Below are 115,343 nucleotides of genomic sequence, written 5' to 3' on the forward strand. Positions count from 1 at the left end.
CGCTGTTCGGCGCGGGCGATCGGCTCCTGCGCCGGGCGCGCGCTCGCCGCGCGGCGGGCGCGACCTCGCCCGCCCGGCTCGCGGCCATCGCCCAGCGCGAAGCGGAGGAGGCGGCCGCGCAGGGGGATCTCGGGGCGACGGCCGCGGCGATCGAGCGCGCGGTGCACCGGGCGATCGAGTCCGCGACGGGCCTCCGCTCGCGGGGCGTCTTGCTCGCGGAGCTCCCGGGCGAGCTCGACCGGCGCGGCGTCCCCGGGCCGCTCTCGTCGCGCGCTTGCGAGGCGCTGGCCGCGTGCGAGGCGATCCGGTTCGAGCCGACCGCGCAGGAGGGCGGCGGCGGCGCCGCCGCGGCGCTCGTCGAGCAGAGCCGCGCCGTCGTGACCGAGCTCGCGCGATGGAAGCCCGCGTGAACGGCCGCCGCAGGCGCCTCCTCGCCGGCGCGCTCCTCCTCGCCGGAAGCCTCGCGTCGGCGCTGCCGTCGAGCGAGGCGCGCGCGCAGCCGGCGGAGCCCCCGGAGGTGCTGTTCCAGGAGGGCACGGCCGCGCTCGGCCGCGGCGAGTACGGCGCGGCGATCGACACGTTCGAGCTGCTCGCCGACCGCGGCTTCGTGCACCCGGACGCCAGCTACAACCGCGGGCTCGCCTACGTCACGCGCGTCCGCGAGGGCGCGGATCGCCCGGGAGACCTCGGCCGGGCGGCGGCCGCGTTCGAGGAGGCGCTGCGGCTCCGCCCGGGCGACGCCGACGCCGATCGCGCGCTGGATCTCGTGCGCGCCGAGCTCACCCGCCGGCGCTCGCGCCGCGCCACGGATGCGGTCGACGTGCGCCCGACGCTCGGCCGGGTCATCGTCGGCCTCGCCTCGGAGCGCACCTGGGCGGCGGCCGCGCTCCTCGCGTCGCTGCTCCTCGCCCTGGGCGTGGTCCTGCGGCGCCGCCCTGCCGGTCCTGCGCACGTCGCGGGCAGCGTCCTTGCGCCGACGGCGCTCGTCGCGCTGCTCGCGCTGGTGCCGCTCACCTATGCGGCGCGGCACCTCCGCCTCACGACCCGGGCTGGCGTCGTGGTAGTCCCCGAGGTCCGGCTCCTCGACGAGGACGGGCGCGCGCTGCCCCGCGCGGAGCAGAGCGCGATCCCCGAGGGTGCGTCGGTCGAGGTCGGCAGGAGATCGGGCGGGCTCGCGGAGGTCCGCTGGGGCGCCACCGAGGGCTGGGTTCCGGCGTCGAGCATCCGGTTGCTCGCTCCATGAGCCGCGCCATCGTGTGCTAGGTTGTCCGCGTGTGGGTACGCCGCGCAGCCATTCGCCCCGTCCCCTCGTACGCTCAGGTGCCGGCGCGCGTCCTGTCCGAGATCGAGGATCAGCTCGCCGAGGATGACGACGACTCGCGCAAGCAGCTCGACGACGCGTTCACGCGCTTCGAGCAGACGCAGCCTGCGCTCGCGGACCGGATCTCCTCGGTGCTGTCCGGCCCGCTCGACGAGACGGCGCTCGCCCTCGGCTATTTCCTGACGCTGGCGATCTGGCTCGCCTTCGACGAGCTGTTCGGTCAGGACCTCGACGAGGTCACCGAGACGGCGCTCACGGGCGTCGAGGAGTCGCTGAACCTGGACGAGCAGATCCGCCTCCACGATCCTGCCGAGGCGGTCGACTCGGACGACGTCATCGCGATGGAGCAGCCCGACGTCCTCGCCTTCGTGCAGGAGCACCTCGACGCGGCGCTCGAGGCGAACGCGCACGAGGTCGACGTCGACGACGTCCACGCGATCTACCGGGTGGTGCTGATCGAGATCCTGGCGCTGAGCTACGCCGTCCGCCCGCCCTCGAACTGGGTAGCGCTGACGACCGAGTTCACCGCGTAACGCGTCTCCCCCGTCTCGCAACCACCGCTCTTAACGTGCCGAGAAGGTGGCCAGGAAAGCTGGCATCTCGGCGCTGCGACCATCCTCGAGGAGGACGGTTCGGCGCGGGCCATTGATCGCGTCGAGCACGGCGACGAGCTCACGGAACGGCGTCTTGTTGTCGCTGTGGAGCACGGCCTGGTCGGCGCGGCGGTCGCTCGGGGCGCGGTGCTCGCCGCTCCGCTCCCACTCGCGCCGGATGGCCTCGCCGAGCTCTCTGTAACGGATCGCGGTGGCTCCCGCCCCGCCGATCTCGACAGGACGTTTGGGGACGCTCACCTCGCTCAGGACGGTCGCGCCCTGCTTCCACACGAGGTTGAACCGGTCCTCGCCGACATGGACGTGCATCGTCCTGAGAGGCTCCTTCTGGCACTCCTCCCCGCACCCCGCGGCGGCAGGCACCTCCGCGCTGGTCTTGAGCTGCGAGTTCGTGACCCACACCGCCGTGATCAGCAGGAAGGCGATGGTCACCATCAGCAGATCGATGAACGGAATCATGTTGATCTCGCTGTTTCGCGCCCGCCTCTCGCCACCTCCCACGTCGACGCCTGCCATGGCTGCCTCCTTGTGTGCTCGTGTTGTCGCCGCGCACTCGCCAGCTCCGCGGCCGCGCTGCGATAGGAGGACAGAGCGCGGCGCGCGCCGGATGTTCCTGGAAAGCACCAACGTCCGCTCCCCCGCCACGGGTGAACCACTCGCGCGCGTGGGCCGCGCCGGCGATCCCGATGAGGGAAGAGCGCGACGAGCGATCCCTCGGGCGGCCCACGCTCCGCATCGTCCACTATTTCGGAGGCGCTTCGATCCGCCCAGCTCAGAAAGACGCAACGCGTCGTTACCAAGCAGCCTCATCATCGGACGCCCTGAACATGGAAAGGGCAGACGAGAAGCTCGATTTCTTCGGCATAGGCGAAGATGCGGCGGCCTTGCGCCACGGACGACAGGGCGTCGTGCCGCCCTCGGGTCAACGCAGCGTGCCGCCCCTCGTGCGTCATGGCCGAGCTGTCTCTTGACAGGCAATCCGTTATAACGGATGATGTGCGTACGGGTTGGAGGTGAAACGGATGCGCCCCCAGAGTGCTCAAGTGATCGACCTCGAGGAATACCGGCAGCAGCGGCGGGCGGCTCGGAACAAGCATGTTCCCGAGAGCGACAGGCCGATGTCATCGGGGAGCTCTTTGACCATGCCGGTCGCCCTCTGGTGGTTCCCGATCTGGACGTGGATGCCCGTCTGGCAGGTGCGATGAAATCCGTCCGTCAGAACACGCCACGGAGCTCGCCCGGGCTGGTCTGCGGCGATGGGCTCGGCGCGTCGTTGCCCGTGGAGGGCTATCAGAACGGCGTGCAAGCGTCCGCCGCATCGACGGGGCGCCCCTCTTCGCCTGCTGGACCGCGCTCGCACCGCAGGCCGGAGAGCTTCGCTGGCCCCGCGAGCTCGTACTCCAGCCGCACCAACGGAACCAACGGAGAAGCGCCGCAGCGGGACGTGGACGAGGCGTCTGGAGACGCCTGGGCCTACGAGATGGCCCCGCAGGACGCCTCCTCGGCGCTCACCGGCATCGTCGGGGCCAACCTGCGTCGCCTCCGGACCAAGCGTGGGCTCTCCCTCGAGCGGCTGGCGAAGGCGTCTGGCGTGAGCCGGGCGATGCTCAGCCAGATCGAGCTCGGCCAGAGCACGCCGACGATCAACGTGCTCTGGAAGATCGCGCGGGCGCTCGGCGTGCCCTTCTCGGCGCTGATCAGCGACCAGTCGCTCGGCGGCACATCGCTCATCCTGGCCGCGCGCGCCAAGGTGTTGACGTCGCATGACGGCTCGTTCACGTCCCGCGCGCTGTTCCCGTTCGACGTGCCGAGGACCGTCGAATTCTACGAGATCACGCTCGCGCCCCTCGCCACCGAACACGCGGATCCTCACCCGCCGGGCACCGTGGAGAACCTCGTGGTGACCGCCGGGACGCTGGAGATGGTCGTCGGCGCCGAGCGCCATGTGCTCGCGACCGGCGACGCGATCATGTTCGACGCCGACGTACCCCATCAGTACAGGAACCCGACCGATCGGCAGGTCATCCTGTACCTGGTGATGACGTACATCGAAAAGACGGGCTGATCGGGGCGCTCGACAGCCCGGATCACCGAGGCGCCAAGGACGCCGAGAGGACAATAACGCCTTCCGGCGCTCCTCTTCTCCCTCCGGTTCTCCCTCCGGCGCCGCGGCGATTCAAAGAACAGGAGCGCCACGTCTCAGCCCCCGAGACACGCGGGTAGCTCCGCACACCGCTTCTGCCCCAGAACATGAATGTTCGGTGCGGCGCAGCGTCGCCCCTGGCCCCGGCGGGCGCGATGGCGGGCCAGAGGCGGGGCCGGCGGAATCGACCGCTGACCGACGCCGGCCAAGCATCACGCCGGGGCGTCACGCGCCCGTCCGCGCTATCATCGCGCCGCCTCGTCCCGGGCAGCCTGGCCCCCGCCGCATGTCCCAGCCCCCTCCCGCGCCCGCGTTCGCCGAGATGACCGTCGGCGCGCACCGCCTCGCGCTCCTCAAGGACGGCGCGCAGACCTACCCGGCCATGCTCGAGGCCATCACCCGCGCCCGGCGCACGATCTGCCTCGAGACGTACATCCTCCGCGTCGATCGGACCGGCCAGCGCTTCGCCGAGGCGCTCATGGAGCGCGCGGCGGCCGGCGTCGAGGTGAACGTCCTCTTCGACGCCTGGGGCTCCTCCGTCTCGTCGTCCTTCCTCGACGGGCTCCGCCGCGCGGGCGTCCGGCCCCACGCCTTCCGCCCCCTCGACCTCTCCGCCCCGCTCGGGAAGGTCGCCCGCCGCGACCACCGCAAGGCGCTCATCGTCGACGGAGCGATCGCCTTCACGGGCGGCCTCAACCTCTCCGACGACTACGCGGCTCCGGAGGATGGCGGCGCCGACTGGCGGGATACCCATCTCCGCATCGAGGGCCCCGCCGCCGCCGAGCTCCAGTATTTCTTCCTGCGCACGTGGCAGCGCACAGGCGGCGCCCCCATCGACGACGAGCGCTACGGCTACGCCGAGCGCAGGCCCGACCCCGCCGTCCAGATCATCAGCAACGACCTCCCCCGCCGCAGGCACCGCCACGGCATCCGCGACGCCTACCGGCACGCCATCGAGCGCGCCCGGCGCAGGATCTTCATCACCAACGCTTACTTCCTGCCGCCGCTCCGGATCATCCACGCGCTCTCCGCCGCGGCCCGCCGCGGCGTCGACGTCAGGATCATGGTCGCCGGCACCACCGACGTGCCCGCGGTCCTGCTCGCGTCGCGCGCGATCTACGGCCACCTCCTCGACGCCGGCGCCCGCATGTTCGAGTGGCGCGGCCGCGTCCTTCACGCCAAGACCGCGGTCATCGACGGCCTCTGGTCCACCGTCGGCTCCACCAACCTCGACAGCCAGTCGCTCCGCATGAACCTCGAGGCGAACGCCGTCGTCTCGCACCGCGGGTTCGCGGGCGCGATGGAGCGGATGTTCGCCGACGACCTCGCCCACTGCCGCGAGATCACCGCCGCGGGCTGGGCCCAGCGCCCCCTCTGGGAGCGGGCCGCCTCGTGGACGGCCTACCTCGCGCGCGACTGGCTCTGATCCCGCGCGGTCCGCCGCGCTCAGCGGGGGATGCTACCGTTCCGGCATGTCCGACTTCCGCCGCTTCCGCGGCACCGAACGCTACCTCACGAGCGAGGCGCTCGAGGCCGCCGTCAACTGCGCGCTGGTCCTGGAGCGGCCGCTGCTCGTCAAGGGAGAGCCCGGCACCGGCAAGACGCTGCTCGCCGAGGCCATCGCGCGGAGCCTGTCGGCCGAGCTCATCACCTGGCACGTCAAGAGCACCACGCGGGCCCAGGACGGGCTCTACGTCTACGACACCGTGCAGCGGCTCTACGACGCGCGCTTCGGCGACGGCGACGTCCGCGACATCCGCCGGTACATCAAGCTCGGCCCGCTCGGTAAGGCGTTCAACGCCTCGGCGCGCGTCGTGCTCCTCATCGACGAGGTCGACAAGGCGGACCTCGAGTTCCCGAACGATCTCCTCCACGAGCTCGATCGGATGCGCTTCCGCATCGCCGAGACCGGCGACGAGATCGCCGCGCGGGAGCGGCCCGTCGTCATCATCACCAGCAACAACGAGAAAGAGCTGCCGGACGCGTTCCTGCGCCGCTGCGTCTTCCACTTCATCGATTTCCCGGAGCCCGAGCTCATGCGGGAGATCATCCGCGTCCACCACCCCGATCTCGATCGGACGCTCGCCGACCAGGCGATGCAGGTCTTCTACGAGATCCGGAAGAACACCCGGATCCGGAAGCGCCCCTCGACGAGCGAGCTCATCGACTGGATCGCCGTCCTGCGGAGGGCGGGCGTGGGCGAGGTGAAGCTCGACAAGGCGCTGCCGTTCCTCGGCGCGCTGCTCAAGAAGGAGCAGGACCTGGTCGCGCTGGCCGATCAGCTGGCGGGCGGCAGGCGGTTCCGGTCGTAGCGATGTTCGTCGCGTTCCTCTACGAGCTCCGCGCCCGCAAGGTCCCGGTCGGCGCCCAGGAGGCCGTCGGCCTCGCGCGCGCGCTCGCTGCGGGCCTCCACGAGAGCTCGCTCGAAGGCTTCTACCATGTCGCGCGGGCGATGCTCGTCCACTCGGAGGCGCACCTCGACGACTTCGATCTCGCGTTCGCCCAGCACTTCCGCGGTGTGCACGTGGAGGCCAAGGCGGTGACGGAGGAGCTCCTCTCGTGGCTCCGGGATCCCATCAAGATGCGCGCCCTCTCCGACGAGGAGAGGGCGATGATCGAGGAGCTCGATCTGGAGGAGGTGCTCCGGCGGTTCGAGGAGCGCCTCCGCGAGCAGCGCGAGCGCCACGACGGGGGGAACCGGTGGATCGGGACCGGCGGCACCTCACCGTTCGGCCGCGGCGGCTTCCATCCGAGCGGCATCCAGGTCGGCGGCCCCGCGGGCGGGCGCAGCGGCGCCGTGCAGAACGCCGACGCCCGCCGCTACCGCCCCTACCGCAGCGATGTCACGCTCGACGTGCGCCAGATCGAGGTGGCGCTGCGCAAGCTGCGCGCCTTCGCGCGCGAGGGCGGCGATCGCGAGCTCGACATCGAGGCGACGATCGACGCGACGGCCAGGAACGCGGGCGAGATCGAGATCGTCACGAGGCCCCCGCGCCGGCCGAACACGCGCGTGATCCTGATGATGGACGTGGGCGGCTCGATGGATCCCAGCGCCGCGCTCGTGTCGCAGCTCTTCAGCGCGGCGAAGCGCGCGACGCACTGGAAGGAGCTGAGGAGCTACTACTTCCACAACTGCGTCTACGAGAGGGTCTTCAGGACCGAGGGGCTCCTCGACCCCGTCCCGGTGCGCGAGCTCCTCCGCGAGTGCGGCAAGCACCACAAGCTCGTGATGGTCGGAGACGCCTCGATGGCGCCCTACGAGCTGCTCGGCTCGTCCGGCTCCGGCGGCGGCGCGGGCTCCTCGTTCGATCCCGACGCGCGGCTGCCCGGCGTCGCCTGGCTGACGATGCTGCGCGACCATTTCGACCGCGCCGTGTGGCTGAACCCGGACGGGATTGGCCCCTACCCCCACCCGACCGTCGACGCGGTCAAGAGCATCTTCCCGATGTTCGCGCTCACGCTGGAGGGCCTGGGAGAGGCCATCGCCGAGCTCGTCCGCGGCCGCGGCCGCGGCCGCGCCTGATCCGTGCGGCGCGCCGGCCCGGGTCAACGGCCCGCGCGGCGGAACACCTCCGCCGTGGCCGACGCGACGAGGGCGCGGTCGAGCCAGCGGTCGAGCTCGCGCTCGCTCCTGCACGACGAGATCTTCGCCGCGGCCGCCTTCGTGAGCCGCAATCCTCGCCGAGCGAGGACACGCCTCAGCGCGTCGCGCTTGCCCTCGAGGATCCCCTCCTCACGTCCCGCTTCGCGCCCCTCTTCGCGGCCTTCCTCGCGCCCCTCTTCGCGGCCTTCCTCGCGCCCCTGCTCGCGGCCTTCCTCGCGCCCCTGCTCGCGGCCTTCCTCGCGCCCTGCATCGAGCACGGCGTCGAGATCCTCGTATCCGCGCCGCTGGAGGAGGTTGGTCAGCGTGCTCTTCTCCGCCTCGCTTCGGTCGTAGAGCGCCTCGACCCGGACCGCGTTCTTCAGGATGCCCGGCGCGCTCAGCAGCTCCCCGGGGAGCGCGACGCGCACCTTCCGGCGCGGCTCGTGCACCTCGACCCGCCGTGGACCGGTGAGGCGCACCACCCACAGGAGCTTCGTACCAGCCGCGAGCAGGTCGGCGATCTTCTCCTTGAGCGCCTCCTCGTCCTGTCCCACGTCGGCGTACTCGATCGCGAGCTCCGGCACGCCCTTCACCCAGCCCGGCCTGTCGGGCACGTTCCCCACCGCGACGTCCGGCGCCCGGAGGGTGCCCGGATCCGGGGAGTACCCCGTATCCACGCCCACCTCCTTGACCGCCGGGTCCCACCCCACGACCGAGCTGCCCAGGTGGTTCGGCCCCGAGGCACGCCCCCCCGTGGGGGCGCAGTAGACGGGGTGGCCATTCGACAGCTCGTACGGATCCCCCGCGCGGAGGTGCTCCGCGCGAAAAGGGCCGCGCTCCGCCGTCCGGCGCTTCACCTGCATGAGAGGACGATAGCACGCCGGGGACGCGCCCCGAGGAGCTCGCCACGCTCCGCGCCCGTCACGCGTTCGGCAACCACATGCGGAACGCCGCGCCCCCGCACCGGCCCGCCGTCGCGGTGATCTCGCCGCCGTGCGCCTCGACGATGACCCGGCTCAGCGCGAGGCCGAGGCCGGTCCCCTTCACCTTGGCGGTCACGAGCGGCTCGAAGAGGTGGTCGGCCACGCACGGAGGAACGCCAGGGCCGTTGTCCTCGATCTCGAGGTGCGTGCGCTCGTCGCCCCTCCACGCGCGCGTGACGATCACGCCGCCGGGCCCCTCGTCGAACGCCTCGATCGCGTTGAGGTAGAGGTTCGAGAAGACGCGCTCGAGCAGGATCGGGTCGCACAGGAGCGTGAGGTCGGCCGGCGCGACGGCGACCTCGAACCGGACGGCCGTGGGCAGCACCAGCGCGTGCCGCGCGCCCTCGATGAGCCGGCCGAGGTGCGCCGGCTCGCGCCGCAGCGGCTCGCCGCGCGCCAGCCCGAGGACGCTGCCGATGACCTCGTGCGCCTTGCGGATCTCGCACGTCACCCGGTCGAGGTGGCGCAGCAGGCGAGGCCGATCGTCGAGGTCGCGCTGCGCCAGGTAGAGCGACGACTCCGCGACCGCGAGGGCGTTGCGCAGCTCGTGGGCGACGCTCGCGCCGACCGCCCCCGCCGCGGCCAGGCGCGCCGCGCAGCACGCTATCTCGTGAGCCTCCTTTGCCATAAAGCAAAGCGCAGCGTAGCCGATCCCCGAGCGATAGCCCGCGCGCGCTCCGCGCCCCGCCGCCGCCATCGCCGGGAGGATCTTTACGACACGACCGTCCCGGGCTGGCTCACTCGGCGTCCGCGGCGAGCGGGAGGGCCGCTGTTCGCTCAGGAGCCGGCTTGACGCGGCGCGCCCGCTCGAGATCGAAGAGCGAGAAGCGCTCGCCCGCTGCGGAGCCCGCCGGCGACGTACGGCCGAACAGCTGAAGCCGCACGGCGCGGTGCGGCGGCGGCGTGATCGCGCCCGGCGCCTCCCCCGGCTCTCCCGTGATCACCGCCGCGACCTCGGACGACTTCACCGCACCCGATCCGCGGATATCGACCTCGACCTCGAGGGCGACGAGATCGCCGACGAGCCCGGCGCGCGCGAGCGCCGCGTGGACCTCGGGCCCGCCGACCTCGGCCCGCACGAGGTACTGGCGCACGTCGACCATCTTGGCGAGCCGGTCGATCTCCCGGCGGATCGGGAGCGACGCGGCCGAGAGGGCGGCGCTGCAGCGGGCGGCGAGGAGCGCCTCCGCGTCGCCGCCGATCGCGGAGCGCGCGAAGGCGAGCGCGTAGCGCGCGCCGGCGATGAGCTTGCTCAGGGAAGGGTCCTCCGGGCCGAGCTTGACGGCGCCGCTGAACACGAGCCCGCGCGGGCTCGCGGCCGACATCGCGGCGACGAGCGCGTCGAGCGCGGCGGGATCGAGATCGCGCTCGAGGCGGAGGTCGACGTACTCGTCGAGGCTGATCACGCCGAGCGAGAGCGCCGGCGAGAAGGTCATGTCGGGCTTCGGGTGGAAGCCCGCGGTGTAGGTCATCGGCGCGCCGACGCGCCGGAGCACGCGGGGCAGCTCGCGCACGACGTCGAGGTGGCCGAGCAGCGCCATCGGCCCGGCCTTCTCGAAGCGGAAGCGGTAGCGGAAGCCGCCGCGGCCCTTCGGCGCAGGGGCGATCCGCCGCGCGCGGTGGGGCGCCTCCCCTTCGGCGCGCGAGGGCTCCCTGTCGTCGCCGCTCTTCGGCTCCGTGGCCGCGACGCTCTCCCGCTCCGCGCCGCCGACGCTCTCCCGCTCCGCGCCGCCGTCGCTCGCCGGCGCGCCAGAGGGACCCGCGGCGGCCGCGGGCGGCGCGGCGCCTGCGTCGGTGAGCACCGGCAGCGAGCGCCGGTGGGCGCCGAGCCGATCGAGGAAGGTGAGCCGCTCCTCGCGCATCTGCGTCATGTCGCAGGCGACGCCGCAGTCGTAACAGACGAGCCGCCGCGCGTCGGCCTTGGCGTCGTCGAGGTTCGTGTGGTGGACGAACGTGCCGGCGACCTTGCCGCACGGCGGGCTGAGGCGGCTCTGGAGCGCCTTCCTGTACTCCTTCGCGAGGAAGCCCTCCTCGAGGCCGACGTCGATGTGATCCCAGGGCAGCCGCGCCGTCACCGGGAGGGTGCCGAGGTACTTCTCGCGGTCGACGCCGACGTGCGTGAACGCCTCCTCCCACACGGCGAGATCGAGCTTGTCCTCCCACGAATCGAAGCGGGCGCCGTGCCGCCAGGCCCGCTCGAGGACGTCGGCGAGGGGACGGTCGCCGCGGGCGAAGATGCCCTCGAGGACGCTGACGTGAGCCTCGTGGGTCTTCAGCGTGACGGCGCGATAGGGCCGCACCGTGTCCTTGAGCAGCCGTTGCTTGCGCCCGACCTCGCCGAGCGTGTCCATCGCCGCCCACTGGAAGGGCGTATGAGGCTTCGGCACGTGGGTCGAGACGCTGACCGTCACGTCAACCGGCTTGCCCTTCCCCGCTGCCCTCCTCCCGGCGCCGGCCGCGCGGGCGCCCGTCTCGACGATGCCGCGCACGTCCTCGTCGGTCTCGGTCGGCAGGCCGATCATGAAGTAGAGCTTCATCTTGCCCCAGCCCCGGCTGAACACGCGCTCGGCCGTCTCGAGGAGCTGCTCCTCCGTGACGTTCTTGTTCACGACGTCGCGCATCCGCTGGGAGCCCGCCTCCGGCGCGAAGGTGAGGCCGGTCGCGCGCACGCGCTTGAGCTCGTCGAGCAGGTCGGGCTCGAGCCCGTAGGCGCGCAGCGACGAGACGCCGAGCGAGATGCGCTCCGCGGTGAGGCGCTCGGTGACCTTCTTGATGAGCGGCGAGATGCACGAGACGTCGGCGGTCGACAGCGCCGTGAGCGAGACCTCGTCCTGGCCGGACCTCTGCACCGCGCGCATCACGGTGTCGACGATCTGCTCGGGATCGCGCTCGCGGACGGGCCGGTAGATCATGCCGGCCTGGCAGAAGCGGCACCCCTCGGTGCAGCCGCGGGCGATCTCGATCGACATGCGGTCGAAGATCGCCTCGGGCCCGCCCGTGGGGCTCTCGTCGGGGAACGGGTACTTGTTCAGGTCGACGAGGGCGCGCTCGATCGGGAACGGGATCCCGGAGGCGAGCGGGCGGTCCACGACCTCGAAGCCGGTGTCGGGATCGAGCCGGGTCGCGTAGAGCGAGGGCACGTAGACGGCGCCGAGGCGCGCGATCGCGACGAGCCGCTCGCGCCGCGGCACGCCCTCGCGCTTGAGCCGCGCCCACGCGAGGGCGACCTCGGTCGCCTTCTCCTCGCCGTCGCCGATGACGATGGCGTCGAGGAAGGGGGCGATCGGCTCGGGGTGGGTCGCCGTCGGGCCGCCCGCGATCACGATCGGGTCGTCCTCGCCGCGGTCCGCCGAGCGCAGCGGGACGCCGCCGAGGTGCAGCATCGTGAGGATGTTGGAGTACGTGAGCTCGAACTGCAGGGAGAAGCCCACGACGTCGAAGTCCCTGAGCGGGCGCGCGGACTCGAGGGACACGAGCGGCAGCCCGCGCTTCACGAGCTGGGCCTCCATGTCGACCCAGGGCGTATAACAGCGCTCGGCCAGCGTGCGCGGGTCGTCGTTCAGCAGCTTGTAGAGAATCTTGAAGCCGAGGTGGCTCATCCCGATGTCGTAGACATCCGGGAATGCCAGGCAGACGCGCGCCTCGACCGACGCCCAGTCCTTCACGACCGAGCCGACCTCGCCGCCCGCGTAGCGCGCAGGCTTCTCGACCTGATCGAGGAAGGAGGCGTACGGGTGATCGGCGAGCAGGGGGAGGCTGTCCATGGCGCTTCGGCGCGTAGCATGGCCGGCCGGCGCCGGCACCCGCGGCCCGCTCGAGCCAGCTCGATCTGCCGTCCGGGGCCGCAGGCCGGAGCGGCGCGGCGGCCTGCTTGGGCTATGCTCACGACGTGCGCGAGCGTGATGCCCACCATGTGGAGATCGACCGGGCGCGGCACGTCGAGTACCGGGACCCCAGCCAGTTCGACCGGATCGCCTTCGCCATGCGCACGCTGGACCGCCTCCGGCCGAAGCGGATGACGGTGGCCGTCTACCCCGCGATCGCCGCGATGCGCGTCGAGCGCGGGAGCAATCTGCAGCGCGGCGAGGGCGGCTCCTGGGCGATCGTCGGCATCCCGCCGCACGCGAGCCGCGAGCACATCGCCTACGCCCTCGCCGAGCTCGCCGGCGTCGAGTCGGTGCCCTACGCCGTACAGAGCCTCCTCGCCGCCGACAGGAACACCGACGCCTAGGCGCGCGCCGCAGCGCCGGAGCGCCGCTGCACGGACATCGCCGCTGTGCCGAGATCGGCCGCGCGCGGCGGCGGGGCGGATGGTATTGCGCCCCGCACGAGGGAGAGCGACGCTGCCCTCCGTGCCTGCTCCGATCCGGCAACAGATCGCGCGCCACCACGCAGCGAAGGCGGTGTGGAGCGTCATCGTCAGCCTGGATCGCCACAACGGGCCGCGGGCCGCGAGCGCGATGGCCTTCGACGCGTTCCTCAGCCTGATCCCGCTGGCCGCCTTCGCCGGCTATGTGCTCAGCCGGATCCACCAGTGGTCGGATGTGGTGGTGCGGCCCATCCTGCAGGCGGCGCCCCCGGACGTCGCGAAGCTCGTCTCGGAGGAGCTCATCCGGCTCTCGCAGTCGTCGGCGGTCGCGCCGATCAGCATCACCGGCTTCCTCTGGATCACGTCCTCCGGGATCTCGACCGCCATGGGCGTGTTCGACACGATCTACAACACGCGCGAGCGCCCCTGGTACGTGCGCAGGGCGATCGCGGCGGCGTGCGTGATGGCCAGCCTGGCCGTGGTGCCGGTGGTCGCCGGCGTGGGCGTGCTGATCGGCACGCTCTCCGGATCGACCGGCGCCCGCATCGTCGCCTTCGCCCTCCCCGGGGGCCTCGTCATCTGCATGGTCGCCGCCTTTTTCAGGATCTCGATCCAGCGCCCGAACATCGAGCGACGCCGGATCTTCCCGGGCGCGGTGCTCACGGTGGTGCTCTGGTCCGCCGTGTCGACCCTCTTCTCGCTCTACGTCGCCACGCTCGGCCGCTACGCCACGTTCTACGGGAGCCTCGCGACCGTCGCGATCTTCCTGTTCTGGCTGTGGCTCCTGGCGCTGGCGCTGCTCATCGGGGGCGAGCTGAACGCGCGCCTGGAGCGGGAGCGCGCCGGCGTGACGTCGATCCCGCCCCCCGGCAAGTGGAGCGCGCTCGAGCTCTCCGAGCTGCCCGAGCTCTCCGACCTGCCCCAGAGCGTCACGCCGCCGCCCCAGAGCGTCACGCCGCTGCCCCTGAGCACCACCCTCCCCCAGGGCGCAGCGCTCCCCCGCGGGGCCGCGGCGCGGCTCGGCGACGCCCAGGGCGCGGGCAGCGCGGACGAGGACGAAGCGCGCGGCGCACCGAGCTCGCCGCGCGAGCACCACGCCGCCGGGTAGGTCGAGGCGGCGGGAGGCCGACGCCCCCGGCGGCCGCGCGCTGAAGGACGGACGGTCGACGCCCGACGGTTCGGCTCGGCACGGGCGGTGAAAGCGCCGTCGCTCGTCCGCCACTCGGCGCTCACTCGGCGCGCATTCGCACGGTGGGTGCGCGCACTTCGCGCAGGGGCATGTCGAGGGCGGGCGTGAGGGGGAGCAGTCGAGCGTGCACGCGCACTACGGAGCGGGGGGTGACGGGGGCGGCGACCGACGCGCCGCGCCTTTGCCGGGCGACGCCGGGCTGTACTTTCTGGGGGCGCTGCACGAGCTCGTCGCCGTCGGCCTGCACCGCCCCGCGCTCGAGGCGCTGTGCGCGGGGCAGCGCGACCTCGCGGAGCCGCCCATCGACCGCGCCTACCTGCTCAAGATCCTCGACGAGGAGATCTGCCGGCAGTTCGGGCATCCGCTCCGGCCGCTCATCGAGCTCGTGCTCAACGCCGCCGACGCGGCCCGCGCGCCGCAGCCCGTCGTCGACGTCGCCGTCACCGACGGGCGCGTCGAGGTCAGCGACGCCGGCGCCGGCATGGGGCTCCGGGCAATCCTCTCACGGCTGCTCATCCCGTTCGCGACGGACAAGCGGCCAGGGATCGATCTCGGCCGGTTCGGGGTCGGGTTCTTTTCCGTGCTCGGGCTGGGGCTCTCGGATCCGGAGAGCTTCAGCCTGCACGTCACCACCGGCGACGGCGTCGAGGGATGGGCGATCCGCGTCGTGGCCTGGCCCAGCGCGGGCGACGCGGGCAGCGCGCCTGCGAGCGCCTCGGAGGAGCTCGGGCAAGCCCGCGGCCGCGCGTCGCCCGAGCTCACCGCCGCCCTGATGTGCTCGGTGCGCCGGATCGCGCCGCTGCTGGGGACGCGCGTGCGCGTCACCTCGGCGCTGCTCGAGACGGCCACGGTCCGCGCGTACCTGCGCGACGCGCTCCACTTCTTCCCCGCGAGCCGCGCCCTCGTGCTGCTCGACGGCGCGGCCGTGAACGACGGCCGGCTGATCTCCGGCGGGCAGCTCATCCAGGAGCGGGTCGCGGTCGCGCCCCAGCCCCCCGGCGCGGCCGCGCTGGAGGCGCGGACCCACCTCGGCGACGCGCTCCTCGCGCGCTTCCACGTCGGCGGGCGAGGGCTGCTCCCGAGCATCTCGGCGGCCACCTTCCATGCCGGGGTCAAGGTCGACGCCTGCCTCGCCCTCGCCGAGCTCGCGCTCATCGATTTCCCGGCCGCCGTGGAGCTGACCGAGGGGCGGGACGCGCTCAAGGTCGGGCCCGAGTTCACCGCGGTCGCGACGGCCTTCTACCGGCGCCTCATCGAGCTCGCCGCGGCGAGCGGCGAGGGCCGGCGCACGCGCGACAGGCTCGCCGAGATGGCCGCCCAGATCAGCGCGCTCATGCTGCAATCCGCGGGCTGGGACGAGGTCGCCCTCGATCTCGCGCGCGCCCTGCTCGGCCCCGGGCGCTGCATGGTGACCCCCGAGCGGCGCGAGGCGCTGCTCGGGTTCCTCGGGCCGAGCGTGGCGGAGCGGCTGTTCGTGCCGGAGAGCTTCTGGGCGGAGCGCGAGTGGCAGCCGCACCTGCCCGGCGAGCGCGAGCTGCTCGAGGACGAGCTCGAGATCGACCCGCCGGAGACGCTCTCGGCCCTGGCGCGGCGCCGCGGCGACCTCTCTGGGCTGCCGCTGCTCGTCGCGCGGGCGACGAGCCCGCACACGACGATGGTCGCCCTCTGCCGGAGCCGGCTCCAGCCGGACCGCGGCGCGGGCGCGGCGGCGCGCCGGGCGCCGGGCGCGCCGCCGCTCCCCGACGCGCCGGGGCGGCGGCCGGCGGGGCCGCTGCCGTGCCTCGGCACGCGCAGGCTCCTGCTCATCCGCGACGACAGCGCGGCGGTGCGGCGTCCCTCGGGCTGGAGCGACTGGTACGCGCTGCGGGCCGCCTTCGATCGGGCCTCCGGGGTGCGCGAGGCCGATCTCGAGCGCGATCTCATCGTCGGCGAACCCGTGGACGGGCCGGCCTTCGCGGCGCCCCGGCCCGGCGAAAGGACGTCTGGAGGCGAGCCATGACCCAGATCTCGTACGGGCTTTTCTCGGAGCTCTTGCTCGTGCGGATCCACGGGCGCGCCGAGGCCTACCTGCAGGCGAGCAGCGCGGAGCGCCTCGCGCTCGTCGCCGCCTGCCGCGGCGAGGCGACGGTGCCCGACCTCGCGCAGCGCATCCTCTCCCGCACCATCTACGCGCAGGCGTCGTCGCGGATCGGCCCGCTCCGCGAGCTGCTCCAGAACGCGCTCGACGCGTCGCCGCCGGGCGCCCGCATCGACGTCCGCTCGTCCGAGGACGGGCGCGAGATCTCGGTCACCGATCAAGGCCGCGGCATGAGCCGGACCGAGCTCCTCGCCGACCTGCTCGTGCCCTTCCGGAGCGGCAAGGCGGGCGAGCCCGACGCGATCGGCGAGCACGGGATAGGCTTCTTCTCCGTGCTCGAGATCGCGCCGTGGATCGAGGTGGTCACGGCGACGCCCTCGGGCGGGCACCGGCTGCTCGTCGCGCCGCTCGGCGGGGGGCCGCCCTACGAGGACTTCTCGTGGACGCTCCTGTCCCTGCCCCGCCCCCCGCCCGCGCCGTACGCGGACGGCGCCCGCGCGGGCGCCCCTGCGCGCCGTGTTGACGAGCGCGCCTCCGAGCCGCCCCGCCGCCCGACGACGGGCACCTCGGTGAGGCTGTCGCTCGCGCAGCCGATCTCGCGGCCCGCGCTCGCCGCGGAGGTCACCGCGGCGGTGGGGCTTGTCGACGCGACCGTCGCGCGGATCTACGTGGACGGCGCGCTCGTCAACACGGCGCGCGGGCGCCTCCGCCGCGCCGCGGAGGTGCCGCTCCGGCTCCCGCCGTCGGGCGAGCTCTGCGGCGCGGTCGAGCTGTTCGTCGGCCGGGGCGACGGCATCGAGCCTCAGCTCACGATCACCCAGAAGGGGCTCACGGTGACGACGCGGATCGATCCCTTCCCTGGCCCCGAGCTCGGGCTTCACCGCGAGCTGGCGCGGGCGATCACGGCGGCGGGCTTCGGCCTGGTCGCGGAGCTGCCGCTCGGCGTGCCGCTCAACAAGGGCCGCTCGGCGGTCGCGGCGACCGCGTCCACGGCGGTCGAGGCGGCGCTCGTCGCGGCCTTCGAGCGGTTCGTCCTGCGCGACGCCCTGTACGACCGCGAGCTCCTGCGCGCGGTCGATCACCGCCTCTCCTCGGTCCTCGACCGGCTCCTCCACGCGGCGCTGCTCGGCGAGAGCATCACGATCGCGTCCGCGCAGGCGGTGGACGAGCTCGATCCGGTCGCGCGCACCCCCACGGTGGCGGCGCCCGAGCAGGTCATCCGCTTCGCGAGCGGGCTGCTCGACGCGCCCCTCTTCCGGTCGATCGTCGTCGACTCCGGCCAGCGGCCCTCGGGGGCGGCGCTCTCCCCGCTCGGCCAGATCCACTACCGGAGCGCGCCGCTGACGCTGCGCGAGCTGCTCCAGGCGCACCGGACCGGCGCGCTCCGCCCCCTCGAGGCCGCACCGTCGCTGTCGTCGAGCCAGGTCCGCAGCACCGCCCGCTGGCCGCTCGGCGCCTCCGGTCCGGGGCCGGAGGCCGCCATGGGGCGGGAGGCCGCCGGCGTGCGGCCCGGGGATCTCGTGTACCTCGCGCTCGACGAGCCGCTCGCCCAGGCGTTCTGGCGGCGCCTCGCGAGCGAGGGCGCGGCGTCGCAGCCCCTCCAGGCCGCCGCCGGGGCGCCTCCGCGGGCGCCGGGCGCCGCGCCGTGCCCGATGCCCCGCACCTCGCGCGAGGCGCTCCTCAAGACCGCGATCGACGTGCCCGGCGTCCGCGCCGTGGCCGCGGCCATGACGATCATCGAGCGGCTCGACGCGGCGATCTCCGAGTCCGCGGACCTCCCGGCGTCGCCGATCTGGGTGCACCAGGACCTCTACGGCCCCGACGAGATGGCGCACACCGACGGGAGCGGGATCAGCGTGAACCTCGCGTCGGCGCGGGTGCGGGCGCTGCTCACCGCGGTGCTCCTGCGCGACGACGCGGTCGCCTTCACGGCGCTGGCGGATCTCCTGCTCCACGAGAAGACCCACGTCTCCCTGGCGAGCTACGTCCCGCGCCCGACGGCCGAGCACGGCACGAGCTTCTACCGCCGCAAGGACTGGATGCGCCGCCGCCTGCTCGCGGCGATCGCGAGCGGCGCGGTCGCCGACCCGATGCGCTGGCTCGCGGTGGCGCGGCGAGGGCTCGCGAGCTCGGCGCTGCCGGCGCCGTCGGAGCTCTCGCAGGCGTTCCTGGCGGCGGCCGCAGCGGCATAACGCATCGCATTATCCGGAGACCGGTGGCCCGACCGCGGGCGAGATCGCCGCGGCGGCGTCGCGCGAGCGCGCGTTATGCCGCGGCGGGTCTCCCCATCGCGTAGGCGATGCCGCTCTGGAGCGTCTGCTTCGTCACCATGCGGCCGAGGTCGACGCCCATCGCCACGAGCGTCTGCGCCACCCTGGGGCTGATCCCGGTGAGCACCGCGCGGGCGCCGAGCAGCCTCAGCGCGTCTGCGGTGCGGATCAGGAGGCTCGCGACCTCCGTGTCGACCAGCTTCACGCCGGTGATGTCGATGATCACGACGCCGGCGCCCCTCGCCTGGACGCCCTCCAGCGCCGTCGCCATCAGCTGGAGCGCCCGCGGCGGGTCCACCGTCCCGACGAGCGGCATGACCACGACCCGATCGGAGATCGGGATGAGCGGCGTCGACATCTCCGCGAGCCGCTCGTCCTTGACCCGCAGGATCTCCTCCTGGAGCGCCGTGCGCATCGTCTCCGTGCGCTCGCGCTCCACGAGCTCACGCGCGAGCCGCTCGTTGGCTTCCCGCAGCTCGGCGGTCCGGCGCCCGACCTCGCCCTCCAGCCCCTCGTTGGCGCGCCGCAGCTCGGCGCTCGCCGCCTCGACCTTCGCGTAGAGCAGCGCGTTCTCCACCGCGATCGCCGCCTGCGACGACAGCATCTCGCACACCTCCAGCCGCGACGCGGTGAACGCGCCGAACGCCGCGTTGTTCTCCAGATAGAGCACGCCCGTGAGGCGGCCCCGGTGAGAGAGCGCGACGCACAGGACCGAGCGCGGGCGGCGCGCGATGACGTACGGATCGGCGGCGAAGCGGCTGTCCTGCGCGGCAGCGTTCAGGATGACGGGCTCCTTGGTCCTGGCCACGTAGCGCACCACCGCCTGGGCGACGTCGCCGCTCTGATCGAGGGGGAGCGAGAGGCCCACGAGCACGCTGCTCGGCTCGACCGTGGCGGTCGCCTCGACGAGCAGCTGGCCTTCGCGCGCGAGCAGCAGCGCGCCCCGCTGCGCGCCGGCGCTCTCGAGGACGAGCCCCATCAGGCGCTCGAGCACGCGATCCAGCACGAGCTCGCTGGAGATGGTCTGCGCTGCCCGGAGGATCGTCGTCGCGTCGAGGAGCGCCGCGCTCTTCGACGTGGTGGTGGTGGGCAGCGACACCGACATCGACCGTTCGCCTGACGGCGGCGCCGCGGACTCCTGGAGGAGATGGGGATGATGCTCCACGAGGTGCGACGCCTTCGCGATCGCCCCCCAGCGCCGATAGGCGTCGTACGCCTCGGTCATGTGGACGCGCGCCGCCTTCACCTTCCCTGCGGGCGCGAGGAACTTCGCGCACAGCTCGTTCGCCAGCGCCTCCTCGTGGACGAACCCGCCCTGGCGCGCGCCGGAGATCGCCTCGTCGTAGCGCGCCATCGCCTCGACCTCCTTCCCGGCCACGCGCGCCACCTCGGCGAGCACGAGCTGATGGCGGTGCCGGTAGTTCTCGGGGCAGCTCGCCGCGAGGAGCGAGAGCCGGGCCTCGTGCGCGGCGATCGCGGCGCCGCGCCGCTCCCGCTCGGCCGCGTCCGGCAGCGCGAGCATCGAGAGCACGGCGTAGAAGGGAAGCATGTCCACGATCGGCGTGCCTCCGGCGATGGCCGTCATCGGCGCGGCGAGATCCGCCATCGCCAGGGCCCCCCGCGGATCCTCGTAGAGGAACGCGAGCCGGGCCTTGGTCACGTGGTACCAGAACTCGGCGAGCGGCAGCTCCGCCAGCGTCGCGGCGAAGGAGGCCTCGTCGAACGCGCCATCGCTCAGGCTGTCTCGGCTCTGGGTCTGCCCCGTGAGGTTCGCGATCATCTGCAGCATGATCTGCAGCGTCGCCGCGCTCGGGCTGTCCTTGAGCCGCTGCACGAGCGCGAGGAGCTTCGCGATCACCTCGCCTACGTTCCCGAGCTCCTCGCCGAGGGCGAGCCGCGTCTCGGCGATCTGGTAGCAGCCATAGGCCAGGAAGAAATCGCCGGACTGCACGCCAGCGTCGTAGGCCCGCTCGAAGTAAGGCAGCGCCTCGCGCAGGTGCCTGCAGCGATGGATGAACCCCGCGAACTGGACGTTCAACTTGCAGACCATCTCGCGGTGGTTGAGCTTGTCGTTGAGATCGATGGCGAGCTTGCCGAACTCGTAGCCCTCCCGGAAGCGCGCCTGGGCCACCGAGAGGAGGAACCCGTAGACGACATAGCCGCTCGCGGAGCCCTCCGAGTGACCGTACCTGAGGGAAATGTTGACCTGCCTGGCGATGAGGAAAGCAAAGAGCGGGTGTTTCGAGGCAAACGCGGCGTTGACCATGACGAGGAGGAACTTCATGAGCGCCCGCTTGTCCGGGTCCGTCATCAGGGGCGCATCGATGAGCTCCTCGATCCGGCGCCCGCCGAGCCCGGCCTGCACCTCCGCGAGCTCCGCCCCCACGACCGCCGCGACCTGCTCGCCCGCCTCCGGCAGCTCGATCCCGAAGAGCGCGAGCCCCGCCAGCCCGGCGGCCATGGCGTCCGCATAACGCCCCTGCGCCATGTATACCGTCATGCGCAGCTCGTGGATGCGCACCTTATCCATCCGCTCTCGCACCCGGCCGAGCAGGGCATCGCACCGCAAAAGCGCACGCTCGAAGCGGCGGGTCAGGAACTCGCACTCGGCAAGATCCATCTGCATCGCGAGGGTCAGCTCGCCGCCCTGCTCCCGGCCGTCGGCGGAGCCGTCGAGCAGCGAGATCCCGGCGTCCAGGTACCTGAACGCCGCCTCGAAGGCCGCCGCGGACCTGGCCTTCCGGCCGGCCGCGAGGTTCATCCGAGCCTGAGGTGCACCTCGGGCCTTCGCGCCGGCTCGATCAGGGCGTAGGCGGCCTCCTGCACGCGATCGTGGAGAAATTGATAGGAGACGTTGCAGGCCGGCTGCTCCGGGATGTCCGCGTCCCGCGCGACGCCGTCATGGTAAAACCGGTAGTCGCCGCTGAGGGGCAGGACGAGCCCCTCGTCCATCGCCCCCCACAGGTGCGCGGCCGTCTCCGCAAGGGGCCTCTCGCGAGCGAGCGCGAGCGTCTCCAGATCGAACTGGTGCCCGAAGCACGCGGCGAGCTTCAAAGCTTCCTGGGTCTCGGCCGGGAGCCTTCGCAGGCTGTCCACCATGAACTCGACCACGTTCTCCGCGATGGGCGTGTCCTGGATACGCCGCAGGTCCCAGGTCCATGCCTCCGCGCTCCGGTCCAGCGTGATGAGCTGCTGCTCGCGGAGCCGCCGGAGCAGCTGATTCAGGTAGAACGGGTTGCCGTGCACCTTCTCGAACAGAAGCGAGGCGAGCGGCGCCGCGCGCTCGGGCTCGCAGTGCAGCGTATCGGACAGGAGCTGGTTCACGTCGGCGAGGCCGAGAGGCCCGAGGGGCAGCTCGGAGACGGTCGCGCCGGCGCTCCGGAGTTCGCTGAGGGCGAACGAGAGCGGGTGTCCCTCGTCGACCTCCTGATCCCGGGCCGCGCCGATCACCAGCAGATGAGCGCCGCCCGTGTTGCTCAGGATGACCTTGAGCAGGTTCAGCGAGGCTGGATCGGCCCACTGCAGGTCGTCGAGGAACAAGGCGAACGGGCGCTCGGAGGACCCGAGCGCCCTCATGAAGCGTTGAAACACCATGTGGCAGCGGCCCTGCGCCTCGGTCGGCCCGAGCTCCGGTACGCTCGGCTGCGGCCCGATCAGCCATGAGAGCTCGGGGACGAGATCGACCATCACTTGCCCGTTCTCCCCGAGCGCCGCCGTGATCCGGTCTCTCCAGCGCGTCAGCGCCTCCGCCGGCTCCACCATGATCTGCCGGATCAGCTCCCGGAGCGCCTGCTGGAAAGGGGCATACGGGACGTTCCGGTCGAGCTGTTCGGATTTGCCGGCGATGAAGTACCCTCCGCGCAGGTGCGCGACGGCGTGCCGTATCTCCTTGATCAGCGCGGACTTGCCGACGCCGGCAGGGCCCCTGACCATCACGAGCTCGGTCGCCCCCTGCGCTGCGCGCTCGACGGCGGACAGGAGCGCGGCTGTCTCCGCCTCGCGGCCATAGAGCTTCTGCGGGATGCAGAGCTCGGCGGAGAGATCGTGCTCTCCGAGGCGGAACGGCTCGACCCGCCCCGCCCGCACGAGCTGAGACAGGCAGGCCTCGAGATCGACGCGGAGGCCGTGAGCGCTCTGGTACCGGTCCTCGGGGGCCTTGGAAAGGAGCTTCATGACGATGTCCGACACCGCCCTGGGGACGTCGGGCGACACCTTGCACGGCGAGGCCGGTGTCCTCGCGATGTGGCTGTGCACGAGCTCCACAGAGTCGACCGCTCGAAAAGGCAGAGACCTCGTGAGCATCTCGTACAGCGTGACGCCGAGGGAGTAGAGGTCGGAGCGATGATCGACGAGGCGGCTCGTGCGGCCGGTCTGCTCGGGCGAGATGTACGCGAGGGTACCTTCCAGTGATTCAGGGCTGCCGATCGCCTGGACCTCTTGGACGAGGCGCGCCGAGATGCCGAAATCGATGAGCCTGATCGCCTTCGACTCCAGATCGAGGAGGACATTGTGCGGCTTGACGTCCCTGTGGACGATGCGCCTTTGATGGAGGGACTCGAGGATGGCCGCGAGGGCGATGGCGACCTCCAGCGTGGTCCGGAGATCGAGGCATGTTTCACGCAGGATGTCGCAGAGCACCCGCCCGCCGGTATCCTCCATGACGAGCGCCACGCCGCGCTCGGACGTCGCGAGCCCGTGAACCCTCGGGACACCGGCGATCGCGAGATCCCTGAGGATCGCGTGCTCGTGCCGCAGCGTCGCGAGCTCTGTGGGATCGGGGAGCTCGGCCTTCAGCCGCTTGACGATGACCTTCGCGCCGTCCTGCTTCCGGTAGCCGCGGTGAACAACGACGCTTCTACCCTCGTGAACTACGTCCGTGAGCGCGTACTCGGACAGGCTGATCATGCGCGTTCCCGCGAGCGTTCGCTCGCCCGGTCTCTCCCCTGCACCGGGCGGCAGCGCCAGCGATCCCCCTTGTTCAGCTATCGCAGAGCCTGATGCAAAATTGCAATGGAGATGTGTACGCGACGGTCTGTTCGCGCCTCGAAGCGAGCGGGCAGACAAACCATGATCACCCTGACGCGCCGGCACAACACGACACAATTCCAGCGAAGTGGAATCGTTCCGGCGCGCTTCCCCCGAGCAGGCTCATCGGGAGACGAGGTCCTTCATCCAGGCGACGTCGTCAGGCGTCGCCTGGTGAAGCTCGTCGGCCCACGCCTCGTCCGTCATGCGCTGGAAGTCCCCGGTGATCTTCTCGAAGTACGAGGACGCGAGCCCCACGAAGGCGCGCGGCGTGCCGCAGGGATCGGCGGTGACGACCATGAGCCGCGGCAGGCCGGTGCCCACGTGCAGCACGCGCCCGACCGGCGTCCCGCCCGCGTCGGTCGGCTGCGTGTGCACGTCGGCGATCGTCGGGTCCTGGATCACGGTCTGGGACATGTCGAAGAAGAGCTCGGCGTACCAGCCATCCGCCCCCACGTCCGAGCCGCAGCCGCTCTGGATCCGGACGGCCTGGTTGATGAAATCGAGGTGCTCCGCCGTGAGGGGCACCCCGGCGCGCTCGTTCTCGGCCATCTCGCCGAGCGTCCGCGCGACGCGCTGCAGGAGCGCGAAGTACGCCGGCACCCGCTGCTCCAGCAGCGACGACGACGGCGCGCCCGGCAGCGACGGCCCGCCCGACAGATCGAGCGTCTCGACCACGCGGGCGCCCTGCTCGGCCAGATCGGCGATGCGCGCGAAGAACGCCGGGTACGGGTCGACGTAGGCGTCCGGGAACTCGCACGTGGCGCCGCTCGTGTACGACTGCTTGGCGTAGAGCAGCGTGTCGTGCCGGAGCTCGGCCCACGAGGCGAGCTGGGTGTTCAGGAGGCGCCGGCCCCACGCCTCGGTCTTTGCCACCGCCGGCAGCCCCGCGTTGTCGGCGAGCGCCTTCGACGGCGACAGCTCCCGCAGCGCGCCGAGCCAGTGATTGTAGATGTTCTTGCTCCAGAAGTCGCCGGGGTGCGCGTCGACGAGCACGCGCATCATGTGCAGGTCCGGCGCGTAGGGGAACTGCCCGAGCTCGGGCGCGAGCAACAGGCCCGCCTGATCGTTGCCGAGCGCAGCGAAGCCCACGTCGAGCGGGCTCGGCATCATGCGCTTGACGGTGCCGCCCTTCACCCGGTCGTAGACCACGTTCGAGAAGACGTGCGAGTCGACGACGTACCGCTGGCCGAGCAGCGCGAAGCTCGACGAGAGGGGCATCGTGCCCTTGCCGAGGCCGTTGATCATGATGTGGCTCGAGATCCGCTGCGTCCCGTGGCCCTTCTTCACCACGACGTCGATGATCTGCTCGTCCGAGAGCCCGGCGAGGCCGGCGGCGTCGGCGAGGTCGAGGTCCGCGAGCAGGACGTCGAGCTCCGGCAGGGTCATGTAGTCGCTCTCGCCGACGAAGGCCTGGACCGCGTCGTCGATGCGCGTGTACCGGGCGAGGGTCGTCTCGTCGGCGAGGGCGCGCAGCACATAGGCGCCCTCGAGCTGCCGCCGCTGCAGGACCTGCGCGCCGTCCTGCTGGGTCTCGAGGAAGCGGAAGTCGACGCGGCCGAGCCACATCATGCTGCGGAAGTAGCGCTGGAGCGCCGGCGAGTCGGTGTAGTGGCCGCGGGGCTCGAACTGCGAGAAGTCCATGATCCGCTCGGAGCCGAAGAGGCGCACGTTGCCCGCGCCCTGGTGGGCCTTGGCGCCCGCGACGAGCTCGTCGATCTTCGCGGCGTCGGCGCCCGCCACGGGCGCGACGGGCGCGTCGTTCAGCAGCGAGAGCGCCACGGCCGTGAAGAGGTCGGCGTCGGCGCGCGCCTCGGCGCCGAGCTCGCCGCCGGCCCCTGCGGCGAGCTGCGCGCGCATCTCCTCGAGCATCGCCCCTAGCTCGGGCGCGAGCGCGGCGAGCTCCACGCCCTTCAGGATCGCGTCGTACGAGCGGTGGACCGCGTACAGGATGGAGTCGGCGGAGACGTAGAGCGGCAGGTCGAGCGCGTAGATGCTCGCGTAGCCGTAAGCGAAGGTCGGAAAGGTCTTCTTCTCCGAGATGACGAAGCCGTTCGCGGAGAGCTTCGCGAGCTCGTCCTGGTCGAGGGCGAGCGAGGTGCTCTGGACGACCGAGAGGCCCTCGGCGTCCGCAGGCGCGTAGGGCAGGCCCGAGGCGAAGGGGACAGCGTACCTCGAGGCGAAGTCCTCCGCGGTCATGTTCGCCGAGGACTCCTGCTCGTCGAGCAGCGCGCTGAGCTCCGCCTGCTGCTCGGGCCCGAGCGGCCCCGGCGGCTGCTCCGACTGCGTACCGCCGGTCTGCGTGCCGCCCGTCTGCGTGCCGCCGGTGTCGGGCTGCAGGTTGCTCTCGCCGGAGCAGCCGCCGGCGAGGGCAAGGAGGATCGGAACGACGTGAAAGTGAAGAAGCATTTTGCGCATCGTGTTTTCCTTCCAGTGCGCGCCTCCAGTGCAGTGCGCGGGGCGCGGCGCCCCCGCTGCGGGCAAGGACGGTGCCGCGGGAGCGAGGCGCGCTCCCGTCTTCGCCCGCAACAGGAAAGATCTGCTCCAGTGCAGCAGGATACGACACCCTCGCGACGGATGCGCCGCTGAGGAGAACTGACGTGATGTCACCGCGCCGGGATCAGGTCCGGTCGTTCGAGATCTGTGCTTCGCGCGGAGAGGGCGTGGTGAAACCGTGAAGACGGCCGGAGAGAAGAAGCGCTCGTGTTGTCCTGACGACTGCCCTCTTCGCGTTCACGTCGATCGGCGCCTGAGCGACCCCCCTCGCTCACCCGCGCTCCCCGCGCTCCCCGCGCTCCCCGCGCTCCCCGCCCGATTCTGTCGATTTCTTGCTCCCCATGACAAAGTGGGAACATCGCTGTTTCGACGGGGCCCCGAGGAAACTTGGCGGTCCCATGCACGATGAGCGTGACGGCGGCGAATCGGATCCACTACAAGGGGCGCCGGAGACGAACCATGACCATCACGTTCTATTACTCCCCCCAATCGAGCGCTGGGCGCATCCGCCTGACGCTCGCCGAGCTCGGTGTCCCCCACGAGGCCGTCCGGGTCGATCTGCGCGCCGGCGACCAGAAGAAGCCGGAGTTCCTCGCCCTCAACCCCAATGGCCAGGTGCCGACCCTCGTGATCGACGGCACCCCGATGTTCGAGTCGGTGGCGATCCAGATCGCCCTCGGCGAGCGTTACGGCGTCGAGAAGGGCCTGTGGCCGGCCCCCGGCTCGCCCGAGCAGCTGATGGCCCTGACGTGGCTCCTCTGGGGCCAGGTCAACCTGACCAGCGCCCTGTTCCGCTACATCAAGAACACGAGCGACTGGTTCCCCAAGGAGCAGCAGGACGCGAAGCAGGCCGAGGCGGCGATGACCGAGGCGCGCGGCCTGCTCCGCATCCTCGACGGCCGCCTCGACGGCCGCCAGTACGTCACCGGCGAGCGCTGTACCCTGGTGGATCTCGACCTCGCGTCCGTGCTCGGCTGGGGCCTTCAGGCGGCCAAGATCGACATCTCCGAGCTGAAGAACCTGAAGGGATGGCTCGGCCGCATGATGGAGCGCCCGGCCGTGAAGGCGATCATGGCCGAGAGCTGAGCCCGAGCGCCTCGCTCGCCCGGGCGGGCGAGGCGCGCCCCCGCCTCTTCATCACCCGCGCGGCGAGCGCCCACGGTCATCCACGCTGTCCGCGCGGTGTGGGCCCCGCGCCCCGAGCGCCCTTGCGCGCGCCGGACACATGCTAGAACTCGGCCGCAATGACGGTCCTCCAGGTCGCCGACCTCAGCTTCGGTTACGGCGCGGACAGGCTCTTCCAGGGCATCACCTTCTCCCTGGAGCAAGGCCAGCGCGCCGCGCTCGTCGCCCCGAACGGCGCGGGCAAATCGACGCTGCTCCGCCTCGTCGCCCGCGAGCTCACCCCCGACACGGGCTCGGTCGTGATCCGCAAGGGGATCCGGTTCGCGTACTTCCGGCAGTCGCACGAGCTCGCGGCCCAGGGCACGGTGCTCGACGCCTTCCTCTCCGGGTTCTCGGAGGTGCTCGAGCTGCGCCACGCCCTCACGGCGGCGCAGCACGCGGCCGCCAGCGGCAGCGAGGCCGATCTCGCCCGCCTCAGCGATCTCACCGACCGCTACCACATCGCCGGCGGCGACGACCTCGAGCGCCGCGTGGAGATCATCGCGGCCCACCTCGGGTTCTCGCCCGCCGACATGGATCGCCCCGTCTCGAGCCTGTCCGGCGGCGAGCGCGGGCGCCTGCAGCTCGGCGTGGTGCTCGCCATCGAGCCCGATCTCTTGCTGCTCGACGAGCCCACGAACCACCTCGACATCGAGACCATCACCTGGCTCGAGAAGCACCTCGCGGGCCTCGGCGGCGCGCTCCTCTGCGTCTCGCACGACCGCGCGTTCCTCGACGCCGTCTGCCCGCACACGTTCGAGCTCGGGCAGCGCAGCTTCCGCGCCTACCCGCTCAAGTACAGCGACTACGCCGTCGCCCGCGAGGAGGACCTCGCCCGGGAGCGGGAGCTCGCCGAGCGGCAGGAGGCGTTCGTCGCCAAGACCGAGGACTTCATCCGGCGCAACATCGCCGGCCAGAAGACGAAGCAGGCGCAGAGCCGGCGCAAGATGCTCGAGAAGCTCGAGACGATCGACCGGCCCGAGGACGTGTGGGCGACCGCCGAGAGGGTCCGGTTCCGGTTCGCGCCCGCGCCGCGCAGCGGGGACATCGTGCTCGACGCGCGCGGGCTCGGCGCCTCGCGCGGCGGGCGCACGCTCTTCTCCGGCGTGGACCTCCTCCTGCGGCGCGGCGACCGCGTCGGCATCGTGGGGCCCAACGGGACGGGCAAATCGACGCTGCTCAAGCTGCTCGCCGGCGCGGGCGCGCCCGAGGACGCGGGCGACGTGCGGCGCGGGACGAACCTCTGCCAGGGCTACTTCGACCAGCACCTCGGCTCGCTCGATCCGTCGAGGACCGCGGTCGAGGAGATCCGCAGCGTGCGGGCCGACATGAACGTCGACGCGACACGCCAGTACCTGTCGCGCTTCCGGTTCTACGGGGACGACGCGCTCCGGAAGGTGCAGGGCTTCTCCGGCGGCGAGCGGAGCCGGCTCGCGCTCGGCAAGCTGCTCCTCGAGCCGCGCAACCTGCTCTTCCTCGACGAACCGACGAACCACCTCGACATCCCTGCCGCCGAGATCCTCGAGGAGGCGCTCGCGGGCTTCGAGGGCACGGTGCTGCTCGTCTCGCACGACCGCAGGTTCCTGGAGGCGGTGACGACGCGCGTCGTCGCGGTGCGCGAGGGGCGCGTGGACATCTACCCCGGCGGCTTCCGCGACTACCGCGACAACCTCGAGAAGCTCGCGGCCGAGGCGGAGGAGGCGGAGCGGGCGCGCGAGGAGGGCGAGAGGGCGAAGGGCGCGCGCGGAGCGCGGAAGACGGCGAGCGCGCCGCCGCCGCGCGAGGAGCCGCGGGCGGAGGCGGCGGACCGGGGCGCGAAGGCGTCTGGCCGCGCGGTGCGGCGGAGCGGCGCGACGATGCCGCCGCCGGCCGACGCGGGCGACGCGGCGGCGCGCCGGCGGGCGTTCGAGAGCGACAAGGCGACGGCGCGGGCGACGGAGCGCAAGCGCAAGCGGATCAAGGAGCTGGAGGCGGAGATCGCGGCGGGCGAGTCGCGGCTCGCGGAGATGCGCGAGGCGCTCAAGCAGGACCCGGGCGGCGACTGGGCGAAGCTCGCGGCGGCGGCGCGCGAGGAGCAGGCGCTCGCGAAGCGCGTCGACGCGGCGATGGCGGAGTGGATGGCGCTCAGCGAGGAGCTCGGGGCCTCGGCGACGGCGGGAGGCGAGGCGTGAAGCGGCGGGCGGGGGGCGCGCGGCGGGCTCGCGTCGCGGGGGTGCTGCTCGCGCTCGCCGCGGCGGCGCTCGGCCCGGCATGCAAGGAGAAGCGCGACGACGGCACCACGCCGGCGCAGGCCGTCGCCGAGCTGCCGCCGCTCGAGCTCCGCGACGACACGGCGAACCTGATGCTGACGTGGATCGACGAGAAGGGCGACACGCACGTCGAGCTCCACCCGACCGACGTGCCGGCCGAGGGACGCGCGCTCGTCCGCGCCATGCTCTCGGACCGGACGGAGGGGACGCGGGACGCGTTCTACGTCGCGGATCTGACGCAGAAGCGGCCGGACGGCACGTATGCGGTCCGGACGATGCCGCGGAGGGAATGGGAGTCGCTGCTGGAGAAGCGGCGCGCCGAGCACATCGCGAAGACGGCGCCGCCGCCCGCGGCGCCGGGCCCCGGCGGCTCGGCGGGCGCCGGCGCGCCGGGCGCGCCCAGCCACCTCGCGGGGGTCACGGTGATCATTTACGGCGCCTCGTGGTGCAAGCCGTGCCACCAGGCCGCGGACTACCTGCGCTCGAAGGGGATCGCCGCGGTGGTGAAGGACATCGAGGAGGACGCGGGCGCGGCCGCGGAGATGCAGGACAAGCTCGCGAAGAGCCACCAGCGCGGGGGCAGCATCCCGATCATCGACGTGCGGGGGCAGATCCTCGTGGGGTTCAGCCCGGGGGCGATCGACCAGGCGCTCGCGCGGGCGGCGGGCGGGACGACGCTCTGAGGGGGCGGCTGCGGGCCGAAGCATCGATGATGCGACTCGGCACATGCTCGCCGTGTCTGGACGTTATCCGACAAATATCTCTACGTCATCGTCAGCGCTGTTGATCTTGTTGAGCTCATCGATAAGCCGATCGAGGCGCTCGAGGATCGCTTCGCGATTCGGCACTGACGAGACCCACAAGGCGCGCAGAGCCTCGAGTTCTCGGATGACGTCCGGCAGGTCGCTTCGCTCCACTGGGATTCCGGTCTCGAACAAGGGGACCCATTGGAGCCCGAGCGCCTCGGCCGCCGGCACCCAGAACTCCTTGAAGGTGGCCTGCGCAGCGACCGGGACGAGGCGATTCGACCTGGTGTCACCCTGCCGTGAAGTTGTCATCAGAACAACCGACATGGTCCCTCCATCTAGTTGCCCAATTCCGCAGTGAACGTCCAGTCAGGAAACTTCGCACCAGGTTTGCGATCTCCGTATTGACGGCAGTCTGGCCAGTTCGGACGGGTCTGGATCAGTCTGGCGCAAACGATGGTCTTCGCAACAGGTGCCGGCGCTGGGAACCGCTTAATTATCCGCTTCAAGCCTTCACCATCCCCATCTTCGGCCCGCTCACCTGGCGCGTGGACATTGCTCGATGGCGAGGCTCAACACCAACAACACGGGTGGGGCGAAGGCGCATGGGCCCGGCGAGCGGCTTCCCAGCCCCACCGGCGTCGGCATCTTCACGTCGCGGACGGATGCAGTGTGAGAGGGTCAGCCGCCCTCCAGAATCCATCCTTGTGAGATCTGGCCGGGCCAGTGGCCTCGGAGCCGTATCAACGCGGTAAGGCCCTCCTGAATTTCGTCGATCTCGTTACTGTAGATGACAATTCCATCGATCAAGAGATCAAGCTCGACCGGTTCCCCGTGTTTCACACCCATCTCGTCGGCGTGGTGGGCAGAATGAACGGATTTGCCGCGTGTGAACGTGCCCACGATGAGGCGACCTGTCACATGTGCCCCGTCGGCGGTCGTCTTTATGCCGTAGACCTGGAATTTTCCCATATCATCTAGTACGCCGAACATGTTGAAAGTTGTCTAATTCCGACAGGTTATGCAGCCTTCTGGAGCAGCCGCTGAGCCGCCTCAAGACTCTGGATGGCTGCGGCGCGCCGGAGGTCGAACAGATTTCTCCTGGCGCCGATGTAGCGCGCGCGGTGTCCTTTCCGCGCTGCGATGTGGGCGAGCGCATGCTCCACAGCTGTCCGCTGCCGGAGCACGGCGCGCCCTGGCCCGGTCTGCTGCAACTTCCGGAACTTGCCCTGCAGAGCTTCATCCTCGGCGATGGACACGGTCCGCCCTCGCCCCGACGCAGCTTGCGTGCACTTGGCTCGGAGGGGGCACGCGGCACACTCCTCAGGATCGGACTCGACCGTATCGCCCGGTTCGAACACCTCGATCCGTCCCGCTGGACACGTGATTGTCTTGGCGCGCAGTTCGATCTTGAAGTCGCGCTTGCTGAATAAATCGGGGCTGCGAGCCCGCTGCCCCCAAGGCTTCGAGAACACCTGGCCGCCCGCTCGGATCACGTCGTCGACGACGGGACTGTTCACGTAGGCGCGATCGATGTGCAGCTCACCGAGGCGTAGCCTCTGATGCTGGACGTCCTTGGCGATCGGCGCAACCCCCTCCTCTTCGGGCCGATTCGCCGGCGTGACCGCGCAGGCGACGATGACCGGAAGGTCAAGGTCGCGCGCGATATGTTCCTTGTAGCCGTCGAACCGCTTCGAACGGCTCTTGCGACCGTGACTCATCTCGGCGTCTTCAATGGAGACACGGCGGTCAGGCGCAACGCCTTGCCGGATGCGAACCGTCCCATCCTCGGCTGTTTCCATGTCCTGGTCTCGAACCTGTGTGACCGCCTCCAGATAGGTGCGAAGCGGCTGCTCGACGACGTCGTCCAGGTGGCGGTCGACCCACTGCTGCAGCGACGAGACCTGCCGCTCCAGGCTCTGAATCGCCGCCGCCTTCTGTTTCGGGTCGCTCCAGTCCAGGTCGAGCCCGGCCTTGATGCTGGGAACCAGAAGCAGCGGGATGCCCGCCTTGCGGCAGATCTCCTCGGGCGGACGCTCGGTGATCTTCGACACGACGCGGACGATGCTGCGGGCAGCGTGGCCGAGCAGGTTGATCGTGTCTTCAACCCGCCCGGCCCCCGCTAAAGGGCGGCTATCGATCGCCACGCGCAGCGCTTTGGACACCGCGCGCCTCTCGCCCTCCGTCATCGCGCCGGACCGAACGAGCGCCACGGTCCGCTCCAGCAGCACCCGATCCATCTCGTGCGCGACCATCCGCTCCCGAAACGCTTGCAGCGCGCCCTGCGAGAACGCGGGCGTGGCCGCACCCAGGCAGCCGAGCACCATTTGCCAGCGCAGGTCGACGACGGACAGTTCCACCGCCTCGGCATCCGATGCGCCGACGTAGCCCTGCAGCAGTGTGACCATGCACATCAGCGCCGGCGAATGCGGCGGCTCGCCTGCGCCCACCGAGACCAAGCCGGCCCGGATGCGCGTGAAGGCGACCGGCGAGCGGCGACGGACCGGGCCGCCGAAGGGGCAGCCGCGCCCCAAGGCCTACGGTTCGGGTGTGCGCACCCGCACCGTGCCCGCGCTCGACGCGATCTACGAGCGCGAGGGGATGCCGCCGATCGCGCCGCTGTTCGACGGGGAGCTGCGGATGCTGCGCCAGCAGAAGGCGCTCAAGCACGTCGCGCAGACCAGCCGTCCTCAGCGGCTGCCTCGTCGCGCAGCCGCAGTGCGACCGCCCGAAGCTGCCGGCGCTGCCGCCTCGTCTCCGCGGCCCATCCGGGGGGCGCCCGCCCGGCAAGCGCCGGTGACAACGCGGCGATCCACGTCCACCCAGACCCCTTCTCCCGGCCGGAGATCGACGTGAATCGTTGTCCCGAGCTTGACACGTTCATAGGTAAAAGTACTGCTCGGTGTAGTTCCTGAGGGCCTGCGCATCGTTCGCGTGGGGCAGCGCCTGGATCGGCAGGTCGTTCTGGTCGCGCTGCACGTCGGCGAGCCCGCCCGCGTGCTCTCGTCCCGTCGCCTCGATCAGGCGGTAGACCGCGTCATAGACGTACTGCGCGTTCGGTGACACCATGGCGTTGTTGAAGAACACCGTCTGCTGCGCGCTGTCCTTGATCTCGACGATGTTCCCGACGGGGTCGTACGTGTACGTCAGGTTCTGGAGAACGGCGCCATCCGAGCTGCGCGTCGTCCGGAGGCGCGCGAGCCGGAAGGTCGGCGGATCGTACGTGTACTCCGTGGACGTGCCGTTGCCGTAGTCGATCCGCTCTCGCTGGCCCTTCGCGTCGTAGTCGATGTTGTCGACGAACGTCGTCCATGCCGCCGCGTCCCGGATGCGCACCTCGATGCGTTCGAGCTGGCCCGCCTCGTTGTAGGTGGGCTTGATCTCGCTCGCATCCGGGTCCGGCGCGATCAGGCGCGTCGGCCGGTTCAGCGCGTCGTACTCCGTCTGCGTCTCGAAGCTCTCGGCCTCGAGCAGCGGGTCGGCCGCGGCGGCGATGGCCGACACGTCCGTGAGCGCCGAGAGCACCGACCAGTCGGCGCCAGCATGCACCTCGCTGCGCAGCCGGCGCGACGCCTGCAGCGAGTTGCCCTTGAAGTCGTACGCCTGGCTGGTCACCACGCCCGCGCCATCATACACCTGGTACGGCCTGCCGCGCAGGTTCAGCGCCGTCGCCTACGGATGCGCTTCGCCGTAGACGTAACGGCGCGCCAGCCGCTCGCTGCCCGAGCCCAGCCGCACGTGCTCGTGCGTCGGCCGGCGCAGCGCATCGTACGACGAGCGGTAGACGAACCCTCGCCCGTTCCAGGCCCGCAGCCGCTGTCCTGTCGCGCCCGCCAGCATCCACCGCTCGCCGCCGTCGTTGCTCTTCTGATAGAGCAGCTGCCTGCCCAGCCCGAAGCGATGCTTCATCGCCTCGTTGTCACTCGCGTCCGTGATCAGGAGCGGCTGCCCCTCGATATCCAGCGTCGTCTGGGTGATGTACTCCCCCTCGGCCCCGTTGTCCGCCACCGCTCGGAACACCCGCCCCAGCGCGTCCAGGTGGCTCACCGCCGGCGTCCCGGCGTGCGCGGCGGCCAGCTCGGCCGCACGGCGCTCCGGATCGCCCGCCGGTAGCGCCTGGCGCGCCGCGTACCACGCGCTCTCCAGCACCGTGTCGTTCGGATCGTGCGACGTCTGCTTCCACGCATCGAACACCACCCGCGAGAACGTGCCGTTCGGCAGGTCGGTTCGGATGAGCCGGCCGAGCGGATCGTACCGCAGGATCGGCGTGACCCCCCACTCCACGAGCTCCGCTTCGTCCTCGTACTCGTTCGTCGCGATGAAGAACGGCTCGTACTGCTTGACCGGATTGCCCTTGTTGTCCAGCACCGTGCGCCCGGTCCCGACCCAGCGCGACGTCGCATGCGAAAAGACCAGGTCGCCCTGCGCGTCGTGCACAAGCGCGCCGTTCGCGTCGCGCTCGGGCGCGAGCCCCGGCTCCGCCTTCACCTTGCGCAGCACCTCGTTGCCCGAACCGTCCGAGTAGCTGTACGTGTCCAGCCAGCGCAGGTTGCCCGGTCCGTGCTGCTCGCGGGCGCGGGCGTGCACCACGCTCGGCTTGCCGGTGAGCTGGAATCGCTCCAGGTCATACGCGAACGTCGCCGTCGGGTCGGCGGGCGTGTCGCCTTGGCCAGCCCCCGGCTTGCCCATCACCGCCAGCAGCGTGACCCTCCCCAGCGCGTCGAAGCGCACCTCGCTCACGTTGCCGTTTGCGTCCGTGAGCTGCCGCGGGGCGAGGATGCGGTACTCGGGGACGGCTTCCACGAGATTACTCAGCGGATCGGTCACCGCCGTCACGAGCAGGCAATACGGGTCATAGGTGACCTGTGACGCATTGCCAAAAGGATCGACGAACGTCGTCGGCAAGTAGAAGTGAGCCGCCGAGGGCACCGCCCGCCCTGAGGACACCCAGTAGTCCGGATCGTCCGGGAGCTGGAGATAGCCGCCCTCCGCGAGCATGCCGCTCGTGACGCGGGTCCCGAACACGGACGTGATCAGCGAAGGCGTGAGGACCCTGGCGAAGCTCTCGTAAACGAGCGCCCTGCCCCCGACCTCGCCGAACGGCAGCGGCCCCGTGAGATCGTCGCTCCAGTACCTCGTGCGCGCGTGCTGCAACAGGCGCTTCTGGAACGACCCGCCCGGCGTTCCGTCGTAATCGAGGTGCGTCGCGGCGTCCACCGCGTCGAAGACCGCCTGGAACGTGAGCACCCCCTCCGCGCCGAGCGGCAGGCCGTGCAGCTCGTAGGTCCGAGTCACGGTCGGGACCCCGATCCGATAAGCACCCTCCTCGTCCGGGACCAGGTGCTTCACATCATTCGCCGTCAGCGTCGCCTTCCCCTGCTCCTGCTCGGGGAACGCCGACCACGCCGCCCGCCGTCGATACCCGATCTGCGCCGCCCGCATGACCGCACCGTAATTGTCGACCTCCAGCGTGAGCGTGTGCGCCACGCGCGGATCGCTCTCGCTGCGCTCGTAATGGTACTCCAGCGCCTCGCGCGCATGGGCGAAGAACACGGCGTGCGCATCCCCCACCGCGGGCTGGATGCGCCGCATCGCGTAGCTGTGCTCCTTGACGACGTACGGACGCGGCTCCTCCGCCGACCCGTCGAGCGCATAGATCTCCTGGCGGAGCGGCCGCCCCTTGAGCGCCCGGCACGCCTCGCGCATCTCGACGGCGCCCAGATCCTCGCGAAGCAGCGTATCCGCCAGACGGACCGCCTCCGCGTCACCGGAGTAGTACTCGCTCTCGTACTGCGCCGAGATCTTCGCCCCCTCGATCCAGGCGCCGGTATGGAACCACGTCTTCGTCAGCACCGGCGGCAGGTACAGCTCGGGATCGGCGTTGGCCGCGGGCGGCGCGAAGCCAGCCCCGCTGAACGCCGAGAACGACTCGGTGTCCCGCTGCTCCACCATGCCGAAGCCGCGCATCTCCCGCTCCACCCCGTCGTAGTCGCCGTGGTGATAAGCTGTTACCGAGCACGGCACTTGATGGACAGCAGGCCCTCGGCGATCCGGCTCTTTGATGGGAGGGGCGCGTAAGTACGCGACACCTGGTCGACGTGGATCGGCGGGCGCCACCTTCGATGATGGGCTCGCGTTCGGGCGGATCCCCCGCCCGAACGCGTAGTTGCCTCACGCTGGGGATCCCCGGCCGTGTCAAGGCTGCCCCGCAGGGGCACCGCCGGAGGCGGCCGCAGGGCCTTGACATGGTCGGGGATTCCCAGCACGCCATCACGTAGCCGGATCGCACGCCCATCAAAGAGCGTGCTCGGTAACAGGCGGAAGCCGCGCTCCGCAGAGCGAGCAGCGGCCGACATCTCGAATCCAATCGTCATCGTTGTCCTTTCGGCCGGGGGGGATCTCCGGCGCGAGCTGGGACATCGACGCGGCCGCGGCTTGTGTCACCCCGTGATGCGTCACTTTCTGCGCGGAGAACTTGTCCCGCTGCCGGTCGCGATACCGCGCCTGGTGAGCGGCATGGAGGCGGCGAGCGCGAAGCTGCGTCTGGTAGGCGGCACCGGCGCGGCGGAGCGACTCACGACGCTGGAGCGGGCAGCAGTCGGGACAGAGGCGCTGGCCGCGTGCCAGTTTGCAGCCTCATGGGGCCACCTGACGGCGTTTTTTGCAGGGTCATGGGGCCACCCCAATTGCAGGAGGATGGGGCCACCCGCGCGGGGGCGTGACCCAGTTTTTTGCAGGGTCATGGGGCCAGCTTCCGAGGTTTTTTGCAGCCTCATGGGGCCAGCTCGGGACGCCGCGGTCGGGATCTGAAATGGGCTCCTTGCGACGACGGCGCGGGTCGCCGTCGGAAGGAGGCCGATGCCCTACCGAGAGCTGATCATGGTTGACATCAAGGAGATGCTCCGCCGTCGTGCGGCGGGTCAGAGCGCGCGTCACGTGGCGCGCGAGACGGGGTTCGACCGCAAGACGGTCGGCAGGTACTTCGATGCCGCAGCGACGCTGCCCCTGCCGCGCGGCCGCGAGCCGACGGACGAGGAGATCCACGCCATCGCCCAGCGTGTACAGGCGCGCCCGGTGCCCGACGCCAGTGAGGAGTGGCAGCAGATCGGCGCGCATCGCGCGAGCATTGAGGCCTGGCTCACCCAAACTCGGCCGCTGAAGCTGCGGAAGATCCACACGCTGCTCAAGCGCGACCACGGCGTCAGCGCGAGCTACTACACGCTCCGACGCTTCGCCAAGGAGGAGCTGGCGTGGCGTAAAAAGACGCCGACGGTTCGCGTCGCGGACACCGAGCCCGGCGAGGTCGCGCAGGTCGACTTCGGCCTGATGGGCAGGCTGTTCGACCCGACGACGCAGCGGGTTCGCAACCTGTGGGTGCTGGTGGTGACGCTCGCGTACAGCCGCTACCAGTTCGTGTGGCCGTCGTTCGAGCAGACCACAGCGGCGGTGTGCGCGGGCCTGGATGCAGCGTGGAAGTTCTTTGACGCGATGGCACGAGTGATCCTCCCGGACAACATGAAGGCCATCGTGCTGCGCGCCGACGAGCTCGCCCCGGTGCTCGTGCCCGCCTTCCTCGACTACGCGCAGACGCGCGGGCTGTTCGTCGATGCCGCGCGCGTCAGGTCGCCCAAAGACAAGGCGCGGGTAGAGAACCAAGTCGCCTACGTGCGGGAGAGCTGGTTCGACGGCGAGTCGTTCACGAGCCTCGACGAGGCGCGCACGTCCGCCGAGCGATGGTGTCGCGACGTCGCCGGCGCGCGCGTCCACGGCACGACACGCGAGGTGCCGCGCGAGGTGTTCGAAGCGCGCGAGAAGAGCGCGATGAAGCCGGCGCCGGCAGAGCCGTTCGACGTGCCGCACTGGACTGACGCGAAGGTGCACCCCGATCATCACGTGCAGGTGCTCCGGTCGCTCTACAGCGTGCCTACGCGCTACGTCGGCAGCACGGTGCGCGTTCGCGCCGACAGCGTGTCGGTGAGGATCTACGCCGGCACGGAGCTCGTGAAGGTGCACGCGCGCGTCGCGCCGGGCAAACGCGCAACCGACCCGAGCGACTACCCCGCGGGCAAGGACGTCGCGGCGGTGCGTGACGTGGCCTCGCTCGTCGCGAGCGCGAAGAAGTGCGGTGCGCACGTCGGCATCTACGCCGAGCGGCTGCTCGACGTGCCGCTCCCCTGGACGCGCATGCGGCTCGTCTACGCGCTGCTGCGGCTGTGCAACAAGTTCGGAAGCGGGCGTGTCGAGGCGATTTGCCAGAGCGCGCTCGCGTTCGATGTCGTCGACGTCCAGCGCGTTGCGCGCATGCTCGAGACGGCGAAGACGCCCGCATCACCGTCGACCGATGAGCGCAAGGTCGTTGCGCTCCCCACGCCGCGGTTCGCGCGCAGCACCGAGCACTTCGCGACACGCACGCCGGCGGCTGCCGCGGCGAAGGAGGAGGCGTGATGAGCTCCAGTGACGTCGACCCTGCGCTCGTCACGGCGCTCAAGCGTTTGCGTCTCGGCCGCATCGCCGCGACGCTACGCGAGCGCCTCCTGCTCGCCGAGAAGCAGTCGATGGGACACGAGGAGATGTTGCTCATGCTGCTGACCGACGAGATCGCGCGCCGCGAGGCGAGCGCGACGGAGAGCCGCGTGCGCGACGCCGGGCTCAATCCCAGCATGCGTCTGGAGCTCTGGGACAAGACCGCGAAGGTCAGCTTCGACAAGCGTCTGCTCGGTGGGTTCACGAGCCTGCGCTTTCTCGAGGAGCACAAGCACATCGTCATTCTCGGCTCGGTCGGCGTGGGCAAGACCTTCCTTGCGAGCGCGCTCGGACACCTCGCGTGCCAGCACGGCTACAGCGTGCGCTTTCTGCGCGCCGACGCGATGCTGCGCAGGCTGCGCCAGAGCAGGCTCGACAACTCACGCGACGCCGAGATGGTCGCGCTCACGACCGTCGACCTGCTCATCCTGGACGACTTCGCGCTCGAGGCGATGAACAAGGAAGAGAGCCGCGACGTGTACCAGCTCTTCCTCGAACGTACGGGCAATGCATCGATGATCGTCACGAGCAACCGCGATACAGCCGAGTGGATCGCGATGTTCGACGACGTGCTACTCGCGCAGAGCGCCGTCGATCGGTTCAAGAACGCGGCGTTCGACTTCATCATCGAGGGCGAGTCGTACAGGCCACGGCTCAAGCCGAAGCTCGACGAGACCAACACGGCTCCGCCACTGCCCGCGCGCAGCAAGCCGCCAACCCACCCACGCAGCAAGCGGCGATGACCGCTGCGGCCCCGGCGACGAGGTCACGCCCGGGGCCGCGCCTCTGACCCCTCGCTCCACTCGGCGCGCCTGGCCCACCCTCGTCGACGTGACCGCGGGCGCCGCCGGGGGCGGGGTGGACCTTCCTGCTCGTGAGCGTCGCGGACCCTGCACGGGAGCCTACAGGGGGCCTCGGTGGCCCCATGACCCTGCAAAAAAGAGAGACGTCGCCGGTCGCTTCGCGCCCGGCTCGGGGACCTCGACACGCTTCGCGGTCTCGGGCATCGTCGAGACCGATCACGTCGTCTCCCCCTGGCCCCATGACCCTGCAACGTGGTGGCCCCATGACCCTGCAACGTGGCAGCCGCGATCGCAGCGACGGCAGAGGCGAAGCTGGACGCGGCAGCGGGCGCAGTGGGCGAGGCGTAGGCGGACGAAGGCAACGGGCTCCATGCCGCCGCCTTCTGGACCTGGAGCCCGGCTTGTGATGAAGGTGGTGGACTGCGGCAGCGCGGAGCTCCAGAAGGCCCGAGGGTGGCAGCCCTCGGGCCTTCGACTTTTCGGCGGGCGTAACGTCTACGCGCGGAGGCGAGCGTGGCCCAGATCGGCGTGGGTGCCGGCGGTGAACGGTGAACGCTGGCGATCATGGGGTCGCGCTCTTCACCGATCGGACGCGGGACGCGATGATCACCGACAGCCCTCGTCGCGGCCCTCGCGCTCGCCCGCGACGCGCTCACCGCGCGCTACCCGGGCGACCCGGATCCACTTTGCCCTCGCCTCTACGCCGTCGACGTCGTGCTCCACCACCTCGATCGGCTCGACGACGCTCTCGCTCGCTATCACGCCGTCCTCGATGGCCATGACCGCCTCCCCCTCCGCATCGACTGAGCGCGCCGGCGCTCTGCGACCGCCGCAGTCCACCGGCGCATCGCCTCGCTGCGATCGCGGCGAGCGGAGATCCAGCTCGATGATGGCCACCACAGAGCCGGATCGTCCGGCCATCAAACAGCCTGCTCGGTAACACATAGCAACCCGGATGGGTCACCACGCCGAGCCTTTCTTTTAAGGCGTTCCGTTCACAGCGCCGGATTTCTCACGCCTCGGATCGGCATCGTAGGCGGGAAATCCATGCCGAAGACTTGTTCCGGAGTTCAGCGTCCAGGGAAGACGCTACCAGCGTCAGGATGCCGCCAGGCCATGGATCGCGATGGGTCATGGAGCATTAAGCTGCGCCGTAGCGTATGCACCCTCATGGTGCACGATCCACAGTCGCCTGTCCACCGGAGCGCAAATGATGACATCGCACCCCGAAAAGACTCGCTCAGAGAATTGGTCAGAGTACCACGCCTGGAAATCTTCAAATTGAGACGCAGATATTGCAAACGCGCCGCTTCCCTCTTTGAATGAAACATCTGTAACCACGACCAGCTCGGTGTCCGGTGACAACGAAGAGAGCCCGAGGAGCTTCGCCATGGTGTCATCATCTTCGATACCCGTTGGGATGCGTGTCCACTGAAGAGTACCGAGCGCATCGTCAATTGCATCTGGAACGATCGACGGAAGTCTCGATCCGATCATCGACTCAATCTGTCGCGCGGCCACGCCCAAATCAACTATGTTCATTGCTCTCTCTTTCGCGACGCCTGCCGACATACATTACATAGCACCGAGCCACTACCTATGATCAGGCTTATAATTCTCCCACCCTTCAATAAACGCCTTCTGCACCGTTTCCCAACCACCTTTGCCCTTCGGATCGGGCACCGCAACCTGCACTTTAACGCACGGTCATTCGTTCGTGGTTTTATGACCTTCTAGATTAAACTCAATCTTCTTCTTACCATCCGGACTTATCCAATAGTTCGTCTTGAATTCCGTCCAAGCATCAAGCCTGCCACCAGCCGCCTCTTCAGCGATTGCGAGGAGTTCATCTTCGTTACTAACCAAGGTGCGAATCACAGATTCGCGAGCGGAGTTCTTTATCGTCTTTGTGCGGGCTTCCGCTTTGAAAGCAGGCTTCGCGGCGTCTGACGCAGGCTTCGCGGCGCCCGGCGCTGCAGAGCCACCCTTGCTTTGCGCCGCCGAGAGGTCATCCGCGGCGCCCAACGGAGCCCCCGGAGGCGCCAACTTGGGACCGGATATCGCAGCGACGTCGGCGCCCACCCCTGGGATTGCTTTCGGGCTCGTGCCGCCCAGGGGCACGACCGCTTCCCCGCCGCCGACGGCCGCTAGCGGCGGACGGGCTACGGGACCAGCCATACCCATGAACATCCCTCTAAGAGGAGCGCCGGCGATAATTGCATGGGTAACTTGTCGACCGTACTCCTTGGCATCTCCAGAACGAGCGGCCGCTTCTGAGGCTTGGAGCGCTTCGCCTATCTGAGCGAACGGATTCAGGACATTTATGGCCGCAACAGCGCCGTTTACGCCACCTCCCTTCCTCTCGTAGCGCTCCTTCGCGGCTTCAGCGAGATTCGTCAATACTGCCTTGGGATCATTATTGAGTAGCGCGAGCCCGCCCAACGTCTCTTGCGCTGCTACCCCCGCACCTTCTGCCATACTTGCGACTTCCGTCGCCTTGTTGGCAACGAATTGCTTGAATCGTTCCCAATCGGACGATTCTGCGCTCTGGCTTCCGTTCGGATCGAGCAGTCGAATTGGATTGCCTCGTACGTATTTGTAGAGTCCAGGCCCATCGGCATTGGCCCCTGCTGGGTCCGCGCTCGTCCACGTCCCGAGCCACGGCGCGTAGTATCTTGCCCCGTAGTAGTAGAGCCCCGTCTCCTCGTCCTTCTCCTTGCCTATGTACCCGATAGCGTTTGAGGCTCACCTCCGCGGCACTTCTGGCCGACCAGTACGCCGTCGTCCCATACGGGTGATACTCCTCGTACCCGATAACGAGCCCCGCCCCGTCGACCTCCAGCGACGCCGACCCGAGGTGGTTATCGAGCTGATACCGCACCCGCGGCGTCACCGTGAACGGCCCCGAGGTGTCGACCGTCTTGGTCTCCACCATCGCCACCCGCCGCTCGCCATCCATCACGTGCAGCGTCTGCCGCTCCAGCACCAGCCCCGACCCGCTGCGCCTCCGGTACACCTCGTAGCCGCCGAGGTAGATCCGCTCGTCCACAAGCCCGTTGTGCTCCCACACCTTGCGAACGCGCTGGCCCGCAGCGTCGTAGTCGTAATAGACATCGCCGCCGCCGTCGAGGTCCGTGCTCCGCACCTGGTCGTTCTCGTCCCAGGTCAGCGCCGTGATGTGCGGCATCGACGTCATGTTGCCGTGCGCGTCATACGCATAGGTGCGGAACGGCCCGTTCACCGGGTCCCCGGTCGTGCTCGTCAGCCGGTTGTTCGCCGTCTCCTCGTCGTACGCATACCACCGCGTCCAGCTCCCCGTGCCCGCCTGGTGCACCATCCTCCGCAGGTTGCCCACGGCGTCATAAACGTACTGCTCGGTATAGTTCCTCAGCGCCTGCGCGTCGTTCGCGTGCGGCAGCGACTGAATCGGCAGGTCGTTCTGGTCACGCGGCGCGTCCGACAGCCCGCCCGCGTGCTCTCGCCCCGTCGCCTCGATCAGCCGGTAGACCGCGTCGTACACGTACTGTGCGCTCGGTGACACCACCGCGTTGTTGAAGAACACCGTCTGCTGCGCGCTGTCCCCGATCTCCACGATGTTCCCGACCGGGTCGTACACATACGTGAGGTTCTGCAGCACCGCGCTGTCCGAGCTCCGCGTCGTCTTCAGGCGCGAGAGCCTGAACGTCAGCGGGTCATACGTGTACGCCGTCGAGGTGCCGTTGCCATACTCGGTCCGCTCGCGCTGCCCCTTCGCGTCGTAATCGATGTTGTCGACGAACGTCGTCCACGCCACCGCGCCTCGAATCCGCGCCTCGACCCGCTCCAGCAGCCCCGCCTCGTTGTACGTCGGCTTGACCTCGCTCGCATCCGAGGCGGTCAGGCCATCCGGGGCGGTCAGGCTGGTTGGGCGGTTCAGCGCATCGTACGCCGTCTGCGTGCCGAAGCTCTCGGCCTCCAGCAGCGGCTCGGCCGCCATCGCGATGGCGGACACATCCGTCAGCGCCGACAGCACCGACCAGTCGGCGTCCGCGTGCACGTCGCTGCGCAGCCGGCGCGAGGCCTGCAGCAGGTTGCCCTTGAAGTCGTGCGCCTGGCTCGTCACCACGCCCGCGCCATCATACACCTGGTACGCCCTGCCGCGCAGGTTCAGCGCAGTCGCCTGCGGATGCGCTTCGCCGTAGACGTAACGGCGCGCCAGCCGCTCGCTGCCCGAGCCCAGCTGCGCCTGCTCGTGCGTCGGCCGGCGCAGCGCATCGTACGACGAGCGGTAGACGAACCCCCGCCCGTTCCAGGCCCGCAGCCGCTGTCCTGTCGCGCCCGCCAGCATCCACCGCTCGCCGCCGTCGTTGCTCTTCTGATAGAGCAGCTGCCCGCCCAGCCCGAAGCGATGCCGCATCGCCTCGTTGTCGCGCGCGTCCGTGATTACGAGCGGCTGCCCCTCGATATCCAGCGTGCTCTGCGTGACGTACTGTCCCGCGGCGCCGTTGTCCGCCACGGCGCGGAACACCCGCCCCAGCGCGTCCAGGTGGCTCACCGCCGGCGTACCCGCGTGCGCGGCCGCCAGGTTGGCCGCGCGGCGCTCCGGATCGCCCGCCGGCAAAGCCTGCCGCACCGCGTACCACGAGCTCTCCAGCACCGTGTCGTTCGGATCGTGCGACGTCTGCTTCCACGCATCGAACACCACCCGCGAGAACGTGCCGTTCGGCAGATCGGTCCGGATGAGCCGGCCGAGCGGATCGTACCGCAGGATCGGCGTGACCCCCCACTCCACGAGCTCCGCTTCGTCCTCGTACTCGTTCGTCGCGCTGAAGAACGGCTCGTATTGCTTGACCGGATTGCCCTTGTTGTCCAGCACCGTGCGCCCGGTCCCGACCCAGCGCGACGTCGTGTGCGAAAAGACCAGGTCGCCCTGCGCGTCATGCACGAGCGCGCCGTTCGCGTCGCGCTCGGGCGCGAGCCCCGGCTCCGCCTTCACCTTGCGCAGCACCTCGTTGCCCGAGCCGTCCGAGTAGCTGTACGTGTCCAGCCAGCGCGTGTTGCCCGGTCCGTGCTGCTCGCGGGCGCGGGCGTGCACCATGTTCGGTTTGCCGGTGAGCTGGAATCGCTCCAGGTCATACGCGAACGTGGCCGTCGGGTCGGCGAGCGTGTCGCCCTCGCCGGCACCCGGCTTGCCCATCACTGCCAGCAGCGTGACCCTCCCCAGCGCGTCGAAGCGCACCTCGCTCACGTTGCCGTTTGCGTCCGTGAGCTGCCGCGGGGCGAGGACGCGGTACTCGGGGACGGCTTCCACGAGATTGCTCAGCGGATCGGTCACCGCCGTCACGAGCAGGCAATACGGGTCGTAGGCGACCTGCGACGCATTGCCGAACGGATCGACGAACGTCGTCGGCAAGTAGAAGTGAGCCGCCGAAGGCACCGCGCGCCCCGAGGCCACCCAGGTGTCCGGATCGTCCGGGAGCTGGAGATAGCCCCCCTCCGCGAGCATGCCGCTCGTGACGCGGGTCCCGAACACGGACGTGATCAGCGAAGGCGTGAGGACCTTGGCGAAGCTCTCGTAAACGAGCGCCCTGCCCCCGACCTCGCCGAACGGCAGCGGCGCCGTGAGATCGTCGCTCCAGTACCTCGTGCGTGCGTGCTGCAACAGGCGCTTCTGGAAGCCCCCGCTCGGCGTCCCGTCGTACGCGAGCGTCGGCACGTTCTCCGCCGCGGCCGCCGCGTCGAAGACCGCCTGGAAGCCGAGCACCCCCTCGGAGCCGAGCGGCAGGCCGTGCAGCTCGTAGGTCCGCGTCTCGGTCGGGACCCCGATCCGATAAGCACCCTCCTCGTCCGGGGTCAGGTGCTTCACCATGTTCTCCGTCAGCGTCGCCTTCCCCTGCCCCTGCTCGGGGAATACCGTCACCGCCGCCCGCCGGCGATACCCGATCTGCGCCGCCTGCATGACCACGCCGTAATCGTCGACCTTCAGCGTGAGCGCGTGCGTCACGCGCGGATCGCTCTCGCTGCGCTCGTAATGGTACTCCAGCGCCTCGCGCGCATGGGCGAAGAACACGGCGTGCGCATCGCCCACCGCGGGCTGGAGACGCCGGATCCCGTAGCTGTGCTCCGTGACGACGTACGGCCGCGGCTCCTCCGCCGAGCCGTCGAGCGCATAGATCTCCTGGCGGAGGGGCCGCCCCTTGAGCGCCCGGCACGCCTCGCGCATCTCGACGGCGCCGAGCCCCTCGGGAAGCAGCGTGTCCGCCAGACGGACCGCCTCCGCGTCGCCGGCGTAATACTCCCTCTCGTACTGCGCCGAGATCTTCGCCCCCTCGATCCAGGCGCCGGTATGGAACCACGTCTTCGTCAGCACCGGCGGCAGGTGCAGCTCGGGATCGGCGTTGACCGCGGGCGGCGCGAAGCCGGCCCCGCTGAACGCCGAGAACGACTCGGTGTCCCGCTGCTCGACCATACCGAAGCCGCGCATCTCCCGCTCCACCCCGTCGTAGTCGCCGTGGTGGTAGGCATACGTGGTGACGAAGCGGTGGCGCGAGATCGCATCGAACACCTCGACGCGCTCGATGACATGGACCACGAACGGCAGCCTCGTCACCCACCGTCGACCAGCGACCATGTCGGCCAGGTAGAACTTCGTCGACGGAGCATAGGTCACCGTCGTGGTCCTTCCGAGGCTGTTCGCGATCGAGGTCAAGAGGTGCGTCTTCTTGCTCCCGAGCAGATCGATGTAGCGCACCCGCGGGCGCGCCCCGGGCAGCGACGAGGCCCACACCAGGCACCCGGTCCCGGAGCCGAGCAGATCGATCACCTCGACCGACGCCAGATCGCTCACGTCGGGAAGCTGCGGCAGGATCACCGGCGAAGCCAACGTATTTCCAGCGTTGTTCGCATAGAAGCGCACGCCGTCCGGGTGCAGGTAGACGATATCGGTCGTCCCCGAGCCGTCCACGTCGGCGAGGCGGATGCGCTTCGGGTCGAAGCGGCCCTCGTGGTCGAACCGCACGCTCCCGCTCATCTGCACCTTGGCGCCGAAGCGGCAATGGCCGAGGTTGGGCCAGTAACACACGTTGCCGTTCCGGATCCGCACCAGGTCCACCAGCCCGTCGCCGCTCATGTCGGCCAGGAAGATGCTCTGCGCCGCGTCGGCGAAGACGAGCGACGGCCCGCGCTCCTCGTCGCTCGGGCGCGCGATGGTGATCGGCTGGTCGAAGCCGCCCTTGGCGAGCGATGGATACCACGTGAACGTGTCGGGCCCCGTGATCAGGATGTCCTCGTGCCCGTCGCCGTTCAGATCGATGAGGCGGACGTTCGGGTCGCTCCAGTCGACGTTCGGCTGCGACGCGAACGGGCGGAACGGCGCCCAGCCCGCGTCGGTGCGGTCGAAGTAGCCCGCCACCGGCCGCTCGAACACCACCCTCTCCTTGCGCCCGTCCCCGTCGACGTCGAGCAACTGCCCGCCGGAAACGGCCGGGCGAGTTTGCAGCGGCCGCGCCGCGGACAAGAGGCCCCCGCCAAGGTTCTGCTTGTAATAGAGGACCTCGCCCTCCTCGATCAGAACGCCGGGAAGCGCCTCGCCGTCGAGATCGACCCACCGCCGCCCCGTCCCCATCGTGCCGCCCGGCAGGTCGCGCAGACTCTCGGGGTCGAGCGACTTCACCTCGCGGTGAATCACCGGCGCGCTGTACGTGAGCGCGATCGGCGGGAGTGCCTCGCGGCTGTACGCCTGGGTCTGCGGATCACGGATATATCCGGCCTGGATCGCGGTAGCGAGCCGCGTCAGGTAAGCGTTCTCCACGTACGTGAGGTCGAGCGACCGCACGAGGCACGGCGTCTCGCCGAGCTCGGACATATGGTGAAACATCAGCACGCGACGGCAGAGCCGGTACGTGCGGATCTCGAAGCCGGCGCGGTACACCGAGAACGGGTCCTGGCGGACCAGCCACGGGGCGCTCCCCGCGGGCGTGGGCGCCACCTCGTCGTGCTCCCCATAATCGAAGACGACCTCGAACACGCAGCTCCCCGCGTCGCCCGGCACCGTGTTCCCGTAACGGACGCGCTTCAGATAGCGGTTCGCCACCGCCGCACGGCCGGCGTGGCGGTGGCTCTCCGCGGCCTCGTCGCGTGCCACACCCATCAGGTCTTCTGCTTTGTAGTCGTAGACGACGACATTGCCCTTGTCGTCCCGCGTCTCCTCCAGCAGCCACGAGAAGATGCGCGCAGGCCTCGCCGGGTCGGCGATCCGTGCCTCCGGGCTCCGCCCGTAGACGCTCGTTATGTTGTCCGGCGTCGTCGCCGTCCAGTACACGTTCCCACTCGCCTTGGCCTCGCGGCGCTCGATCCGCGCGAACGCGCCCTCCACGCGGGGACGGTAGCGGATGACGCGCTCGCTCTCCGTCTCGTACCGGTCGAGCTCCGCGCCGTCGAGCGACCTGGCCGGCACCAGATCCTCCGCGCCGGACAGGACGAACACATCGCTCTCGTGCGCGTCGTCGTAACGGGGAAGGCCCTTGTCGGTCTTTCGCGTGATGCGCGGGATCGACAGCTGCCAACCGGCGCCGAACGGGCCATTGCCAGCCCCGGAGTCGTACCTCACCGCCAGTGCTGGCCCGAACCCCGCGCGGCCGGGGCTCAACGGCAGCGGGATCGAGAACGAGCCTGTGCCCGTCACCGGGTTCGCGGAGAATTTCTCATCCACCCCGCGGATCGCGCCGCCGCCCTTCGGCAGCGCGGGCGCGGGCAGCTCCGGCGCCCTGGGCGCGCCGGGGAGGCCCTTCGGAGCCTCGGTGTTTTTACCAGACCCCTCTCGGGCGAGGGACGCTGGATCTCGGCTCTTGCCGCGGGCTCCGCCGTCCGGCGCGGCCGGTGACGCTGCCGGAGCAGCGGTGGTTTCCTTCTTGGGCTCACGAGCGTTCATCCGTCTCCCTCTTCCCATGGCAATGGGCGGCCCACGCGCCCGGAGCGACTCGCTCCGGCACGACGGCGTCGGCCGCCAAGTCCGAGAGCGGCGCCGGGCCAGACGCCGCTCAGGGACGTATCGGATCTTCCACCGCCCCGTTCCCGTTGCCCGGCCCCCCCGGGAACGACGGCTCAAGCCCTCGGAGGCCAGCGTTACTTGTAGAACACGTTCACGATAATGGTGTTCGCTCCGGGCGCGGAGGTGTTGTTGTCTGCCGCGGTGGCGCTCGCGCCGATACCGATGCCGTTCGTGAACGCGATGCCGTTCGTGTGCTCGGTCGAGACCACCTGCCCGGCCGGCACCATGAGCGTCAAGGCAGGCTGGGTCGTGCCGACCGTCGGGGCCCCGGCCGTGTTGTAGAGCTTCACGAACGCGTCGGTCGAGCTCCAGTTGGCCAGGTACCAGCCGAACACCTGCCCGGCGGAGCTCTTCACGCTCTGCCCCGTGGTGCTCAGTCCGACGTTGCGGTAGATGGAGAGCCCGCCGGAGGTGGCCGGCTTCACGTTGACCGCGCCCACGGTGTTGGTTCCGGCCGGGAGCGACCCGACCAGGCTCACCGGCAGCGGATTGCTCTGCGAGACGTCGACGGCCGCGCCGTCCGCGCCAGTCTGCACCTTGGCGCGGAGGACGTGGACGCCGAGGATCTCATCGGTGGAGAGGAGCACGCCCGCTCCCTGAGGAAGAGTGATGTTGTCCGACATGGATGCTGACTCCTTGGTGAATGATCGCAGCGCCGTCCTCTACGATTGGGAATGCGGCGAGAGGCTGTACTCGCAGAGCAGGTAGATGTCCTGGAGCGTGTCGTTCAGCCGGTTGCTCGTCGTCCTGAGATCGCCCGCGATATCGTCGACCTTGTCGCTGCTCGCGCTGAGCGTCCAGGTGCCGAGATCCCACGAGCCGCCGGGCGGGCTCATGCTGGCGCCCTTGCCCGTGTTGCGCGAGACGCCGTCCGGATAACCCGGCAGCGCTATCGTGCTCGCCGCGGCGCCTGGCGGCGCCACGCCGACCTGGAGCGCAGTGCCGCTCGTGTAGGCCACCTTGCCGTTCCACCGCGCGTAGAACGTGACGCTCGTCAGCGCGATCTTCCGGGCCGCCGGCGCATAGGGGAACATCTCCCGCGTGAGCGGGATCGAGAGCTCCTGCGCCACGACCGGGTCCGAGGGCGCCGCCATGAAGCGAGCCCACTCGGCCGGCAGCTCGGACCGCAGGCTGAAGATCCGGCGGCGCACCGGCGGGTTGGTGACATAGTAATCCTTCGCCGCGCCCGCAATGGTGGTGTTCGCGCGGGCCGTGTAACGGATGTGCAGGATCACGTCGCTCACCGCCCCGATGTCGAATCGGTTGTTCGCCGCAGGGAGCCCGATCCAGTAGGAGCCAATGACGCCCGCTCCCTCGAAGGGCAGATACCGCTCGTCGCGGAGGTTCGGCTCGAACAGGCCCGCGTCGTTCACCCCTCCGCTGGTCGCGATCACCTCCGTCAGCGGCGAGAGATCCGTCCGGAAGTTCACCGCGTCCGCGTACGACCCGCCGGTCACCGCCTTGTCCTTGCGCACCTTCGTGCCGCTGAGCCTCAGCGTGCAGCTCACGCCGGCGTACGGGCCGGTCACCGTCGGGATCGTGACGGCGACCGATTTGATGCGCCGGAAGTAGTGACCCGGGTAATCGAGATCGAACACCTCCTCCGGCAGCTCGATCTCGCACTCGCCGGTCTCTCGGAGGTGCATCAGCTGCTCGGGCGCGACCTCGGCGAGCGAGACGTGCTTCACGAGCTCCGCCTCGCGCGGCGTCTTCTCCAGGAACGCGACCTCCAGGCGGCGGAGGTCGTGCTGGAGCCGCTCCCCGGCGAGCAGGCCCTGCTTCAGGCTGTCCCAGGCCCCGAAGCGCACCATGGCGGGCGTGCCATCGAGCGTGCCGAGCTCGAACCGGAGCGCCCGCTCCGCCCGCTTCGCCATGTCGTAGGCCAGCGTGTACGTCTGGTAGTGGACGGTCGCGAGCTCCGCCACCATCCAGTCGTACAGCTCCTCGTTCGTGCGCTTCCTCTCGTGGAGGAACGCCAGCACCTCGCGCGCCTGCTCGGCCTGGCGCTCGTGGTTCCTGAGCTCCATCTCCGCGACCGCGGCGCGGATCTTCGCGCCGGCGATCTGCTTCTCCAGCCCCTGCATCTCCTTCGCCGCGAGCCGCTCTTGCAGCGCCCACTCCTCGGCGCGCCGCTCGTACCCGGCGAGCGTGGCCGCGAGCGACGCGCCCTCCCGCAGCGCGCCGGCCACCATGGAGAGCGCGTGCGACGCCGCCTCGATCGGCGCGCCCGACGCCTGCCCGCCGATCGTCGTGATGGCCACCGGGCTCCCCATCGAGCCCGCAGCGCCGAACGTCGTCGGCGGGACGGCCTCGACGCCGGGGGCGACGGCGGCGATCCCCTGCGCCACGAGCCCGAGCTCCATGCCCTCGACGCTCAGGGCCAGCGCGCTTTCCTCCGCGGCGCTCATCCACGGCAGGCCCGCGGAGTGGTCGCGGCGGAGCCTCGCCGCCTCGTGCGAGCGCTCCAGCGCGGCGAGGCTCGCCTGGGCGTCCGCGACCTGCTGCGCCTTGATCTCCCGAACCGCCGCGAGGAGCTCGACCTCGTGGCCCGAGCGGAGCCGCGCGAGCGCCTCGCCGTCCTTCTTCTCCATCGCGGCGAGGAGCGCGCCGCCCAGCCCAGACACCGCGCCGCAGAGCTCCATCGCCTTCGCGAGCACCACCTGGAAGCGGTAGGGGAGCCGCGCGGAGCTCGGCTCGTCGAGCACCGTCGCGAGATCCACGCCGAGCGCCCTGGCCTGCACGAGCAGCATCGGATCGATGGGCGGCTCGAACAGGGGCAGCACCCGGGCCACGCCCTCGATGGTCATCGAGTGCCGGATCTTGAAGAGCCGATCGGCCACCGTGTCCCAGAGCGCCGAGAGCGCCTCGTCGCGGGGCACGCAGAAGTACAGCTCGCCGAGGTCCGGCACGGGCTCGAACATCGCCTTGCTCGGCGTCTTCATCAGCGAGCTGACAACGAGGCTCTCCGCCTCGACGCGGGACCTGGCCCCGACCACCGGGTCGGAGAGGTCGCCGAGCCCGAGCGCCTCGAGCTGCCAGTAGTTCCGCGGCGCCACGGTCTCCTGCCGCTCGACGCGCTGCGGGCGCCGGCCGAGGAGGCTGCTGGCGAGGATGTAAAGCTGCGTCGCCTCGTTGATCGCCTCGATCGTCTCGCGCCGGAAGAGCTGATCACCCCAGGCGATCAGGTTCTCGACGTACTTCATCACCACCGCCTTCTGGTAGGCGATCGGCCGCATCCGCGCGATGAGGTGCGGGTTGAACGGGTCGCTCCGCCACGCCTCGATCTGCGCCGAGAGCTCTTCCTTCTCCGGCGGGTCGGCCAGGTTCGTCAAGAGCGAGCCGAACAGCTTGGCCATCGGGCTCTGCTGCGCCGCTGGCACCTCCCGGAGCTCGTCCTCGATCGAGGCGAGATCCCTGTTCTCGCGGAACGGCCGCACGTTCCAGAAGCGCCCGGGCGCCGGGGTGGGGTCGCCCGTGGTCGGGTCGAAGATGTAGTGGAACCAGCGCTGCGCCTCGGCGTGCCGGCCGCTCCGCATCAGCCGTAGGGCGATCAGGAACGGGGCATGGAAGAACAGCTCCCAGTTGTAGACCGAGTATGCCCCCCGGAACGAGAAGTCGACGTCCTCGATCGGATACGGCTTGAGCACGTTTTCGGGGTCCGGGTGGTACGTCTCGGCGAAGAAGTCGTCGGCGCTGAGCTGGAGCGGCTCGGTCGGGCGGAGCGACCATTGGAGCAGCCCGTCCACGCCGGCGCGCTGCAGCTCCTTCCGGAACAGGCAGACGTGGGGGTGATAGAAGGACGTGAACCGGTATCGCTTCGCGTCTTGGTAGACATGCGCGATGGACGTCTCCTCCGGCGCCCTCCTCACCCACGGGGGCAGCGTGGCCGACAGGCCTTCCCGGCCGAGCACCTCGTCGTCCTTGTCGACGTCGTTGAACGGCGTGATCCCGGGCTGGATCTTCGAGGCATCGTGATATTCAGTGTGCTCGGACAGGACGAGCTCGGCGAAGAACGTCGAGCGAGCGTCCTTGTAGAAGAAGAACGGCGCGCCGGCTGCGGCGCTGTCCGTCGTGTCGCCCGTGATCTCGCGCGGGATGAAGGCGCGGAACGGGGTGGCGCTTCCGAACAGCTTGAGTCGAAGAGGGTAGTCGTCGAGCGTGATCGGAACGGTCAGGCCGGCCGCCCAGGCGTTGGAAATCACGAGTTGCCGGCGTAGCTCCGCGGAGTGCGGGCGCGCCGGCAGAAAGTTCGTGACGTTCGGCGAATCCACATCGGTTACCCGGTAATTGGTGCCCTCCAGCACGCCGCAGGCGCTCCGCGTGAAGTGCCCGACACGATAGGCGAGGGTTGGGGCCCACCGTCGCTGTCGGTCACGGCCACGGCGAGGAGATCCGTCGTGACCTCCTCGCTGTCCCACGCCTCGATCCGCACATCGGCGACGCCGCGATCGTTCTTGGCTCGCACGACTCGACCGGATAGTTGATACACGCCCATAGGAGCTCCCTTCGATTCCATGGTCAAAAATCCCTAGATCGGCGCTGTGCCCAGTCGCCAAAATCGACGCGCCGTGTCGTTGGCAGTGAACAGCGGAGACGACGACGAAAAGAGCCGGTCATGGCGCCTGCGGCGCGACGATCCACGCGCCGCTCGCCCCGAGCGAGCTCTCCTCCGATGTCCGCGAGGAATCAGTTATTTTCTGCGATCCCCTGTCTCAATCCATGCGCGCGTCAGCGACTCACCGCAGACGCGCCTGCAGGACGTGAGCTGAACTACCACGACACGCCTCGTTGTACAGATCGAAACACGTCCCTGCCATTCGACGATCTCGGGGTACGTCCACGGCTCACGCACGGTCGATGGACGTCTGTCTCTTGCTGTCGCCGGCCGAGCGCGGCCGTACGGCCGACGCCATGGGCTCACGCAGGCATGGCAAAGGCTGGTGTCCTTTGACGCGCCGCTCACGCGCAGCCTTCGCGCGGCACGTCACGTCGTCCCGGTCACATCCTGGCGACATCTTGCGCGCCCCCACCGCCTCTTGGCCAGGCCTGCCGATTTTCGACTAGAATAGAGGGTCCCCTTCCGCGAGGCCTCATGCGCGGCGCGCCCACTGCTGTTGTTATCCTCCTCTCTGTCGCGGTCGCCGCGTGCGACCAGGCCGCGCCTCCCGCCGAGACGCCGCCCGATCCGACGGCCGCCCAGCCGCTGTCCGCGGCGGCAACCCCGGTGATCTCCGCCGTTACCTGGCCCCCTTCCGCCTCGGTCGACCGGACCGCGCTCGCGGCGCTCCCGGAGACGGCGGCCCACGCCGCCAGGGCCTCGCGGGTCCCGGTGCTCGTGCCGTCGCGGCGCGAGCTCCTCGCGGCGCCCGTCCTCGTCGCCAGGGAGCACTGGACCTCGTTCTGGGCAAAGACGGACGCGATCACCGTCTCGCTCACGATGACCCGCCTATCGCGCAAGTATCCAAGCATTCCACCGTTCCGGGGGCCCCGCGCCGTGCGCGGGGCCCCTGCGTTCGTCACGGCGAACGAGGGTATCTGGAGCGCGTCGTGGATCGAGAACGGCGTCTCGTACGCGCTCGACGTCGAGTGCGCCTCCCCGGAGGCGCCGGCCTGCGCCTCGGACGCGCTCGTCCTCGAGCTCGCCTCGGGGCTCGTTTATGTGGGCGGCGACGAGCCCAGGGCCGCGGGGGACATGCCATGATCGCGCCGCTCCGCCCGCCGCGCCCCCGCTCCGCCGCGCTGGCCTCGCTGGTCGCGACAGCCACGCTCGCGCTCCCGCCGAGCGCCGCCGCGGCCGATCCGTTCTCGTACCGTCCGGCCGGCGAGCTCCTCTCAGGCTCGGGAGAGGGGCGCGCCGACGACGTCGTGTATGCGCCCTCCATGCGCTTTCCGCTCGAGGAGGGCCCGGCGTTCGCCAACTCCCAGGTCTACAGCAAAGGCGGGAGCGCGGGCCCGGCCGGTGGACAGTGCGATACGGACAACTACGCCTATCCGTGGCGCGACAACTACTGCGAGCTGCGCTCGTGGGAGATGCCTCTCTGCCCCTCCGGCACAGGGCACCAGGGGCAGGACATCCGGCCGGCGACGTGCGAGGCGGGGAGACACTGGGTCGTCGCGGTGGTGGATGGCACCATCACGAGCGTCGGCGGCTACTCTGTCTACCTGACCGGCGAGGACGGGACTCGCTACGACTACCTGCACATGTCGGATGTCCAGGTCTCGCCCGGCCAGGACGTGTCGCGGGGAGAGCGCATCGGGCGGGTGTCCAACGTCTACGGGAGCACGCCGACGACCATTCACCTGCACTTCAACGTGCGGCAGTCCGTGAGCGGCGTCGGCGTGGTCTATGTGCCGCCCTACACATCGCTCGTCGCCTCGTACGAGGCGCTGCTCAACGAGCCCCCCGAGGGCGCCCTCGAGACCGCCGGCTGCAGCGGTATCGCGGGATGGACCCGCGACCCGGACGCGGAGAGCGCGCCGGGCGACGCGCGGCTCTACTTCGACGTCCCCGCGACCGAGGAGGGCGCGGAGGGCTACAGCTTCCCCGCGGACGTGCGCCGCGACGACCTCTGCGAGCCGCTCGGCTCGTGCGCGCACGGCTTCGAGGCGCCGATGCCGCTCAGCCTGCTCGGGGGCGACCACGCGGTCCACGCCTACGGGGTCGACGGCTCGAGCGGCGAGGAGGTGGAGCTCGAGGGGAGCCCGAGGGCCCTCGAGTGCCCGCTCGATCTGCCCTCCGGCGTGAGGCGGCCGCTCGGCGGCGACGGCGCGCTGGACGCCTGGGGGTTCTCGCGGTTCTGGGACGTCGCCAGCGCGCCGGACGCTGCGCTCCTGGCGCTGCCGGAGGGCGACGTGTTCCCCTCGTCGCCGCTGCTCGTGCGCGGCGACGACGGCGCGGCCTCCCTCTGGCTGATCGACGGCGCCGAGCGGCGGGCCGTGCCGGATGCCGAGGTGGCGGGCGCGTGGCATCTCGATCCGGGCGAGGCCGTCGTGTGGCCGGCAGCGAGGCTCGCCGCGCTGCCGCTCGGGCCGGCGCTGCGGCCGCGCCCGTTCTTGGTGCAGGGCTCCGGGCTGGCGCTCCACGTCATCGACGCGCCGCCGCCGGGCGAAGGCGGCGACGCGGGCGCCGGCGGGGCCGGCGAGGCCGGCTCCGGGGGCGCTCCGGCCACCGGAGACGTGGAGGAGGGCGCGCCCGGCACGAACGTCGGCGTTCACGGGCAGCTGCGCTGCGAGTGCGGCGCGGCCGGCGCGGGCGCCGCGGGCTCCGCTGGGGCGGGCTGGCAGGTCGGGCTCTTCGCCATCGCGGCGCTCGGCGCGGCGCGCGGGAGGCGGCGCGAGGGCCGGCCGCCTCAGCCTTCGTGGATCTTGATCCCGGGGATCGACCGGAGCGGGCTCGCGTCCTCGACCCGCGAGCCCTCGAGGTAGACGTTCTTCAGGCTCTTGAGCTCCCGGAGCGGCGACACGTCGCTCACCCGCGTCCGCTTCATCTGGAGCATCTCGAGCTTCTTCAGGCCGGCGAGCGGGCTCACGTCGGTCACCTCGGTCTCATCGAGCTGGAGCTCGGTGAGGCTGGTGAGGCCGGCGAGCGGCGAGAGGTCGGCGACGGGCGTGCGGCCGATGTCGAGCCGGTCGAGCTTGACCAGGCCGGAGAGCGGCGAGAGGTCCTTGACCAGGGTCGCCGAGACGCGCAGCGACTCCAGCCGGAGCAGGCCCTTGATCGGGCGGAGGTCGTCGATCTTGCCCGGCGGCAGGTAGAGCCCTTTGACGCCCGTGAGCTCGGGGAAAAGGCACGGATCGAGCTCGTCGAGCCCCTGGGCGTCCGACAGGTTCATGGTCTTGATGTTCTTGAGCTCGGCGCGCTTGATCGGCCCCTCGGGCTTCTGGAGCTGCTGCCGCACCTTGGCCTCGAGCGCCGGATGAGAGAAGGTCACCGGATCGCTCTTGGTGCACACCACCTCTTGCTTCTTCGGCGGCGCGCTGGCCGTGGCCGCGGGGCTCGCGGCGGGAGGCGCGTCGGCGGGCTTCGCCGCAGAAGGCGCGGCCGAGGCCGCTCCCGCAACGGGCTTCTTGGGCTCGTCGCAGCCGAGGAGGAGAAGGGCGATGCCAAGGGATGCAAGGACGAGAGGGCGAATCATCGCCGCGATGATACACGAGACGACGGAAGAGGGCCGCGTCTTCCAAAGGGCGCTCGCGCGCTACAGCGGCAACAGCAAAAGCCCTTGTCGCGAGTCGAGCTGCTCGGAGAACCAGTCCCGGTGGCGCCGCTCCACCGCGAGCGAGTGCCGGAGGACGTCGCGCGCTCGCTCGGAGAGGCCTTCGCGGAAGGTGATCATCCGCTCGTAAGCAGCGCAGCTGTCCTCCTCGTAATGCCTCATCGCCTCGAGGATCGCGCGATCTCCGACCATCCCGTTCGTCAGCGCCTTGCTCTTCAGCTTGGGTCGGACGGCGCTCTCCATCGGCGGCTCGCCGAGCTCGTGGGCCAGGGCGGCGAGCACCTCGAGGTGACGCTCGTGATCGTGAAGGAAGCTCGCGAGCCGGCTCTTGTCGCCTGGTCGGTTCATCCGCGAGAGCGCTGCTGCGAGCGCGTCCACCGTGGACCAGTTGAGCTCGATCAGTTCGGTCAAGGACCCGATGAACGCGGCTTCGCCGCCGATCACGGACGCCATGGAATATCGCTCCTCTCCTCGCGGAAGCGGACCGCCCGCGTGAAGAGAGAGGTGGGCGGGTGCTTCTCCAGGCGTTCGATGCTCGCAAGCCCGGTGCCGGAGCCCGCCTGTGCAGCCGCTATCCATCGCTGCGCGCGCGTCGTCCAGGAAACCCGCGGTTCTCCACGCTTGTCGCCCGCCGCCGCGCCCGAGACGGCCCGCTCCAGGGCCCGCGCTCGAGGGGATGCGAAGACTCAACCCAGATCGAGGCCGCGGTCGCGGCGCCGGGTCGAGCGCGCGCCGGATCAGGACGGAGCCGTGACGTGCCGGGGCGCGATCGGCACATGCTCACGCCGCGCCAGGCAGCGAAGCGCGAGCACGTCCTGGACATGAGCGCGCCTCCGCGCAAAGCGCGAAGGCGGCGTCGTCCAGGTCAGGATCAGGAGAGGAGAGATGGACTTCGGTCGAGAGCGCTCCGGCGGCGCGCTCGGCAGAGATGCCGCTACTTCTTGCCAAAAAGGCCGCCGAGCGAGCCTGCGAGGCTGCCGACGTCGAGGTTGGCGATGGCGGGGGCCGCCGCGCCGAGCGCGGTCTCGACGTGGGCGGCGAGCGGCGCCGGGAGCTTCTCTTTCAGAAAACCGACCACCGTCTCCACGGCCACGCGGGCCTTGTCTTCCGAGATACCAACCTTCTCTGCGACCTGTCGTACCAGCTCGTCCATGGCCTCGACGCTCATCCTTTCTGCGCGAGCCGCGCATCCGGGGCGAGCATCCACGCGCCGATCGGCGCCGGCAAGGGAATTCGGCGCCGCGCGCCGCGCGCTGCGCGCTCGACGACGTGGCCCCTCGCACCAGCGCGCGGCGGCATGTGCCCTCGTGGTGAGCCGCATCGTGGTGGGCCCCGCGCGACAATCCCCCTGGTCATTTCGTAAAGAGTGTTGTTGAATCAGGGGATCTCGGCTTGGCCGATGCGGGTGAGGGGAGAACCATGTCTGGGTCCGCAAGTCACGAACCTGCGCTCCTCGTCGAGCTCACCCGGACGGACGGTCTCCTCTACATGGCTGCCTGAAAGGAGCGAGGGGTATGTCGAAATTCCGCTTGAGCCGACGTTCCATGCTGCGAGGCGCCGGCGCCATCGCCGTCGCGCTCCCGTGGCTGGAGATCATGGGACCCGAGCGCCCGGCGCACGCGCAACCCGCCCCCGCCCGGCGCTTCCTCGCCGTCTACACGCCCGGCGGGACCTTGATCGACCGCTGGCGTCCGACCGGCACCGAGACGAGCTTCACCCTGGGCCCCATCCTGGCGCCGCTCGCGCCGGTGCAGGACCGGCTGCTCGTCGTCGACGGCCTCGACATGAAGAGCGCGCGCGGGGAGCAGCACCAGAGCGGGATCATCGCCTGGCTCACCGGCACGGCGCAAGAGGGCGCCGGCGGCAGCAGCGGCTACGCGAGGGGGCCGTCCATCGATCAGGTGATCGCCTCCCGGATCTCCGCCGGTCGGACGGCGAAGGCGAGCCTCCAGTTCGCGGTGCGCTGGGCGACGGGCAAGTCCCACGGCCGGATGACGCCGATGAACATCGCCAACTTCGAGGACACCGCGCCGTACAACCCCATCCAGCCGCGCCTCGATCCGGTGGAGATCTTCACCGAGCTCTTCGGCACGCTGAACCCCGGCGCCAGCAACGACGCCGCCCTCCGCCTCGCGCGGAAGCGATCGATCCTCGACTTCGTCGACCGTCGCTACGCCGCCGTCTCCGCGAGGCTCGGCGCGGCCGACAAGCAGAAGATCGACCAGCACCTGACGAAGATCCGCGAGATCGAGCAGAGCCTCGGCAGCACGCCGGCTGCGACGAACGCTTGCAAGGCCCCGACGTTGGTCGACACGTCCGACTACAACCCGAGCGCGGGGCTCAACGCGGACGACCCCGGCTCGATCGTGGACAGCTCGACCGACGCGGCGATCCCCAAGGTGGGCAAGCTGATGACGGACATGCTGGTGATGGCGCTCGCCTGTGACATCACCGCGGTCGGCACCCTGCAGTGGAGCGACACCGAGGCGAAGCACACGTTACCGTGGCTGAACCTGACCGAGCACCACCATTTCTACCAGGAAATGGGCGGCTTCAGGCCGGCCGAGTGCGAGCTCATCTACACCTGGTACTCGGAGCAGCACCTCTATCTCTTGAAGGAGATGGCGAAGGTCGACATGGGCGGGCACTCGCTGCTCGACGAGAGCGTCGTCTTCTTCGGCTCCGAGATCTCGGATCCGCCGACCCACAGGAAGACGAACATGCCGTTCCTGCTGGCCGGCGGCGGCGGGGGCCTGCGCACCGGGCGCTGGGTCCGGTACCCGAATCTCCCGCACAACAACCTGCTCGTCTCGATCTTGAACCTGTTCGGCGACACCCGGACCACGTTCGGCTTGCGTGAGTACTGCACCGGGCCACTCACGAACCTCACGTAGGGCCGGAGGTGCCCTAGGTCTCCCGCTCGAGCGCGCGCACCAGCAGCGGCGCCACCGAGTGGAGGGCGCCGGGCGCATCGGCGAGCTGCTGGCTGCCAGGGTGCGAGTCGGTCCCGAGCAGCGTCGTGAACACGGAAGCCTTCCTGATCTTCTCGAGCGAGTCGCCCGGCAAGACGAGGTGGCTCGCGACGGCGTGGACCTTGGATGCGCCGGCGGCGAGGTAGGCGCGCCCCGCCTGGACGAGCGATGAGCCGGTGCGGACCATGTCATCGTAGATGACGACCTCGCGGCCCGAGACATCGGCGTTGATGCCGGTCACGCCGACGCCGTCGCCTCTCCGCTCCTTGTACACGAACGCCGGCTCGACGCCGAGGCCGCGGGCGAGGCTCTGCACCCATTTGGCCCGACCGGCGTCCGTCGCCGCCAGCACGTACGGGCGATCGCCCATCAGCTCGCGGACCGCCTGCGTGATGAGCGGAGCGCCGTAGAGGTGGCGCGTCACGTGCGAGTCGCTGAAGTAGAACTCGATGCCATCGGTGTGCAGATCGAAGAGGAAGATGCGCGTGCCCGCGTCGCACGAGGGGATCGCCGAGATGAGCCGCGCCCGCGTCTTCGCGGTCACCACCTCGCCCGGCTTCACGGCCCTCTCCATGGTCGCGTAGCCGAAATAAGGCATCACGATGGAGAGCGACCGCGCGCCTGCGCGCGAGATGGCGCAGCCGAGGTCGTAGATCTCCAGCCAGTCGAGGTCCCGGGGGGCGCCGCCGAGCAGGACCACGTCGCGCCCCCAGCAGTCGACCGCGACGCGCAGGTAGCGCTCGCCGTCGGGGAAGCTCTTGCGCTCGACGAGGCCGCGCTCGAAGTCGCCCGCGGCCAGGAAGGCAGGCTCGAGGTAGCTGTACGAGCTGATCGTGATGAGCAGGCGCCGCTGGCTCATCGCGCACCTCGGCGGGTCGTCCGGGCCGGAGCGGGCCCTCGGCGCGCGCCCCGGGCGGGCGCGGCCTTCGCCGCCCTCGCGAACGGCGCAGCCTTCCCTGCCTTCGCGAACGGCGCAGCCTTCCCTGCCTTCGCGGGCGGCGCATTCCCTGCTTTCGCGAACGGCGCAGCCTTCCCTGCCTTCGCGGGCGGCGCAGCCTTCCCTGCCTTCGCGGGCGGCGCGCCCACGCTGGCGAGGACGCTCTTCAGGTGGGGCTCCGCGCCTGGTTCGCTGGGAAAATCGACGGGATCGGGGAGATCTTTCATCTGCACGACGTCGCATCCTGCTTCACGCGCGGCCTCGTGCAAATGACGCCGGAACCTGGCGCGCGCGATGCCACGGTGGTTGGTGCAGGCGAGCAGCCTGCCGCCCGGGGCGAGCACGCGGAAGGCGAGCGCGGCGAGCGCGCCGAAATCGCTCGCAGCGCTGAAGCGGCTCTTCTTCGTGGTCGCGAAGCTCGGCGGATCGAGCACGACGAGGTCGAAGCGCCGGTCGGACTGGGCGGCGGCCTTCAGCCACGGAAACACGTCGGCCTCGACCACGACGTGCGCCGCCGGGTCCGCGCCGATCGCGGCGAGGTTGTCGCGCGCCCAGGCGACCACGCCCCGGGACACGTCGACCGTCACGCTCTCGCGCGCGCCGCCCGCCACGGCCGCCACGGTGAACGCCCCTGTGTAGGCGAACAGGTTCAGCACCCGGGCCCCCCGGGCCAGCTCCCGCACCCGCCGCCGGTTCTCGCGCTGGTCGAGGAAGATGCCGGTCGAGAGCCCGTCGCCGAGCCGCACCTTGAACGGCAAGCCGTGCTCGAGGACGGTGAACTCCTCCGGGGCGTCCTCCCCTCGGACGGCGTGCCGCGGCGCGAACTCCTCGCGCCGCGCGTCGACGATGACGCTCGCGTGCTTCGGGCGCGCCTTGAGGTACACGCCCTTCGCCCCGAGCCGGTGGGCCGCGTCGAGCACGAGGTCCCGCGGCGGCGCGCCCGGCTCGCCCTCGCCCGCGCCGAACAGCGACACGACGAGGTGCTCGCCATAAAGGTCGACGGAGACGGAGGGGAGGCCGTCACCCGCGCCATGGACGAGCCGGAGCGCCGTGGTGTCACCGGCGCGCGCGATCCCGTACCGCCGCTCGGCGGCCTCGCGCATGGCGCGCTCGACGGCCGCGACGCCGCCCGCGTACGGGTCCGCCGGCGCGGCCGCGAGCCACGCCTCGAAGACTGCTGGCAGCGGCGAGCGGAAGGTCGCGGCCGCGCCCGTGGCCGGGTGATCGAGGCGGAGCTCGGCGGCGTGCAGGAGCAGGCGCGGGGCCTCGGGGCCGCCGTAGAGCGGATCGCCGGCGATGGGGAGGCCGATCGCCGCGAGCTGCACCCGGAGCTGATGCGTGCGGCCTGTCTCGGGCCGGAGCTCGAGCAGGGCGCGGTCGCCGCGGCGCTCGAGGAGGCGGTAGCGGGTGATCGCCAGCACGCCGGTCGCGGCCCGATCCTCCCGCCCCGCGGCCCGATCCTCCCGCTTCGCGGCCCGATCCTCCCGCCCCGCGGCCCGATCCTCCCGCCCCGCGGCCCGATCCTCTCGCTTCGCGGCCCGATCCTCTCGCGCCCCGCCGGTCTCGGCGAGCGCGCGCATCGCGCCTCCCGGCGCCGGGACGAGGCGGTGCCGCAGGGTGCCGCGCGGCGGGCGATCGCCGAAGCCGGAGACCGAGGCGACGTACGTCTTCTGCACCGTGCGCCCCTCGAACTGCCGCGCTACGGCGGCGTTCGCCTCGCGCCGCCGCGTGAACAGGAGGACGCCCGACGTGTCGCGATCGAGCCGCTGGTGGATCCCGAGGTACGCCTCCGCGTCGCCCCGGCCGCGGAGGAAGGCGCGGAGGCGCGTCACCATGTCGTCGATCCGCTCCGCCTCCGGCGCGTGCGTCGACAGGCCAGCCGGCTTGTCGACGACGATGAGATCGGCATCCTCGGCGAGGATCCACTCCGGATGGATGTCGGGAAAGAGCTCCGAGAGCGAGAGGCGCGGGGTCATCAGTTCTGCTTGACGTCGGTGCCGGACGGCGCCGTGAACTGGAACTCCGCCGGATCGATCGACGCGGGCTGCGACGCGTTCTCGAAGTCGAACCGGTTCCGGTTGCCCTGCGCGTCGACGATGAGGACGCGGCGCACGACGCCAGGGTCCTTCTTCGCGAGGAGCGCCTTGTCGATATAGAACATCACGAATTCGTAGTGGGGAGTCGGCGCACGCGGCTTGCCGACGAGCACGGGGCCGCCCTCGAACTTCGCCTTCTCGTTGAAGGTGAACGTGAACGACGGGCGGAGCCCGTGGCCCATGAGGAACGAGAGGGCGCCCGGATACTCCGAGTTCTGCACCGGCGTGACGAACATCTGCCGGTCCTCGGCGACGTAGACCTTGAGCGACACGCCGTCGGAGACGATGCGGTTCTGGTTCGGCGGATCGTAGCGAAACGAGATCCTGTCCGGCTTCTGGACCGACAGCGCGCCGCTCTGCTTCTTGACGGCCCCCGAGACCTTCTGCGTGTGCTCCTGCTTGAAGCGGGCGAAGTACGTCTTCTTGCCCACAAAGATCGCGTCGACCTCGGCCGCGACGGCGTCCGCGGATCCCGCCTCGGCGGGCGGCACCGCGGGCGGCGCCGCCGTGCCGGGCGCGGGCGCGGAGGTCGCCGCCGGCGCCTCGGCGCGCCCTCCGCCCGCGTCGCGCGCTGCCGCGTCGCCGACGGGCGTCCCCGCGTCGCGCGCCGCCGTCGCGGCGCCCGCGTCCTCGCGCTTCCGGCCCGCGTCCTCCGCCGGCGCGCCCGCGTCCGTCGCCGCTGGAGCGCCCGCGCTGGCGGCCGCCGCGGGGGCGCTCGCCTGCGGCGGCGCGTCGGCCGACTGCGGCGTCGCGTCGACCGGCTGCGGCTGGGCCGGCGCGGAGGCGGAGGGCGAGGCGTCGGGCGCCGCGCCGACGGGCGCGGGCGGCGCGTCGCAGGCCGCCACGACCAGGGCAGCGGCCGGGACGAGGGCGACGAGGCGGAGGCGGTTCATCGAAGAGCTCGCTTTCAAGGAGAGTGCGTCGCGTGTTCTAGGACAGGTAGGGCCGAGGTGGTAGCGCCGACCTCCACCACCCCGAGCCCCGCGCCGACGGCATCGATGGCGATCTCGCAGCGTCGCCGGGGCGCTCGCGACCGTCGTCGCTCGAAAATTGGGCCGCGCCGAGGTCAGGAACGCCGACGCGCGCCGGGGCACGCGCTGGCGACGACGTCGTCCCGGGCCCCCGGGGTGAGACCATGTCTTGACCCCTATTTCCACGTAGCCCAAACTCTCCGGCCGCATGCGCGCCGGCACTCCCTCCCTGATCGATGCGTCGTCGCTCATCCTGATCCTGGACGTCTCGCGCAAGCTCGCAGCGCCGTGCGATCTCACGGAGCTGCTCGAGCTCATCATCAAGACGGGGCGGGAGGTGATAGGCGCCGACCGCGGGAGCGTCTTCCTCTACGACGAGGAGGCCAAGGAGCTTTACTCCCGTGTCGCCACGGGCGAGGCCCAGATCCGCGTCAGCATCGACAAGGGCATCGCCGGGGAATGCGCGCGCAAGCGCCAGACCATCCTCGTCGACGACTGCTATTCCGACCCGCGGTTCAATCAGGAGATCGACCGCCGGACGGGGTATCACACGAAATCCCTCATCACGGTGCCGCTCATCGGGCTCGACGACAAGCTCGTCGGCGTGCTCCAGATGCTGAATTCGAAGGCGGACCACTTCGGCCCGGACGAGCGCGACGTGGCGGAGCTGCTCGCGGCGCAGGCGGCCGTCGCCGTGCAGCGCACGCTCCTGCTCGAGGAGCGCCTGATCAAGCTGAAGCTCGAGCACGATCTCACGATCGCGCGCGACATCCAGCAGAACATCCTCCTGCGGCGGCTGCCGCGCTGCCCCGGCTATTCGCTGTCGGCGTTCAGCAAGCCGGCGGACGACACGGGCGGCGACATCTACGACGTCATCCGTCTCGACGAGCGCGCGGACATGTCGCCGATGATCCTGCTGCTCGCCGACGCGGCCGGCCACGGCATCGGCCCCGCCCTCAGCGTGACCCAGTTCCGCGCGATGCTCCGCATCGGCCTGCGCCTCTCGGCCGACATGGACGCGCTCATGCACCACGTGAACCAGCAGCTCCTCGAGGACCTGCCGAACGACCGCTTCATCACGGCGTTCCTCGGCGTCCTCGACCCGACGACGCACCAGCTCCGCTTCCACGCGGCCGGGCAGGGGCCGCTGCTCCACTACCGGGCGGCCGAGGGCCAGGTCGTGTGGCGCGATCCGTCGACCGTCCCGCTCGGCATGTTCAAGGATCTCGACCTGCCCCCGACGCCGCCCCTCGTGATGGCCCCGGGCGATCTCCTCGTCCTGCTGACCGACGGCTTCTACGAGTACCAGGACGCCGCCGGGCAGGTGTTCGGCAAGGAGCGCGTCGGCGAGCTCATCCACCGCCTGCACGCGCGCCCCACGTCCGACATCCTCGGCGCGCTCCTCGCCGAGGTCCGCCGCTTCGCCGGCTCGGCCAAGCAGATCGACGACCTCACCGCCCTCCTCGTCAAGCGAGACGCCTAGAGCGGGGGTGCCCGCTCCCCTGCTTCCCCTCCTCTCGTCCTTGCGCTAGCTAGGGCCGCGATGAGCGCTGTCGCCCCTGTGAACTCTCCCGCCCCCTCCCCCTTCCCCGGCGATCCGCCGGTCGACCCCGCGCTCGCGCAAGCGCACAAGCTCTCGGCGAGCGAGTGGGAGCGCGCGCGCGAGCGCCTCGGGCGGCAGCCGACGTTCACCGAGCTCGGCGTGCTCAGCGTGATGTGGAGCGAGCACTGCTCGTACAAGAGCTCGCGCGTCCACCTCGCCCGGCTGCCCACGACCGGCCCGCGGGTCATCCAGGGGCCCGGCGAGAACGCGGGCGTCGTCGACATCGGCGACGGGTTCGCGGCCGTCTTCAAGATGGAGTCGCACAACCACCCGTCGTACATCGAGCCCTACCAGGGCGCGGCCACCGGCGTCGGCGGCATCCTGCGCGACGTCTTCACGATGGGCGCGCGCCCCATCGCGAACCTCGACTCGCTCCGCTTCGGCCGGCCGGAGCACCCGCGCACGCCTCAGCTCTTGCGCGGCGTCGTCGCGGGGGTCGGCGGCTACGGCAACTGCATCGGCGTGCCGACCGTGGGCGGCGAGCTCTTCTTCGATCGCGCCTACGACGGCAACATCCTCGTCAACGCCTTCACCTGCGGCGTCGTCCGCTCCGACCGCATCTTCTACGGGCGCGCGAGCGGCGTCGGCAACAACGTGCTCTACGTCGGCGCCAAGACGGGGCGCGACGGCATCCACGGCGCGACCATGGCCTCCGACGAGTTCTCCGAGGGCGGCCCGAGCCAGCGCCCCACGGTGCAGGTCGGCGATCCCTTCATGGAGAAGCTCCTGCTCGAGGCGTGCCTCGAGATCTTCGCGGAGGACCTGCTCGTCGGCGTCCAGGACATGGGCGCCGCGGGGCTCACCTCGTCGTCGGTCGAGATGGCGGGCCGGAGCGGCAGCGGCCTCGACCTCGACCTCGACCTCGTGCCGCGGCGCGCGGCCCGGCTCACGCCGTACGAGATGCTGCTGAGCGAGTCGCAGGAGCGCATGCTGCTCGTCGCGAAGCCCGGGTGCGAGGCGCGCGTCATCGAGATCTGCACGAAGTGGGAGCTCGACGCGGCGATCATCGGCAAGGTGACCGACACCGGCCGGTGGGTCGTGCGCGCCACGCCCGGCTACGACCCGCTCGGCGGCGCGGCCGCCGGCGTGGCCCGGAACCCGGTCGTCGTCTGCGACCTGCCCGTGGATTTCCTGACCGACGCGGCGCCGAAGTACGACCGCCCGCAGCGCGACGACGCCTCGCTGCCGGCGCGCCGGGCGTTCGACCCGCGCTCCCTCCCGGCGCCGGCCTCGTGGTCCGCGCTCTTCCTCGAGATGGCGGGCTCCCCGAACCTCGGCTCGCGCGCGTGGGTGTGGCGGCAGTACGACCAGATCGTGCGGGGCGGCACCGAGGTCCGGCCCGGCAGCGACGCGGCGGTGGTGCGCGTCCCCTGCGAGAAGGACGGCCAGCGTCACCAGAAGCTCCTCGCCTTCTCGAGCGACTGCAACGGGCGCCTCTGCGAGCTCGACCCGTTCCAGGGCGCGGCGATGGCGGTGGCGGAGGCGTGCCGCAACGTCGTGTGCGCCGGCGCGGAGCCGATCGGCCTCACCGATTGCCTCAACTTCGGCAACCCGGAGCGGCCGGAGATCATGCGGCAGATCGCGCTCGCCATCGACGGCATGGCGGCGGCGTGCCGCGCGCTGTCGGTGCCCGTCGTGAGCGGCAACGTGTCGCTCTACAACGAGACCGACGGCCGCGCGATCCTGCCGACCCCGACGGTCGCGGTGGTGGGGCTCATCGCGGACGCGGGGGACGTGCTGCGGGCCTCGTTCCCCGCCGCGGGTCTGACCGTGCTGCTGCTCGGCGATCCGCGCGGCGGCCCGCTCGGCGGCTCCGAGTACGTCGCGCGCCACACGGGCGAGGTGAAGGGGCCGCCCCCCGCGCTCGATCTCGACCGCGAGGCGCGGCTCCAGGGGCTCTGCCTCGCGCTCGCGCGCTCGCGGCCGCAGCTCCTCCGGAGCGCGCACGACGTCTCGGAGGGCGGGCTGGCGATCGCCCTCGGCGAGTGCTGCGCCGCCGCCGACGATCCCGCGGCGCTGGTGGGCGCGCGGGTGCGGCTGCCGGGCGCGCTGGACGGCGGCGCGCGCGAGCCGCTCGCCGAGGCGCTGTTCGGCGAGGCGCCGAGCCGGATCATCGTGAGCGTCCGACCCGAGGACGCGGCCGAGGTCGCGCGGCAGGCCAAGGCGGCGGGTGTGCCCTGCACCGAGCTCGGCACGACCGGCGGCGACCGGCTCACCATCGACGCGGGCAGCGGCGAGGGGATCGACGTCGAGCTCCGCGCCCTGCGCGAGGCGCGCGATCGGTGCCTCGAGCCGATCGTGGGGCGATAGCTGCGATGGCCCACAGAGGGCGCCAGCGGAATCGGTCCCGCGATTCCGCGATTCTGCGGTTCCGCGCGCTCGCGCGGCGCCTTCGCCTATACTTGCCGCATGAAACGCTGGATCCCGCTCGGGCTCATCGCCGCCGGCGCCGTCCTCGGCGCGGCGGCGCTGCTGCTGTCGCCCTCCGAGGAGGAACGGATCCGCGACCGGCTCACCCAGCTCGAGAACGCGGTGCGCATCGACGACGGCGAGCGGAACCCGCTGGTGCGCCACGGCCGCATTCGCGGTGAGTTCGCCGAGATCTTCGCGAAGGAGGCGAGCGCCCGCATCGCCGAGATCGGCGACAGCCTCCGCGGCCGCGACGAACTCGCGAACGCGGCGACCCAGGCAGCGGTCGTCTATCAGACCGCGGAGGTGAGCCTGGGTGGCACGGAGATCCACGTCCACCCGGCCGGCATGACGGCGGAGGTGACCGCCACCGCGACGGTCACGGGCGCCCGGCATGGGCATGAGGTCCGGCGCGACGAGCTGCCCGTGGTGCTGCGGCTCGAGAAGATCGACGACGAGTGGAAGATCGTCTCTGCCACCGTCCACCCCAGGCACACCCCCGGCGACGACGGCCGCTGACAACCGCGCTCAGAGCCGCAGACAACCGCGCTCAGACTCGAGGCGCAACCGGCCACGAGCAAAAAAGAAAGGCCGGTCGGGAAGAACCCGCCGGCCTGAGGCCCGCTTTCGCGGACCCACCGGGACCGCACAGGCGCGCCGGTGGAGGGGAGTCCACCGGAGTCCTGGAGAGGCCCGCGATCAGAAGAGATCAGAAGTCAGAAGAGAGAAGTCAGGAAAGCAATACGAAGCGCAATCAAGCAAAGAGCGAAGATAAAGCGAAGACGGGCGGAAGACTAAGACAATCCGAGAAGCCAGTCAAACCGAAAGATGAAGCTGAAGCGAAGTGCAAAGCGCAAACCGGAATCGAACGGGCAAGCTCAAGCGAAGCAGGGGAGAAGCTGAAGCGAAGCGGTAAGCAGGGTCAACATCGAGAGCGGCACAACAGATAAGAAAAGCTCAGACCGAGGTCTGACAAGCTGGTCATGCTAAGCCAACGCAACGGGCGACGCGCGTCGCGCGTGCCTCGACCATCCCTCCTTAATCGCCTCGTAAGGCGTCTGTCGTCACGTGAACCGAAGCTGTCCGCCGGCACCCGGCGACAAGTCAATCAAGGAGCCCGATACCGCAAGGGCCATGGCATTCGGGTGACGGCGGGGTCGCGATCGCTCGGCTAGCGCCGCCGATCACCTCGCTTGGCGTCCCCCCCGAAGACCGGGGCAGCATTGCGAAGGTTATGCCAGGGGTCCCCCCCTTCGAGTCCGCATGAAACAGGACGACGAGCAGGGGCGACATCTGGTGGATACATAGAGCAACCGGCGGGCCAACGGCGAAGGGGCCGCGGTCCTGGCGCCCAGCAGCCAAAATTGCCGCTGAAACCCTCCCTCCGAGGCGCGCGCGCGACCCCGGAGGCCTGCACCGGTCATACATTTCCGCAGGGACTGGTCCGATCCAGGGATGGGTTCAGATCCAGAACGCAAATGCTACCTGGACATGAATATGTTCATCCTCGAGCCGCTGGACGCCCCGCATTGCACCGTGGAAGCGAAGAAGTGCACTAGGGCAGGATGACTGCCACCGACGCTTTGCGTCGTATCTCGACGGCGTACTCCCCCCGCCAAAGGCGCAGCGCGCTACGCGGCGCAGCCCGCCATACGCAGCGCGGCGCGCAGCTCACCGCACATGGGCGCAGCGCATGGCACATAGCGCAGCGCATGGCACATAGCGGAGCGCACGGCGCACAGCGCAGCTCGCGGCGCACAGTGCAGCTCGCTGGGCTACCTGCAGCCGGCCTCGATCAGCGGCTCCACCACCCGGGCGATGTTCTCTTGGGGCGCGGAGAATCTGTGGCGCTCGAGCCTCCGCAACGCGCCCAGGAACCTCGGCCAGCTGCCACCGCAGGTCGCGAGCAGCGCCCGGAGCTCCGGAGTCCCCGAGTTGTAGACACGGAACTGCACGAGCGACGCGTTGTTGATCGGACGCCGCGCCCCGATGTCGGCCTTGAGCCGGGCGAGCACCGCGTCCTTCTCCGCCCGCTTCTCGGCGTCGGGCGCCGGGGACGCATACAGCCGATTGAGGTGGACGTAGGCCGCGTGCAGCGCGCGCGTCCGCACCTCGCTCCTCTCCATCTCCCTCATGTAGGCCGTCTTCTCCGCAGAGAAGGGGCCCACCCGCTCGTCCAGGTAATGCTTGGTGAGCTCGTCCCCGACGAAGCTCGCGAGGCTCTCGTTCAACCTCGTCTGCCCCTTCACGTACAGCGTCGCGTGCAGCGACTCGTGGAGCACCACGTTGGCGAGGTCGCCGAGCGCCTCGTCCCCGTCCGAGATCATCGTGGACAGGACCGGATCCTCGAGCCAGCCGAGCGTCGAGTAGGCGCCCGCCGGACGCACGTCGACGTCCCAGCCGGCCGCCTTGAGCGGCGCCGCGAACGCCTTGGCATCCTGGAGATCGAACCACCCCATGTAGGGGACCGTACCCACGATAGGAAAACTCCATGTCTTCGAGCGGAACCGCAGCGGCTCACACGCGCTCACCACCCAGACCGCGGCTGGGCGATCGAGCTCGACATACGTCCTGTAATTGCCGGTCGGGGTCAGCCCGTGGCGCTCCCCGAAGCGCTTGATGTGCGGGACCTCGCGCAGCAGCGCGCGCGTCCGCCACGGCTTGCGGGCGTCGAAGGCGGCGTCCTCGAGCGACTCGGCGCGCCAGGCCATCGAGAGCTGGCCGACGCCCGCCTGCGCGATGTAGCGGACCTGGGTACACGATGCGAGCAGGAGACAGAGCGCGACGAGCCCCGCGGCGGCGCAGACCAGGCGCGCCGCGGAGCGAGGGCGCGACACGGACCACGAGCGCGCGGCGCCGCGACGGGCGCTGGCCGCAAGCCTTTCGCTCATCCTTAGCTGATAGCTGGCCGCGCGGGCTTAACAAGCTCTTCCGCGCAATGGACGCGCGCCCCGCGCGCCCCACCGGCACGCGGGGGGGCGCGCGGGGCGCGCCCGACAGATCAGGACGGCAGCGCCGCCCCCCACGAGCTGAGCTGCACGGCCGGGACGATCGGCGCGCGTTCCCGCAACGAGGGCTCCTCCGTGGCATACAGGGGCTCGCGTGCGAGGGGGTAGTCGCGTGGAGCCCCGTTCGCCAGCACCATCTGGATGGCGCCGAGGTGCCCGCTGCGGAACGCGGCGGCCGCGCACGCGAGATAGAACTCCCACGTCCTCATGAAGGCGCCGTCGAAGCCGGTGACCCGCTCGATCTTCTCCCTGTTCTCCAGGAAGTTACGGCGCCAGCAGCGCGCCGTGAGCGCGGAGTGGCGCCGCAGGTTCTCCGCGTCGAGCACGTCGAGGCCGCGCGCCGAGGCGCGCGTCGCCATCCCCTCGAGCGAAGGAGGCCAGTACCCCGGGAAGATGTGCTTTTGCAGGAAGGGGTCAGTCCGCGACGACTCCTGCTCTCTGGTGACGCTCTCGAGCAGGCACACGCCGCCCGGGGCGAGCAGCGCCTTCACCCTGTCATAGAACACCTCGATACGGCGCTCGCCGGCATGGCACATCGAGCCCAGGGAGACGAGCCGATCCCACCGCGGCTCGTCCTCGAGCTCGTCGCAGCTCATCACGCGGACCTCGACCGGGAGCCGCCGCGCCGCCGCCTGCTCGCGGATGTACCTCGCCTGGTTCTCGCAGAGGGTGATACCGAGGCACTGCACCCCGTACGCCTCCGCGGCGTGGAACATGAGGTGCCCCCATCCGCAGCCGAGATCCACGAGCCGTTGCCCGCGCCGGAGCGCGAGCTTCCGCGCGACGAGGGAGATCTTGTGCGCCTGCGCGTCGTCGAGCGTCTCGCCCGGAGAGCTGAAGTAACCGCACGACGTCTGGAGGCGCCTGTCCAGGTAAAGAGGGTAGAAGTCGTTGCCCAGCCCATAGTGACGCTCGACGGCGAGCCTCTCGCGCTTCGCCGCCCCGGAGAGCAGCCCGAGCCGGAGCGCGTCGAGCACGCCCGAGAGGCCGCGGTCGAACGACGACGACGCGGGCACGAGGCGCGGCAGGCGCGCCTCCACGGACCGCGCGAGCTGGAACAGCCCGGCGAGCGAGTCCTCGAGATCTCCCTCGAACGTGACCTCGCGCCGGACATACGCCTCACCGAGGCCGAGCGTGCCCCGGAACGCCGTCTCGCAGAGCGACCGACGCGTCCTGAACGTCACGGCGAACTCGGGCGCGCCCGCGCCGAAGCGCAGCCGCTCGCCGCCCCAGAAGCGCAGCTCGAACGGGGTCCCGCCGTGGCGCTCCAGCAGGCGCGACGCCGCTTCCTTGAACCGACGAGACCACGGCGGCATTTCGCCCTTCCTGACGATGAACATCGGACCCCCTCCGCGGCCCCCCGGCCGCCCGACGAGCTGACCCGAGCTGGGCTTTCCCGTCAAGCAACATGTCATCCATGCAAAAGCCATCACAGCGAGTCACGGAACGCCCACAGCGGCCGGCGGACACCCCGGACACGCGCTGTCGTCAGGGACAGGAGGAACGCAGTGGTTGGCTCGCTCATAACACCGTAGTGGTGTTCGGGAGAGTCCCGACAGCATGCTCACATGTCCGGGATGTTTCATGTTCCAGGCGAAGGAGGGAAATCGGGAAGATGATTCGAATTTCTCCCTACCTTCCTGGTCGTGTTCCTGGTCGCGTGACGTACCCATCCCCTGTGTGCGCTGCGCCCCCCCGCGCCCGGTACGTGCCTGTGCTCCCTCGCGGCCGGGGCGCGGTCCGTGGTACGCACGCCGGCCCGTGACCACGCCCAGCGATCCTCCCGCCGCCCTGCGAGACCCGCCTCCGCCCGCGCGGCGCGCAGGGGAGGCCGGCAGCGGTGAGCTCGTGTTCACGCGCGTCGCGGGGCGCACCGTGCTCGAGAAGGCGCTCGCCAGGAGCCCGCTCAAGCTGCTCGCTCCGAGGAACCACGGGCAGGCAGCGTGGGTGTTCGTCGCGAGCTTCGGCGGCGGCCTCGTCGGCGGCGACGAGCTCCACCTCCACGCGCGCGTCGGTCGCGGTGCCGCCGCGCTGCTCAGCACCCAGGCCTCGACCAAGGTCTACCGCTCGCCCCTCGTCAGCCGCCAGCGCCTCGAGGCCGAGGTTCAAGCAGGCGGGCTCCTCGTCGCGATCCCCGATCCGGTCGTCTGCTTCGCGGGCTCGCGGTACGAGCAGGACATCGACGTCGCGCTCGCCGACGACGCGTCGCTCGTGCTCGTCGACGCGCTGTCCTCGGGCCGGAGCGCGCGGGGCGAGCGCTGGGCGTTCGACCGGTACACGTCGCGCACCCGGGTGAGCCGCGGCGGGCGGGCCGTGCTGCTCGACGCGACGCGGCTCGATCCCGCGCACGGCGCGCTGCCCGAGCGCATGGGGCGCTTCGACGCGCTCGCGACGCTCGTCGCGCTCGGCCCGCGCGCCGCGAGCGCGGCGGAGGCGCTGCTCGCGCCGCGGCCGCCGCCCGAGCGGCGCGCCGAGCTCGTCGCGTCGGCCAGCCCGCTCCGGGGCGGCGGCGCCGTCGTGCGCGTCGCGGGCACGAGCGTCGAGCGCGTGGCCGGCTTCCTCCGCGGCGCGCTCGGCTTCCTCGCGGGTGAGCTCGGTGATGATCCGTTCGCACGAAAGTGGTAGCGTCGCGCCGCGCCGGCAAAGCCGCGGCGTCGCCGCGCCGGAGAGAGGGCGAACATGCACCTTGCGCCTCGTGATCTCGACAAGCTCGTGCTGCACGGCGCGGGCTTCCTCGCCCAGAAGCGCCTCGCGCGCGGGGTCAGGCTCAACTACCCGGAGGCCGTCGCGCTCATCGCGACGCAGATCCTCGAGCTGATCCGCGACGGCCGCAGCGTCGCCGAGCTCATGGACGTCGGCCGCCGCCTGCTCGGGCGCGCGCAGGTGATGGCCGGCGTCCCCGAGATGGTCGCCGAGGTCCAGGTGGAGGGGACCTTCCCCGACGGGACGAAGCTCGTCACCGTCCACCACCCGATCGCGCTCGAGCACGGCGATCTCGCGCTCGCGCTCCACGGCAGCTTCCTCCCCGTGCCCGACGTGTCGCTCTTCCAGCCCGCAGGCCAGGGAGAGGTGACGGCCGAGCCGACGCCCGGCGAGGTGCTCGTGAAGCCCGGCGAGATCGAGCTCTCCCCCGGCCGGCGGCGGCTCTCCCTCCCCGTGAAGAACCTGGGCGACCGGCCGATCCAGGTGGGCAGCCACTACCCGTTCTCGGAGACGAACCGCGCGCTCGAGTTCGACCGGGCGGCGGCGGCGGGGATGCGGCTCGACATCCCCGCGGGCACCGCGGTCCGCTTCGAGCCGGGCGACGAGAGGACGATCACGCTGGTGCAGGTCGGCCCGCACGGGGCGGCGCACGCCGCGCGGGAGGAGCAGCAGGCATGAGCCACAGGATGCAGCGGCGGCACTATGTCGATATCTACGGGCCGACGGTCGGCGACCGGGTGCGGCTCGGCGACACCGGCCTCATCGCCGAGGTCGAGCGGGATCACACGTCCTACGGCGACGAGTGCAAGTTCGGCGGCGGCAAGGTGCTGCGCGATCGCATGGGGCAGATGCCCGGCGTCTCGAACGACGAGGCGCTCGACTGCGTCATCACGAACGCGCTCATCGTCGACTGGACCGGCGTCTACAAGGCCGACATCGGCATCAAGCGCGGCCGCATCGCGGCGATCGGCAAGGCCGGCAACCCGAAGGTGATGGCCGGCGTCACGCCGGGCATGATCGTCGGCGTGACGACGGAGGTCATCGCGGGCGAGGGCCACATCGTCACGGCCGGGGGCGTCGACGCGCACATCCATTTCATCTGCCCGCAGCAGGGATACGAGGCGCTCGCGTCGGGCGTCACCACGTTCGTCGGCGGCGGCACGGGCCCGGCGACGGGCACGAACGCGACCACGTGCACCCCGGGCGCCCGCCACATCTCGCTGATGCTGCAGGCGACGGACGTCCTGCCGCTCAACATCGGCCTCACGGGCAAGGGGAACACCTCGTCGCCCGAGGGGCTGCTCGAGCAGGTGCGCGCCGGCGCCGTCGGGCTGAAGCTGCACGAGGACTGGGGGACGACCCCGCCCGCCATCGACTGCTGCCTCAGCTTCGCCGAGCACGAGGACATCCAGGTCACGCTCCACACCGACACGCTGAACGAGTCGGGCTACGTCGACGACTCCATCGCGGCGTTCAAGGGCAGGACGATCCACTCCTACCACTCCGAGGGCGCGGGCGGCGGGCACGCGCCCGACATCCTGCGCATCTGCGGCGAGCCGAACGTCATCCCGAGCTCGACGAACCCGACGCGCCCGTACACCGTCAACACGCTCGACGAGCACCTTGACATGCTCATGGTCTGCCACCACCTCGACCGGAACATCCCGGAGGACGTGGCGTTCGCCGAGAGCCGCATCCGCGGCGAGACCATCGCGGCCGAGGACATCCTGCACGACCTCGGCGCGATCAGCATCATCTCGAGCGACAGCCAGGCGATGGGCCGCGTCGGCGAGGTGATCACGAGGACCTGGCAGACCGCGCACAAGATGCGGGATCAGCGCGGCCGGCTGCCCGAGGAGCAGGGCGACAACGACAACTTCCGGATCCGCCGCTACGTGGCCAAGTACACGATCAACCCGGCCATCGCGCACGGCATGTCCCACGAGATCGGGTCGGTCGAGCCGGGCAAGCTCGCGGACCTCGTGCTGTGGCGGCCCCAGATGTTCGGCGCGCGCCCGGAGCTCGTCATCAAGGGCGGCCTCATCGCCTGGGCGCAGATGGGCGATCCGAACGCGTCGATCCCGACGCCTCAGCCGTACTACATGCGCCCGATGTTCGGCTCGCTCGGCGCGGCGGTCGGCGAGACGAGCATCGCGTTCGTGTCGAGCCGCGCCATGGACGAGGGGAGCATCCGCCGGCTCGACCTGAAGAAGCGCCTCTCGGCGGTCCGCCGGTGCCGCCGGATCGGCAAGGCCGACATGCGCCTCAACAGCACGCTCCTGCCGATCACGGTCGATCCCGAGACGTACGAGGTGCGGGCCGGCGGCGAGCTCCTCCGCTGCGACCCCGCGAAGATCCTGCCCCTCGCGCAGAGATACAACCTCTTCTGAGGCGGGGAGCCCGCTCTCGGCCGCTCCGCGCCTGCGGGTTCACCCTTCTCTCCGTCCGCTTCCGTCCGCTCCCGTCCGCTCCCCTCTGCTTCTGTCTGATTCCATCCGCGCGCATGAACAGGTGGCTCCTCCTCCAGCTCTCCGACTCCGCGTTCCCGGTCGGAGGGTTCGCGCACTCCGCGGGCCTGGAGGCGGCGGTGCAGCTCGGCGAGGTCGGACCCGGGAGCGCGCTCTCGTCGTTCGTCGCGAGCGCGCTCTGGCAGGTGGGCCTCGGCGCGCTGCCGCTCGTGCGGGCTGCGCACGAGCGTCCGCTCGACATCGCGGCCGTCGACGACGCCTGCGACGCCTTCCTCGTGAACCACGTCGCGAACCGGGCGAGCCGGACGCAGGGCCGCGCGTTCCTCGCGACGAGCGCGCGCGTCTTCCCCTCCGCCGAGATCCGCCGCCTCGACGCCGCCGTGCGGGCGCGGGAGGCGCTGGGCCACCACGCGCCGGCGTTCGGCGCGACCCTCGCGGCGCTCGGCGTCCCGCGCGAGGACGCGCATGCCGTCTACCTGCACGCCTCGCTCCGCGGCGTCGTCTCGGCGGCGGTGCGCCTCGGGCTCATCGGGCCGCTGGAGGCACAGCGACTGCAGCTCGAGAGCGCGCCGCTCCTCGACGCGGTGCTCCATGAGTGCGGAGATCACGGCGTCGATGAGCTCGCGCAGCCGGCGCCGCTCCTCGATCTCTTCGGGGCCACGCAGGATCGGCTCTACTCGCGTCTCTTTCAATCGTGAGGTGACAGCATGCACGACCCCGGCGAGCACGGGCACGGGCACGGGCACAACGGCCACGGCCACGACCACGACCACGACCACGTTCACGACCACGACCACGTTCACGACCACGACCACGTTCACGGGGGCGGCCACAGGCACGCGCATGCGCACGGAGACGGGCACACGCACGAGCACGGGCACACGCACGAGCACTGGGCGCATCCGGGGCTCTTCAGCGAGCGGGATGCGCCGAAGGACCGCGATTTCTCGGCGCGCGCGTTCACGGTGGGGATCGGGGGGCCCGTCGGCAGCGGCAAGACGGCGCTCGTGCTCGCGCTCTGCCGCGCGCTGCGCGACAGGATGCCGCTCGGCGTCGTCACGAACGACATCTTCACCCAGGAGGACGCCGAGTTCCTGCACCGCAACAAGGCGCTGCCGCCGGAGCGCATCCGCGCGGTGGAGACCGGGGGCTGCCCGCACGCGGCGATCCGCGAGGACATCAGCCACAACCTCGTCGCGCTCGACGACCTCATGGATCACGTCGCGCCCGCGCTCCTCATCGTCGAGAGCGGCGGCGACAACCTCGCCGCCCAGTACAGCCGGGAGCTCGTCGACTACACGATCTACGTGATCGACGTCGCCGGCGGCGACAAGGTGCCGCGCAAGGGGGGACCGGGGATCACGCAGTCGGATCTGCTCGTCATCAACAAGACCGATCTCGCTCCGCACGTCGGCGCCGACCTCGGCGTCATGGAGCGGGACGCCCGGAGGATGCGGGGCGACGGGCCGTTCCTGTTCGCGCAGTGCAACCGGAGCCAAGGAGTCCCCGAGATCATTGACCACATCCTCTCCGCCATGCGCCGCGCGACCACCACGGCACCTCCCGCGAAATAGGCCTCTATCGCGCGCCTCCCGCTGCGAGAAGCGCTCACGCTCCACAGGAGTCGGCATACCGGAGCACATCCGCGCCGGGCGCGCGGCGCCGTACCCTGTTAAAGGAGGGCAGCGGCAACGCCGCTTCGACTTCCGTTTCGCTGGAATACCGGTTCTATTGGACCGTAGGCGGACTTCGGACGGGTGGTAGAGGGCGGAGAGGGCTCCGCCGGGCGGAGCGGCTTCCACCACGACCGCCGCGGTCGCCACGCGATCACGGCAGCGCCGGATGGCGAGGCGGCGCGGCGCACCCGTTGGAGACGAGAGGAGGAGGCATCAGTGAGCCAGGCCCGACCCCATGTGCTGGTGGTAGACGCCGAGAAGAGGGTCCTCGACAGGCTCGCGCTCGAGCTGAACCAGGGCGGCTTCGACGTCACCTGCGCCGAGACCGGGCTCGCGGCGATCGAGCTCGTCAAGGCGCGCCGCTTCGACCTCGTGGTCGCCGATGTGGGGGCGCTCGGTATGGAGGGCGCCGGGACCATCGCCGCGCTCAAGGCGCTCGGCCCGGACCTCGAGATCATCGTCGGCGCCCCGTGCTCGAGCGTGCAGGCCGCCGTGGAGTGCATCGAGCGCGGCGCGTACGACATGCTGGAGAAGCCCTACGACATCGACGACCTGAAGCGGCTGCTCGAGGCGGCGATGCTGCGCACCCACCTCGACGCCGTCGCGGCCGTCCACCAGGCGAGCGCCGCCCTTGTCGCGTCCCTCTCGCGGGACGACTTCCCCGAGCGCGCCGTGGATCTCGCGGCGAAGGTCGTCTATACGACGAGCGCGGCGCTCTCCCTGGCGCTCGATCAAGGGGCCGCCCTGTACCAGGCGGCCTCCGGCGCCGAGGTGTCCGCGGCCTTCATCGCTCGGCTCGCCGGGCGCATCGAGGGCGCGCTCGCGCCTGTCCGCCTGTCCGCGGACGACGCGCCCGATCTGCTCTGCACCGCAGAGGGCGATCGCTTCGGCGCCGCCATCGTCGCGCCGCTCCGCCTGGGCGAGAGCTCGTTTGGCGGCCTCGTGGTGCTCCGCGACGAGCGCCTGCCGGCGTTCACCAGCCAGGAGGAGCAGGCCATCGGCATCTTCGCGATTGAGCTCGCGCTCGCCTTTTACGGTCACAAGGTACGGCGCTCGCTCGGCCCCTGCGCCGCCTGACGCGCGCGCGGGCGCGCGCGCGGGATGGATGATGAGGCGCGCGGCGCTCGTCCGGGCCGAGATCTGCGGCGAGCGCCCGCAAATTCTTCGGCGATCGAGCTCAAGATTCCCTCTGGCGAACGCATTCGCACCCCACTAAAGGAGGGGAGCGATGAGCCCCACTGCTGCACCATCGACTCTCCCCGCCAGGGCCCAGCGCGCCGCGACCTTCTACCGGGACCTCGTCGGCAAGAAGATCGCGATGGCGCTGAGCGGCGTCATCTTCTTCGGCTTCGTGATCGGCCACATGACCGGCAACCTGCAGGTCTTCCTCGGCCGGGAGAAGATCAACGACTACGCCGCCTTCCTCCACGGGACGCCCTCCCTGCTCTGGGGGACGCGGATCGTCCTCCTCGCCTCCCTCATCGTCCACGTCTACACGGGCGTGACGCTCGCGCAGCACAGCCGCGCTGCCCGGCCGGTCCCCTACCAGGTGAAGGGGCAGCGGCGCCCGAACGTCGCCGCGCGGACGATGCTGCTGAGCGGCGGCGTCCTCGCCGCCTTCATCGTCTATCACCTGCTCCACCTGACGACGGGCACCGTGCACCCCGACTTCGTGCCGCTCGACGCCTACGACAACGTCGTGAAGGGCTTCAGCTCGGCGCCCGCGGCGATTGCCTACGTCGTGGCGATGGGCCTGCTCGCGCTGCACCTCTACCACGGCGCGTGGAGCATGTTCCAGTCGGTGGGCTTCAGCCATCCGCGCTACACGCCGGCGCTCAAGAAGCTCGCGGCCGCGTCGTCGATCCTGCTCTTCGCCGGCTTCTCATCCGTCCCGCTGGCCGTCCTGTTCGGCATCGTCCGCTGAGCCCGGAGCCTCCGTCATCATGCAGCTCAATGCGAAGATCCCCGAAGGTCCCATCGAGAAGAAGTGGGACCAGCACCGCTTCAACCTGAAGCTCGTCAACCCGGCGAACAAGCGGAAGTACACGGTCCTCGTCGTCGGCACCGGCCTCGCCGGGGGCGCGGCGAGCGCGACGCTGGCCGAGCTCGGCTACAACGTGAAGAGCTTCTGTTTCCAGGACTCTCCGCGCCGCGCCCACAGCATCGCCGCGCAGGGCGGCATCAACGCCGCGAAGAACTACCAGAACGACGGCGACAGCATCTACCGCCTCTTCTACGACACCGTGAAGGGCGGCGACTACCGCGCGCGCGAGGCCAACGTGTACCGGCTCGCGCAGATCAGCGTGAACATCATCGACCAGTGCGCCGCGCAGGGCGTGCCGTTCGCGCGCGAGTACGGCGGCGTGCTCGCGAACCGCTCCTTCGGCGGGGCGCAGGTGTCGCGCACGTTCTACGCGCGAGGCCAGACGGGGCAGCAGCTCCTCCTCGGCGCCTACCAGGCCCTCGAGCGGCAGATCGGCCTCGGCAAGGTGAAGATGTACCCGCGCACCGAGATGCTCGACCTCATCGTCATCGACGGCAAGGCGCGCGGCCTCATCACCCGCAACCTGATCACCGGCGCGCTCGAGACGCACCTCGGCGACGCTGTCGTCCTCGCGTCGGGCGGCTACGGCAACGTCTTCTTCCTCTCGACGAACGCGAAGGGGTCGAACACCACGGCCATCTGGCGGGCCCACAAGCGCGGCGCGCTCTTCGGCAACCCCTGCTTCACGCAGATCCACCCGACGTGCATCCCCGTCTCGGGCGACTACCAGTCGAAGCTGACGCTCATGAGCGAGTCGCTCCGCAACGACGGCCGCATCTGGGTGCCCGCGAACCTGGGCGACACGCGCCCGCCGGAGCTCATCCCCGATGGCGAGCGTGACTATTACCTCGAGCGCCGCTATCCGAGCTTCGGCAACCTCGTGCCGCGCGACGTCGCGTCGCGGGCGGCGAAGGCGGTATGCGACGAGGGCCGCGGCGTGGGGCCGACGCGGCTCGGCGTGTACCTCGACTTCTCGGACGCCATCCGGCGCCTCGGCAAGCCGGCCATCGCCGAGCGTTATGGCAACCTCTTCGACATGTACGAGCGCATCACCGGCGACGACCCGTACAGCGTCCCGATGCGCATCTATCCGGCCATCCACTACACGATGGGCGGGCTCTGGGTGGACTACAACCTGATGAGCACGATCCCCGGCCTGTACGTGCTCGGCGAGGCGAACTTCTCCGACCACGGCGCGAACCGGCTCGGGGCGAGCGCGCTGATGCAGGGCCTGGCGGATGGGTACTTCATCATCCCCTACACCATCGGCGATTACCTCGCGTCGACGAAGCTCGAGCGGGTCGACGACCTCCACCCCGCCGTGAGGGACGCCGAGCGCGACGCGAGCGCGCGGCTGAACAAGCTGCTCGGCGCGAACGGCTCACGCACGGCCGACTCGTTCCATCGCGAGGTCGGCAAGATCATGTGGGAGGCGTGCGGGATGGCGCGCAACGCGGCCGGGCTCAAGGGCGCGCTCACGCGGATCCCGGAGCTCCGCGAGCAGTTCCACCGCGACGTCCGCGTCTCGGGGACCGGCACCGGCCTGAACCAGGAGCTCGAGAAGGCGGCGCGCGTCGCCGACTTCTTCGAGCTGGCGGAGCTCATGTGTCGTGACGCGCTCGACAGGGAGGAGTCGTGCGGCGGGCACTTCCGCGAGGAGCACCAGACGCCCGAGGGCGAGGCGAAGCGCGACGACGACCGCTTCTCCTATGTCGCCGCCTGGGCATGGCGAGGCGAAGGTCAGGCCCAGGAGCTCCACAAGGAGCCGCTCCAGTTCAACGAGGTTCACCCCACGCAGCGGAGTTACAAATAATGCGCCTCACCCTCCATGTCTGGCGGCAGAAGGGCAAGTACGAAGCGGGCCGGTTCGTCACGTACGAGGTGCCCGACGTCAGCGAGCACATGTCCTTCCTCGAGATGCTCGACGTGCTCAATCAGCGGCTCATCCTCAAGGGTGAGGAGCCAATCGCGTTCGATCACGACTGTCGCGAGGGCATCTGCGGCATGTGCGGCTTCATGATCAACGGCCAGGCGCACGGCCCCCTCCGTGGGACGACCGTGTGTCAGCTGCACATGCGTCACTACAAGGACGGCGACGTGCTGTGGCTCGAGCCGTGGCGGGCCCAGGCGTTCCCGGTGGTAAGCGACCTCGCGGTGGACCGCAGCGCGTTCGACCGGATCATCGCGTCGGGCGGCTTCGTCTCGGTGTCGACGGGCAGCGCGCCGGACGCGAATGCGATCCCGGTGCCGAAGGTGGTCGCCGAGCGCGCCATGGACGCGGCGGCGTGCATCGGCTGCGGCGCCTGTGTCGCATCTTGTCCGAACGCGTCCGCCTCTCTCTTCACCGCGGCGAAGCTCACGCACCTGAACCTCCTGCCGCAGGGCCAGCCGGAGCGCGAACAGCGGAGCCTCAACATGGTCGCCCAGATGCGCGTCGAGGGCTTCGGCCACTGCACGAACGTCGGCGAGTGCGAGGCGGTCTGCCCGAAGGAGATCCCCCTCGACATGATCGCGCAGATGAACCGCGACTACCTGCGCGCGACGCTGGTCCACCGCGACGTGCAGGCCAAGGGCGGCACCGGCTGAGGCGCCGCGCCGCCGGCCTCGCCCGAAGCCGGCGGCACCTCCCTTCCCTCCTCTCTCCTCGACATCGCACGCTCTCCTCCCGCACGTCATGAACGGCGGCGCTCCGTCGCCGTCACCCCGCCGCCAGGGCGGGCGCGCCCCGGATGGACCACCGGCTCGCCGCCCGACGCGCCGCGCCAAGGGTGCGCCTGTGGCCCGCGGGGGCAGGCCGGCCCTTCGGCCCATCACCGCCCGTACGGCCGGCCCCCGGTGCCTGCAGGCGCAGGCTGCAGCGCCTCGGCGCGAGGCTCACCCGAGCAGGGCCCCGCGGCATGACAGGCGAGCCCTGGTGCCGCGGGTGCGCCAGCACGATCCCGACGGCCGCCGCAGGTGTGGCACGAGACCGCCGTCATCCCCCGTTTTCGTACAATTTTTCACCAAAAACACAAGATTTTGCGGGCCACCTGTGGAAAACAGACCGGGAGTTTCCTGATCATCGACTCAGGTACTTCCTAAACAATCTTCACATCGCGAGCACCAACCGTACAGTCAACGTGGGATAAGCACTCGGCATGTTTCGAGAACATCTCGTCGCGACTCGCGCCCATGCCAGTGAGGGCTTTCCGAGTGTGACGAGCCGTCGCTCCAGTAGCAGCGCAACCGCGAAGATGCCGTGGCGCTCTCCCGCGCCTCAATGAAACGTGTCAGGGTCAACAGGCACTTGTTCGAGGTCACGAGTTAGAATAACCTCGAAATTGTCCTGAACGGGATCAGACGTCATAAGACAATTGTGGTCACCCCACACCATGTCGTAGACTAGGTCGAACTTAGAGCGCCGCAGCGAGGGGGGGCATCCCGCGGCGAGCGCGTCGAGGATCGCATCGAGTATCGCTCTTCTGCGGAAGCCGGTTCGAGGGGAGGGCCGGCAGGAGGAGAAGCCAGAGGCAACGGCCGCGGCGACCTTTCTCCCGGCGGGTCAGGAGATCCGCTTTCCACATGGGAACGACGCGCACCGGGACCACAGACCAGACCCACGGGGGCCGGGCAGATCGCCTGACGGCGCCCTGCTGCACCGTTCGTGCTGCGCGTCTCCGATGCGCGCCGGGGTCTGCGAGGCTGGTCGGATGCGGGAGTTCGAACGTCAGACAGGTCTCTTGCACGAGCGAAGAAGTAGGAGGGGAACTTCATGAGGTGCTGCATCGACGGCCTTAATCTGCATCCGACGAGCGTCCACGATGCTGCCGTTGCTCTCGACACCGTGACGGCTCGGCTCCTCGCCGCGGGGGATCGGCGAGCGGCCTTCACCGACGTCTACGGTATCGTCACGCGCGCGGTCGCGGCGCAGGTCGAGCGACGCGATGGCATGTTCCTCGAGCCGGCGTGGATCTCGCGCCTCGCGGGCCGGTTCTGCGAGCGGTACCTCGAGACGCTCGGCTCGTACGATCGGGGCGCGGCGCAGGACTGCGGCGCCTGGCACATCGCGTACGCGAGCACGGCGTCGCGGTTCACGCCCCCCGTGCAGAACGCGCTGCTCGGCTTCAGCGCCCACATCAACTACGACCTGATCTTCGGGATCCACGCGACGATCGTCGAGTTCGGGCACGGCGCCGACCGGGCGATGCTCGCGCGGCTCAAGCACGATCACGATCAGATCAATACGCTGCTCCGCGCCTCGGTCATCGAGGCGCTCGCGCGCCTCACCGCGCGGCATGGCTGCCCCCTCAGCGCGTTCTTCCTGGAGACCGCGCCGGAGGTCGCGGTCTGGGTGTCGATGGAGATGCTCTCGCGGTGGCGCGAGCGGGTCTGGGACGACGTCCTGTCGCTCCTCGCCGCGCGCAGCGGGAGCGAGCGGGCGGCGCTCTCCCGCGGGATCGAGCGGCGCTCCACGCGCATCGCCCAGATGCTCGCGCTGCCCTCGCTCCACCAGGCGCCGCATACGGCGCTCCGCCTCCTGTCAAGGGCCGCGTGATCGCGGCCGACCGCAACCGGAGCCCCGCCCGATCGTAGAATGGGGGCATGAGCAAGCTGCCCAAGGAACCGCCCGCCGGCGAGATCACCCCTCCAGCGCTCTACCTGCGGCGGCGCGAGCTCCTCAAGAACGCGGCGCTCTTCGCCGGCACCGCGTCGGCCATCGGCGGCGGCCTCGTCTGGCTCACGGGCGGAGCGGCGCGCCTCTCGGCGGCCGGCGCCCCCGGCGGCGAGGCCACGCCGCTCGGCAGCGCGGCAGCGCCGCCGGGGCCGCTGGCCGCCGGCGCGTCGTCTTCCGGGACGAGCTCGAGAGACCCGTTCGTCACCGACGAAGCGCGGACCTCCTACGAGGACATCGTTTCGTACAACAATTTCTACGAGCTCGGCCTGAGCAAGTCGGAGCCGGCCCAGAACGCCGGACGGCTCAGGCTCCGCCCCTGGGCCATCGCGTGCGAGGGAGAGGTGAAGAAGCCCGAGGTCATCGACCTCGACACCCTCCTCCGATGGTTTCCCCTGGAGGAGCGCGTCTATCGAATGCGCTGCGTCGAAGCGTGGTCGATGGTGATCCCCTGGCTCGGGTTCCCGCTGGGCGCGCTGCTCAGGCGCCTCGATCCGACCTCCCGCGCCCGGTACGTCCAGTTCACCACGCTGCTCGATCGGGAGCAGCTGCCCGGCCAGCGGAGCGACGTGCTCGAGTGGCCTTACGTCGAGGGGCTCCGGATCGACGAGGCCATGCACCCTCTCACGATGCTGGCCGTGGGCCTCTACGGCAAATCGCTGCTCGGCCAGAACGGAGCGCCCATTCGCCTGGTGGTGCCGTGGAAGTACGGCTTCAAGGGGTGCAAATCGATCGTCAGCATCAAGCTCACCGAGCGGCAGCCGGCGACGAGCTGGAGCCGCGCCGCGCCGGACGAGTACGGGTTCTATGCGAACGTGAACCCCGCGGTGGATCACCCGCGCTGGAGCCAGGCGACGGAGCGGAGGATCGGTGAGCTGCGTCGCCGCCCCACGCTGCCATTCAACGGCTATGCGGAGGAGGTCGCCGGCCTCTACAGCGGGATGGACCTGCGGGAGAGCTTCTGACGATGCGCGCGCAAGCGAGGACGATGTCGCCGCCGCGCGCTGTCGCCGCCGGTGTACCGGCTGGCCGGAAGCTCGGCTGGCTCCCGCCCGCGGTCGTCGCCGGCGGGCTGATCCCGCTGGTCGTGCTCGGCCTGCGCGCCGGAGCCGGGGCGCTCGGCCCGGACCCCGTCGCCGAGGCGCTGAACCAGCTCGGCCTGCTCGCGCTCGTGCTGCTCGTCGCCTCGCTGGCGGCGACGCCGCTCAAGCTCGTGTCGGGCTGGACCTTTCCGCTGCGTATCCGCAAGGCGCTCGGGCTGCTCGCGTTCTTCTACGCGTGCGCCCACTTCCTGACGTATGCGATCGTCGATCAGGGCCTCGACGTACGCGCGATCGTCGAGGACATCACGGAGCGCCCCTTCATCCTCGCCGGCTTCGTCGCGCTCCTCGTGCTCGTCCCGCTCGCGGCCACGTCGACCGCGCGCATGCTGAAGCGCCTCGGCGCCGCGCGCTGGAAGCGCCTGCACCGCCTCGCCTACGCCGCCGCCGTCCTCGGGATCGTGCACTTCTTCCTCCGCGTGAAGAAGGACGCGACAGAGCCGATGATCTACGCGGCGCTGCTCGCGCTCCTCTTCGCCGTGCGCGGCGCGAGCGCCATCCTGCGCAGACGCGCGGCGCGGCGCTGAGCGCCAGCGTCGCGCCGTCGCCGCGCGACGAACCTGCCGCGCGGCTCCGCGCGTTCGGATACCATGGGGCTTCGACGTGGAACGCGTGAGGACGGCATCATGAGGCTCTTCACCATCGGGGACAGCATCTCTCAAGGCTTCATGTCGCTCGGCGCGGCGCGCACCCAGCTCGCCTACTCCACGTGGATCGCGCATGCGCTCGGCGTCGACGTCGGCGACGCGCTGTCGAGCCCGGCGTACCGCGTGCCCGACTACCCGGCCCACGGGCTGCTGCTCGATCTGGAGGTGGTGCTCCGCCGCCTCCAGCTCGCCTTTGGCACCACGATCGACAGGCTCGAGTGGGCCGCCGTCCTCCTGGAGATCAACCGCGTGCTCGACGTGGCCGAGGAGTACTACGAGCGCGGCGAGGGGGCCGGCCGCTACCGCGGCGGGAGCGTGCCCTGGTTTCACAACGTCTCGGTGTACGGCTTCGACGTGGCCGACGCGTGGCTCGTGACCCCGAGGCTCTGCAGGGAGCGGATCGCGGCGGCGCCCGGCGCCAAGGACGGCTTTTTCCAGGGGCCCAACGCGGCGTTCTACCGGACCGCGCTCCGCGTCCTCAACCCGTCGCGGGACGAGCGCCTCGACGGGTACAGCCAGCTCGACTGGCTCGGCCACCACGCGCGCGGCGAGGGCGTCGAGAACCTCCTCCTCTGGCTCGGCCCCAACAACGCGGTCGGCTCGGCGATCCTCCTCAGCGTCGCGGCGACCGAGGACAGGCCCGAGCGGCGGCCGGCCTCGCTCAGCTTCGACGAGCGGACCCGAGCGCAGTGGAACCTCTGGATGCCCGACGACTTCGTCGCCGAGTACGGCGAGCTGCTCGACCGGGTCGACACCCTGATGCGGCGCAACGAGAGCCCCGGCTGGCGGGTGTTCGTGGCCAACGTGCCTCACGTGACGATCGTGCCGATCGCCACGGGCGTCGGCGACCCGCTGCCCGGCCTACCGCGCTACTACCCCTATTACACCTATCCCCCGCTCGCTCGGGGCACCCGCCTGATCGAGGCGGGCGCGCCGCACCTCACCGCGGCGGACGCGCGGCGCATCGACGAGACGGTCGACGCCTGCAACGCGCAGCTCGTCCGGCTCATCGAGGAGAGGAACGCCCGCCACCGCACGCCCCGGTATCACCTCGTCGACGTCTCCGGCGGCCTGGACCGGCTCGCGTACCGGCGCACCGGCGGCGAGCCGTCGTACGAGTTCCCCGCGTACTTCGCGGCCAACGTCGCGCCGCCGATGGACACCCGCTTCTACCACGTCGATCGCGCCGGGCGCCGCAAGGCCGGCGGCATCGTCAGCCTCGACGGCGTTCACCCGAGCGTCATCGGCCAGGGCCTCCTCGCCCACGAGTTCCTCAAGGTCATGAAGGAGGCCGGCGTCCCTGGCGCCGACCCGGACCGCCTGCCGTGGCCCAGGATCGTGGCGAGCGACACGCTCTATCAGGACCCGATCCCGCTGATGGAGGAGATCTACCAGTACGAAGAGCTCTCGTACGCGGTGCTCTCGGCCTACCGGTACGTCTTCGGAGGCTTCCAGGCGCGGCGCGGCAGCATCAAGGACTTCTAGAGCGGTTCCCCCCGCCCTGTAGCGTCGCAGAGCGGCGGTCACCCGCACAGGAGACGGGCCCAGATCGGCGTTTTCGGCGCGGAAGCGCACTCCGGTGCGCTGAGCACCGAAAACGTCGAGATGGGCCCGTATCCGAAGCGGGTGACCGCCGCTCACGGCACCGCGGGGGTGCTCCCACGCAGCATGAAATAGATGAGCACCCCGGTGACGGAGACGTAGAGCCAGAGGGGCAGCGTCACCCGCGCGACCTTGGCGTGCTTCGCAAAGTTCGCCTTGTAGGCGAAGTAGAACGACGTCAGCGCGAGCGGCACGATGCCCGCCGAGAGCACGATGTGCGAGATGAGGACGGCGAAGTAGACGGCGCGCAGCGGCCCGGTGCCCTGGTACTTCGTGTCGCCGTGGACGAAGTGATAGGCGAGGTAGCCGACGAGGAACAGCGACGAGGCGGCGAACGCCGAGACCATCAGGTACTTGTGCACGACCATCGCGCGGCGCTTGATCGCGATCCAGCCCGCGACGAGGAGCGTGGCGGCCGTCGCGTTCAAGGCGGCGTTCAGCGGCGGCATGAAGCGGAGATCCGCGCCGCCCGCGCCCCGCCGGATGATGAGGATGTAGGCGAGGAACGCCAGCGCGGCCGCGGAGAGCACGGCATTGAAGGCGTAGAACGATCGGTCGCTGGTGCGGGCGAGCAGGCCGACCGGCTTCAAGTGGCTCGAGGCGTGGGACGACATCGCGCGGTCCATACCAGAGGAGCGCGCCGAGCGCGAACGCGAGCGGGCGAGCTCGGATCAGCGAACGGCAGCGGACGGAAGCGGACGGAGACGACCGCCAGCGCTCGCAGACGGACCGAAGCGGACGGGCGCGGACGGCGCCGCCCCGAGTGACCCCGGGCTACGCGGAGCTCGGCGCGATCCCCATCGGCGTGGGGCTGCGATCTGCGTTCCGCAGCGGCTCGCGCATGGTCACGAACTCCTCGGCAGCGGTCGGGTGGATGCCGATCGTCGCGTCGAACTGCGCCTTGGTCGCGCCGCACTTCAGCGCGACGGCGAACCCCTGGACGATCTCGCCGGCGTCGGGCCCGACCATGTGGACGCCGAGCACCCGGTCGGTCGCGCGGTCGACGACGAGCTTCATCATCGTCTTCTCCTCGCGCCCGGAGAGGGTGTGCTTGAGCGCGCGGAAGGTCGAGAGGTAGATGGCGACGTCGTGGTGCTCTCGCGCCTGCGCCTCGGACAGGCCGACGGTGCCGACGTTCGGCTGGCTGAAGACGGCGGTCGGGATGCCGGCGTAGTCCACGCGCGCGCGCTCGCCGCGGAAGAGCGTCTTCACCAGCGCCATCGCCTCGGCGATGGCCACGGGCGTGAGCTGCACGCGCGAGATCACGTCGCCGAGCGCATAGATGGACGGGACCGACGTCTGGAACGCGTCGTCCACCACGACGGCGCCCTCCTCGTCGAGCTTCACCCCGACCTCCTCGAGGCCGAGCCCCTTGGTCTTCGGCAGGCGCCCCGTCGCGTACAGCACGCAGTCGGCCGCGAGCTCGGTGCCGTCGGCGAGCGTCGCGACGAGCGCGTCGCCCTGCCGCGCGATGCTCTCGACGCTCGCGCCCAGGCGGAGGTCGAGCCCCTTCTTCTGGATCTCGGCGGCCAGGAACGCCCGGACGTCGTCGTCGAAGCCGCGCAGGAGGTGCAGGCCGCGGTGGATCAGCGACACCTTGGCCCCGAGGCCGTGCAGGATGCCGGCGAGCTCGACCGCGATGTAGCCGCCCCCGACGATGACCGCCCGCCGCGGCATCGTCTCGAAGTGGAACAGGTCGTCGGAGGTGACGGCGAGCTCGCGCCCGGGGAGATCGGGGATCCAGGGGTAGCTGCCGGTCGCGACGAGGATCCGCTCGGCGGTGATCCTGGCGCCGTCGATCTCGACGGCGTGGGGATCGACGACCCGGGCGTGCCCCCGCCGGACGTCGGCGCCCGAGTTCTTCAGGAGTCTCTCGTAGACGCCGTTCAGGCGCTCGATCTCCTTGTCCTTGTTGCGGAGGAGCGTCGACCAGTCGAACGACGGGCCGGCGTGCCCGTTCCCGCTGGCGCCGTGGCCGGGCACCGTCCAGCCGTAACCGGCGGCGTCCTCGAAGTCCTCGGCGTAGTGCGAGGCGTAGACGAGGAGCTTCTTCGGGATGCACCCCAGGTTGACGCAGGTGCCGCCGAGGTGGCGCGACTCGGCGACGGCGACCCGGGCGCCGTAGGAAGCGGCCATGCGGGCTGCGCGCACGCCGCCGGAGCCGGCGCCGATGACGAACAGATCGTAATCGTACTTGGACATGGCGGACGACTATGCCCCATGTGGGGCGCGGTCGCCGCGCGCCGTGCGGTCGCGCGCGACGGGCTCCGCTCCCTCCGGCTTCGGCTCGGCCACTGGCGCGGGGATTCTGCTACGGTCCCGCCGTTGCGCTCCTCGCCCCACACTGGAACCTTCGCCGACGCTCCGCCACCGCGCCCGCGCGACGGCGACCTGCAGCCGCGCCTCGCGGGACGCGCGCGCCGCGCCCTGCCCTTCGCGCTGGCGGCCGCGCTCGTCGCGTTCGTCCTCGGCCGGCTCGACTTCGACGCCTTCCGCGCCGCCCTGTCGCGCGTCGACGCCCCGCTCTTCGTCGCCTTCGCCGCCCTCTTCGTCCTCGCGCTCCTCGGCGCCGACACGTTCGCGACCGTCCTCGTCTACCGCCGCCTGATCGCGCCCGTCGCCTTCCGCGACTTCCTCGTGCTCCGCGGCGCCTCCTACCTCCCGTCGCTGCTCAACCACCACGTCGGTCAAGCCTTCATCACGGTCTTCCTCGCGCGCGTGCACGCCGTGCCGCTCGCGCGCGTCGCCGGCGCGACGCTCGTCGTGTACGCGTCGTGGCTCGGCTGCCTGCTCCTCCTCGGCGCCGTCGCCGTGCCCGCGAACGGCGGGCCGCTCGCCGGGTCCGCCCTGCTCCTCGCGGCGGGCGCGCTCTACCTTGCGATCCTCGCGCTGCGCCCGGCCCGGCTCGCCCGCGCGAAGCTCCTCGCCCCGCTCTTCGAGGCGGGCGTGCGCGGCCACCTCGTCGCCCTCGCCGCGCGCATCCCGCATCTCCTCGTCCTGTTCGCCGGCACCTGGCTCCCCTTCTGGTTCTTCGACGTGCGCATTCCCCTTGGAGCCGCCCTCACGTACATCCCGATCCTGATGGTGGCGGTGACGCTCCCCATCACGCCGCAAGGCTTCGGCACGCGCGACGTGCTCGCCGCCGCGCTCTTCGAGGGCTTCGCGGCCGGCGCGACGCGCGACGCACGCCTGGCCGCCATCGCCGCCTCGACGACGACGTGGGCCGTGGCGCTCACCCTCGTCGAGGCCGCGCTCGGCCTGGCCCTCCTCCGGGGCGTTTTGCCCCATATGGAGGCAAAGCGCCCCACCGACGCTCCCCCGTCCGGACATGACGCGGCGTAACGCGGTTCGCCGTCACGTTATTTCGAAATCTTGCAACCAGGCTACTCGCCACGTCGATTGGCGCATGGTTTGCCATAGAGCCGGAGAGCGGCGGAAGAGCGGCCCAGCAGACGCGCAGCAGACGCGAATGAGAGGCCCAGCAGAGACCAAAGAGGCCCTGCGGAGGCCAAAGAGAGATAGGTCGGCCAAGAGCAGGTTCGGCGTGGCGAGTTTCGGGTTATAGTCTCCGGCCCCCTGGCGTTCGTTTCGTCCTTCTGGCCGCGTGCGACCCGCTGAACATCGCAGACTGGACCAGTCCGCGCCGAGCGACCCTCTATGAAGAATCTGGTTCGTTTCCTCGCCTCCTCCGATCACGACGTCGCCCGCGCCATACGCCACGTGCGCCGGCAGGTCCTCAGCTTCACCCTGCCCGCGCCGCGGCCGCTCGTGGTCCCGATGCGCATGGCGTTCGAGGCAGCGCGCGAGGTGTATTATTTCGGTGCGCGTGTGCTCGTCTGCGAACCGCATTTCAAGTCCCACTGCGTGCAGTACGGCAAGGGTGTCCGGACGGGGACCTTCATCCACTTCATCAATGGGCGTGGCGACATCATCCTCGGTGATAACGTGGTGCTCGACGGCAAGACCGACTTCATCTTCGCCGCGCGGTTCTGCGACCGCCCCACGCTGCGGATCGGCGACAACACCGGGATCGGGCACGGCTGCCGGATCGTCGTCGGCAAGTCGGTCACCATCGGCAAGCACTGCATGATCGCGGCGGGCGTCTTCATCCTCGACTCGAGCGGCCACCCGAGCGATCCGGAGGCCCGGAGGCGGGGCCTGCCTCCCTCGGACGCCGAGGTGCGGCCGGTCGTCATCGAGGACAACGTCTGGCTCGGGACCCGGTCCACGATCTTCCCGGGGGTCACGGTGGGCGAAGGCAGCGTGGTGTCGGCGGGCTCCATCGTGATGGCCGATGTCCCTCCGTACACCGTCGTCGCTGGCAATCCGGCCCGACGGGTGGCATCACTCCGGACGACCGAGCCGCCGCCGCCCATCGGGCCCGCGGCGGACCGCGCCGATGCGAGTGTGATGAGGCACGGCGCGGACGACGCTGCGCGTCGCTCGGGCTCCGACAGCGCATCTTAACCCTGGAGTTCTTTCATGGTGATCGAGGTGGAGAAGGTGATCGATGTCATCGTCACGGTCGGCCGCTTGCCCGCCGCGATCAAGCCCGATGACGACATCTACGACGCGGGGTTCTCCTCGGTTCGAGCGCTCCAGCTGCTCACCGAGCTGGAGGACCAGTTCAACGTCGCGCTCCCCGACGACCGGTTCAGCGTCGCCCGCACGCCGCGCGCGCTGAGCTCCCTCATCCAGGAGCTCGCGCCGTGAGGAGGCTCGTCACCGTCGAGCTCGCGGCGCCTGCGACCGAGATGGCGCAGGAGGAGATACCCAAGCAGATCGCCTTCCTCTCGAAGGAGATCGCGAACATCCGCTTCGTCCGCGAGGGCGCCGCGCTGGAGTTCGAGGCCCCTGAGGAGCGCGCGGCCGGCCTCGCGAAGGCGGCGGAGGGCCTCGCGCGCACCATGCAGCGCAGCCTGCGCCAGCTCACGCGGAAGCTCGTGTACCGCAGCCCGGCGTGCGATCGGGTGGAGTTCCGGGGCGGCGCGCTCCCCGCCGGGATCACGCAGATGGGCCAGGGCCAGGTCGCCCTCGAGGGCATCCCGCTGCGGCTCTACCGCTACTTCGATCGCTCGCTGGAGGCGCTCGGCGCGCCGTTCTCGCCGAGCCCGATCCTCGTGCCGACGTTGATCCCGGCGGCGACGCTGGCGAAGTGCGACTACTTCCGCTCGTTCCCTCACATCGTCACGTTCACGTGCCATCTGCCGGAGGACATGCCGCTCATCGAGGATTTCCGGGCGCGGCATCAGGACCGGGACACGCTCGACGAGCGCGCGCTGAGCGACATGGCGCAGCCGGAGGTGTGCCTCTCGCCGGCGGTCTGTTACCACGTGTACGCGGCGAACCGGGACCGGGTGCTGCCGGCTGGCGGCGCGCGCTACGCCCTCGCGGGCCGCTGCTTCCGCTACGAGTCGAGCAAGATGGTCGACCTGCGGCGGCTCTGGGAGTTCACGATGCGGGAGATCGTCTTCCTCGGGTCGCGGGAGGACGTCCTCGCGCTGCGCGAGCAGGGGAACGAGATCGTGGCGCGCTACCTCGACGAGCACCGGCTCGCCGGCGAGATCCGGACGGCGAGCGACCCGTTCTTCATCGCGCCGGACGCGGCCGCCAAGACGTACTTCCAGATCAGCAGCGAGACGAAATACGAGATCTCGTTGATGCTCCCGGAGGGCGAGCGCGTGGCGGCCGGCTCGCTGAACTACCATACCGACTTCTTCGGCCGCGCGTTCAGCTGCGATGTCGAGGGCGCGGGCCCGATGCACAGCGTGTGCATCGCGTTCGGCCTGGAGCGGTGGGTCTACGCGTTCCTGGCCCAGCACGGCGACGATCCGGCCGGCTGGCCCGATGTCGTGCGGCGCGCTCCCGAAATGGCAACCCTGTAGAGCGGCGCATCGCCGCTTCGTCGCTTGCTCGCAGTTCTTTTTCCCGGGGGATCTGAGAGGCTTCGCGTCCATGCAGCTCGAGCGCGTCGATCCGGTCGCGGCGGCGGAGGAGGCCAGCTTCGTCCTGCGCGAGGCGTGGCCTCCGCCGACCCTCCATTACACGGCCGGCTACCTGAGATGGCAGTTCGGCTTCCCCGGCCCGTCGCCGCAGGCCGTGCTCGCGCGAAAGGGCGGCGAGCCGGCCGGCTTCATCGGCGTCGCGCCGCGCCGCTTCCGGTTCCGGGGCGCCACGTCGGAGGGATATGTCCTCTCGTTCGTGAGCGTGCGGCCGAAGTTCCAGGGGCAAGGGCTGGCGAGCCGGCTGTACACAGAGCTCCTCGCCGACCTCCGGACGACCCGCCTGCCCATCGCTGTGTTCGTGGAGGCGCGGTCCGCGCCCGCGCAGCGCGTGCTCTTCAAGGCGGTGGCGGCAGTGGGTCTCGAGCTGAAGCAGCTCACCGCGTGCCGGAACCACGGCTTTCTCCCCCGGGCGGGCGCCGCGCCGCCGCGGGCCGTGGCCGCGCCGGCATCGGCCGTGCAGGACGTGCTCGCCGTGATGGCGGCGTGCAGCGGCGAGCGCGTGCTGTGGTCGGCGCCCGACGCGGCGCACCTCGAGCACGCCCTCCGCGATCCACGGCCGCGCCGGCTGCTGCTCGTCGAGGAGGCGGGCCGCGCCGTCGGCGCCGCGGTGGTGTTCCTGTCGGAGATCGCGACCGCCCGGGGGATCGACCGCGTGGCGACGCTCGGCGCGCTCTTCCTGCCGGAGCCGACCGCCGATCGGCTCGCGGCGGTGATGCGCGCGGCGTCGGAGGCTTTCGACGGAAAGACGACCGCGCCGACGGTGAGCGCGCCGAACCTGGCGATCGTCCCCCAGGACCAGCTCAGGCCGGCCGGCGTGCGCGCGACGGCCGCGACGTTCGACGCGTTCGTGATCCACCCGAAGGGCGGGCCCTGGCTGGACGCCGAGACGACCAACCTCGAGGTCGTCTGACGCAACGGTGTCCCAGGGGCATCCATCTACATTACAGATGGTTCCCATGAGAACAATGCCGATTCACAAGATGGATCGGCAGGCGCATGTTGACGCCATGAGCAACAACACTTCTTCGATGGTGATCCGGCGCTCTGGCGAGCGGGGCTATGCCGACCACGGGTGGCTGCAGTCGTTCCACACGTTCTCGTTCGCCGACTACCAGGATCCGGAGCACATGGGCTTCCGTGCGCTGCGGGTCATCAACGACGACCGCGTCGCCCCGTCGCGGGGGTTCGGGATGCACCCGCACCAGAACATGGAGATCATCACCTATGTCCTGGAGGGGGAGCTCGCGCACAAGGACAGCATGGGGAACGGGTCGATCATCCGCCCAGGCGAGGTGCAGCGCATGTCGGCTGGGACGGGCGTGTACCACAGCGAGCACAACACCTCGAAGGCGGGCCCGACCCACCTGCTGCAGATCTGGATCGTGCCGGATCGGCGCGGGGTTGCGCCGAGCTACGAGCAGAAGGCGTTCTCGAAGGAAGAGCGCCAGGGCAAGCTGCGGCTCGTCGCCTCGCAGGACGGGCGCGAGGGCTCGGTCACGGTCCACCAGGACGTGAGCCTGTTCGCGGGGCTCTTCGGGCAAGGCGAAGAGGCGCGCTACGAGCTCCCGGCCGGCCGAAACGCCTGGGTCCACGTCGCGCGCGGGAGCGTCGAGCTGAACGGGACGCTGCTCGAGGCCGGCGACGCGGCGGCCATCGGAGCCCCCGGCGCGGGAGGAGCAGGTCAGTCGCTCCACCTCGTCGGGAAGGGCGCGGGCGAGGTGCTGCTGTTCGACCTCGCCTGAGGGGCGGCTCTCGCGCGCTCCGCTCGCCGGCGGCTCGATGAGACAGAGGAGACAGCGGGAGATCGCGCCCATGATCCACGGCGTCAGGAGAGGCCTGCCGCCTGCAAGGGAGCTCCCTGGGGCAAACAGGCACCTTGCGGGCGGCGGCGCGACATACTGCCATGATCGTCATCCCTCTTCGCTCGACCCCCGCAGACGCGCTGCTGTTCCGGCGCCACGAGGCGGCTGAATCCGTGAATCTCGATCTGGCAGGCTTTGCGCGTCTCTCCCGCTTGCTCGCCGGCGGTATACGCTCCATAGAGATCTCATGGACGCCATCGATCTCCTCGTACGCCACCACCGCGAGCTCGAGCAGCGATTCTCCGAGCTGAAGGAGGCCTCTTCCGTCACCGCGGCGCAGTTCTCCGCTGCCGCCGACCTCCTCGCCACCCACATCACGATCGAAGAGCAGGACTTCTACCCGGCCGTCCGGGCTCGCCGCACCGAGGATATCCTCCTCGAGTCGCTGGAGGAGCACCTGTCCATCAAGCGGGTGCTGGCCGATCTCGTGGCCCTCGACGCCGCGGACGAGACGTTCGGGGCCAAGCTCCATGTGCTCGCCGAGCAGCTCGAGCACCACCACAAGGAGGAGGAAGAGCACCTGTTCCCCAAGGTCAGGAAGCTCCTTGACGACGGCGCGCGCGAAGCGCTCGGGCAGCAGATGCACGCGAGGATGCGCGCGCTGCAGCAGGGGGAGCCCCGCAGGCTCGTCCTGGGCCAGACCGACGCCGCAGCGCCCCTCCCCTGAGCCATGCGCTGCCTCTCCAGCCCCCTCTCCCCGGTGGCCCCCGGTGCCGTGAGCGCCCGGACACGCAGCGCAGAGACGGCTGGACAGCTGGACGACTGTTAGAAACGATACCCTCGCGCAACACGCGCGTGCTGAAGCCGGACGTAAAAACCTGAGCCGCACGCGCGCGCCAGCGCCACCCTACAAGTCAGAGAAACCCGAGAAATTCGTCGGAGCGAATGCGATTTTTCTAGTAGGAGTTTCCCTACGGTTGTTATTCTAGACTGCTGCGAGTCTCGTGGCAGGGGTCCGGAATGGCCGCGGGAAGAGAGCATGCTGCGAAGAAGCCGATGGACAGGGCCTGATGCCGTACGCCAGCTGCTCGGCGCAGCGGACGCTGTCCGGCGCGCGAACAAGCGATGTCCAACGCTCACCGGGGGATCTTCGACGGAGGTAGGATGACGGCTCGACCTGTACTCTCGATTGACACATCCTTCGACCCGGACAGCGCGTGGTTCGCGGCCGGACGCACGCAGCTCTACGGGCGTATGGGAGAGCAGTTCTCCATCGTACCATTCGGACGCGCCAGCGCGGAGCGGAGGCGGATACTCCGCCAGATCGCGCGCGCCGAAAGCACCGGCAATCCATTCCGGGCGATCGTTGTGTCGTCCCACGGCAAGACGAGCTGCGTTGTGGACGACGAGTCGCCCGATGGCATCCTGCTGTCGCACGAGAGCCCGGCGCAGGAGATCGAGCTCTGGGCGCGCAATCGCGTGCTCTATTTCTGCTGCGGCGAGACCGCGAACGGCCCGCTGTTCGACAGGCTCCTCGACGCGGGAGCGCGGGCGGTGGTCGGCTTCACGGGGAGGCTCGGCGCCACGACCGTCGACGGCAAGTTCTTCTGGCGGCTGCTCGATCACGAGCTGGTGACCTGCGCGCTGCACGAGCAGCAGGTGCCGGGCTTCGAGAGGGCGCGGCAGCAGTTCCTGGAGCGCGTCACGCTGCGTCTCACGTCGCTCCCCGACGACGGAGCGGTGCGGGACGAGCTCTCGAAGATGAGGGACCTGCTCGTGTCGATGGTGATCCGGGGCCCGGGGAAGGGCTAGCCCGAGCGCGGCGCGCTCTCCGGTGGACCGAGCGCCGCGGGGTCCGGTAGATCCAGGAGAGCCATGAGACGCAAGCCGACGGTGGTGCTCTCCTCGGCGGCGCTCCTCCTTGCCGCCATGACGGGCGACGGCCTCGCCAGCCCGCGCGCGGCCGTGCGCGAGGAGGCGGAGGAAGCGAGCGACGCGTGGTTCATGGACGGCGGGCGCCACGTCGCCGTCGAGCGGCTCGGTCCGGCCGCGCTGGGCGCGACCTCGACGCCACGCGCGCTCGCGCCGGTGCGGCTCCGCTATCCAGGCGGCCGGACGGTCGAGGCGAGCGTCGGCGCGACCGCGATCGTGGAGGTCGAGCCCGGCGCGCAGGACGCGCTCGACGCGCTCGGCGCCGCCGGCGTGGAGCTGGTGAGGCCGCTGATGCCCTCGATCGGGCTGTGGCTCGTCAGGGACACCGGCGGCGGCGATGGCCTCGACCTCGCCCAGCGCCTCCAGGGCGCGGCGCGGCCGGCCTCCGTGCGCGAGGCGATCCCGGACCTCCACGTGCGCCTCAAGGCGCACGGCGCGCCGTTCGCGCCGGACGACCCGCGCCTGCCCGACCAGTGGTACTTCGACGACCTCCGGATGCAGGAGGCCTGGGGGCGCACGCAGGGAGACGCGGCCACGTCCATCGTCGTCATCGACACCGGCTGCGACCTCGATCACCCCGACCTCGCCGCGAAGATGGATCCAGGCCTGGACGTCATCGACGACGACGACGACCCCACCTACCAGCCGGGCGAGCAGAGCGTGAACCACGGGACGGCCTGCGCGGGCCTGATCGCCGCCGACACCAACAACGGCGTGGGCATCGCGGGCGGCTGCCCCGCCTGCAGGCTGCGGTGCGTGCGGCTGATCGACGACGAGCCGAGGCCGATCTCCGCCTCGCTCGACGCCTTCGAGTTCGCCCTGCAGGTGAACGCCGCCGTCGTGTCGAACAGCTGGGGGTACGCCGACCCGATGCCCGTCCCCAGGGTGGTCGAGGCCGCGATCAACCGCCTGTTCGACGCCGGGCGCAACGGGAAGGGGGCGCTCGTCCTGTTCGCCGCCGGCAACGACGACCGGGAGATCCTCGACGACGAGCTCCAGGCCGTGCGGGGCGTCCTTACCGTGGGCGCCGTCAACCACCTGGAAGACGTGACGCAGTTCACGAACCGCGGGAGATCCATCGATCTCGTCGCGCCCACGGGGACGCTGAGCACCGACATCGCCGGGAGCGAGGGGGACGACGCGAGCGACTACACTGACCGGTTCGGCGGCACCTCGTCGGCGTGCCCGGTCGCCGCCGGCGTCGCGGGGCTGCTGGTGAGCGCCGCGCCCGAGCGGACGGCGGGCGAGCTCTACGACGTCATGATCCGGACGGCGCGGCTGGCGCCCTACGCGGTCCCCGACGAGAGCGGGCACGATCCCATCTTCGGGCACGGGATCATCGACCCTGTCGCGGCGCTCACGGAGGTGCTCGGGGACGAGCCGCCGCCGCTTTCGGGAGGCGGCGAGGGCGCCGACGACCAGCGCGCCGGCTGCGCGTGCGCCTCGGCCGGCGCGGGCTCAGGCGAGCGGCGAGGCCTCGCGGCGGCGGCGCTCCTCGGCCTGGCCGCGGCGGCGCGCCGGCGCGGCGCGGCCCGCGCGCGCCGCTGAGGGGGACGTCACGCTCCGATCCGCCGCGTGTCCCGGAGCGCATCCCGCCGGGCGAGCAGCCATGCGCGCGCCTCGCCCTCCGTCTCGAAGAACTCGACCGGATAGGATTGCCTCGTCAGGAGCTGCACGCTCTTCGCGGCGAGCGTGGAGACGACACGCACGGCGAAGCTCGCGCCGAACAGCGCGATCGCGTCGAAGCGCACGCCGCGGAGCTCGTCCGCCATCACCTTGCGCGCCGACGCCGAGATGGTCCCGGTGCGGCGCGCATCGGAGAGCACGAGGACCGCGCGGCCGCTCTCCGACAGGCGCCTGCACGCGGCGGCGATCGCGCGCGCCGTGTCGTCCGAGATATCGCCCTCGATGGCGGTGCACAGGATCCCCTCGGCGTCCTCGCGGAGGGCCCGGCTTGCGTCGTCGATGCGGGGGTCGCTCATGGCGTTGCACGGTAGCTCGTTTGCGCGGCGGTACGACGTTCGCTCGATCACGGACGCCACCCGCGACGACCGGCGAAGCGGCCGATCGAGCGCGTGGGTCGCGGATCGAGGCCGCGCATGCGCCGGGTCGTCCGCGCGCCGCGGAGGGTGACGTCACGCCTGGATCCGCCGCCCGGCCCGGAGCGCTCCCCGCTGCTGGAGGAGCCACGCGCGCGCTTCGGCTTCCGTCTCGAAGAACACGAGCAAGGGGAACCGCTTCGTGAGGAGGTGGATGCTCTTCACGATGAGCGTCGCCATGACGCGGATGGAGAAGCTCGCTCCGAAGACCGCGATCCCGTCGAGGCGCGCCGAGCGCAGCCCGTCCAGGTACACCTTCCGCGCCGCCGGCGTGACCGCCCCGCAGCGACGCGCGTCGGCGAGCACCAGGACCTCGCGGCCGCTGTCCGTCAGGCGCTGGAAGGCGTCCACGAGCGCGCGCGCGTTGTCCTCCAGGACATCGCCGTCGGTCGCGATGACCAGGAGGCCATCGGGCTCCTCACGGAGCTCGAAGCGCGCGCCCGCCGGACGGGGATCGCTCATGCCAGGCATGGTAGCCCATCCCCGCGAAGCGCGTCCTGCGCGCCGGCGCTGCGCGACGGCGCGCGCCTCGGAGGGCGGCGGGCGTCATGCGCCCTGCCGCTGCGTGGCCCGGAGCGCGCCTCGCTGGGCGAGCAGCCACGCGCGCGCCTCGCCCTCCGTGTCGAAGAACGCCAGCGGATAGACCTCGCCCGTGAAGAATTGCACGCTCCTCGAGGCGAGCGTGGTCACGACGCGCAGGGAGAAGCTCGCCCCGAAGACAGCGACCCCGCTGAAGCGCACGCCGCGCAGCTCTTCCGCCAGCGCGCTGCGCGCCGCCGCCGTCAGGGTCCCGACGCGGCGGGCGTCGGAGAGCACGAAGATCTCGCGACCGCTGTCCGACACGCGCCGGAACACGGCGCAGAGAGAGCGCGCGATCTCGTCCGAGATGTCGCCCTCGATGGCGAAACAAAGAATGCCGTCGGCGTCCTCCCGGAGGAAAGGGCATGCGTCCTCGGAACGGGGCTCGCTCATCTCCCGCAGGCTAGCGCATCCGGCTCACGGCACGACGAGCGCTCGCGGGGCCGGCGCGGGAGAGCGCTCGCCGGGTGACGCGCCTCACCGAGCGCCGCGTCGTGGCGCCGGCCGCCGCCGCCGAGCGCGCCGCCCGGCGCGAGTGCCCCCGCTCAGCGCCTGCGCCGGCGCGCGGCCAGCGCGAGCAGCGAGGCGCCCAGCGCGCAGCCGAAGGACGCGGCGGAGCTCGCGGCCGCGGCGGCCGGCGCCACGACGCGGCAGCCGCACCCGACGTCGTCGACGCCGCCCGCTGCGCCCTCGGCGGGCGCCTCGCCGCCGGCGCCGCCGCCACCACCGCCGGCGCCCTCCGCGGCGGCCCGGCACGCGGCGACCTCGTCCGGCGTGCCGATGCACAGCGTCGGCTTGCGCGATTCGCCTTCTTGCAGGCCGTTCACCACGATCACGGCGAGGTCATCGGCGCCCGCCGTATCGACAAGCGCCGCGCCGGAGGCGACGTCGCCGGCGCGCACCACCTCGCCGTACACGCGGCCGCGCCGCGCCGCGAGCAGCAGCGCGAGGCCGGAGAGCTGCGCCGGATCGTCCGCGGGCGCCGCGAGCGCGGCCGTCATGGTCGCGCGCCCGGCGGGGGAGACGCTGAAGTACTGCGCCGACGCATGGAAGACGCGCAGCCCGTCCGCGTAGGGCGCGGCGACCTCCTCCGGGGCGAGCCCGCGGTAGCCGGACCCGGCGGCGTAGGAGCGCTCGGGATCCGCGGCCGATCCGGTGAGCAGGTTCCAGGCGGCGAACTCCACGAACGCCTCGGCGAACGTCGTCTGCGCCCGCGACGAGAGCAAGGGGTCGAGCTGCTCGAACCACACCGGATCCGCCTCGCCGTTCGCGCCGTCCTCGAGGCGCTCCCAGAGCGCGCGGACCGTGCCGTCTCCGAAGCGCTCCTCGAGGAACTGGAAGAAGAGCGCGCTCCCGTAGCTGAAGGGGTCCACAGGGCCGGTGAAGGGCACGTCGAGCGACCGATCCGTGTTCGCGAGGTAGCCGTCGACGAAGCCCTCGAAGTCCTTCAGCGAAGGGTCGAACGACTCGGTCGCCCAGACCGCGGTCCCCTCCGTGATCAGCGTGTCCTGGCCGTGGTCGTAGCCCGCCTGCACGGCGTGGAAGAGCTCGTGGCTGCCGAGGATCCGGTTCGCCGTCAGCGTCGACGGATAGCCGTAGCCGCTGTAGTCGTTCTCCTGGGTCATGAAGCCGGCGCAGCGGTCCCCGGCGTCCTCGGCGCAGGCGTCGACCCGGAACGCCCCGTCGCCGACGCCGGCGAAGTCGACGAGGTAGACGTCGAAGCGGCCGTCGCCGCCGTTGTCGGGCAGGTCCTCGTCGCTCCTCGGCGGCCGGAAGCCGAGGACGTCTCGGTAGTGGGTGATGACCTCGTCGTAGACGGCGGCGACCTCCTCGACGAAGTCGGGGACGCCCGTCGCGTCGCCGTCCTCGGCGGGCACCGCGCAGCGCCCCTCGCGCGCGAAATGGACGAGGAAGCTCCCGGACGCCGACGCGAAGGTCTCGACGACGTCGTCCGGATCGAACCGGAACTGGAGGCTCGTGCCGCGCGCGTCGGGCCGTTCGAGCGGCGCCGCGGCGGGCCCGTCGAGCGGCGCCGCGGCCGTGTCGTCCGCGCCGCAGCCGGCGAGCGCCGGCGCGAGCGAGGCCGCGAGCGTCGGCGCGAGCCAGGCCGCCGCGCGGCCCAGGCGGCGCCATGGGGCCGCGGCGCGGCCCAGGCCGCCGCGCCACGCGGGCACCGCGCCGGCGATCCGCGTCACGGCAGGAACGCCCACCGGATCTGGAAGTTGGCGGAGCCGGTGTCCTCCATCGGGACCATCCCGGTCTCCTGGCACTGCGCCTGCGTCTGCTCGTTGTAGAAGTGCGTGACGGTCAGCTTGAGGCTCCGGCCGTCGGCGAGCTGGAGCACGTAGACGAGGCCGGTCATCTTCACGCACCCGGGGTAGGTCCAGTAGCCGGAGAGCGCCGTCGCCGGGGAGTCCAGCCCGGAGCCGTCGGGGATGAGCTCGCAGCTCTCGGTGAAATACTCGTCGCTGCGGAGCCTCGGCTCGCCGGGCGCCTCCGCGATCCCATCGTAGTCCGGGGTGCCCGGGAGCCGCGCCGCCGTGACGCAGGACGGCCCGGAGTGGCCGCTATTGATGCGCACGATGTAGCGCCGGAAGGCGATGTCCCAGTCCATGGACTCGAGCGCTGCCTCGTCGGAGAGCTCGACCTTCTCGAGGCCGGCGTCCGTGAACCGGGCATAGACGTAGGCGTCGGGCTCGGAAGCGAAGGGGCCGCCCGCGGTGGCGTCGACGATGGAGCGGATGCCAGCGCCGTCCTGCTCGTTGAGGATCTCCCCGGGCGCCACGGTGTCCTGGAGGTTCATCTGCTGGAAGACCTCGTCCTCGCAGGGCACCGGCGTGGGCTCCGAGCAGACAGGCCCGGCGGGGAGCCCGCCGCCCTCCGCGCCGCCAGGGCCCACGGGTTCCTCGGAGCCGCAGGCGCACACGGCGAGGAGGGCGAGGCCGGCGGCGACGAGGGGAGACGCAGTCGAGGTGCGCATGGGCGACATCGTAACCCAAAGTCGGAGCCGGCGTGCCCGCTAGGGCGCGCCGCTGCGCTGGTAGAGCCACCAGTCTCCGACGTGGTCGACGGCGACGATGCTCGGGTCCTTCGCGAAGAGGTGATTCGCCCCCGCTCGCCGGCGGACGAGGAACCAGTCGAAGAAGGCGCCGTGGCGGCGCACGTCGAACTTTTCCGGCGTCCACTCCCACCGGAGCGGCGTGGGCGGCGGGACGACGGCGCCCGGCTCCTCGCGGGGCCTGTAGGCGACGGGCGAGGCATCCCAGACGGCGAAGTGGAAGCTGAGCCAGCCGCCTCGCGTGGCCTGCACCCAGGCGGGGAGATGGATGAACGGCGTCGTCGTCCGGGTCGAGCCGCCGTGATCGAAGACGAGGTAGAGCAGCCTCGGCGCCTGCGGGACGCGGGCGATGATGGCGTCGAAGTCCCGCGTGCTCTGGTCGAATCGGCGGTAGTTGTCGCGAACCACGGCGCCGAGGGAGACGGCGGCGGCCGACAGCGCGAGCACGGCCGGCACCTTGAGCCAGGGTGATCGCGGCAGGTCCGGGAAGGCGCCGAGGGCCAGGAACAGCGCGGCGACGATCTCGCGCGGGTAGACGTACCACCAGAGGCCGATCTGCAGCGGCAGGCTCAGGAACAGGCCCAGGAACACGATCGCGCAGGCGACCGGGACGAGGGCGGCGAGGCGCGCGAAGGACCGCTGCGGCGCGTCCACCGCGGGCGAGGGCGCCGCGCCGGCGCCGGTGCCGGCGGGTGAGAACGCAGCCTCGGCGCTGGCGCCTGCGGGTGAGCGCGCCGCATCGGTGCCGGCGCCGGCGAGCCGTGCGGCGGCGCCGGCGGCGCAGACGAGCAGCGCGGCGAGCACGAAGCGCGCTGCCCGGCCGGCCGCCGCCGCCTCGGCGGGGTCGGTGAAGCTCGTGAAGAGGAGCGACGGGACCTCGCCGAGCCGCTCCCAGTGGAGCGCGGGCGCGATGGGCGCCGCGTGCAGCGTGTCGGTACGGACCACGAGCCACGCCGCGAAGAGGGCCAGCGAGGGCGCAAGCGGGAGCGCGATGGGGCGGAGCCGCCGCGTCGCCGGGAAGACGACGATCGCCGTGCCGACGACGGCGGCGAGCGCGAACGGGAAGCGGAAGATGTGCGTGAAGAACAGCGCGACGAGCGCGAGCGCGAGCGCGATCTGCCGGCCGCGCGAGGGGCGATCGAGGAGCAGGAGCGTCAGGCCGACGACCATCGCGAAGAGGCCGAGCGCGCCCATGTGGTTGAGGAAGCCCCAGTGGGTGAGGTTGCACCAGACGAGGAGCAGGCCGAGGACGCCGAGGAGCGGGCTCCGCTTCAGGCCGTGGAAGAGGACGGCGAGGCCCGCGGGCAGGAGCGCGAGCATCGCCGCCGCCGCGACCTTCACCGCGGCCACGGGAGGGAGGACGAGCATCAGCAGGGCGCCGAGCGCGTACATGGACATGTACGGGACGGCGAGCGGCTGGAGCGTGAACTGCTCGCGGAAGTGCCACGCCGGGTCGAGGTAGTGCCTGAACGCCGCCGTCTCGGCCGCGTGGAAGGGGAGATCGGTCATCGGCGGATAGCGGACGACCGCGAGCGGGACGGCGATCACATAGACGGACGCGGCGACGACGACGAGGGCGAGCGCCACGCTGAGCGGCGCGCGGCGCGCGGCGCCCGCGCCGCGGCGGAGCAGGCCGGAGAGCGCGCGGCGCGCGGCGCCCGCGGCGCGGCGGAGCAGGCCGGAGAGCGCGTGGCGCGCGGGAGCGGGCGCCGCCAGAGGCTCCGCCGGAGGGGACGGGGTACCCAAGGTGGCGGGAAGCTACCATCTCGGAACCGAGCCGAGGCCTCGGATGCCCGCCTGGAGAGGTCGCGATGTGCTGGCTCCCCCTCCCGAGGGGGGTTCGGTCGATCTGGAACCGAAAACGGGGCCTCAGCTCCCCGCCTGGAGAGGTCGCGATGTGCCGGCTCCCCTCCCCGAGGCGGGTTCGGTCGATCCTGAACCAGAAAAGCGGCCTCGGATGCCCGCCTGGAGAGGTCGCGATGTGCCGGCCCCCCTCCGCGGGTGACGCTGCTCCGGGCCTGAACGGCCGCGGGCCGCGCGAGGCTCATGGCGCCCTGGGTCCCTTGCCCCTCGCCCCCGCGGCGCTCGCGATCTGGGCCTCGAGCGCCGCCACGCGCTCCAGCGCAGCCTCCTTCGCCGCGCGCTCCGCCTCCTTCGCCGCGCGCTCCGCCTCCGCGGCGGTCGGGAAGAGCTCCTCGCCCTCGGGCCCCGTGGCCAGCCGGAGGCGCGCCTCCTCGCCCGCGCCGATCACCCGCAGCCAGCAGCCGAGCACGCGCGCGTGGATCCGGTCGACGTTCGTCGTCTCCACCCGGACGAAGCCGCGCGTCTTCAGCCTCCGGTAGCGCTGCCACCGCACCCGATCGCGGCCCCGCTCCCAGTCGGGATCGAAGATCACGAGCTCCTTCACCCCGAGCTCCCGGTAGCGCTCGGGCGCGTCCACGTAGTCCTTGTAAGGCTCGTCGGACGAGACGACCTCGAGCGCGAAGCTCGGAGCGATGCCCGTCTCCCACACCTTCCAGCTCCGCACGCGCCGGCCCGGCGGCACGCCAGGGAGCACGTACACGTCCGGGGCCACGACCTTGGAGGGATCGAACTGCCGATAATAGATGAACTGGTCCGCCCCCACGAACCTCGGCCGACCGAGCGCCTCGTACCAGCGCTCGATGAGAGGACGGAGGAGCTCCACGATCCACGTCTGAAGGGAGTCCTCCCCCATCTTCTTCTCCACGGGATAGAACGTCGGATCACGCTCCTTGCCGTCACGGTGCGCCCGCCGATGGACCTGCCTGTGCGCCTCGGTCGACATGCCCCATCCTACCCGACCGGGGCGCGCGCATCGACCCGCGCCGCAGCGGCGCGGCGCTCGCCCCTCGGCGCTTCGCCTGCCCGCGCGGCGCCGCCGCCGAGATAGGCTGCGCCCACGTTGCTGCCCACGCGCCTCGCCCCCCATCCGACCGACCTGCGCGGCCTCCCCGCCGCGTCCCGCCGCGAGGCCCGCGCGGCGCTCGCCGTCACCGCGCTCGCCACGGCGTGGTTCGCGCTCGCGGCGGCGTGGGAGATGTTCGGACCCGTCCTCGCCGGACATTACGCGTCGTCGGCGAGCGTCGGGATCATCGCGGAGAACATGCTCCGCTGGAAGATCCCCGGACCCGTGTGGGAATACACAGCGAGCCGGCCAGCGCCCGGGATGTACTACTGCCACCACCCCTGGGGGATCTTCTGGACGACGGCCGCGTTCATGAAGGTCCTCGGGCGGCACGACGTGATCTGCCGCCTGCCCGCCGTCCTCCTGAGCGCCGCGACGCCGCCCCTGCTCTACGCCCTCGGCCGGAGCGTCTACCGGCCCGCCGCAGGGGCCGCCGCGGCGGCGTCGTTCGTCGTCCTGCCGATCACGCTCTCGTTCGCGAACTTCAACGCGCTCGAGGTCCCGGTCATGGCCTGGACGCTGCTCGGGCTCTTCGGCTACGTCCGCCTGTTACAGACATCCAGGCGCCGTTACCTCGCGGTGAGCGCGCTCGGGCTCGCGCTCGGGATGCACGCCGACTGGCCCGCGTTCGTGCTCACGGGCGGGCTGCTCGCGTTCGGCGCGATCCGGGCCTACCTGCTCCCGAGGCGCGTCTTCGGCCCGCTCCCCGAGCGGCGCTACGCCGCGTGGTGGGTGCTCACCGCCTCGATCGCCGCGCTGACGGCCGCGCTCTACCTGGCCCTCTTCCAGCATGCCGGCAAGCTCGGCGACCTGCTGACGAGCTACGGGCTCCGCTCCTCGGGGAACGCCGAGCCGCTCGGCAAGGTGCTCGAGAGCCGGCGGTACTGGCTCGAGCTCTCGTTCACGCCGATCGCCATCGCCGCCGGAAAGCTCGCCGCGATCGTCTGCGCGGCGCGGCTCGTCCTGCTCCGGCGCGAGCACGACGCGCTGCCGCTGCTCTACCTCGCGACCGCGGCGGTGCAGTACGTCGTCTTCCGGCAAGGCGCCGACATCCACATCTTCTGGCCGCACTACTTCGCGGCCTACTTCGCCCTCGCCGCCGCCGCCCTCGTCGACACCGGCGCGGCGCTCCTGGAGCGCGCCGCCGCGCGACGAGCCGCCCGGGTCGCGACGCCGTCGGGCGGGGCGGCGCTCGAAGCGCCGCCGGGCGGGCCGGCGCTCGCGGCGCCGTCGGACGGGCCGGCGCTCGCGGCGCTCGCGCTGTGGCTCGTGCCGCTCGCCGCCATCCTGCGCGACGGGCTCCCGGCGCTGCGTTATGCGCGCGAGACAGGCGGGCGCTTCAACGAGCGGGGGCACCTCATCGACTCCGACGGGGCGAAGACGGCGTTCCTGCGATGGCTCGCGCCGAGGCTGCCGGAGGCGCCGACCGACGCGCCCGTCGCGATGCACGAGAGCATGAAGGCCACCTGGGCCCAGGTCTGGGCGCTCGGCGGGCGCGTCGTGACGCCCAACCGACCCCCGCCGAAGGACGCGCCGCCGCGCGGCGCCTACCTCGTGGACACGCGGTTCATGCTCGACCGGGATCAGGCGAGCCTCGCGCAGCGCTTCGACGTGACGGCGGTGGGCCCGTTCTGGGCGCTCGGCGCGGGCGCCGGGGCGCGCACCCTCTCGGCGAGCGGCATCGAGGCGTTCTCGTTCCGCGAGCGAGAGCCGGGGCCCCTCGCCTGGTACCTCGTCTCGGGCACCGAGCCCGAGCGCGAGATCGTGCCGGATCCGTTCCTCACGTGGGAGCTCCGCGCGCACTTCGGACAGCCGGCGGAGCCGCCGGCCGCGCCGCCGGAGACGCTGGAGCAGAAGCGGATCGCGCACAACATGGCGCTCGTCGCGGGCGACGGCGCGCGCGCGGCGGCGCTCTTCGCGGAGATCCGCGCCGCGCTCGCGCCGATCGAGGCGCGGTTCGACGACGGCACGGAGCTGCTCGGGACGACGTTCCACGAAGGCGCCCGCTCGCTCCTCACGATCTTCGTGCGCGCGGGGGGCCCGGCGGCGAGCGACGTGGCGCTCGCGGTGCGCTCCCGGGTCGTCGAGCGCGCCCCGCTGTCCACGACGATGGCGGACCCGGTCGTCCGCGAGGTCGGACCGCCGACGGCGATCTCGCCGCAGCGCTGGAGGACGGGCTTCCTCTATGCCGATCCGGTGCCGATCCAGAAGCGGCCAGGGACGGAGGTGTTCTGGGCGTCCATGACGGCGCGCGGGCGCGGCCGCGCGCCGAAGCTCGTGGATCGCGGCGGCGCGTCGGAGGTCGAGGTCCTGCGGCTGCGCTGAGCGAGCACACGCCGCTATCCCCGTGGACACGGCCCCGCGTTCGGGTTTTACCTTCGGGCATGAGCTCTCGCCGAACAGGGTTGGTTCTGATCCTCGCGCTCGCGGCGGGCTGCGGCGCTCCGCCGCCAGCCGCCCAGTCGCCGGCGCAGCCCGCGTCGGAGGGGCCGACCGGCTCGGCGTCCCCGGAGCCGACGACCTCGGCCCCCCCGGAGCCGAAGCCCGCGGCGCCCCCGCCGGACGCGCAGGCCCCCGCGGCGGCGACGCCGGTCGAGGCGCCCCCGCCGCCGGCCACCTCGAGACCGGACGGCAACGTGAGGCCCGGCGCGGCCACCGCGACCGGCACGCTGGGGGGCAACATCTCCGAATCGCAGGTCCGCGACGTCGTGGAGAAGCACGGCGAGCTGTTCGACGAGTGCTACAAGATCGGCGTCAAGAGCTCGCCGAAGTTCACGGGGAAGGTGACCGTCAAGGCGACCATCGGTCCGACCGGCAGGGTGAACAGGGCTGACGTGGTGAGGTCGACGGCGAAGAATCAGCAGGTCGATCGCTGCGTGGCCGATGCCTTCGAGAAGATGCAGTTCCCCTCGCCGCAAGGCGGGGTGACGACCGTCATCACCTTTCCCATCGAGTTCAGCGGCGTCGAGCTCGTGCAACCCTGAGGGGAACCCTGGCGGCGCGAGGCCAGGTTCTCCCTGGTCGGGCGTGAGGTCCCGCTGAACTTGCCCGGCCCCCTGGGAGGGGGCCTACCGGAGACGCGCGACCATGAATGAACCTGGACGACGAGGTCCTGGGCGCGAGCTTCCTCGAAGGCCGCGTCGGGCTTGAAATTTACAGTGCTTCACGGTGCGACGTCACACCAAGAGGCCATGGCACACACGGTCGACCCAATGTTTGTCATGAGAATCGCTATTTCGCGTTGCGCAAAGCCCCGTCCGGAAGACACCATGAAGCCTCGCTCTGGTGCTTTCGGCGGCTCGCCACGGTCCGCCGCCACAACGCCTAACTTCTTGGGAGAGCCATGAACTCGAGATCTCGCCTGTCGTCCTTCGGTCGGGTTCCGGTCGGACATCTGCTGCGGGTCGCGTGCATCGCTGCGGCGCTGCAAGCGGCCGCGTGCTCCAGCGATGACGGCCCCAGCAGCGCCGGGGACAGCGGCGGCACGACGGGGAGCGCGGGCAGCGCGGGCAGCGCGGGCAGCGGCGGAGACGACCTCGGCGGCGTGGCCGCGGGCAGCGGCGGAGGCGACTTCGGCAGCCTGGCCACGGGCGCCGGCAGCGGCAACAGCAGCTCGGGGAGCGGCACGCCCAGCAACGAGGACACCTGCGATGGCCTGGACAACGACGGCAATGGCATCGTCGACGACGTCGACGTCGGCGGCGACGGCGTCTGCGACTGCCTCCGCATCGCCACGCTGGGCGAGCCGGGCCGGTGGGGCGACGGCGACGTCTTCGAGTCCTGGTTGAACCAGCGCAGCATCAACGGTGCCGTCGGCCTGAACGGCGCCGAGCTCACCGCGGAGGAGCTCGCGAAGCACCAGGTCATCGTCATCCAGGACGTGAGCGACATCGGGCGCACGTACTCGGACGCCGAGGTCGAGGCGCTCCGCGACTGGCTCTCGAAGGGCGGCGGCCTCATGACGTTGATCGGGTACGGCCAGACCGAGGAGCGCGAGAACGTCAACACGCTGCTCGCTCCGCTCGGCGTCGGCTACGACGAAGCGCAGATCCTCCCGAGGCGAGGCGGCGCCACGGTCCCCATCACGGAGTGGAGCGGAGGGCATCCGGTGCTCGACGGGATCGAGGCTGTCGGCGTGGACACCGGCTACCCGGTGGTCGGCGAGGGCGCCACGCTGGCGACCGGCGACGGCCACGACGTGCTGAAGGCGCTGGAGGTCGGCGATGGCCGGGTCCTGGTCTGGGGCGACGAGTGGATCACCTACAACAGCGAGTGGGTCGATCATCCCGAGTATCAGGTCGAGCGCTTCTGGCTGAACGCCATCAAATGGATGACGCCAGCCAACGAGTGCCAGGTGGCCATCCCACCCCAGGTCAACTGAGCCCCTCGACCTCCCGCGCAGCGATCACGCCGCCCGGGAGCCCTCGGCGCGCCGCGGGCCGGTCACGGTCCGGTAGAGCTCCTCGTATTTGCCCACCATCACGGCGCTGCTGAAGCGCTCGCGCGCGCGGCGCGCGCAGGCGGCGCGATCGAAGCGGGCCAGGCCCGCCGCGAGCGCGGCGAGGCGCGACAGGTCGCCCGGCGGCGCCAGGTAGCCGGTGACGCCCTCGTCGACGATCTCGGGGAAGGAGCCGCGGCGAAAGCCGAGCACCGGGGTGCCGCAGAGCATGGCCTCGATGGCGATCAGCCCGAACGGCTCCTCCCACTGGAGCGGGCAGAGGACGGCGCGGGCCCCGCGCAGGAGCGCGACCTTGCGGTCGTGGCCCATCTCCCCGAGCTCCGGTATCCCGCTCTCCCGGAGGCGCGGGGCGACCTCCTGGAGATAATAGATCTGGTCCTTGGGGTGCGCGCGGCCCGCGAGCTTGATCGGCAGGCCCGCGGCCCTCGCGATGTCGAGCGCCAGGTGGGTCCCCTTCTCCTCGGCGTAACGGCCCAGGTGGGCGAGGTAGCCCTCGTCGCTCAGGCTCGGCGGATAACGCGCCGGCGTGACGCCGTGATGGATGACGCACGAGCGCGGCAGCGGGATCTCCAGGGCGCGCTGCCGCGCGCTGATCGCCACGTACGCGACCTCCGGGTGGCGCGCGTAGATGCGCGAGCTCTCGCCGCAGGGCGCGTGGTGCAGGGTGTGCACCGCCGGGACGCGGACGAAGCGGGTGAACGGGACGGCGATCGGGCTGTTCACGTGGATCACGTCGAACCCGTCCTCGCGCGCGATCTCCGAGAAGGCCCAGGCGACGTGGTTGACCTCGTCTTCCGGCACCGGAGGCCAGCTCGGGCTCCCGTAAAGGGACCGGCGACGGCAGGTGACCACCGAATCTCCCGTCGCGAAGAGCGTGACCTCGTGTCCACGCGCCGACAGCCCCTCGGCCAGCTCGTGACAGAACAGCTCGGTCCCGCCGTACCCGGAGGGAGGCACCCGGATGAACGGGGTGGAAACGATCGCGATCCGCATGCTCGTTGCTCCTCGGTCGCCGCGCCGCGACCGGGCGCCATGCTCGCCCCCGCTCGCTGCGGAGCGCATACCCGCACTCGAGACCCATCAACGAGCATGCCAGCGGGCTGCTCCCCACCTGCCCGGCCGAGGGGGCGCGCGAGGACAGCTGCTGCGCAGCAGACGCAGCGCAGCGCGGCGCGGCGCCCGCCGAGGCAGCGCGATCCGGACCGGCGCGCGGCGGTGCGGCGCTTTCTTCAGGCGTCCCGTGCGTCTAGGATGCGCCCTCCCGCTCGCTCCTGCGCGCGGGGCAGCGGGGGAAGCGTCGAGAGCCCGAGCGCCTCTGCCAATCTGCACACAGGTGGTCAATGACTTCGAGATCGAATCGTTACGGATCCGCGCTCGCGTTGAGCATTTCGCTGGTGGCCACCGCGGGCTGCCAGGTGGCCACGATGCCCGATCGCGGCCTCATCAATGAGGACACGGGAGGGAGCGGCGGACAGGGAGGAACGGGCGGAGGGGGCGGCGGCGGTGGCTCCGGCGGCAATGACGGCGGCGGCGGGAGCAGCGACGGCGGCGGCGGGAGCAGCGACGGCGGCGGCGGGAGCAGCGACGGCGGCGGTGGCTCCGGCGGTGGCGATGGTGGCTCCGGCGGTGGCGATGGTGGCTCCGGCGGTGGCAACGGCGGGAGCGACGGTGGCGCCGGCGGAGTCGATGGCAACGGCGGCAACGGAGGCGACGCTGGAGCCGGCGGGGACGGCGGAGCGGGCGGCATCGACGGCTCCGGCGGCGGCGGCGGCAGCGTCCCGTGCACCGGCGACGCCGACTGCCCCGCGCCTGACAGCGAGTGCGCGATCGCGAGGTGCATCGACGGTGGATGCGCGACCGAGCCCGTGGCCTCGGGGACGCCCGTGAAGGTGCAGATGGCCGGCGACTGTCGCGAACGCGTCTGCGACGGTGACGGCGCGGTCACGGAGGTCGACGACGACGACGATTTGCGCGACGACCACAGCCAGTGCACGGTCGACTCCTGCCGCGATGGCTCGCCGATCAACGACCCGGTCGAGACCGGCACCTGGTGCTCCCTGGCCGACGGCGGGCTGTGCAACCCCGCCGGGGTCTGCGTGCAGTGCCTTGTCGACTGGGACTGCCCGACCGAGGTCTGCATCGACTACGTCTGCCAGGTCGCCTCGTGCGAGGACGGCCTGCACAACGGCGACGAGGGCGGCATCGACTGCGGCGGCAGCGCCTGCCCTGCGTGCGGAGCGCCGGCCAGGGTGACCTCCGTCGACTATCCGGTCATCGCCGTCGGCGGCGCGCTCGTGCTCACCGGCTCCGGCTTCACCGGGGCGACGGGGGTGACCGTGGACGTCGTGCCGCAGCCCTTCACGATCGACTCCGACACGCAGATCACGATCCCCGCGCTCTCGGGCGCGACGCCGATCGGCCCGGCGGACATCGTCGTGAACCGGCCGGGGGCGCGGTGGACGTCGTTCCCGGTGACGGTGATCCGGCTCCAGATCAACGAGGTCGACGCCGACACGCCGGACACCGACGAGCTCGAGTTCATCGAGATCAGCACGGGCTGGCGGTACGTGAACCTCGCCGGCTACACGCTCGTGCTCTACAACGGGGCCACCGACGGCTCCTACAGCGCGATCGAGCTCAACGGCACGACGGACGTGAGCGGCCTCCTGCTCGTCGGCAACAGCGGCGTCCAACCGACACCCGCCCTCGTCTTCCCGACCAACACCCTGCAGGACGGCGCGAGCGCGGTCGCCTTGTACCAGGCGCTGCCCGCGGAGTTCCCCACGTCCACGCCGGTCACGGCGGCGCGCCTCATCGACGCGCTCGTCTACGGACCGGCGGCCGAGCCGGACGCGCAGCTCTTGAACACGCTGATCTCCAGCGCTCCGGGGGCCCCCGGACGCGTCCAGGTCAGCGAGGGCGCGACCTCCGCGCTGTCGCAGGCGCAGTCGATCCAGCGCTGCGCCGACGGCCGCCGCGACGGCCGCCGCTTCGGGGCGGCGGCGCCCACCCCTCGCAGGCCCAACACCCTCCCCTGCCCCTGAAGGCGCGGCGCGCCCGGGCGCGCCGCCGCCGCCCGGCGCTGGGCTCCGGGGCTCAGCGCTCGAGGTGGATCTCGAAATCCTCGATGCTCACGGCGAGCTCGTAGCGCTCCTCGATGAGCCCCGCGAGCTCAGGGAACCCGTTCAGCGTGTCGCGCGAGTCGATCACGTCGCCGGTCACCGAGGGGAAGACGTCGTGGCGCTCGACAACGATCGCGGCCGGCGGGCTCGCGGCGAGGTCGCGCATCAGCGCGTCGCGCGCCTCCTGCCGGGCCCACGCCGCGCGCTGCGGGACGTTGTAGAGGTAGCGCGTCGCCGGCGGGCGATCGGCGAGGTCGTAGATCACCGGCTCGAAGCCCCACACGAACACGGGGCGCCCCGGCGCGACGCGCTCGCGCAGCCACGCGGCGACCTCCCGGTTCGCCGCGGCGTTGACGTCGGCGACCGACGCGAGGCGATCGAGGCGCGCCTGGTCCCTCGCGCCGGTGGCGAGCACCGCGATCCGCTTGGCGCAGCGCTCGATGTAGTCGTCGGCCACGTCCTTGGTCGCGGAGCGAGCGAAGGCGGTCGCGACGAGCGCCGCGAGGAGCGCCGCCGCGGCCGCCTTCGCGCCGGACCGGGTGCACCGCTGCCACGCCTTCCAGAGGCCGAGCGCGGCGAGCATCGCGGTGAGCGGCCACGTCGCGCCGTAATGGTAGGGGAAGAACTTCGCCTGCATCACGACGCCGACGAGGTGCATGGCGATCACGCCCGAGAGCAGCGCCACGCCCGCCCGCTCGTGGCGTTCGGGGTGCAGCGCGACCAGGCAAGCGAGGCCGAACGCGAGCGGGCCGGAGTAGTGGACCAGCCACTCGCAGGCGCCGTACCACGCCATGCCGAGCACGCTCGCGCCGCGCCACCCGAGCGCTGTGTAGTGCGGCGTGAAGACGAAGAGGACCTCCCACAGATCGCCGAGCGCGCCCCTCAGGGCGAACCAGGCGGCGCAGGCGAGCACGGGGAGCACGCCGCCCAGCGCGATGAGCAAGGCGGGCCGGAGCGCCGCCCAGAGGAGCGCGGCCGCCGTCGAGCGGACCGGCCCGGGCGCAGGCGGCGCAGAGCGCGCCGGCTCGCCCTGGAGCGCGGTCGGACCGGCGCCGATCCAGCGCTGCACGGCGGCCCGCTCCGAGGCGCGCCGCGCGAGCTCGGCGAGGGCGGGCGCGGCCAGCGCGACCGCGAGCACGACGCCGCCCCCGGCGAGGGGCGGCTTGAGGAGACCGGCGGCGCCGAAGAGCGCGCCCGACAGGACCAGCGCGGCGCCGCGGGGCGCCGGGCGCGGCGCGCCGTCGCGGCCGCGCGGCGTGGCCACGAGCAGCGCGGCGATGGTGAGCATGCCGCCGAACGACTCGGGCTGCGCCGTGTGCCAGAAATCGAGCTGGGCGTGCACCAGCACGGCGAGCGCCGCGGCGACGACCCCGATCCGCCGGTCGCCGAAGAGGCGGGCGGCGAGCGACGCCATCGCGAGGCACATGCCGGCGAGGCCGAGGACCTCGAGGACGCGGATACCCCACTGCGCGGGGCCGAAGAGGGCGCGGGCGAGCGCGTAGATGAGGAAGATGCCGGGCGGCTTGAAGTCGAACGCGTCGCGGTAAGGCATGCCGCCGTCGAGCACCGCGCGCGCGATCATGGCGTAGATGCCCTGATCGCGGCCGTAGCCGTAGGTCAGCACCTGCAGCAGCAGGAACGCGATGACGCCGAGCGAGGCCGCCCGGATCGCCCGCGCCCCCACGACGCGCGGCGGCCCGGCGGCGAGGAGCTCGCGCGCGCTCTCGCTCGAGGGGGCCAG

Annotated in this window: 85 protein-coding genes and 2 pseudogenes (2 of these 87 only partly in view); 49 read left to right on the forward strand and 38 right to left on the reverse strand. The window is 71.0% G+C overall.

Features of this window, described 5'->3' with window-relative positions; all coding sequences use genetic code 11:
* The 3 genes in view from WME82_RS34575 to WME82_RS34585 are tightly spaced (at most 29 nt apart) and all read left to right on the forward strand, a layout consistent with a single transcriptional unit that may run on beyond the window.
* Positions 1–410, forward strand: partial view of a BatD family protein gene (locus WME82_RS34575; RefSeq protein ID WP_438038778.1) — the end only. 1,534 nt of this gene lie to the left of the window's left edge; only the last 410 of its 1,944 coding nucleotides appear in the window; its start codon lies beyond the left edge, outside the window; the stop codon is at positions 408–410.
* The gene (locus WME82_RS34580) at positions 407–1,243 is read left to right on the forward strand and encodes a hypothetical protein (protein ID WP_438038779.1); all 837 of its coding nucleotides are present in this window, start codon (positions 407–409) and stop codon (positions 1,241–1,243) included. Before WME82_RS34575 ends, WME82_RS34580 begins: the two co-directional genes overlap by 4 nt.
* A gap of 29 nt (positions 1,244–1,272) precedes the next feature.
* On the forward strand, positions 1,273–1,854 hold the full coding sequence (locus WME82_RS34585; RefSeq protein ID WP_437740760.1) for a hypothetical protein: 582 nt from the start codon (positions 1,273–1,275) through the stop codon (positions 1,852–1,854).
* Between the two features lie 30 nt (positions 1,855–1,884).
* Here the strand turns inward: WME82_RS34585 and WME82_RS34590 are convergent, their stop codons facing one another.
* Positions 1,885–2,448: an ExbD/TolR family protein gene (locus WME82_RS34590; protein ID WP_438038780.1), complete on the reverse strand. Its 564-nt coding sequence runs from the start codon at positions 2,446–2,448 to the stop codon at positions 1,885–1,887.
* A 685-nt stretch (positions 2,449–3,133) separates the two neighbouring features.
* On the opposite strand from WME82_RS34590, the gene WME82_RS34595 reads away from it, so the two are divergent.
* The 4 genes from WME82_RS34595 to WME82_RS34610 all read left to right on the forward strand — a co-directional run bounded on the left by WME82_RS34595 (position 3,134) and on the right by WME82_RS34610 (position 7,598).
* Positions 3,134–3,997 carry a helix-turn-helix domain-containing protein gene (locus tag WME82_RS34595; RefSeq protein ID WP_438038781.1) on the forward strand — a complete coding sequence of 288 codons (864 nt, stop codon included), beginning with the start codon at positions 3,134–3,136 and terminating at the stop codon, positions 3,995–3,997.
* Between the two features lie 364 nt (positions 3,998–4,361).
* Positions 4,362–5,501 carry a cardiolipin synthase ClsB gene (gene clsB / locus WME82_RS34600; protein ID WP_438038782.1) on the forward strand — a complete coding sequence of 380 codons (1,140 nt, stop codon included), beginning with the start codon at positions 4,362–4,364 and terminating at the stop codon, positions 5,499–5,501.
* 46 nt (positions 5,502–5,547) lie between these two features.
* Positions 5,548–6,387: an AAA family ATPase gene (locus WME82_RS34605; protein WP_437740764.1), complete on the forward strand. Its 840-nt coding sequence runs from the start codon at positions 5,548–5,550 to the stop codon at positions 6,385–6,387.
* Positions 6,388–6,389: 2 nt separating this feature from the next.
* Positions 6,390–7,598, forward strand: a complete 1,209-nt coding sequence (locus WME82_RS34610) for a vWA domain-containing protein (RefSeq protein WP_438038783.1) — start codon at positions 6,390–6,392, stop codon at positions 7,596–7,598.
* 23 nt (positions 7,599–7,621) lie between these two features.
* Here the strand turns inward: WME82_RS34610 and WME82_RS34615 are convergent, their stop codons facing one another.
* From WME82_RS34615 to WME82_RS34625, 3 genes are all read right to left on the reverse strand, one after another.
* Positions 7,622–8,521: a Uma2 family endonuclease gene (locus WME82_RS34615; RefSeq protein WP_438038784.1), complete on the reverse strand. Its 900-nt coding sequence runs from the start codon at positions 8,519–8,521 to the stop codon at positions 7,622–7,624.
* A 58-nt stretch (positions 8,522–8,579) separates the two neighbouring features.
* A complete protein-coding gene (locus tag WME82_RS34620) occupies positions 8,580–9,269 on the reverse strand; it encodes a sensor histidine kinase (RefSeq protein ID WP_437740767.1) in 690 nt (229 codons plus the stop codon).
* A gap of 109 nt (positions 9,270–9,378) precedes the next feature.
* On the reverse strand, positions 9,379–12,405 hold the full coding sequence (locus WME82_RS34625; protein WP_438038785.1) for a TIGR03960 family B12-binding radical SAM protein: 3,027 nt from the start codon (positions 12,403–12,405) through the stop codon (positions 9,379–9,381).
* A gap of 125 nt (positions 12,406–12,530) precedes the next feature.
* Between WME82_RS34625 and WME82_RS34630 the strand changes: the two genes are divergently transcribed.
* The 4 genes from WME82_RS34630 (at position 12,531) to WME82_RS34645 (ending at position 18,408) form a co-directional block, all read left to right on the forward strand.
* A complete protein-coding gene (locus tag WME82_RS34630) occupies positions 12,531–12,872 on the forward strand; it encodes a hypothetical protein (RefSeq protein WP_437740769.1) in 342 nt (113 codons plus the stop codon).
* 121 nt (positions 12,873–12,993) lie between these two features.
* Positions 12,994–14,058 (forward strand): YihY/virulence factor BrkB family protein, encoded by a 1,065-nt coding sequence (locus tag WME82_RS34635; RefSeq protein ID WP_438038786.1) that lies wholly within the window; start codon positions 12,994–12,996, stop codon positions 14,056–14,058.
* Between the two features lie 205 nt (positions 14,059–14,263).
* Positions 14,264–16,138, forward strand: a complete 1,875-nt coding sequence (locus WME82_RS34640; RefSeq protein ID WP_438038787.1) for an ATP-binding protein — start codon at positions 14,264–14,266, stop codon at positions 16,136–16,138.
* Positions 16,135–18,408: an ATP-binding protein gene (locus tag WME82_RS34645; RefSeq protein WP_438038788.1), complete on the forward strand. Its 2,274-nt coding sequence runs from the start codon at positions 16,135–16,137 to the stop codon at positions 18,406–18,408. The genes WME82_RS34640 and WME82_RS34645 overlap by 4 nt, the downstream gene beginning before the upstream one ends.
* 73 nt (positions 18,409–18,481) lie before the next feature.
* Here WME82_RS34645 and WME82_RS34650 read toward each other — a convergent pair whose 3' ends face one another.
* The 3 genes from WME82_RS34650 to WME82_RS34660 all read right to left on the reverse strand — a co-directional run bounded on the left by WME82_RS34650 (position 18,482) and on the right by WME82_RS34660 (position 25,929).
* Positions 18,482–21,247, reverse strand: coding sequence for a GAF domain-containing protein (locus WME82_RS34650; protein WP_438038789.1), 2,766 nt, complete (start codon positions 21,245–21,247; stop codon positions 18,482–18,484).
* Complete coding sequence (locus WME82_RS34655) at positions 21,244–23,391, reverse strand: ATP-binding protein (protein ID WP_438038790.1); 2,148 nt, start codon at positions 23,389–23,391, stop codon at positions 21,244–21,246. The genes WME82_RS34650 and WME82_RS34655 overlap by 4 nt, the downstream gene beginning before the upstream one ends.
* Positions 23,392–23,634: 243 nt before the next feature.
* Positions 23,635–25,929, reverse strand: a complete 2,295-nt coding sequence (locus WME82_RS34660) for a DUF3160 domain-containing protein (RefSeq protein ID WP_438038791.1) — start codon at positions 25,927–25,929, stop codon at positions 23,635–23,637.
* A 537-nt stretch (positions 25,930–26,466) separates the two neighbouring features.
* On the opposite strand from WME82_RS34660, the gene WME82_RS34665 reads away from it, so the two are divergent.
* From WME82_RS34665 to WME82_RS34675, 3 genes are all read left to right on the forward strand, one after another.
* Positions 26,467–27,093 carry a glutathione S-transferase family protein gene (locus WME82_RS34665; RefSeq protein ID WP_438038792.1) on the forward strand — a complete coding sequence of 209 codons (627 nt, stop codon included), beginning with the start codon at positions 26,467–26,469 and terminating at the stop codon, positions 27,091–27,093.
* A gap of 158 nt (positions 27,094–27,251) precedes the next feature.
* A complete protein-coding gene (locus WME82_RS34670; protein WP_438038793.1) occupies positions 27,252–29,342 on the forward strand; it encodes an ABC-F family ATP-binding cassette domain-containing protein in 2,091 nt (696 codons plus the stop codon).
* Positions 29,339–30,103 (forward strand): glutaredoxin domain-containing protein, encoded by a 765-nt coding sequence (locus WME82_RS34675; protein WP_438038794.1) that lies wholly within the window; start codon positions 29,339–29,341, stop codon positions 30,101–30,103. The genes WME82_RS34670 and WME82_RS34675 overlap by 4 nt, the downstream gene beginning before the upstream one ends.
* Positions 30,104–30,166: 63 nt before the next feature.
* On the opposite strand, the gene WME82_RS34680 is transcribed toward WME82_RS34675, so the two are convergent.
* From WME82_RS34680 to WME82_RS34690, 3 genes are all read right to left on the reverse strand, one after another.
* Positions 30,167–30,493: a hypothetical protein gene (locus tag WME82_RS34680; RefSeq protein WP_438038795.1), complete on the reverse strand. Its 327-nt coding sequence runs from the start codon at positions 30,491–30,493 to the stop codon at positions 30,167–30,169.
* A gap of 354 nt (positions 30,494–30,847) precedes the next feature.
* Positions 30,848–31,159: a hypothetical protein gene (locus WME82_RS34685; RefSeq protein WP_438038796.1), complete on the reverse strand. Its 312-nt coding sequence runs from the start codon at positions 31,157–31,159 to the stop codon at positions 30,848–30,850.
* Positions 31,160–31,185: 26 nt separating this feature from the next.
* Positions 31,186–32,574, reverse strand: a complete 1,389-nt coding sequence (locus WME82_RS34690) for a transposase (protein ID WP_438038797.1) — start codon at positions 32,572–32,574, stop codon at positions 31,186–31,188.
* On the opposite strand from WME82_RS34690, the gene WME82_RS34695 reads away from it, so the two are divergent.
* Positions 32,573–33,022 carry a hypothetical protein gene (locus WME82_RS34695; protein ID WP_438038798.1) on the forward strand — a complete coding sequence of 150 codons (450 nt, stop codon included), beginning with the start codon at positions 32,573–32,575 and terminating at the stop codon, positions 33,020–33,022. The genes WME82_RS34690 and WME82_RS34695 overlap by 2 nt on opposite strands.
* Positions 33,023–33,046: 24 nt before the next feature.
* Here the strand turns inward: WME82_RS34695 and WME82_RS34700 are convergent, their stop codons facing one another.
* Both WME82_RS34700 and WME82_RS34705 read right to left on the reverse strand, forming a co-directional pair.
* Entirely contained in the window at positions 33,047–33,784 is a 738-nt protein-coding gene (locus WME82_RS34700; protein WP_438038799.1) for an RHS repeat domain-containing protein, read from the reverse strand.
* A gap of 54 nt (positions 33,785–33,838) precedes the next feature.
* Positions 33,839–36,190 carry a toxin TcdB middle/C-terminal domain-containing protein gene (locus WME82_RS34705; RefSeq protein WP_438038800.1) on the reverse strand — a complete coding sequence of 784 codons (2,352 nt, stop codon included), beginning with the start codon at positions 36,188–36,190 and terminating at the stop codon, positions 33,839–33,841.
* Between the two features lie 834 nt (positions 36,191–37,024).
* Here WME82_RS34705 and istA point away from each other — a divergent pair.
* A complete protein-coding gene (istA, locus tag WME82_RS34710) occupies positions 37,025–38,611 on the forward strand; it encodes an IS21 family transposase (protein WP_438038801.1) in 1,587 nt (528 codons plus the stop codon).
* Positions 38,611–39,432 carry an ATP-binding protein gene (locus WME82_RS34715; protein WP_438038802.1) on the forward strand — a complete coding sequence of 274 codons (822 nt, stop codon included), beginning with the start codon at positions 38,611–38,613 and terminating at the stop codon, positions 39,430–39,432. Before istA ends, WME82_RS34715 begins: the two co-directional genes overlap by 1 nt.
* A 666-nt stretch (positions 39,433–40,098) precedes the next feature.
* Here the strand turns inward: WME82_RS34715 and WME82_RS34720 are convergent.
* From WME82_RS34720 to WME82_RS34750, 7 genes and pseudogenes are all read right to left on the reverse strand, one after another.
* Complete coding sequence (locus WME82_RS34720) at positions 40,099–40,272, reverse strand: hypothetical protein (RefSeq protein WP_438038803.1); 174 nt, start codon at positions 40,270–40,272, stop codon at positions 40,099–40,101.
* A gap of 351 nt (positions 40,273–40,623) precedes the next feature.
* Positions 40,624–41,034: a hypothetical protein gene (locus WME82_RS34725; protein WP_438038804.1), complete on the reverse strand. Its 411-nt coding sequence runs from the start codon at positions 41,032–41,034 to the stop codon at positions 40,624–40,626.
* Between the two features lie 165 nt (positions 41,035–41,199).
* Positions 41,200–41,970: a hypothetical protein gene (locus WME82_RS34730; protein WP_438038805.1), complete on the reverse strand. Its 771-nt coding sequence runs from the start codon at positions 41,968–41,970 to the stop codon at positions 41,200–41,202.
* A gap of 135 nt (positions 41,971–42,105) precedes the next feature.
* A pseudogene (locus WME82_RS34735) lies at positions 42,106–42,225 on the reverse strand (RHS repeat-associated core domain-containing protein); the annotation flags it as partial.
* 3,187 nt (positions 42,226–45,412) lie between these two features.
* Positions 45,413–48,418 (reverse strand): annotated as a pseudogene (locus WME82_RS34740) (SpvB/TcaC N-terminal domain-containing protein); the annotation flags it as partial.
* A 176-nt stretch (positions 48,419–48,594) separates the two neighbouring features.
* On the reverse strand, positions 48,595–49,143 hold the full coding sequence (locus WME82_RS34745; RefSeq protein WP_437740792.1) for a hypothetical protein: 549 nt from the start codon (positions 49,141–49,143) through the stop codon (positions 48,595–48,597).
* Positions 49,144–49,182: 39 nt separating this feature from the next.
* The gene (locus tag WME82_RS34750; RefSeq protein WP_438038806.1) at positions 49,183–52,722 is read right to left on the reverse strand and encodes a hypothetical protein; all 3,540 of its coding nucleotides are present in this window, start codon (positions 52,720–52,722) and stop codon (positions 49,183–49,185) included.
* Positions 52,723–53,744: 1,022 nt separating this feature from the next.
* Here WME82_RS34750 and WME82_RS34755 point away from each other — a divergent pair.
* Together WME82_RS34755 and WME82_RS34760 are read left to right on the forward strand one after the other, a co-directional pair.
* On the forward strand, positions 53,745–54,221 hold the full coding sequence (locus WME82_RS34755; RefSeq protein ID WP_438038807.1) for a hypothetical protein: 477 nt from the start codon (positions 53,745–53,747) through the stop codon (positions 54,219–54,221).
* On the forward strand, positions 54,218–55,945 hold the full coding sequence (locus tag WME82_RS34760; protein ID WP_438038808.1) for a M23 family metallopeptidase: 1,728 nt from the start codon (positions 54,218–54,220) through the stop codon (positions 55,943–55,945). The genes WME82_RS34755 and WME82_RS34760 overlap by 4 nt, the downstream gene beginning before the upstream one ends.
* On the opposite strand, the gene WME82_RS34765 is transcribed toward WME82_RS34760, so the two are convergent.
* The 3 genes from WME82_RS34765 to WME82_RS34775 all read right to left on the reverse strand — a co-directional run bounded on the left by WME82_RS34765 (position 55,870) and on the right by WME82_RS34775 (position 57,886).
* The gene (locus tag WME82_RS34765) at positions 55,870–56,655 is read right to left on the reverse strand and encodes a leucine-rich repeat domain-containing protein (RefSeq protein ID WP_438038809.1); all 786 of its coding nucleotides are present in this window, start codon (positions 56,653–56,655) and stop codon (positions 55,870–55,872) included. The two genes, WME82_RS34760 and WME82_RS34765, sit on opposite strands and share 76 nt — an antisense overlap.
* 60 nt (positions 56,656–56,715) lie before the next feature.
* Complete coding sequence (locus WME82_RS34770; protein WP_438038810.1) at positions 56,716–57,186, reverse strand: ferritin-like domain-containing protein; 471 nt, start codon at positions 57,184–57,186, stop codon at positions 56,716–56,718.
* A 481-nt stretch (positions 57,187–57,667) separates the two neighbouring features.
* Positions 57,668–57,886, reverse strand: a complete 219-nt coding sequence (locus WME82_RS34775) for a hypothetical protein (protein ID WP_044969688.1) — start codon at positions 57,884–57,886, stop codon at positions 57,668–57,670.
* 391 nt (positions 57,887–58,277) lie between these two features.
* Between WME82_RS34775 and WME82_RS34780 the strand changes: the two genes are divergently transcribed.
* Positions 58,278–59,627, forward strand: a complete 1,350-nt coding sequence (locus tag WME82_RS34780) for a DUF1552 domain-containing protein (protein WP_438038811.1) — start codon at positions 58,278–58,280, stop codon at positions 59,625–59,627.
* A 13-nt stretch (positions 59,628–59,640) separates the two neighbouring features.
* On the opposite strand, the gene prs is transcribed toward WME82_RS34780, so the two are convergent.
* The 3 genes from prs to WME82_RS34795 are packed head-to-tail and all read right to left on the reverse strand — an operon-like array spanning position 59,641 to position 63,631.
* The gene (prs, locus tag WME82_RS34785) at positions 59,641–60,564 is read right to left on the reverse strand and encodes a ribose-phosphate diphosphokinase (protein ID WP_437524274.1); all 924 of its coding nucleotides are present in this window, start codon (positions 60,562–60,564) and stop codon (positions 59,641–59,643) included.
* On the reverse strand, positions 60,561–62,618 hold the full coding sequence (locus tag WME82_RS34790) for a class I SAM-dependent methyltransferase (RefSeq protein WP_438038812.1): 2,058 nt from the start codon (positions 62,616–62,618) through the stop codon (positions 60,561–60,563). Before WME82_RS34790 ends, prs begins: the two co-directional genes overlap by 4 nt.
* Positions 62,618–63,631, reverse strand: a complete 1,014-nt coding sequence (locus tag WME82_RS34795) for a LolA family protein (protein ID WP_438038813.1) — start codon at positions 63,629–63,631, stop codon at positions 62,618–62,620. Before WME82_RS34795 ends, WME82_RS34790 begins: the two co-directional genes overlap by 1 nt.
* 286 nt (positions 63,632–63,917) lie before the next feature.
* On the opposite strand from WME82_RS34795, the gene WME82_RS34800 reads away from it, so the two are divergent.
* The 3 genes from WME82_RS34800 (at position 63,918) to WME82_RS34810 (ending at position 68,240) form a co-directional block, all read left to right on the forward strand.
* Positions 63,918–65,192 (forward strand): SpoIIE family protein phosphatase, encoded by a 1,275-nt coding sequence (locus tag WME82_RS34800; RefSeq protein ID WP_438038814.1) that lies wholly within the window; start codon positions 63,918–63,920, stop codon positions 65,190–65,192.
* A 78-nt stretch (positions 65,193–65,270) separates the two neighbouring features.
* On the forward strand, positions 65,271–67,622 hold the full coding sequence (gene purL / locus WME82_RS34805) for a phosphoribosylformylglycinamidine synthase subunit PurL (protein WP_438038815.1): 2,352 nt from the start codon (positions 65,271–65,273) through the stop codon (positions 67,620–67,622).
* 99 nt (positions 67,623–67,721) lie between these two features.
* Positions 67,722–68,240, forward strand: a complete 519-nt coding sequence (locus tag WME82_RS34810; protein ID WP_438038816.1) for a nuclear transport factor 2 family protein — start codon at positions 67,722–67,724, stop codon at positions 68,238–68,240.
* A 1,256-nt stretch (positions 68,241–69,496) separates the two neighbouring features.
* Here the strand turns inward: WME82_RS34810 and WME82_RS34815 are convergent.
* Both WME82_RS34815 and WME82_RS34820 read right to left on the reverse strand, forming a co-directional pair.
* Positions 69,497–70,612 (reverse strand): aminopeptidase, encoded by a 1,116-nt coding sequence (locus WME82_RS34815; protein ID WP_437740805.1) that lies wholly within the window; start codon positions 70,610–70,612, stop codon positions 69,497–69,499.
* Positions 70,613–70,722: 110 nt separating this feature from the next.
* On the reverse strand, positions 70,723–72,069 hold the full coding sequence (locus WME82_RS34820; protein WP_437740806.1) for a class I SAM-dependent methyltransferase: 1,347 nt from the start codon (positions 72,067–72,069) through the stop codon (positions 70,723–70,725).
* 421 nt (positions 72,070–72,490) lie between these two features.
* Between WME82_RS34820 and WME82_RS34825 the strand changes: the two genes are divergently transcribed.
* The 13 genes from WME82_RS34825 to WME82_RS34885 all read left to right on the forward strand — a co-directional run bounded on the left by WME82_RS34825 (position 72,491) and on the right by WME82_RS34885 (position 87,503).
* Entirely contained in the window at positions 72,491–73,354 is an 864-nt protein-coding gene (locus WME82_RS34825; protein ID WP_437740807.1) for an urease accessory protein UreD, read from the forward strand.
* Positions 73,355–73,408: 54 nt separating this feature from the next.
* Positions 73,409–74,110 carry an urease subunit gamma gene (gene ureA / locus WME82_RS34830; RefSeq protein ID WP_437740808.1) on the forward strand — a complete coding sequence of 234 codons (702 nt, stop codon included), beginning with the start codon at positions 73,409–73,411 and terminating at the stop codon, positions 74,108–74,110.
* Positions 74,107–75,822, forward strand: a complete 1,716-nt coding sequence (ureC, locus tag WME82_RS34835; protein ID WP_438038817.1) for an urease subunit alpha — start codon at positions 74,107–74,109, stop codon at positions 75,820–75,822. The genes ureA and ureC overlap by 4 nt, the downstream gene beginning before the upstream one ends.
* 113 nt (positions 75,823–75,935) lie before the next feature.
* Positions 75,936–76,598, forward strand: coding sequence for an urease accessory protein UreF (locus tag WME82_RS34840; RefSeq protein ID WP_438038818.1), 663 nt, complete (start codon positions 75,936–75,938; stop codon positions 76,596–76,598).
* Between the two features lie 9 nt (positions 76,599–76,607).
* Positions 76,608–77,474 (forward strand): urease accessory protein UreG, encoded by an 867-nt coding sequence (gene ureG, locus WME82_RS34845; RefSeq protein WP_438038819.1) that lies wholly within the window; start codon positions 76,608–76,610, stop codon positions 77,472–77,474.
* Between the two features lie 318 nt (positions 77,475–77,792).
* Complete coding sequence (locus tag WME82_RS34850) at positions 77,793–78,653, forward strand: response regulator (protein WP_438038820.1); 861 nt, start codon at positions 77,793–77,795, stop codon at positions 78,651–78,653.
* Positions 78,654–78,804: 151 nt separating this feature from the next.
* Complete coding sequence (locus tag WME82_RS34855; protein ID WP_438038821.1) at positions 78,805–79,500, forward strand: succinate dehydrogenase cytochrome b subunit; 696 nt, start codon at positions 78,805–78,807, stop codon at positions 79,498–79,500.
* Between the two features lie 19 nt (positions 79,501–79,519).
* Positions 79,520–81,433, forward strand: coding sequence for a fumarate reductase/succinate dehydrogenase flavoprotein subunit (locus WME82_RS34860; RefSeq protein ID WP_438038822.1), 1,914 nt, complete (start codon positions 79,520–79,522; stop codon positions 81,431–81,433).
* The gene (locus WME82_RS34865) at positions 81,433–82,206 is read left to right on the forward strand and encodes a succinate dehydrogenase/fumarate reductase iron-sulfur subunit (protein WP_437740815.1); all 774 of its coding nucleotides are present in this window, start codon (positions 81,433–81,435) and stop codon (positions 82,204–82,206) included. The genes WME82_RS34860 and WME82_RS34865 overlap by 1 nt, the downstream gene beginning before the upstream one ends.
* 1,165 nt (positions 82,207–83,371) lie before the next feature.
* Positions 83,372–84,154, forward strand: coding sequence for a DUF5995 family protein (locus WME82_RS34870; protein ID WP_438038823.1), 783 nt, complete (start codon positions 83,372–83,374; stop codon positions 84,152–84,154).
* A gap of 47 nt (positions 84,155–84,201) precedes the next feature.
* Complete coding sequence (gene msrP / locus WME82_RS34875) at positions 84,202–85,236, forward strand: protein-methionine-sulfoxide reductase catalytic subunit MsrP (RefSeq protein WP_438038824.1); 1,035 nt, start codon at positions 84,202–84,204, stop codon at positions 85,234–85,236.
* Positions 85,237–85,238: 2 nt separating this feature from the next.
* Positions 85,239–85,898: a sulfite oxidase heme-binding subunit YedZ gene (locus tag WME82_RS34880; protein ID WP_438038825.1), complete on the forward strand. Its 660-nt coding sequence runs from the start codon at positions 85,239–85,241 to the stop codon at positions 85,896–85,898.
* A gap of 99 nt (positions 85,899–85,997) precedes the next feature.
* Entirely contained in the window at positions 85,998–87,503 is a 1,506-nt protein-coding gene (locus WME82_RS34885) for a hypothetical protein (RefSeq protein ID WP_438038826.1), read from the forward strand.
* 152 nt (positions 87,504–87,655) lie between these two features.
* Here WME82_RS34885 and WME82_RS34890 read toward each other — a convergent pair whose 3' ends face one another.
* Both WME82_RS34890 and gor read right to left on the reverse strand, forming a co-directional pair.
* On the reverse strand, positions 87,656–88,246 hold the full coding sequence (locus tag WME82_RS34890) for a DUF420 domain-containing protein (RefSeq protein WP_437544022.1): 591 nt from the start codon (positions 88,244–88,246) through the stop codon (positions 87,656–87,658).
* 148 nt (positions 88,247–88,394) lie between these two features.
* Positions 88,395–89,822, reverse strand: a complete 1,428-nt coding sequence (gor, locus tag WME82_RS34895; RefSeq protein ID WP_438038827.1) for a glutathione-disulfide reductase — start codon at positions 89,820–89,822, stop codon at positions 88,395–88,397.
* A 123-nt stretch (positions 89,823–89,945) separates the two neighbouring features.
* Between gor and WME82_RS34900 the strand changes: the two genes are divergently transcribed.
* The 9 genes from WME82_RS34900 to WME82_RS34940 all read left to right on the forward strand — a co-directional run bounded on the left by WME82_RS34900 (position 89,946) and on the right by WME82_RS34940 (position 98,907).
* Positions 89,946–90,962: a lysylphosphatidylglycerol synthase domain-containing protein gene (locus WME82_RS34900; protein ID WP_438038828.1), complete on the forward strand. Its 1,017-nt coding sequence runs from the start codon at positions 89,946–89,948 to the stop codon at positions 90,960–90,962.
* A 315-nt stretch (positions 90,963–91,277) separates the two neighbouring features.
* Positions 91,278–92,087 (forward strand): acyltransferase, encoded by an 810-nt coding sequence (locus tag WME82_RS34905; protein WP_438038829.1) that lies wholly within the window; start codon positions 91,278–91,280, stop codon positions 92,085–92,087.
* A 15-nt stretch (positions 92,088–92,102) separates the two neighbouring features.
* On the forward strand, positions 92,103–92,333 hold the full coding sequence (locus tag WME82_RS34910) for an acyl carrier protein (protein ID WP_438038830.1): 231 nt from the start codon (positions 92,103–92,105) through the stop codon (positions 92,331–92,333).
* Positions 92,330–93,505 (forward strand): hypothetical protein, encoded by a 1,176-nt coding sequence (locus WME82_RS34915; RefSeq protein ID WP_438038831.1) that lies wholly within the window; start codon positions 92,330–92,332, stop codon positions 93,503–93,505. The genes WME82_RS34910 and WME82_RS34915 overlap by 4 nt, the downstream gene beginning before the upstream one ends.
* Before the next feature lie 70 nt (positions 93,506–93,575).
* Positions 93,576–94,535 (forward strand): GNAT family N-acetyltransferase, encoded by a 960-nt coding sequence (locus tag WME82_RS34920; protein WP_438038832.1) that lies wholly within the window; start codon positions 93,576–93,578, stop codon positions 94,533–94,535.
* Between the two features lie 118 nt (positions 94,536–94,653).
* Positions 94,654–95,367 carry a pirin family protein gene (locus tag WME82_RS34925; protein WP_437748067.1) on the forward strand — a complete coding sequence of 238 codons (714 nt, stop codon included), beginning with the start codon at positions 94,654–94,656 and terminating at the stop codon, positions 95,365–95,367.
* Between the two features lie 307 nt (positions 95,368–95,674).
* Entirely contained in the window at positions 95,675–96,154 is a 480-nt protein-coding gene (locus WME82_RS34930) for a hemerythrin domain-containing protein (RefSeq protein ID WP_437524352.1), read from the forward strand.
* A 437-nt stretch (positions 96,155–96,591) separates the two neighbouring features.
* Positions 96,592–97,239: a hypothetical protein gene (locus tag WME82_RS34935; RefSeq protein ID WP_438038833.1), complete on the forward strand. Its 648-nt coding sequence runs from the start codon at positions 96,592–96,594 to the stop codon at positions 97,237–97,239.
* Positions 97,240–97,302: 63 nt separating this feature from the next.
* Positions 97,303–98,907 carry a S8 family peptidase gene (locus WME82_RS34940; protein ID WP_438038834.1) on the forward strand — a complete coding sequence of 535 codons (1,605 nt, stop codon included), beginning with the start codon at positions 97,303–97,305 and terminating at the stop codon, positions 98,905–98,907.
* Positions 98,908–98,915: 8 nt separating this feature from the next.
* Here the strand turns inward: WME82_RS34940 and WME82_RS34945 are convergent, their stop codons facing one another.
* The 7 genes from WME82_RS34945 to WME82_RS34975 form a co-directional block, all read right to left on the reverse strand.
* Positions 98,916–99,341 carry an STAS/SEC14 domain-containing protein gene (locus WME82_RS34945; protein WP_438038835.1) on the reverse strand — a complete coding sequence of 142 codons (426 nt, stop codon included), beginning with the start codon at positions 99,339–99,341 and terminating at the stop codon, positions 98,916–98,918.
* A gap of 153 nt (positions 99,342–99,494) precedes the next feature.
* On the reverse strand, positions 99,495–99,920 hold the full coding sequence (locus WME82_RS34950) for an STAS/SEC14 domain-containing protein (RefSeq protein ID WP_437740830.1): 426 nt from the start codon (positions 99,918–99,920) through the stop codon (positions 99,495–99,497).
* 84 nt (positions 99,921–100,004) lie between these two features.
* Positions 100,005–100,430 (reverse strand): STAS/SEC14 domain-containing protein, encoded by a 426-nt coding sequence (locus WME82_RS34955; protein ID WP_438038836.1) that lies wholly within the window; start codon positions 100,428–100,430, stop codon positions 100,005–100,007.
* Between the two features lie 152 nt (positions 100,431–100,582).
* The gene (locus WME82_RS34960; RefSeq protein WP_438038837.1) at positions 100,583–102,247 is read right to left on the reverse strand and encodes an MXAN_6640 family putative metalloprotease; all 1,665 of its coding nucleotides are present in this window, start codon (positions 102,245–102,247) and stop codon (positions 100,583–100,585) included.
* A complete protein-coding gene (locus tag WME82_RS34965) occupies positions 102,229–103,017 on the reverse strand; it encodes an HmuY family protein (RefSeq protein WP_438038838.1) in 789 nt (262 codons plus the stop codon). The genes WME82_RS34960 and WME82_RS34965 overlap by 19 nt, the downstream gene beginning before the upstream one ends.
* Positions 103,018–103,056: 39 nt before the next feature.
* Entirely contained in the window at positions 103,057–104,841 is a 1,785-nt protein-coding gene (locus WME82_RS34970) for a hypothetical protein (RefSeq protein ID WP_438038839.1), read from the reverse strand.
* A gap of 298 nt (positions 104,842–105,139) precedes the next feature.
* Entirely contained in the window at positions 105,140–105,901 is a 762-nt protein-coding gene (locus WME82_RS34975; protein ID WP_438038840.1) for a Uma2 family endonuclease, read from the reverse strand.
* Positions 105,902–106,018: 117 nt separating this feature from the next.
* Here WME82_RS34975 and WME82_RS34980 point away from each other — a divergent pair, with 117 nt between their 5' ends.
* From WME82_RS34980 to WME82_RS34990, 3 genes are all read left to right on the forward strand, one after another.
* The gene (locus tag WME82_RS34980; RefSeq protein ID WP_438038841.1) at positions 106,019–108,346 is read left to right on the forward strand and encodes an ArnT family glycosyltransferase; all 2,328 of its coding nucleotides are present in this window, start codon (positions 106,019–106,021) and stop codon (positions 108,344–108,346) included.
* Positions 108,347–108,405: 59 nt separating this feature from the next.
* Positions 108,406–109,005 carry a TonB family protein gene (locus WME82_RS34985; protein ID WP_438038842.1) on the forward strand — a complete coding sequence of 200 codons (600 nt, stop codon included), beginning with the start codon at positions 108,406–108,408 and terminating at the stop codon, positions 109,003–109,005.
* A gap of 359 nt (positions 109,006–109,364) precedes the next feature.
* Positions 109,365–110,402, forward strand: coding sequence for a hypothetical protein (locus WME82_RS34990; protein WP_438038843.1), 1,038 nt, complete (start codon positions 109,365–109,367; stop codon positions 110,400–110,402).
* A gap of 24 nt (positions 110,403–110,426) precedes the next feature.
* Here the strand turns inward: WME82_RS34990 and WME82_RS34995 are convergent, their stop codons facing one another.
* The gene (locus WME82_RS34995; protein WP_438038844.1) at positions 110,427–111,473 is read right to left on the reverse strand and encodes a glycosyltransferase family 4 protein; all 1,047 of its coding nucleotides are present in this window, start codon (positions 111,471–111,473) and stop codon (positions 110,427–110,429) included.
* A gap of 386 nt (positions 111,474–111,859) precedes the next feature.
* On the opposite strand from WME82_RS34995, the gene WME82_RS35000 reads away from it, so the two are divergent.
* On the forward strand, positions 111,860–113,524 hold the full coding sequence (locus tag WME82_RS35000) for a hypothetical protein (RefSeq protein WP_438038845.1): 1,665 nt from the start codon (positions 111,860–111,862) through the stop codon (positions 113,522–113,524).
* Positions 113,525–113,576: 52 nt separating this feature from the next.
* Here the strand turns inward: WME82_RS35000 and WME82_RS35005 are convergent, their stop codons facing one another.
* A protein-coding gene (locus WME82_RS35005) for a glycosyltransferase family 39 protein (protein WP_438038846.1) crosses the window boundary here: on the reverse strand, positions 113,577–115,343 show its 3' portion. Its footprint extends 42 nt past the window's final position; the window shows 1,767 of its 1,809 coding nt (coding positions 43–1,809); its start codon lies beyond the right edge, outside the window; it ends in the stop codon at positions 113,577–113,579.

This window comes from Sorangium sp. So ce128, from assembly GCF_051525245.1.
In the GTDB taxonomy this organism is placed as follows: domain Bacteria; phylum Myxococcota_A; class Polyangia; order Polyangiales; family Polyangiaceae; genus Sorangium; species Sorangium cellulosum_B.

What these genes read in the sequence shown, in the direction of transcription:
- ureC (WP_438038817.1), top strand. Translation starts at nt 74,107, where the DNA reads ATGAGCCACAGGATGCAGCGGCGGCACTATGTCGATATCTACGGGCCG.
- WME82_RS34950 (WP_437740830.1), bottom strand. Translation starts at nt 99,920, where the DNA reads ATGAGCGATCCCCGTCCGGCGGGCGCGCGCTTCGAGCTCCGTGAGGAG.
- WME82_RS34790 (WP_438038812.1), bottom strand. Translation starts at nt 62,618, where the DNA reads ATGACCCCGCGCCTCTCGCTCTCGGAGCTCTTTCCCGACATCCATCCG.
- WME82_RS34660 (WP_438038791.1), bottom strand. Translation starts at nt 25,929, where the DNA reads ATGCGCAAAATGCTTCTTCACTTTCACGTCGTTCCGATCCTCCTTGCC.
- WME82_RS34860 (WP_438038822.1), top strand. Translation starts at nt 79,520, where the DNA reads ATGCAGCTCAATGCGAAGATCCCCGAAGGTCCCATCGAGAAGAAGTGG.
- WME82_RS34855 (WP_438038821.1), top strand. Translation starts at nt 78,805, where the DNA reads ATGAGCCCCACTGCTGCACCATCGACTCTCCCCGCCAGGGCCCAGCGC.
- WME82_RS34620 (WP_437740767.1), bottom strand. Translation starts at nt 9,269, where the DNA reads ATGGCAAAGGAGGCTCACGAGATAGCGTGCTGCGCGGCGCGCCTGGCC.
- WME82_RS34945 (WP_438038835.1), bottom strand. Translation starts at nt 99,341, where the DNA reads ATGAGCGACCCCCGCATCGACGACGCAAGCCGGGCCCTCCGCGAGGAC.
- WME82_RS34625 (WP_438038785.1), bottom strand. Translation starts at nt 12,405, where the DNA reads ATGGACAGCCTCCCCCTGCTCGCCGATCACCCGTACGCCTCCTTCCTC.
- WME82_RS34905 (WP_438038829.1), top strand. Translation starts at nt 91,278, where the DNA reads ATGAAGAATCTGGTTCGTTTCCTCGCCTCCTCCGATCACGACGTCGCC.
- WME82_RS34800 (WP_438038814.1), top strand. Translation starts at nt 63,918, where the DNA reads ATGCGCGCCGGCACTCCCTCCCTGATCGATGCGTCGTCGCTCATCCTG.
- WME82_RS34695 (WP_438038798.1), top strand. Translation starts at nt 32,573, where the DNA reads ATGCACATCAGCGCCGGCGAATGCGGCGGCTCGCCTGCGCCCACCGAG.
- WME82_RS34720 (WP_438038803.1), bottom strand. Translation starts at nt 40,272, where the DNA reads ATGGCCATCGAGGACGGCGTGATAGCGAGCGAGAGCGTCGTCGAGCCG.
- WME82_RS34770 (WP_438038810.1), bottom strand. Translation starts at nt 57,186, where the DNA reads ATGGCGTCCGTGATCGGCGGCGAAGCCGCGTTCATCGGGTCCTTGACC.
- WME82_RS34995 (WP_438038844.1), bottom strand. Translation starts at nt 111,473, where the DNA reads ATGCGGATCGCGATCGTTTCCACCCCGTTCATCCGGGTGCCTCCCTCC.
- gor (WP_438038827.1), bottom strand. Translation starts at nt 89,822, where the DNA reads ATGTCCAAGTACGATTACGATCTGTTCGTCATCGGCGCCGGCTCCGGC.
- WME82_RS34725 (WP_438038804.1), bottom strand. Translation starts at nt 41,034, where the DNA reads ATGAACATAGTTGATTTGGGCGTGGCCGCGCGACAGATTGAGTCGATG.
- WME82_RS34925 (WP_437748067.1), top strand. Translation starts at nt 94,654, where the DNA reads ATGGTGATCCGGCGCTCTGGCGAGCGGGGCTATGCCGACCACGGGTGG.
- WME82_RS34955 (WP_438038836.1), bottom strand. Translation starts at nt 100,430, where the DNA reads ATGAGCGAGCCCCGTTCCGAGGACGCATGCCCTTTCCTCCGGGAGGAC.
- ureG (WP_438038819.1), top strand. Translation starts at nt 76,608, where the DNA reads ATGCACGACCCCGGCGAGCACGGGCACGGGCACGGGCACAACGGCCAC.
- WME82_RS34930 (WP_437524352.1), top strand. Translation starts at nt 95,675, where the DNA reads ATGGACGCCATCGATCTCCTCGTACGCCACCACCGCGAGCTCGAGCAG.
- WME82_RS34655 (WP_438038790.1), bottom strand. Translation starts at nt 23,391, where the DNA reads ATGATCAGCCTGTCCGAGTACGCGCTCACGGACGTAGTTCACGAGGGT.
- WME82_RS34965 (WP_438038838.1), bottom strand. Translation starts at nt 103,017, where the DNA reads ATGCGCACCTCGACTGCGTCTCCCCTCGTCGCCGCCGGCCTCGCCCTC.
- WME82_RS34610 (WP_438038783.1), top strand. Translation starts at nt 6,390, where the DNA reads ATGTTCGTCGCGTTCCTCTACGAGCTCCGCGCCCGCAAGGTCCCGGTC.
- ureA (WP_437740808.1), top strand. Translation starts at nt 73,409, where the DNA reads ATGCACCTTGCGCCTCGTGATCTCGACAAGCTCGTGCTGCACGGCGCG.
- WME82_RS34645 (WP_438038788.1), top strand. Translation starts at nt 16,135, where the DNA reads ATGACCCAGATCTCGTACGGGCTTTTCTCGGAGCTCTTGCTCGTGCGG.
- WME82_RS34670 (WP_438038793.1), top strand. Translation starts at nt 27,252, where the DNA reads ATGACGGTCCTCCAGGTCGCCGACCTCAGCTTCGGTTACGGCGCGGAC.
- clsB (WP_438038782.1), top strand. Translation starts at nt 4,362, where the DNA reads ATGTCCCAGCCCCCTCCCGCGCCCGCGTTCGCCGAGATGACCGTCGGC.
- prs (WP_437524274.1), bottom strand. Translation starts at nt 60,564, where the DNA reads ATGAGCCAGCGGCGCCTGCTCATCACGATCAGCTCGTACAGCTACCTC.
- WME82_RS34810 (WP_438038816.1), top strand. Translation starts at nt 67,722, where the DNA reads ATGAAACGCTGGATCCCGCTCGGGCTCATCGCCGCCGGCGCCGTCCTC.
- WME82_RS34880 (WP_438038825.1), top strand. Translation starts at nt 85,239, where the DNA reads ATGCGCGCGCAAGCGAGGACGATGTCGCCGCCGCGCGCTGTCGCCGCC.
- WME82_RS34765 (WP_438038809.1), bottom strand. Translation starts at nt 56,655, where the DNA reads ATGATTCGCCCTCTCGTCCTTGCATCCCTTGGCATCGCCCTTCTCCTC.
- WME82_RS34590 (WP_438038780.1), bottom strand. Translation starts at nt 2,448, where the DNA reads ATGGCAGGCGTCGACGTGGGAGGTGGCGAGAGGCGGGCGCGAAACAGC.
- WME82_RS34990 (WP_438038843.1), top strand. Translation starts at nt 109,365, where the DNA reads ATGAACTCGAGATCTCGCCTGTCGTCCTTCGGTCGGGTTCCGGTCGGA.
- WME82_RS34780 (WP_438038811.1), top strand. Translation starts at nt 58,278, where the DNA reads ATGCTGCGAGGCGCCGGCGCCATCGCCGTCGCGCTCCCGTGGCTGGAG.
- WME82_RS34985 (WP_438038842.1), top strand. Translation starts at nt 108,406, where the DNA reads ATGAGCTCTCGCCGAACAGGGTTGGTTCTGATCCTCGCGCTCGCGGCG.
- WME82_RS34685 (WP_438038796.1), bottom strand. Translation starts at nt 31,159, where the DNA reads ATGTTCGGCGTACTAGATGATATGGGAAAATTCCAGGTCTACGGCATA.
- WME82_RS34975 (WP_438038840.1), bottom strand. Translation starts at nt 105,901, where the DNA reads ATGTCGACCGAGGCGCACAGGCAGGTCCATCGGCGGGCGCACCGTGAC.
- WME82_RS34920 (WP_438038832.1), top strand. Translation starts at nt 93,576, where the DNA reads ATGCAGCTCGAGCGCGTCGATCCGGTCGCGGCGGCGGAGGAGGCCAGC.
- WME82_RS34775 (WP_044969688.1), bottom strand. Translation starts at nt 57,886, where the DNA reads ATGGACGAGCTGGTACGACAGGTCGCAGAGAAGGTTGGTATCTCGGAA.
- WME82_RS34615 (WP_438038784.1), bottom strand. Translation starts at nt 8,521, where the DNA reads ATGCAGGTGAAGCGCCGGACGGCGGAGCGCGGCCCTTTTCGCGCGGAG.
- WME82_RS34870 (WP_438038823.1), top strand. Translation starts at nt 83,372, where the DNA reads ATGAGGTGCTGCATCGACGGCCTTAATCTGCATCCGACGAGCGTCCAC.
- WME82_RS34680 (WP_438038795.1), bottom strand. Translation starts at nt 30,493, where the DNA reads ATGTCGGTTGTTCTGATGACAACTTCACGGCAGGGTGACACCAGGTCG.
- WME82_RS34840 (WP_438038818.1), top strand. Translation starts at nt 75,936, where the DNA reads ATGAACAGGTGGCTCCTCCTCCAGCTCTCCGACTCCGCGTTCCCGGTC.
- WME82_RS34595 (WP_438038781.1), top strand. Translation starts at nt 3,134, where the DNA reads ATGAAATCCGTCCGTCAGAACACGCCACGGAGCTCGCCCGGGCTGGTC.
- WME82_RS34690 (WP_438038797.1), bottom strand. Translation starts at nt 32,574, where the DNA reads ATGGTCACACTGCTGCAGGGCTACGTCGGCGCATCGGATGCCGAGGCG.
- WME82_RS34815 (WP_437740805.1), bottom strand. Translation starts at nt 70,612, where the DNA reads ATGAGCGAAAGGCTTGCGGCCAGCGCCCGTCGCGGCGCCGCGCGCTCG.
- WME82_RS34910 (WP_438038830.1), top strand. Translation starts at nt 92,103, where the DNA reads ATGGTGATCGAGGTGGAGAAGGTGATCGATGTCATCGTCACGGTCGGC.
- WME82_RS34665 (WP_438038792.1), top strand. Translation starts at nt 26,467, where the DNA reads ATGACCATCACGTTCTATTACTCCCCCCAATCGAGCGCTGGGCGCATC.
- WME82_RS34820 (WP_437740806.1), bottom strand. Translation starts at nt 72,069, where the DNA reads ATGTTCATCGTCAGGAAGGGCGAAATGCCGCCGTGGTCTCGTCGGTTC.
- WME82_RS34940 (WP_438038834.1), top strand. Translation starts at nt 97,303, where the DNA reads ATGAGACGCAAGCCGACGGTGGTGCTCTCCTCGGCGGCGCTCCTCCTT.
- WME82_RS34745 (WP_437740792.1), bottom strand. Translation starts at nt 49,143, where the DNA reads ATGTCGGACAACATCACTCTTCCTCAGGGAGCGGGCGTGCTCCTCTCC.
- WME82_RS34605 (WP_437740764.1), top strand. Translation starts at nt 5,548, where the DNA reads ATGTCCGACTTCCGCCGCTTCCGCGGCACCGAACGCTACCTCACGAGC.
- WME82_RS34865 (WP_437740815.1), top strand. Translation starts at nt 81,433, where the DNA reads ATGCGCCTCACCCTCCATGTCTGGCGGCAGAAGGGCAAGTACGAAGCG.
- WME82_RS34650 (WP_438038789.1), bottom strand. Translation starts at nt 21,247, where the DNA reads ATGAACCTCGCGGCCGGCCGGAAGGCCAGGTCCGCGGCGGCCTTCGAG.
- WME82_RS34885 (WP_438038826.1), top strand. Translation starts at nt 85,998, where the DNA reads ATGAGGCTCTTCACCATCGGGGACAGCATCTCTCAAGGCTTCATGTCG.
- WME82_RS34715 (WP_438038802.1), top strand. Translation starts at nt 38,611, where the DNA reads ATGAGCTCCAGTGACGTCGACCCTGCGCTCGTCACGGCGCTCAAGCGT.
- istA (WP_438038801.1), top strand. Translation starts at nt 37,025, where the DNA reads ATGCCCTACCGAGAGCTGATCATGGTTGACATCAAGGAGATGCTCCGC.
- WME82_RS34730 (WP_438038805.1), bottom strand. Translation starts at nt 41,970, where the DNA reads ATGGCAGAAGGTGCGGGGGTAGCAGCGCAAGAGACGTTGGGCGGGCTC.
- WME82_RS34890 (WP_437544022.1), bottom strand. Translation starts at nt 88,246, where the DNA reads ATGGACCGCGCGATGTCGTCCCACGCCTCGAGCCACTTGAAGCCGGTC.
- WME82_RS34795 (WP_438038813.1), bottom strand. Translation starts at nt 63,631, where the DNA reads ATGAACCGCCTCCGCCTCGTCGCCCTCGTCCCGGCCGCTGCCCTGGTC.
- msrP (WP_438038824.1), top strand. Translation starts at nt 84,202, where the DNA reads ATGAGCAAGCTGCCCAAGGAACCGCCCGCCGGCGAGATCACCCCTCCA.
- WME82_RS34935 (WP_438038833.1), top strand. Translation starts at nt 96,592, where the DNA reads ATGACGGCTCGACCTGTACTCTCGATTGACACATCCTTCGACCCGGAC.
- WME82_RS34760 (WP_438038808.1), top strand. Translation starts at nt 54,218, where the DNA reads ATGATCGCGCCGCTCCGCCCGCCGCGCCCCCGCTCCGCCGCGCTGGCC.